Below are 111,025 nucleotides of genomic sequence, written 5' to 3'. Positions count from 1 at the left end.
ACGATGCGACGCGCGATATTTTCGAAAAGCTCTGGGGCGTGAAGCTCAACAACGAGCCGGGCCTGCGTATTCCGAACATGCTGGATGCTGCCGTCGATGGCTCTTTCAAGGGTATCTATATCCAGGGCGAAGACATTCTGCAGTCCGATCCGGACACCAAACATGTCGCCGCCGGCCTTGCCGCCATGGAATGCGTCGTCGTACAGGATCTCTTCCTTAACGAAACGGCGAACTATGCTCACGTCTTCCTACCGGGCTCTACCTTCCTGGAAAAGGACGGCACCTTTACCAATGCCGAGCGCCGTATCAACCGCGTGCGCAAGGTCATGACGCCACGCAACGGCTATGGCGACTGGGAAGTGACGCAGAAGCTCGCCCAGGCCATGGGCCTCGACTGGCACTATACGCATCCGTCCGAGATCATGGATGAGATTGCCGCGACGACGCCGAGCTTCGCTTCGGTCTCTTACGACTATCTCGACAAGATGGGCTCCGTTCAGTGGCCCTGCAACGAGCAGCATCCGCTCGGCTCGCCGATCATGCATGTGGATGGGTTCGTGCGCGGCAAGGGCAAGTTCATCCGCACGGAATATGTGGCAACCGACGAGCGCACAGGTCCGCGCTTCCCGCTGCTTCTCACCACCGGCCGCATTCTTAGCCAGTATAATGTCGGGGCGCAGACACGCCGCACCGATAATGTCATCTGGCACTCCGAAGACCGGCTGGAAATTCATCCGCATGATGCCGAACAGCGCGGCATCCGCGATGGCGATTGGGTGAAGCTCGGGAGCCGCTCCGGCGATACGACGCTCCGCGCATTGATCACCGATCGCGTGGCGCCCGGCGTCGTCTATACGACCTTCCACCATCCGGATACGCAGGCGAATGTCATCACGACGGACTTTTCCGACTGGGCGACCAACTGCCCGGAATACAAGGTGACGGCGGTGCAGGTTTCGCCTTCCAACGGCCCGTCCGAGTGGCAGGTCGAGTATGACGAGCAGGCCCGTCAGTCCCGCCGCATCGCCAGCAAGATGGAGGCGGCGGAATAATGACGGAAAGGCCGACCCGCATAAGCGTGACGGAGGTCGCCCGGAGGGGCGGCGTCATGACACGGGGCGAGCGTATCGTGCCCGAGGAAGTGCCGATCGCCTTTTCCTATGGCGGCAGTTCGCATGCGGTCATGATGGCCACGCCCGGCGATCTCGAGGATTTCGCGGTCGGCTTCAGCCTTACGGAGGGCATTATCACCGACCGCAGCCAGGTCGCTGGTGTCGAGTTCATCGAGGACGAGAAGGGTATCGACGTCCAGGTGACGCTTATTGATGATGTCGAGGACGCGCTCAGAAAGCGGCGGCGCAGCATGGCGGGGCCTGTCGGCTGCGGTCTCTGCGGTATCGAGTCGATCGAGCAGGCGGTCAGGAAGGTGCCTGATGTTTCCAAGACCGAGCTGTCGCTGTCGCATGCCGATATCGTGCAGGCGATCGCGCTGCTCAACGATTCCCAGCCGCTGCATCGCGAGACGCGAGCCGTTCATGGCGCCGGCTTCTACATCCCCGGCAAGGGATTGATCGCCGTGCGTGAGGATGTCGGCCGGCACAATGCGCTCGATAAGCTCTGTGGCGCCGTCATCAGGGCGGGGCAGGCCGGCGCTTCCGGCGCTGTCGCTGTTACCAGCCGCCTATCCGTCGAAATGGTTCAGAAGACGGCGATCCTCGGCGCGCCCGTGCTGATCGCCATTTCCGCGCCGACCGCACTTGCCATCCGCACGGCCGAGGAAGCCGGCATGACGCTTGTCGCCCTCGTTCGCGGTGAGGATTTCGAGATTTTCACCCACCCGCATCGCCTGTCGCCAGGAAGCATCGCCGATGTCGCATGATACCAAGACCAAACTCGTCTATATGGCAAACCAGATCGCAACCTTCTTCAAGACACAGCCCGAAAGCGAGGCTGCGCAAGGGGTTGCAACGCATATGAACAAATTCTGGGAGCCGCGCATGCGGCGGCAACTCTTCGAAATCCTGGAAAAGGAAGATAGTGGCCTCGACGCGCTCGTGCTGCAGGCCGTTCCTCTGATCCGCAAACCGGAGCCGGCAGAACAGCCGCTTCGATAAATCAACATCGGCGCATGAAAGAGGGGAGGCGGGATCGACCCGCTTGCGCATGCGCTTGTGACAGCAAGGTCTGAATCAAGGAGGAGTTGTTCATGACTGCAGCGGATACAAGTTCGGGCGGCGTATTGACAGGTGTGGGTTTGCTGGATCGCGAAAGGATCATCGCAAGGCCCGGCTTCAATCGGTGGCTCGTGCCGCCGGCCGCGCTCGCCATCCATCTTTGCATCGGCATGGCCTATGGCTTCAGCGTGTTCTGGCTGCCGCTGTCGAAATCCCTCGGCATTACCGCTTCGACGGCCTGCCCGGATTTGACGCTCGTATCGGCGCTCTTCACCACGACCTGCGACTGGCGCGTCGCCGATCTTGGCTGGATCTATACGCTCTTCTTCGTGCTGCTCGGTTCGTCCGCTGCCATCTGGGGTGGCTGGCTGGAGCGGGTCGGTCCGCGCAAGGCGGGCGCCGTCTCGGCCTGCTGCTGGTGCGGCGGCATCATCATCGCGGCTTTCGGGGTCATTTCTCACCAGCTCTGGATCATGTGGATCGGCGCTGGCGTGATCGGCGGCATCGGCCTCGGTCTCGGCTACATTTCACCGGTTTCCACACTTATCAAATGGTTTCCGGACCGACGCGGCATGGCGACCGGCATGGCGATCATGGGCTTCGGTGGCGGTGCAATGATCGGCGCTCCGCTGGCCAACCTCCTGATGAACACCTTCAAGACGGATACGTCCGTCGGCGTCTGGCAGACCTTCATCGTCATGGCGGCCATCTATTTCGTCTTCATGATCGGCGGTGCCTTCGGGTACCGTATTCCGCCGACCGGCTGGCGTCCGGAAGGTTGGACCCCGCCCGCCACCAAGAGCACGATGATCACCACCAAACACGTGCATCTGCGCGATGCCCACAGGACGAAGCAGTTCTGGCTGATCTGGGCGGTGCTCTGCCTCAACGTGTCGGCTGGTATCGGCGTTATCGGCATGGCTTCGCCGATGCTGCAGGAAATCTTCGCCGGTTCGCTGATTGGGCTGCCGGATGTCGGCTTTGCGCAGCTTGATGCCGGTCAGAAGGCGTCGATTGCGACGATTGCTGCCGGCTTTGCCGGTCTGCTGTCGCTCTTCAACATCGGCGGGCGGTTCTTCTGGGCTTCGCTGTCCGACAAGATCGGCCGCAAGAATACCTATTATACTTTCTTCATCCTCGGCATCGTGCTCTATGCCGCAGCTCCGACGCTGGCGGATATGGGCAACAAGGCCCTCTTCGTGCTTGCCTTCGGCATCATCCTGTCGATGTATGGCGGTGGCTTCGCGACTATCCCGGCCTATCTCGCTGATATTTTCGGTACGCAGTTCGTCGGCGCCATTCATGGCCGTCTGCTGACGGCCTGGGCAACCGCCGGCATCGTCGGCCCTGTCGTCGTCAACTATATCCGCGAAGCACAGATCGCCGCCGGCGTAGCGCCCGGGCCGGCGCTCTATACGGGCACGATGTATATCCTTGCCTGCATGCTGGCGCTCGGCCTGGTCGCCAATGCTTTCGTGCGGCCGCTCTCCGACAAATGGTTCATGTCGGATGATGAAGTCGCTGCGCTTCAGGCGAGGAGCGCTGCGGTCAACGCTGGCCCCACGGGCTCTTTCGGCATTGGCACGGGCGGTCTCGATGCCAAGGCGGCGCTTGCCTGGGCCGTGGTCGGCATTCCGCTGCTCTGGGGCGTTTGGGTAACGCTGAAGGCGACGTTGGCATTGTTCGGCTAAAAACTCCCCTGCGGGAGCTGTAGAGAAACCGGAGTTGGAGGAGACCGGGCGGGAAGCGTGCTTACCGCCCGGTTTTCAAGAGGATCAGTTCATTGCAAGAACAATCTTGCAAAGCTTGACGAGGCTGGCGTCGGAACCACTTGTCTCCAACGACGTCGCGGCAGCGAACCTCCGGCACACAACGAAAGCTTGAACAACAAAAACCGCCCTTGTGGAGCGGTTCCTCGTTCATGTCATATCGCGAAGCGATCAGGCGGCCAGTTCGTCCGTCTCGTTTTCCTTGAACATTTTTGCGAGGTTCAGGAAGCAGATCATGCCGTTTTCGGAAGCGATGATACCTTCGCAGAACGCGCGGTCGAAGGAAGCAGTCACTTCAGGAACGGGTTGAACATGGCTAGAAGAAATCGTCAGGATGTCGGAAACACGATCAACCAGCATGCCGATGACCATATTGTGCACTTCTGCGACGACAATGGCGCTGCGCTCATTGGCGACAGTGCTCTTCATGCCGAGCTTGTAGGCGAGGTCGATGATCGGGATGACCGAACCGCGCAGGTTCATGACACCGATGACATCTTCCGGAGAGTGCGGGATCGGCGTCGACGGCGCCCAGCCGCGGATTTCGCGGATGGTCGTGGTCTTCACGCAAAACTCCTGATCGTGCAGGCGGAAGGCAATGATTTCGAGCGTGTCGCCGCTGAAGCTAGTGGAGTTGATCGTGGCCATTAGAATTCTTCCCAACTATCGTAAGCCAGGGCAGAAGCGACAGCGCCACCATTGGCGCGGACGAGCTTTGCCTTCATACCACGCGATGGCTTTGCACCCGGCGAAGCATCGTTACGGTTATCGATGACATTAACGGAAGAGTGTTGCCCAAATCTAAACTGTGAGACGAGATTGCGAAGGTTTTCAGTCTCGGACGAAAGTCGGGCGCTTGCCGCCGTCGTCTCTTCCACCATGGCAGCATTCTGCTGTGTGCCCTGATCCATGATGTTGACGGCCTTGTTGATTTCCACAAGCCCGGTCGATTGTTCGCGCGAGGACTCGACGATCGCCGTGACGTTGACGTCGATATTGCCGACCTGGGCGACGATCCGTTCCAGTGCCTGGCCGGTCTGGCCGACAAGGTCGACACCGCTTTTCACGTGCTCTGAGGAGGTGGTAATGAGCGCCTTGATCTCCTTGGCGGCGCTGGCCGAGCGCTGTGCGAGTTCACGCACCTCCTGGGCGACGACGGCAAAACCCTTGCCGGCTTCGCCGGCACGCGCCGCCTCGACGCCGGCGTTCAGCGCCAGCAGGTTGGTCTGGAAAGCGATCTCGTCGATCACGCCGATGATATTGCTGATCTCGCGCGAGGATTTCTCGATCTGACCCATGGCGTCGACGGCCTTGCGGACGATACTGCCGGAATGTTCTGCGCCGCGCTTCGTTTCCGCGACAAGCCCGCCTGCTTCGGCGGCGCGGCCGGCGCTGTCGGCAACGGTCTGGGTGATTTCATCGAGTGCGGCGGCGGTTTCCTCGACGGTCGCGGCCTGCTGTTCGGTGCGTTTGGACAGCACGTCTGCGGCTTCCTTCGTTTCACGCGCACCGCTGGCGATCGCCTCGGCATTGTTGAGAACCGTGCGCATGGCGCTGCCGAGCCTGTCAATCGCGGCATTGAAATCGGTCCGAACCTTTTCCAGCGCGGGCGGGAAAGGATTTTCGACACGCTTCGTCAGATCGCCCTCGGCAAGCGCAGTCAGGCCGGTTGCCAGATCATCGACAGCACGGACGCGTTCGGTGACGTCGGTTGCGAATTTGACGACCTTGAAGATGCGTCCGCTCATGTCAAAGATAGGATTATAGGATGCCTGGATCCAGACGACTTTGCCGCCCTTGCCGATGCGCAGAAATTCCTCTGCGACGAACTGGCCGGCGGCAAGTTTCCTCCAGAATTCCTTATAGGCTTCGGAGCGCACATAGTCCGGCTCGCAGAACATGCTGTGGTGCTTGCCGCGGATCTCCTCCAGCCGGTAACCCATGACCGAGAGGAAATTGTCGTTCGCCAGCAGGATTTCGCCGTCCGGGGTGAACTCGATGACGGCTTGAGCCCGCGAGAGGGCAGCGATCTTGCCTTCGGCATCGGCAGCTCTCAGCTTGATGGCGGTCACGTCGCTTGCCAGCTTGACGATCTTGTAGGGTTTGCCGCCCGACATCAGCGGGTTGTAGCTAGCCTGGATCCAGACCTCGCGGCCATCCTTGCCGATACGCTTGTATTCACCGGCATCGAATTCGCCCCGACCGAGCTTCCGCCAGAATTCCCGGTAGGCTGCGGAGGCGACATAATCCGGCTCGCAGAAAATACTGTGATGCTTGCCGACAATGTCGCTGAGCTTGTAGCCCAGCACTCGGCAGAAATTCTCGTTTGCGTTCAGGATCTTTCCCTGCAGGTCGAATTCGATCGTCGCCTGCGATTTCATGAGAGCTGTGACGATCGCACGCGAATCCGGCGTCGCACCCAACGAAAACAATGCCATTTCAATCCCCCGACGTGTGATGGCAACCAGCCGATGTCTCGGAGAATGGTTCGGATTTCGCGCATGACGGGACGCAGTAAAGCTGCAGTTATCCGGCAATACTTGAAAGTCCGTCCCGCCTCGCAAACGCGGCGGATCGGCCCAATTCATTCGTGAAACCTACGGCCCAAGATGCGGAGCTGATTCTAGTCGCATCAATTAAATATCGTTTCTTGATTAAGAATTAGTAACCGAATCTACTTTCGATCGGATTTTGACAATTTCTCATGAATTCTAACAGATGAAAGCTAGTTTCATCCGAGAATATCCGGTGGTGGTTGTAAAGACGATCCGCAACTTTACTTTAGGTTATTGTCTTTTCAATTTGCGAGATCGCCCAATCGACCTGTTCCTTGGTGATGATCAACGGCGGCGCGAAGCGAATCGTGTGGTCGTGCGTGTCCTTGGCGAGGAGACCGCGATCCTTCAGGGCGTAGCAATATTGCCGGGCACCACCGGCCTCCGGCTCCAATTCGACCGCGAGCATCAGGCCACGGCCGCGCACATCCTTGACGATGTTGGAGCGAATGGAGCGCAGACCTTCGAGGAAATAGTCGCCCATCGTCTCGGCGTTCTCGATCATTCCTTCTTCGGTCAGCACCTTCAGGGCCGCGCGGGCGACCGCACAGGCCAACGGGTTGCCGCCGAAGGTCGAGCCATGCTGGCCGGGCTTGAGCACGCCGAGGACTTCAGAATTCGAAAGCACGGCTGAAACAGGATAAAAGCCGCCGGAAAGCGCCTTGCCGATGAGCGTCACGTCGGCTTCGATACCTTCATGTTCTTCGGCGAGCAGCTTGCCGGTGCGCCCAAGGCCGGTCTGGATTTCGTCGAGGATGAGCGTGACGTTGTTTGCCGTGCAGAGTTCGCGCACGCGGGTGAAATAACCGGCCGGCGGAATGATGACGCCGGCCTCGCCCTGGATCGGCTCGATCAGTGCTGCGACGGTATTGGCATTGATGGCCGCCGCGAAAGCCTCTGCATCACCGAAGGGAACGATGCGGAAGCCCGGCGTATAAGGCCCGAAGCCGGTACGGGCCTCGGGGTCAGTCGAGAAGCTGATGATGCTCAGTGTGCGGCCGTGGAAATTGTTGGCGCAGACGATGATCTCCGCCTTGCCCTCCGGGACGCCCTTCACCTCGTAGCCCCATTTGCGAACCGCCTTGATGGCGGTCTCGACGGCTTCCGCGCCTGAGTTCATCGGCAGGATCTTGTGGGAGCCAGTCAGTGCGGCCAGCTCTTCATAGAGATAGGCGAGCTGGTCGTTGCGGAAGGCGCGCGAGGTGAGTGTCAGGCGACCGGCCTGCTCGACCATGGCGGCAAGGATCTTCGGATGGCAATGGCCCTGGTTGACGGCAGAATAGGCCGAGAGGCAGTCGAGGTAGCGCTTGCCATCCGTATCCCAGACATGAACACCTTCCCCCCGCGTCAGCACGACATCAAGCGGCTTGTAGTTATTGGCTCCAAGACGCTGTTCGGTGGCGATGAGGTTCGACGAGATGTTCATGGCCGGTGCTCCCTTATGCGGCGCGTGTAGGACGATCGAAGATACGGCGGCCGAAGAGGCTTGCCGTCATCTCCACCATGATGCGGGCGCTCTTGCCGCGGTCATCAAGGAAAGGATTGAGTTCGACGAGGTCGAGCGAGGAGACGAGGCCGCTGTCGGACAGCATCTCCATAATGAGGTGCGCTTCGCGGAAGGTGGCGCCGCCGGGAACGGTGGTGCCGACGCCGGGCGCAAAATCCGGATCGAGGAAATCGACGTCGAAGCTGACATGCAACAGGCCGTTCGCCTTCTCGATCGTTTCCAGGATCTGGCGTAGGATCACAGCTACGCCCTGTTCATCGAGCGAGCGCATGTCGAAGACATTTACGCCGTGCTTGCGGATTTCGACGCGCTCGGAGGCATCGACCGAGCGGATGCCCACCTGGAAGATCTTCTTCGGATCGACGAGTGCACGGTCCTTCGGCAGGATCTCAGCAAAATCCGCCAGACCGCAGAAGAAGGCGACCGGCATGCCGTGAATATTGCCTGACGGCGAGGTCTCAGGCGTATTGAAATCCGAATGGGCGTCGAGCCACAACACGAAGAGCGGGCGGTCATTTTCGGCGGCATAACGCGCCATGCCTGAGACGCTGCCCATGGAAAGGCTGTGGTCGCCACCGAGGATCAGCGGGAAGTGGCCGGCTTTCGCCGCATCATAGGTGGCTGCTTCGAGCGCACGCGTGTAGGCGCCGACGATGCGAAGATTATGTGCCTTCGAATGATTGGGAAGGTCCCTGGCCGGGACGATGCTGAGATCGCCCGTGTCGACAACAGTGTGGCCGAGATCGCTCAGCGCCTTGTCGACGCCCGCAATACGCAATGCTGTCGGTCCCATGCCCGCGCCTCTGCGGCCGGAACCTTCTTCAAGGGGAACACCGATAAGAGCGACAGATCGAGATTGTACTTCCATTCCGAGGGCTCCGTTCTGAGGCCTGTTTTGGCCGATAGTGGGATAAAGTGGCGGCGGCAAATAGATGGAAAAGTGTCAGAAATGGATTATGATTACGCAGATTGATAAAGCTAATTTGACAAAGTGAAACCGTGGACGATCTCGACAACGAGCTTCTGAGTGCGCTTCGGCACAATGCGCGAATCTCCGTCTCCTCGCTTGCGGCGCTGACGGGGGCTTCGCGGGCGACGGTTGCCACGCGCATCGACCGGCTGGTCGAAAATGGCACGATTGCCGGCTTCACCATCCGCACCGGTCACGAGACGCGTTCCGCCGGCGTTCGGGCCATCGTCATGATCGAAGTGCATGGTAAACTTGCCGACAAGGTGGCAACCCAGCTTCGCGGCTTGCCGCAGGTGCGCGCGCTGCACAGCACCAACGGCAAATGGGATTTCGTCGCCGAGCTCGAGGATCGTGACCTCGTCTCCTTCGACGAGACGCTGCGCCGGATACGCCTCTTCGACGGTATCAATACCACCGAAACCAACATTCTGCTGAAGACCAGCAAGGCGAGCTTTTAGGCTTCAATTTTCCAGGCTGGCCTCAATATTCATGCTCGTAGACGATGCCCGCTTCGCCTGCACCATTTCCGCCGGCGGCACCCCGCAGCTTCACGCCGCGGCCGACATCCAGATTGATGATTGCCTTGGCGCCGGCTTCTCCGCCCTGCTGCAGCTCGAAATAGGTCCGTTCGTTGAGGTAGCGGCCGACACTGACGCTGGTCCGGCCCTTCGCGTCCGTGCTGATGTCGAGGTCGTCGACGCCAAGCTGGTTGCGGAGCCCTTCGAAGAGCGATGTCGAACGATTGCCGGCGAGCTGGCTGACGGCATCGGCAAGCTGGGCGATCTGTACTGGCGACAGGCGGGACATGGATTGGCCGAAGATGAGCTGGGCCAGCACTTCGTCCTGCGGCAGGGCAGGTGACGAGGAGAAAGTGATGGCGGGGTCGGTTGCGAGGCCCGCGACATCCACCGTGAGTGTCGTCGTGCCTGACGTGGAAGTGGCCTCCATGTCGAGGGCGGGCGTCAGGTCGCCGGCAAATGTGATGCGGCTGCGGTCGGAGAAATCGAGACGGCGGTTGAGGATCGTCAGACGGCCGCGGCGCATGGTGAAGGCACCGGCAACTTCGGGCGCGGCAGCCGAGCCGCGGATCGTGATGTTCCCGCCGACTTCCGCATCGATACCGCGGCCGCGCACGAAGATCTGCGAGGGTGCATCGAGCTGGATATCCAGCATGATGGTCGAAGATTTTTCCCGGGGCTGCTGCTGAGCATTGTCCCGGAGTTGGGCAAGCACTGCGGGCGGCGCGTGGATATGGCGGATATCGATTTCACGCAGCGATGTCGGCAGCCTCTCCGGTACGGTGATCGAAGCCTTGTCGATGTGAAGCTTACCATCAAGCGTGGGATTGGAAAGCAGCGGTCCCCTAAGGCCGAGCGTGCCGTCGACTGTTGCGACAACCAGCGTGCCGTCGACATAGACCGCGTGGTCCAGGCGGATGGAAAGATCGGCGGGGAAACTGCCGCTGATGCCAACCGAACCGCTCGCCGAGATCGAGCCGCCGCTTGCGAGCCTGCCGTTCAGCCGCGAAATGATGGCCTGCTGACCGTTGAACGTGATGGTCGCGCCAAGGCCTTCGAGGGCGAGGTTGCGGCGCACGTCGATCAGCTTTGCGCCATCCGTGGTGACCGTTCCGTTGATGACAGGGGCCGCCGTCGTGCCGCTGACTTCCAGGTTCACGTTGGCGACGCCCTCGGCAACAAGACCTTGCTGGGCGAGCTGTGCGCCGAGAACGCCGAAGGGAAGGCTGCCGTTGAAACGCATCGACATCGCGCGGTTGCCTGTCATTGCGAGAGTGCCGCCGCCTTTCAGAGAAAGTCCACCGTCGCCGGCGAGACTGGTGTCGACCGTTAGGCGGTTGTCGGCCAGCTTGCCGCTTGCGCCAAGGGTGAGTGGCGCAAGGCCGGCGCTCTTGGTCTGGCTCGTTTCGGCATTCTTCCAGTCGACCTTGAAATCGACCGAGGGAAGAGGAAGCGATCCCGAGGCAGTCGCCGTCGCCGTGATGGCGCCTTCGGCACCAAGGTTCGGAACGAACCCATTGGCGACGGCCGCCGGCAGATTGACGATATCGGCCTTGGCATTGACGCCCTTGACGGTCGTTCCGGCTATATCGAGATTGCCCGCTGCCTTCAGCGAGACACCACCATTGCCGTTGAGATTGGCGTCGAAATCCAGCCGGTCTTTGCTGAGCTTGCCCGAAGCGGCGAGCGTCAGGCCGGAGAGCCCGGCAGTTCTGGTCTGTTTCGTTCCGGCGTTTTTCCAGTCGATCTTGAAATCGGCGGAGGGGGCGGTGAGCGATCCGGAGGCCGTCGCCGTCGCTGTGACGATGCCTTCTGCTCCAATATCAGGGACGAACCCGTTGGCGACGGCCGCCGGCAGATTGGTGATATCGGCCTTTGCATCGATGCCCTGGATCGTGGTGCCTGCCAATGCGAGATTGCCGGCGGCTTTCAGCGAGACGCCACCTTTGCCATTCAAACTGGCGTCGAAATCCAGACGGTTGCTGACGTATTTTCCCGACGCGGCAAGCGCCAGGCCAGAAAGACCGGCGGTCTTGGTTTGGCGCGTTGCCGCGTTCGTCCAGTCGAGCTTGAAATCAACCACCGGCTCTGTCGGCGTGCCTGAGGTGACGGCAGCGCCGGAGATTATGCCCTCAGCACCAAGACCTGGCACGAAGCCATTGGCGAGGTTTGCGGGCAGGCCGGCAATGTCAGCGTTGACGGCGAGGTCGCGAATGGCGGTGCCGTCGATCGTCACACCGCCGTTCGCTTTCAGCAGCGCGCCGTTGCCGCTGCCGAGATTGGCGTCGAAATCGACCCTGTTGTTTTCATATTTGCCAGTGGCCTTGGCGGAAAGATCGGTGAGGCCGTTGCTCTTCGTCTGGCGCGTTGCCGCATTTGCCCAGGCCAGATCGAAAGTGACTGCCGGTGTCGGCAGCGAGCCGGAGGCCGACGCCTTGCCGGAAATCGTGCCTTCGGCGCCCAGATCGGGAACGAAGCCGTTGGCAAGGCCGGCTGGAAGGTTTGCGAGATCTGCATCGACCTTCAGATTGCGCACTGCCGTCCCAGCAAGCTCGACATTGCCCGTCGCCTTCAGCGACAGGGCCTTCGGTCCGGCGAGGTTGGCATCGAAATCGAGTTTTTGGTCAGCAAAATGGCCGGTCGCCGTAAGGTCCAGTCCGGTCAGGCCGGCGGTCTTGGTGTGCCGTGTCGTGGCGTCCTGCCAGCTGAGCTTGAAATCCGCAGCCGGTGCTGCAGGCGTCCCTGACGCCGAGGCTGTGCCCGAAATCGTTCCGCCGGCGTCGAGATCCTTCACGAAACCGTTGGCGATATTGGCAGGAACATTCGCAAGCTCGGCATCGACCTTGATGTTGCCGATCGTGGTTCCGGTAATAGCGACATTACCGAGCGCTTTCAGCGATAGTCCGCCCTTGCCGGTGAGCGCCGTATCGAAATCGAGCTTGTTATCCGCAAACCTGCCGGATGCGTTGAGCGACAGACCGGCAAGCTTGGCGCTCTTTGTCTGGCTCGTCGCGGCGTTTTTCCAGTTCAGCTTGAAATCGGCCGCTGGTGCCGCGGGCGTGCCTGTTGCCGTGACCGTTCCCGAAACCGTACCTTCTGCAGCAAGATCGGGAACAAAGCCGTTGGCGAGCTTTGCCGGCAGGCTGACGATGTCGGCGTTGATATTGAGGGTCGGGCCATTCGGATCCGCAAGGCCGACGTCGCCCGCCGCCTTCAAGGAAAGGCCGTCAGCGCCGCTAATGCCGCCATCGAAGTTCAGCTTGTTGTCGGCGAAGGTGCCCGATGTCGAGATGCCGAGAGGGGCGATGCTGGCGCCTTTTGTATGGCTGGTGGCCGCATCCTTCCAATCGAGCTTGAAATTGACTGTGGGAGCGGCCGGTGTCCCGGTTACGTTCACCGTCCCGGAAATCGTGCCGTCGGCGGCAAGATTGGGAACGAAGCTGTTGGCAAGGCTTGCCGGCAGGTCGGAGATGACGGCATCGAGCTTCAGGGTCTCACCAGCCGAACCGGTGACCGATACCGAGCCGCTGCCGGTCTTGACGGTCAGACCGTTCAGGCTGGCAACTCCCTTCGTGACGTTGACCTGTGCAGGTGACGCCAGTTCGACCGGAATGTTGTGCGGCTTGGCGGCGAAGCGATCGAGACTGAGATCGATCATGCCGCCTGCAGACTGCACGCTGCCGGCGGCCTGCAGCGGATTGCCGTCATAGCCTGCATCCAGATTGAAGTCGGTGCGGGTCTGCTGCTGGACGAAATCAAGCGCAATGCCGGTAAGCTTGTTGGTACCGACGCCGAACTCGTCGGCCCGTATCGTGCCGCTGGCCGCAAAAGCCTTGATATCGCTGACGGTCACGTCGATCGTCGGCTTGGCGATCGTCAGTGTGTCGCGGTGAATGCCGCCGCCGTTGGCGGCAACCTTGAGCGCGATCTTGCCGTCATTGCCGGTGATATCTACGGAGCCCTTGAGGTCGCCTTCCGCCTTCTGGCCACCGAGAGCGGCAAGCAGGCTGATATCAGGGAAGTCGAAGGTCAGCACACCCGCCGGCGTCATGTCTGACGAAAGCGTGAGGTTGCCCTCCAGGCGATTGCTGCCGACAGCGGCCGTCAGCGCGGGGATAGAAATGATCCCCTTCTCGGACTTGACGTCTCCATTGATGCCGATCGGCTGGCCGTCGATCGTGCCGGTCGCGGCGATCCGGCCCTGCGGAGCAGCAGGATCGGCAGAGCCCGTGAGGTCGATGTTGAGATCGCCGACCTTGCGATCGGCCATCTGCAGGCTGGCGGCTTTCACATTGGCGGTGAGCGCAAGTGCTGGAAGCGTGCCGCTTGCCTTGATGCTGTAATCCGCTTCCCCACTCGTGCCCGACAGCAGCTTGCCGATATCGGGAAGCTTGCCGGCGAGATCGGCCGTCAGCACGTCATCTTCGAGCGCGACATTGCCGCCTGCCTCGATGGTCGGGGATTTGATCGTGATGTTCGACAACGTCACCTTGGAGGGGATCGTGCCGGCAATCTGGGTTTCGAGGTTGATCGGTGCATCGAACTTTTCGGCGACGGCCGGCGGCAAGGCGGCGGGCTGGACGGTAAATTTCGCATTGCCGGTCAGCGTATTGTCGGCCAGGCGATAGGAGCCGTTGAGATCGGCGCCGATATTGGCGCTTTCGACGGTCGTGCCGTTGAAGCCGATGCCGTTGCGCGAAATCTGAAGCGGCGCGACGAGTGTGATCGGACCCCGAACCGCGCGGTTGAGGTTGGGCTCGGTGAAGGTGGCGTCACCCGCGACGAGGCGCAACTGGATATCGCCGGCACCATTGGCGAGATTGAAGGCATCGCTCTTGGCCGTCAGCTTGACGTTGCCGATATCGGCCTGTGGCATCGTGGCGGAATCCAGCGATCCGCTGGCGTTGATGCGCACGGCCTGTGCCTGTCCGGTCATCGCCAGATTGAGGCCCGAAATCATGAAGCGCGCTTCGCCATCGGCAAGCGGCCAGCGGAAATCGACCGGACCCGAGGTGCCGAGCACATTAGCATTCAGGCTGTTATTGCCGGCAGGATCGAGCGTGCCGGAAGCGGCGATGACGACGCTGCCGGTCGCGAGATTGCCGGTCTGAATATCGATCTTGCCATGATTGTCGAAGGTCGCGGATACATCGATATTCGTCTGGCCTGCAAAAAGCGGCCGGAATGCCATGGGGAGCAGCGAGCTTACATCGCCGCCGCCCTTGAGGTCGAGATGATGCAAGCCGTCGGGCGTGATTGCGTGCTTGCCTTCCAGCGAGGCACGTTGCTGGCCATCGAGAGCAGCCTGCAGCTTGCCGTTCCAGTCCGAGATCGGACCTTCGCCGTTGAGCGCAATATTGACCGCCGGGCTGCCGGGCAGACCGAGAAAGCCGGCGAGCAGGCCGCCCTGCGGTTCGGCAAGCTGGGCGTTCAGCCGCAGATGGCCGTTTGCCGGGGTGAAGGCGACATCGGCGGAGAGCTTTGCGTCGGGAACCTGGTGGCGGTTGACGTTAACAAGCGCTTCGCCGCCATCGCCATCGGCTCTGAGGTTGCCGGTGGCGGCAAGCGAGAAGGCGCGGCCGGTCAGCGGTGCGCCAAGGGAAATATCGGGCAAGGCGATATGTTCGATATCGATCTTCAACGGCAGCCGGAAGCCTCCGCTGCTTCCCTCCTCCGGAGTCGCCGGCCTAGACGGGAGGGTGCGTACCGGCTGGCGGCGGAGGTCGATGGAGGCGACGGATACCTGTCTGGCGTGGAAGGTGCCGGTCAGCAGCGCCAGGGGATCCCAGTCGACGGCGATGCCGTGGATTTCTGCAAATGTGCCACGCGTGTCCGACAGGGTGATCTCGGCTGCTCGCAGCCCGCCGGTCAGCAGGCCCTCGGGTTCGCGCACGGATATCGTCATATCGCGGTTGGAGAGCGCGGAAGCGACATTTTCGGTGATGATGCGGGCACCGAAGGAGGTGAAGCCGAAGATCGCCAAAGCAATGACGGCAAGGATAATCGCCGCGCCGAGGCCGTAGCCGACGAGCCGCATTATCCAGTTCATGATTTTCGCCAACATTTGCATAAGAGCGGACACTATCCCGTTTTCATGACAGCTCACAGGTCGGAAAACACTGCGAAATCGGCATTCCTGATAACTGGCCTAGAACGACTGGCCTATGCCGGCATAAATTCCATAATCCGTCCCACCGTCGTACTTGTTCAGCGGTACGGCAAAATCAAGCCGAAGGGGGCCGAAAGGCGTTGCATAGCGGATACCGGCGCCTGCGCCGGCCCTGATATCGGAAAAATCAGGCGCAATGCTGCCCGAAACCGTGCCGACATCGAGGAAGGGCACAATGCCGATCGTATCGGTGATCCTGATACGCGCCTCAAAGGAGCCGGTCACATAGGAACGACCGCCGGTGGCCTCGTCGTTTTCGTTATAGGGCGAGATTTCCTGATAGCCGTAACCACGCACGGAACCGCCGCCGCCGGCGAAGAAACGCTGGGTGGCGGGAATATCCTGAACGCCGTCGCCGCCGATCAGCGTGCCGGCCGCGAGCTTGGCGGCCAGCACGATGCCGTCTTCGGCGCCGAGACCGAGATAGCCTGATATCGAGCCCTCGAAGGCCGAATAGACCGTTCCGTTCATGAACTCATAGCCCGGCTTTGCCGACAGCGTGGCGTGGTAGCCCCCGGTCGGATTGTATTTGTCGTCGCGGGCGTCGCGATCATAAGTGATCGGCAGCGTGAAGGTCAGATAGTTGTTGTTGCCGAAAGCGTCGTCGTCATTCTCGAAGCTCACCTCGCCGGCTGCAGAGATGGTGTCCTGATCCGTCAATTCATAGGAGAGGCCGAGCGAGGCGGTGATGAGCTTGGCATTATAGGCATCCGGATTTTGCGTCTTGGCGACGATTCCGGCCTTAAGGGTGGCGGACGGATTGATGAAGCCCGGTTTCGTGAAGAGAATGCCGGCGGAGTAATCGAGATCGCCGAGGTCGGACGCTTCGCCGAGGCGTGAGACGGCGCCTTCGATGCGCAGCGATTCGGCCCCGCCGAACAGGTTGCGATGGCCCCAGTAACCGTTGACGCCGAAACCGTCGATCGTCGAATATTGCGCGCCGATGCCGAGGTAGCGCCGCTTGCCTTCGGAAACCTCGATCGTCATGGGCAAGGTACCATCGGAGGCCAGTGCGTCGCCTTCGTGGATCGTCACACTGGAGAACACGCCAAGCGCGCGCAGGCGCTCGCCTGCCTTCCTCAATGCCTCGGGCGAATAGGCTTCGCCCTTCTGCAGGCGGGAATAACGTTGGATGAATTCCGGCTTGACCCTTTCCTCGCCAGTGACGCCGACGTCGCCGATCGGAGCAACCGGACCACCTTCGGCAGCGAGAACGATATCGACGGTGTTCTTGCTATGGTCGGCGACCACGCGCCGCTCCGTCAGCTTGGCAAAGGGCCTGCCTTCGCTCTTCAACTGGTCGACGATCGTATCACCGGCTTTGATGACGGCGAGCGAGCCGGCTTGCTCGCCGGGCGCCAGATCATAATCGGCGGGATTGCGGTGCGCAGCATCGCCGCCGAACTGCACTTCATTGACAGTGAAGACCGGGCCAGGCGCTATATCCACCTTGACTGGGATGGGCTTTGAGCGATCGAAAGTCGGGTTGGGTGGCAGATCGTCTATGTTGCGGCCGTCGATGGTAATCGTCACCACGCCGCCGTAGCGCGCCTTTTCGTAGAGTGTGGCGATCAGCCTGTCGCGGTCGTCGCGGGCTTTCACGACGACGCCCAGATCGCCTGAAACCGGACGCTTCTTGTCGCCGACGAGACGAGAGCTGTTCTCCAGCGCCTCCTTGAGGTCGCTATCGGCTGTCCCGGTTTCCAGGTCGACATCATAGCGCACAGGATCGGGCACCTGCAGGTTTTCGTCCTCGTCCTTGCCGAATATGGTGATGCCAAAAAGCTTGAATGCGTAAGCATTGCCCACGAGGACTGGTGAAAATGCAGCCGCCGCTGCGACCAGCACCATGGCGCCTGCTCGATACGCAATACCCGTTCTCAGGCCCGTCCCTCTAATCCGCATCCGCCGCTTTTGGGTTACATTAAAATGAAGCTCTGCGTTCCCCAGCCGACAGCAAGCTTAGCGGCAAAATCGCGCCACGTGTACCAATTTAAACTGCTGGCGCACTAATTTAGTACAAAAAAATCCCGGACGAGGGTCCGGGATTTCCATTTTTCCCATTCTGATTGCAGATCTCAGCGGCAATCATCGATGTAGCGGCGGCCATACCGGTCCCGGTAGTAGCATTGGCCGGGCTGCTCTGCGACCCTGCCGATAAGCGCGCCCGAAACGCCGCCGATCGCTGCGCCGACTGCCGCGCCGCGCACGTCGCCGGTGACCACGCCGCCGATAACCGCACCAGACGCCGCGCCGATACCGGCCCCCTGTTGCGTGGGTGTGCAGCTTGCGATCGAAAGGCCGATCAATGCGAGTACGAGGACTTTTTTCATCTCTTCTCTCCGAGGTTTTTGGCGCCCCATCGGGCGGATGTCGTCCCTAACCTGTTTTTTTCCCAGGCTAGCCCGAAAACTATGTCGCAAGAAGGGCTTGTCCACCATCACCAAGCTTTTTTCGTAAGGCGCGGATTTCTTTCCACGATAAAAAGCGAATTTGTCGCCGGAATTGACGTCGATCAATTTCCCCGATCACGGCTCGCTTATTTTTTATCTGGAATCATTCAAAAGTCTGCGCCTTTTGCCGCAGTTGATGTTAAATCAGGGACGAAAGGGTTGACGTCCGGTTGCCGTCTCAGCAAGAAACAGCCGTACGAACTGGAGCATATGATGGATTTCGAAGCGTTTTTCAAAAGCGAGTTGGACGGGCTTCACACTGAGGGCCGTTACCGCGTTTTTGCCGATCTGGAGCGCCATCGCGGTAACTTTCCGCGTGCGACCCGCCACACGGCGAATGGCGAACAGGAAGTGACCGTCTGGTGCTCTAATGACTATCTCGGCATGGGCCAGCACCCCAAGGTGATCGAGGCGATGAAGGAAGCCATCGATCACTGTGGCGCGGGTGCGGGAGGCACCCGGAATATCTCTGGCACCAACCACTACCATGTTCTGCTTGAGCAGGAGCTCGCTGATCTGCATGGCAAGGAAGCCGCGCTGACCTTCACATCCGGCTATGTTTCCAACTGGGCGGCGCTCGGGACGCTCGGCGCCAAGATCCCCGGCCTCATCATCTTCTCCGATGCTTTCAACCATGCCTCGATGATCGAGGGCATCCGCTACGCCAAGTGCGAGAAGGTCATCTGGAAGCACAATGACGTGGCCGACCTCGAAGCCAGGCTCGCTGCTGCCGATCCCAAGGCGCCGAAGCTCATCGCCTTCGAATCCGTCTATTCGATGGATGGCGATATCGCGCCAATCAAGGAAATCTGCGATCTCGCCGACAAATACGGCGCCATGACCTATCTCGATGAAGTCCATGCCGTCGGCATGTACGGTCCGCGCGGCGGCGGTATTGCCGAGCGCGAAGGCCTGATGGACCGCATCACCGTTATCGAAGGCACGCTTGCCAAGGCATTCGGCGTCATGGGTGGTTATATCGCGGCTTCCGCCGCGCTCTGCGATTTCATCCGCTCATTTGCGTCGGGCTTCATCTTCACGACGTCGCTACCGCCGGCCCTCGCTGCCGGCTCGGTCGCCTCGATCCGGCATCTGAAGGCAAGCCCCTTCGAACGCGCGCGCCATCAGGACCGCGTGCGAAAACTGCGCACGCTGCTTGACCAGCAGGGCATTCCGCACATGCCGAACCCGAGCCATATTGTGCCGGTCATGGTCGGCGATGCCGCCAAGTGCAAGTGGATCTCGGATCTGCTGCTCGACAATTTCGGCGTCTATGTGCAGCCGATCAATTATCCGACGGTGCCGAAGAAGACCGAGCGCCTGCGCATCACGCCGACGCCGCTGCATTCGGATGCCGATATCGAGCATCTCGTCGGCGCGCTGCATTCGCTCTGGTCGCGCTGCGCGCTTGCCCGTCACGTCGCTTGACGTCACGGCGCCTGATTTTTCAGGAAAATTTCTTTATCGGATGAGCCCGGCAGCCCGCTGCCGGGCTTCCTTGTCTGCGGCGAACACGTCGTCCATCGTCGCGGCCGCTGGCAGATCGATGAGATCGTCCATCACTTTTTCGGTGATCTCAGCCATGGCGAGGAAGGGCAGGCGGCCCTCGATGAAGGCTTCGAGCGCCACTTCCTTGGCGCCGTTCAGCACTGCGCCCTGGACGCCGCCGCGCGTCATCGCCAACCGAGCAAGCCGGAGCGCAGGGAAACGTTTTTCATCCGGAGCCTCGAAGTCCAGCCGTGCCAGTTTGGCGAAATCCAGCCGCTCGATCGGCAGGTTCGCCCGGCGCGGATGGGAGAGGGCGTAGCCAATTGCGGTACGCATATCCGGTGCGCCGAGCTGTGCCAGCACCGAGCCATCCGTATAGCCGACCATCGAATGGATGACCGACTGCGGATGAACGATCACCTCCACCTGCTCGGGGCGCAGGCCGAAAAGGTGCTTCGCCTCGATCATCTCCAGCGCCTTGTTGAACAGCGACGCACTGTCGATGGAAATCTTCAGGCCCATCGACCATCTCGGATGGGCGCGTGCGGTCTCGACCGTGACGTTGGCCATCTCCTCCAGTGAGGACGTGCGGAAGGGACCGCCTGATGCCGTCAGGATGATACGTTCCACGGCATGGCGCTGGTTTTCCTCCAGCACCTGGAAGATCGCATTGTGTTCGCTATCGACAGGCAACAGCTTGCCGCCACCGTTTCTCACCGACTCGATGAAAAGATCGCCTGCCGAAACAAGGCATTCCTTGTTGGCGAGCGCGATATCGGCGCCGCGGCGCGCCGCGGCAAGAGTAGGAGCAAGGCCGGCCGTGCCGACGATGGCTGCCATCACCCAGTCCGCCTCGCGGTCTGCCGCCTCCATCAGGCCGGATTTGCCGGCAGCGACTGCGATGCCGCTGCCCGAAAGCTCGCTTTTCAGTGATTCGTAATGCCGGTCATTGGCGATGACGGCCAGCTGCGCGCCCGACGATTTCGCTTGCTGGGCCAGCAATTCTACATTGCCGTTGCCGGTCAGGACGGAAATTTCGAAATTGTCCCGGCCGCCCAGATGATCGATGACATTGAGCGTATTTTGGCCGATCGAGCCGGTCGAACCGAAGATACTGAGGCGCCGAGGCGCGGTTTCGCTCGTCATCATGGTCGATTTCGCAAGAAATTGCATATTCGGCATCGGCTCTACAGGGGATCGTGGGAGGCAGCAAGTGTGCGGTGCAGCAAATTTCAACTCCAGAGGGGGTTTACATAGGTTCGCCATGATGTGATCCTGACAACAGTCCTCACGGGGATGATCATTTGCTGCGGCCGGTTGCGGCCGAAAAGGCAAATCCGCTGGGCACTGATGTGTCCGACGAGCAACCGGCAATTTATGCCATTGGCCGCGGGCCAAAGAAAAATCGAAGACTGAACCGGGATTGCGTGTTTGCGCCATCCTTCATTGCGTTCGACGCGAGCGCTCCACGTCCGCTCTGCGCCTATTGGTGCGCGATCGGCGTGCTAGTTCAAAACGATGCGATATTATGACGAAAATAAAGATTGCATGCTTTGTTTTTGCCCTTCTGCCGCTGGCCAATCCGGTATTTGCGGATGATCTGGTGATCTGGTCGCCGGTGAAGGTATCCACCAGTTCCTACAAAACGACGGTCGGGTTCCGCCTGCCGATGGAATGGGAGACGAGCGCCGGCGCAGATCTCGCGCTAGCCTCCAACAAGAGCGGGGCACCGTTGCCGAATTCTGGCCAGGCGATGCTCTGGGGCAAGCTGCAGAAGGTGAGCGTTACGCCGGCCAGCCGTGCGCAGCAGGATGTGACGCTGCAGGTCGATACGTTACGCGGCAGCGGCGCGCTTATGCTCAGCCGTTCGCGAAGCTGGATACTCTCAGATTCGCTCGACATGCAGACGACACGCGCGGTGAGCCTCGGTTACAGCGCCGTCGATGCGCGGCAGGCGACGGTGTCGGCTTCCCAGGCGGTCAAGCTGATCTATCCGTGGACCGGCACATCGATTTCGGCCGGGAGCAGCGTCAGCGATTTCAATGGCGACTTTTCCAGTACCGTTGCCGTCAGCCAGAACATCCTACCCAATCTCGGCCTGAGCGCGTCTGTGTCCGATCCGCTTTCGACGGGGCGGACGGGAAATGTCAATTTGAACTATCAGCTTCGCTGGTAGGCGAAACCAAAGTCCTGTCAGCCGCGTTTCTCCCTCACCACCAAGGAGGACAGAACGATGGTCTTCAAGGAACAGACCTTTCATGGTCATCTGCCCGAAGCTGAGGCTGAATATGCCAATCGTGCGACGCTGGAATCTGCGGTTGCCAATGCACTGGCCGTTGCTGGCGGTATCGATGCATCCGATGTCGAGGTTACGGCCGAAGGCGACGAGATCGTTTTGAGCGGCCACGTCGGTACGGTTGATGAAATCGAGCGGGCAACAGTCATCGCAAGAACAGTTGAAGGCGTGCATACGGTTCGCAACCGTATTTTGCTTGCGGACTCGATGGTTAATGTTCGACATTAACTATTAACCAAACATTAACTTTATGTAAGTTTATCCGCGCCGACCCCTGACCTAGGTTTGGACCTATTCCAGCCCCGAAAGTCAGGTGTTTTGATGCATCAGATGGAAATGATCAATCGTCGGACATGGAGCAGCCCGCTCTCCCGACGCGACTATCGCAATGGCAGCGGTTTCATCAATGAAGGCGAACGTATGGCGCTTGGCATTGGCCTCGCCAATGCTAAGGGCGGCAGCGTCCTCGATATCGGTGTCGGCGGAGGCCGCACCGCAGCGCTTCTTGCCAGCGAGGCGGACAACTATGTTGGCATCGACTATACGCCCGAGATGGTGACGCTTGCGCGCTCCAACCATCCGGGCCTTCGTTTTGAAAATATGGATGCACGTGATCTTTCGGCCTTTGCCAATGGCTCCTTCGATCTCGTCGTTTTCAGCTATAACGGTATCGACTCCGTCGATGCGGATGGACGCAGATCGGTCCTGCGTGAAGTATTGCGCGTGCTGAAGGCCGGCGGCACGTTTGCCTTTTCGACCTTCAATCGCAATTGGCATGGTTTTGGTGAAAACCGCGCCCGTTCTTCCATCGTCTGGTCCAACCATCCGGTGAAGCTGAGCTTCCGGCTCCTCAAGCACGCAATGGGACTGGTGCGGGAACGTCGTTTCGCGCCACTGGAGCAGCGGCATGGCGAACATGCGATCTTGCTGCATCGCGCCCATGATTTCGGCATCATGGTCTATGCCACGACACCCGGTCAGCTGCGCTCACAACTCACCGAAAGCGGTTTTACCGGCGAACCGTTGCTCTTTTCGGTCGATGGTCGCCCGCTTGGTGGCGAAACCCTGGCAGACGAGGAATATTTCCACGTCGTGGCACGCAAGCCGTCGCTCAGCTGATCAGCCGAAGCGCTCGGTCAGGAAACCGGCGGGGGCCTTTTCACCGACGAGCCGATCGGTCTTATGTGTGGCGACGGGGCCTTGCGGCTGGTAGCTGATGGCGATGAGCAGACCGCAGGCGATTGCGCCGCCAATTGCAAGAAGAGTCATTCGAATACGCATGATGGATACTCCTGTTTTGCCGGTAAAACGCGGGAAAAATTCCGAAGTTCCTCATGCTTGAGAACAGCAGACCCCGGCCGGGTCTCCAGCCGGGGTCTTCGTATCTTAGCGGCAGACACGGGTCTTCTTGATCACGGTTTCGCCGTGGCTATGGATGCGTTCCGTGCGGGTCACGCAATCATGCGAAACGCGGCGAGGCGGCAGGTGATGGCGGTAGTAAGGACGATCCGCCATGCGGTGGTGATATCCGTCTCCGCCATTGTCAGTTGTGATGGTTACGCTGGCCGCCTGCGAAGGCAGAGCAGCGGCGAAAATCGTAACCGCAGCAAATGCAGAAGCGATGATAGTATTCTTCATGACAAGCCTCTCTTTCTAAGTTGGTCGGGTGATCAACTCGAACGAAGCGCAATCAGTTCAATCACATAGCGTTACCAAATGTGTCAGTGGCAACCTTTGCCCGCTCGAAATCGTTCTGGTGTCGGAACAGCCGGAGACATCGTCATGGGACAGATTGGAAGGGCCGTCACACTGGTCGTTGGACTTGCCGGCGGCACGCTTTTCTCGCAGGCGCCGGAATTCGCACAGCAATATCGCCAGCGTATCGGCGGGGCGATCGACGAGCTCAGGATCATCGTCGACGACTTCACGAAACAGGCCGCCGACCATCATCTCGATCGTCAGCAGGCGCTCGATGTCTATGCCCGTTCTCCCGACGATTTCCTGCGCGATCGCGGCCTTTCGATGCGCAGTACGCTGGAGCGCTATGAGCGCCTCGTCACCCAGCAATCGGATCTCGGTAGTGCGCCGCCGGTCGCCAAGCCCTTCGTGTTGATGCGCGATGCCGATGAGGGGATAATTGCCAATACATGGCGCGACTTCGTGCCCGGCGTCCCCGTCAGCTTCGCCGGCCTCGTCTGGGCGGCAATCGGCTTCCTCGGCAGTTGGATCGTCGCGGCACTGTTCGGGGTTGGCGCAAAACGCGCCGTGCGGTGGCGACCTGGCTATCGGTGAGAGAGTGGTGATCCCGACGCGATTCGAACGCGTGACCCCCAGATTAGGAATCTGGTGCTCTATCCTGCTGAGCTACGGGACCACTTGGATGCCATGCATACAAAAGGCTTGGCAGGAAGCCAAGCCTTTTCAGTATTTCTAATGTCGTTTCATCTCAGGCGCCGAGGCGCTGTTCGGCAAGGCGCACCCAGTAGGAAATGCCGTGGGCGATGGCTTCGTCGTTGAAGTCGTAGGCCGGGTTATGCAGGCCGGCGGTGTCGCCGTTGCCGATGAAGATGAAGGCGCCGGGGCGGGCGTTCAGCATGTAGGAGAAATCCTCGCCGCCCATCATCGGATCGACCTCGGGATTGACGTTGGCTTCGCCGGCAATGTCGCTGGCGATGGCGACGGCATGTTCCGTTTCATCCGCATGGTTGAAGGTGACGGGGTAGTTGCGGTGGAAGTTGATGTCGGCTGCCGCACCATGGGCAGCGCAGATGCCTTCCACGACTTCGCGAAGGCGTGCTTCGGCCTGGGCGCGCACCTCGTCATCAAGCGTGCGGATCGTGCCGGCGAAGGTTGCGTCATTGGGGATGACGTTATGGGCGAAGCCGGCATTGAACTTGGTGACGGAGACGACGACCGAGCGCAGCGGATTGACGCTGCGCGAGGCGATCAGTTGCAGGTTCGAGACGATCTGCGCGCCGATGGCGATCGGGTCGATCGTACGGTGCGGCTGCGCTGCATGGCCGCCGCGGCCCTTGATGGTGACGGTGAATTCGTCGGTCGCCGCCATGATGGGACCTTTGCGGGTGGCGAACTGGCCGACGGGCAGGCCCGGCAGATTGTGCATGCCGTAGACCTCTTCGATGCCGAAGCGCTCCATCATGCCGTCCTTCACCATCAGGTTGCCGCCGCCGCCGCCTTCTTCGGCGGGCTGAAAGATCACAGCGACATTGCCATTGAAGTTGCGGGTCTCTGCGAGATATTTCGCTGCACCCAGCAGCATGGCGGTATGGCCGTCATGACCGCAGGCGTGCATCTTGCCAGGTGTTTTCGATGCCCAAGGTTTGCCAGTGATTTCGGTGAGCGGCAGGGCATCCATATCGGCGCGCAGGCCGACCGTGCGGCTGCCTTCGCCCTTGCCCTTGATGAGGCCGACGACGCCTGTGCGACCGATGCCGGTGACGATTTCATCGACGCCGAATTCCTTAAGCTTTTCAGCAACGAAGGCAGCGGTATTTTCGACTGCGAAGAGAAGTTCCGGCCGCGCATGGATGTGGCGGCGCCACTCTGCGACTTCGTCCTGAAGTTCGGCGGCTCTATTCAGAATCGGCATTCTTGGCTTCCTGTGAATGAAATGCGTGGGGCCTGTCTGAAAGCATCACAAGGGCGTGATGCCTTGGAAATAACTTAGTCAATGACCTTTGCCATGTCATAGCCATATAGGGTAAATAGGGGAAGGTTTCGAGATAATTCCCTGAAGGACGAGCACTTGTCGACGCGCCCCGATCGTTTGTTCGCCGCTTTGCGGCCCTTTTCTTTTATAGCGACAGCAACAGCGGTTCTTGTCTCGTCCGTTACACTTGCTGAGGCCAATCCGCATATTCTCGTCGACGTGCAGACCGGCCGGGTGCTGGAGCATGAAGAAGCCTTCCGCAAGTGGTATCCGGCTTCACTGACCAAACTCATGACCGTTTATACGGTATTCGATGCAATCCGCTCCGGCCAGATCAGCCTCGACACGCCCGTTGTCATGAGCAAGCGGGCAGCCGCCGAACCGCCGGCCAAGATGGGCTTCAAGCCGGGCCAGAAATTCACGCTCGACAGCGCGCTCAAGATCCTGATGGTGAAGTCGGCGAACGATATCGCGGTCGCCGTCGCCGAGGCGGTCAGCGGCACCGAGGAAGCTTTCGTTGTCCGCATGAATGCCGAAGCGGCGAAGCTCGGCATGTCGGATTCGCATTTCATCAATCCGAACGGCCTGCCGGGCAAGGGGCAGTTTACGACGGCTCGCGACCTCGCGATCCTGTCGGTGGCGCTGCGCCGGGACTTCCCGCAATATGCCGGCTATTTTTCGCTGGAAGGCTTTACGACCGGCAAGCAGAACGTTCCGAACATCAATATGCTGATCGGCCGTTTTGCCGGTGCCGACGGTATGAAGACCGGCTTTATCTGCGCTTCGGGCTTCAACCAGATCGGTTCGGCGACACGCAGCGGCCGCACGCTGGTTTCCGTCGTGCTCGGCACCGACAGCCTGGCGGCCCGCGCTGACGCCACTGCCAATCTGCTGCAGAAGGGCTTCACCACACAGTTTGCAGCAAATGATACACTGGGTTCGCTGAGGCCCTATGGTCCGGGGCAGGACCAGGTGAATGACATCACGGCCGATATTTGCAGCGCCAAGGGCGCGAAGGTGCGCAGCGAAACGCGCGACGAGGTCGGCCGCATGAAGGTGCAGTCGCCCTATATTCACGAGATGGATCACGAGCCGCAATTCGTGTTCGCCGGCCTCATTCCGGGGCAGGATACGCAGCCGGTTGCGCAGAACGACAAGACCGCCAAGGGTGACGCGGTCGAGGCGCTCGCCAATGTGCCGGTTCCGCTCCCGCGGCCGAAATCCTTCTAAGGAAAAACCATGAGCACGTTTAGCGACAAGATCCCGGTCACAATCCTGACCGGCTTCCTCGGCGCCGGAAAATCGACGCTTCTGAATCGTATCCTCAAAGATCCTGCCATGAAGGATGCGGCCGTCATCATCAATGAATTCGGCGATGTCGGCATCGACCATCTGCTGGTCGAAAGCTCCGGCGATTCCATTATCGAGCTCTCCGACGGCTGCCTCTGCTGCACCGTGCGCGGGGAACTGGTCGATACGCTGGCGAACCTTATGGATGCCGTGCAGACAGGCCGTGTGAAGCCGGTCAAGCGCGTGGTCATCGAAACCACCGGTCTTGCCGATCCGGCTCCCGTCATGCAGGCGATCATGGGCAATCCGATTGTTGCGCAGAATTTCGAGCTCGATGGTGTGGTCACCGTCGTCGATGCCGTGAACGGCCTACAGACGCTCGACAATCATGAGGAGGCGCGCAAGCAGACGGCTGTCGCCGATCGGCTCATCGTTTCGAAACAGAGCATAGCGGGTGACACGGATGCGCTGATGGCACGTCTGCATGGCCTCAATCCGCGTGCCGCCATCATGGATGCCGACAGCGATGAGGCAGGCTCAGCGCGTATTTTCGTCAACGGGCTTTATGATCCCGGCACAAAAATCGCCGATGTCCGCCGCTGGCTGCATGATGAGGACGAGCATGAGGGCCATCATGATCATGGCCACGATCACGGTCATCACCACCATCATCATGGCCACGAGCATCAGGACCCGCACGACGTCAATCGTCACGATGCGTCGATCCGTTCCTTCTCGATCATCGAGGAGAAGGCAATCGATCCGATGGCGCTCGAAATGTTCATCGATCTCCTGCGTTCGGCGCATGGAGAGAAGCTTCTGCGCATGAAGGCGATCATCGCCACATCAGACCGGCCGGAACGCCCGCTGGTGCTGCACGGCGTCCAGAGCATCTTCCACCCGCCGGTGCGGCTTGCTGCCTGGCCGGATCCTGAGGACCGGCGCACGCGCATGGTGCTGATCACCAAGGATCTGCCGGAGGCTTTCGTGAAAGATCTTTTCGATGCCTTCCTCGGCAAGCCGCGGATCGATACGCCTGACCGGGCTGCGCTCAGCGACAATCCGCTCGCCATTCCGGGCATGCGGATTTAATCAGAAAACGCTCTATCCCTTGCGGATCAGGAAACGGTGGCCGCGCTCGGTCTTTTCCGTGCTGACCAGATCGTGGCCATCTTCATTGCAGAAATGCGGGATGTCGATGGCGGCAAGCGGATCGCTGGTGTCGACGAGGATCATCGCACCGCTTGGCATGGCCGTCAGCTTCTTGCGCGTCTTGATGACGGGGAGCGGGCATTTCAGCCCGCGCAGATCGTAGAGAATGGCGTCCAAGCCGATCAGTTCCTGGCCCAGAACTTCCAGAACGGCTTCTTGGTGGCGTCGGCGGTTTCCTGCGGCGCGGGCTCGGGCGCGGCATAGGCCAGCGGGTTCTGCATCGGCACCGGAATATTGGCCGGCAGCGCTGCAGCGACGGTCGTGGCTTGAGCCTGCGTCGTCGGCGTCGCAGTCGCTGCGGTCTTGGCAGCAACGCTCTTCGCGGCCTGATTGGCCATCATGTCTTCGAGTTCGGCAACCTTGACCATGCGGCCGGCTTCCAGCGAGGTGCCCGTTGGCGCAAAAGCCAGTTCGCGGCCTTTGCGGAGCTTGGCGACAACAGCCTTGCGCTCGGCCTCTGTCGGGTCGTACCAGGCAAGGCCGTCATATTTTTTCAGGGCCGTCTGATAGTCGGCGTCATAAGTCTTGTCGTAGGAAGCGAGAGCCGCTGTCAGTGCGGGCGGCGTTGACATGGCCGGGCACTTGCCGGCCGGATTGAAGCTGCCGCCATCGGTTGCCTGCTGGTTGAAGACGTATTTCTTCTCGCAGACATTCACTTCCGGCGGGCGCTTGGTGACTTCGAAATTGTCGTAGCCGACCTTCAGCATCTTCCAGAAATCGTAGTTCTGATCGAGACGATGCTTGACCATGTTCTCGGCCGTCATGCGGAAGGGGAAGGCCTGAAGCTGTACCGTTTCCTGACCACCCTTGAGGGCGTCGCGGGCAAAGGCGTAGATTTCCAGAACCTGCTGGTCGGTCATGGAGTAGCAGCCTGACGACGAGCAGGCGCCATGGATCATCAGATCACTGCCGGAGCGGCCGTTGACGGCATCATAGCGGTTCGGGAAACCGGTGTTGATGGCGAGATAATATTTGGAATTGGGGTTCAGGTTAGAGCGAGTGAGGTTGTAGAAACCTTCTGGCGCCTGACGGTCGCCGGTCTTCACCTTCGGGCCGAGTTTGCCGGACCAGGCGCAGATCTTGTAGTCGGCGATCTTGTCGAAACGGTTGTTCGTCTTCGCCTTCCAGATTTCCAGCGCGCCTTCTTCCTTGAAGATGCGGATCATGATCGGCGAGTTGCGGTCCATGCCCTTGGCCGACATGTCGGCAAGGATGCGGCTCGGAAGCGGCTGCTCCACCTTGTTCCTGACGGTCGAGAGGTCGATACCCTGCGCGGATTCCAATGCGTCATTGCAGCCGGTCAGAGCCAGCGCCATGAGCGAAACATAGGCAAGATGACGTATGCGCATTCAATCAGCCCATCAATAATGCGACCCAACCCGCTTACGGAAACCGGGCGTAGCGCGGAATCATAGGCGGCTTATACTTGATAAATCCTTACCAGCCTATGACTTACCCCGAAGCGCCCTGCAAGCACTGATGTTACAGATAACATTATTGTGGCCAAGATTTGGCCTCAATCAACTACGCAGACCTGCGGATTTTACAGATTGCGGCCCATGGCGAGGAACTTCTGGCGGCGGTCATTACGCAGTTGTTCGCCGGAACGGGAGGCCATTTCGGCAAGCGCGTTGGAGATTATATCGCCGGTGGCGGCGATGACGCTGTCGGGATCACGGTGGGCGCCGCCGAGCGGCTCGGGGATAATGCCGTCGATGACGCCGAGTGCCTTCAAGTCCTCCGCCGTGATCTTCATATTGGTCGCCGCTTCCTTGGCGCGGGTGGAATCACGCCAGAGGATCGAGGCGGCGCCTTCCGGCGAGATGACGCTGTAGATCGAATGTTCGAGCATGTAGACGCGGTTGCCGGTAGCAATCGCGATCGCGCCGCCTGAGCCGCCTTCGCCGATGACGATCGAGATCAGTGGCACCTTCACGCCGAGGCACATCTCCGTCGAACGGGCGATGGCTTCGGCCTGACCGCGCTCTTCGGCGCCGACACCCGGATAGGCGCCTGCGGTATCGACGAGGGTGATGACCGGAAGCTGAAAACGATCCGCCATTTCGAGGATACGGATCGCCTTGCGGTAACCTTCAGGACGGGCGCTGCCGAAATTGTGCTTCAGGCGGCTCTTGGTGTCGTTGCCCTTTTCCTGACCAATGACGGCGACCGGCTGGCCGCGAAAGCGGGCAAGGCCAGCCTGGATGGCGGCATCCTCGGAAAACTTGCGGTCGCCGGCAAGCGGCGTGAATTCCTGGAAGAGCGTCTTGGCATAATCGACGAAATGGGGACGCTGCGGATGGCGCGCGACCTGCGTCTTCTGCCAGGCGTTGAGCTTCGAATAGATCTCGACGATCGCCTCGCGGACGCGGACTTCGAGCCTGCCGACCTCGTCGGAGGTGTCGATGCTTTCGTCTTCCGTCGCCAGCTTCTTAAGCTCGATGATCTTACCTTCGAGGTCGGAGATCGGCTTTTCGAAGTCGAGATAGTTGTGCATGAGGTGCGTTTCCGTTCCTTGTGCGCGGGGCAGTTTCCTGGTTCCGTCCCTTGTCGCCGGTCCTATTCGTGCTTTTTCGCCTGTTTTGCAAGGGGGTGGTGCGTATGGACGAGTTGCTGGAGCCGTTCTTCCAGAACATGCGTATAGATTTGTGTCGTCGAAATGTCTGAATGGCCGAGGAGTTCCTGCACCACGCGCAGGTCCGCGCCGTTGGCCAGAAGGTGGCTCGCGAAGGCGTGTCGCATGACGTGCGGCGAAATCATCGAAGGTGTGAGGCCGGCGCGGATTGCCAGATTCTTGAGATCGCGGGCGAAGACCTGGCGCGGCAAGTATCCCTCTTTCGAGGCGGCCGGGAAGAGCCAGGGGCTCTCCTGGGGCTGTTTTGATGCGGCGTTTTCCGACGCCAGCATGCCGCCGTAGGATTTCAGAGCGGCAATGGCCGATTGGGAAAGCGGTACCAGCCGCTCCTTGTTGCCCTTGCCGCGGATCATCAGGAAACGGCCTTCCTGATCGAGAACGCGGGCTGGAAGCGAGACGAGCTCGCTGACACGCATGCCGGTGGCATAGAGCAGTTCCAGCAGCGCCAGCATGCGCATGCGGTGAAGCTGGCCGGGGGCAGGGTCAGCGGCCTCGGTTTCTGCCTGAGTAAGCAGCTTGGTCACTTCCTCGACGCCCATCGTCTTCGGCAGGGAGCGGCCCTTTTTCGGCGCGTCGAGAATGCCGGTCGGATCGTCGGTGCGCAGGCCCTCGGCATAGAGGAATTTGTAGAACTGCCGCATGGAGGCAAGGCGGCGGGCTTGCGAGGAAGGCTTGAAACCCTGCGTGGATAGCGAACTGAGATAGGCGCCGAGATCGCCCGAAGCCGCTTCGGTCAGGCGAATGCTGCGGCCGTGCAGGAAGGAGCGCAAGTCGTCCAGATCGCGTTCGTAGGATTGCAGCGTATTGACCGCAGCACCCCGCTCGGCACTCATCATTTCCAGAAATGATTCCACATGGACGCGGCCGAGATCCTTCATCGCGTCACTTCTTCGTGGTGTTGATCGTGCCCGTCGACGGCGGGTTTACCCGCTCGGAGGGGATGCGGATCGTCACGTCCCGCTCCTGCGGCTCGACGAAGGTGACGAGCGCCCACATCGCTCCATAGATCAGTCCGGCGATGACCGCCAGGACGGACAGGAAACGGATCAGGCTCGGCATCCGGCTACTCCTTAGAACTCTGCTTCTGTTATAAGAAGCATGTTTGCAAGTGCAAGAAGCGGCAGTGAGACCATGATTCCCTTGCCCGCGACTTGACGCTACACCCGCATTTGTCGATACCGTTTGCAAACAAAGTGTGAATGGACCGATGAGTGAACCCCCAGTTTCCGTTGCAGACAGCCTGAGAGACAGAGCTCGCGCCGCGCTCGGTTCACGCAATCTGATCCTCGTCGGCCTCATGGGCGCCGGAAAATCCTCGGTCGGCCGCCTCCTTGCGCAGCAGCTCGGCGTTCCCTTCATCGACAGCGATATAGAGATCGAGCGCGTCTCGCGCATGACGATCACGGAGCTTTTCGCGGCCTATGGAGAAGAAGAGTTCCGGGCGCTCGAAGCACGGGTGATGAAGCGTCTGCTGAAGGGCGGGCCGCGCGTCGTCTCTACCGGCGGCGGCGCCTTCATCAACGCCCGTACGCGCAGGCATATCAAGAAGGGCGGCCTTTCGGTCTGGCTGAAGGCCGATCTCGACGTGCTCTGGGACCGGGTCAACAAGCGCGATACACGTCCGCTGCTCAAGACCGAAAACCCGAAGCAGACGCTCGAAAATCTGATGAACGCCCGCTACCCCGTTTATGCCGAAGCCGATCTCACGGTGCTTTCGCGCGACGTGCGCAAGGAAGTCATGGCCGATGAAGTGCTGAGAGCCGTGGTCGAGGCCCAGAAGGAAAGTGCAGTATCATGAACGCGATCACCTCCGCTTCCGCCGTCCGCAAGGTGCATGTACCGCTTGGCGAACGTGCCTATGACATTCTGATCGGGCCAGGGCTGATCGCCAGAGCCGGGGGCGAGATCGGCTCGCGGCTCAAGGGCCGCAAGGCGGCTATCATAACCGACGAGCATGTGGCACCGCTTTATCTCGATGCCTTGAAGGCGAGCCTCGATACCGCCGGCATCGCATCGGCGGCGGTCGTGCTGCCAGCCGGAGAGAAGACCAAGAGTTTCGAGCATCTGGTCAATGTCTGCGACAAGGTTCTCGAAGCGCGCGTCGAACGCAATGACTATGTCATCGCGCTTGGCGGCGGCGTCATCGGCGACCTCTCGGGTTTTGCGGCCGGCATCGTCAGGCGCGGCGTGCGCTTCGTACAGGTGCCGACTTCGCTGCTCGCTCAGGTGGATTCCTCCGTCGGCGGCAAGACCGGCATCAATAGCCGCCACGGCAAGAACCTCATCGGCGTTTTCCATCAGCCGGATCTGGTTCTCGCCGATACCGATGTCCTGAATTCCCTGAGCGAACGCGAATTCCGCGCCGGTTATGCCGAAGTCGCCAAGTATGGCCTGATCGACAAGCCGGACTTCTTCGCCTGGCTGGAGAACAACTGGCAGGCGGTCTTTGCAGGCGGTTCGGCCCGTATCGAAGCAATTGCGGTCAGCTGCCAGGCGAAGGCGGATGTCGTGGTTGCTGACGAGCGGGAAAACGGCCAGCGGGCGCTGCTCAATCTCGGCCACACCTTCGGTCACGCGCTGGAGGCCGCGACCGCCTATGACAGCAGCCGGCTGGTTCATGGTGAAGGCGTTTCTATCGGCATGGTGCTGGCGCATGAATTTTCGGCGCGCATGAACCTTGCGAGCCCCGATGATGCCCACCGCGTCGAGGCGCATCTTAAGGCGGTCGGCCTGCCGACCCGCATGTCGGAAATTCCAGGCAACCTGCCGCCGGCCGAAGTGCTGATGGATGCGATCGCGCAGGACAAGAAGGTCAAGGGCGGTAAGCTTACCTTCATCCTCACACGCGGCATCGGCCAGTCCTTCGTCGCCGATGACGTGCCGGCTTCCGAAGTGATCAGTTTTCTCAAGGAAAAACATCCCTGATGTCAGTCGAGGGCACCCTGGCGTTTTTATCGGTCTACTGGCCGGAGATCGTTTCGATCGTGGCCCTGGTACTGATGTCTGCCTTCTTTTCGGGATCCGAAACCGCGCTGACCGCCGTTTCGAGAAGCCGGATCCATACACTGGAAGCCAATGGCGACGAGCGCGCCGGTCTCGTCAGGACCCTCATCGAGCGTCGTGACCGGCTGATCGGTGCGCTGCTGATCGGTAACAACCTCGCCAATATTCTCTCATCGTCGCTGGCGACAAGCGTATTTCTGGGGATCTTCGGCAATTCCGGTGTGGCGCTGGCGACGCTTGCCATGACCATTATCCTCGTCATCTTCGCGGAGGTTCTGCCGAAGAGCTGGGCGATCTCCACGCCGGAGCGTTTTGCGCTCAATGTTGCAATACCGACACGGCTCTTCGTCGCCGTGGTCGGTCCACTCTCTTCCTTCGTCAATGCGATCGTGCGCCAGATCCTCGGTCTTTTCGGTATCAACCTGTCGCGCGAAGTCTCGATGCTGTCAGCGCATGAGGAGCTGCGCGGCGCCGTCGACCTGCTGCATCGCGAGGGTTCTGTCGTAAAGGCCGACCGTGACCGTCTCGGCGGCGTGCTCGATCTCGGCGAACTCGAGCTTTCCGATATCATGGTCCACCGCATGGCGATGCGGGCGATCAATGCCGACGATCCGCCCGAATCCGTGGTCCGGGCGATCCTCGAAAGCCCTTATACACGCATGCCGCTGTGGCGCGGTACGATCGACAACATCATCGGCGTCGTACACGCCAAGGATCTGTTGCGGGCGCTCGCCGAGCCGAACATGGAGCCGCAGCAGCTCGATATCGTGAAAATCGCCCAGAAACCCTGGTTCGTGCCCGACAGCACCAATCTCGAAGACCAGCTCAATGCCTTCCTCCGCCGCAAGCAGCATTTCGCCGTCGTCGTCGACGAATATGGCGAGGTGCAGGGCGTCGTGACGCTCGAGGATATTCTGGAGGAGATCGTCGGCGATATCTCCGACGAGCACGATATTGATATACAGGGCGTACGACAGGAGGCCGACGGTTCCATCGTCGTCGATGGTGGCGTATCAATCCGCGATCTCAACCGCGCGCTGGACTGGAACCTGCCGGATGAGGAGGCGACGACGATTGCCGGTCTCGTCATCCATGAATCGATGACCATTCCCGAGGAGCGACAGGCCTTCACTTTCTACGGCAAGCGCTTCGTCGTCATGAAGCGGGAAAAGAACCGCATCACCAAGCTGCGCATCCGCCCCGCCGAGGAAGACGAGACGAAACCCGCTTGACCAAGATTTCCGTTACCGGCGGCATTTCCGTGCGCCGGCTCATCCTACAGGATCTGACATGTTCGACATTCTCTGGCGATCCGTCGCCATCGGCATCGGGGCAACCGTCCTCATGGATATCTGGGCGATCATGCTCGCAAAGCTCGGCGTGACGCCGTCGCCGAACTGGGCGCCAGCCGGCCGCTGGTTCTGGCATCTCGGCAAGGGCAAGGTCTGTCACGATAATATCGCTGATGCCGCGCCCTATGCCAACGAGCTGGCGCTCGGCTGGATCGGCCACTACGCGGTCGGAATCCTCTACGGCATTCTGCTGGCGATCTTCGTCGGCCCGGCCTGGTTTGCCGCGCCGACTTTCCTGCCGGCCTGGGTTCTCGGCATCGTCACCGTCGGTGCGGGCTGGTTTCTGATGCAGCCGGGTCTTGGGCTTGGGTGGGCGGCTTCGAAGACGCCGAACCCCACGAAGGTCCGTGTGCTCAATCTGCTCGCCCATACCGTCTTCGGTTTCGGGCTTTACGCGACGGCGCTCATTATCCGCTAGAGCAATTCACGCAAAAGTGCGCAGCGGTTTGTGTCCGGAATTGCGTGAAAGCAAGCGCTACCAGCGCGTCGGTTCGCCTGGCGCTGCCGGCTCGACGGCCAATGCGTGAAGCCCGGCATCCAGCTCGGGCTTCAAGAGGTCGGTGATCGCCCTATGCCGTTGCAGCCGAGACATGCCGACGAATTTTGCAGAGACGATGCGAACGCGCATATGCGTCTCGCCGGTGCCCGTGATGTCCGGTTGGTGGCCGGCATGCAGATGGCTCTCGTTGATGACGGAGAGGCGTTCGGGTGCGAAGGTCGCCTTGAGCTTCTCTTCGATGCTGGTCTGGAGTGTCATCACGGGGTCTTCTGAGTTCATGAAAAAGGTTCCCACCAAGCCAGCAACATTCCCGTTTGTCAATTCTTGTTGTCAGCAGTCAGCAGCCCCATAATTAGCGCCGTCATGAGACTTGATTCCAAATACTTCGATCGCATCCGAACGCGCCGCAGGCGAGAGCAGGAGCCCGAACAGGCGCCTCCAAGCTGTCAGTGGGACGGCTGCGACAAAAAAGGCACGCATCGCGCTCCTGTGGGACGCAATGCGGAAGGCCAATTCTTTTTGTTCTGTTTCGAGCACGTCAAGGACTACAACAAGGGATACAATTATTTCTCCGGCCTCTCGGACGGCGAAATTGCGCGCTACCAGAAGGAGGCGATCACCGGTCATCGCCCCACCTGGACGGTCGGCGTCAACAAGGATGCCAAGAACAGCCCGCTGCACGCCGAAGTTCGCTCCGGCGCCTATTCGCGCGTGCGTGATCCGTTCGGTTTCGTGAAGGAAGGTAGCGGCAAGGGCAGCGGCCCGCGTTTCCCGCAGGCCCGCAAGCTGAAATCGCTGGAAGCCAAGGCTTTCGATACGATGGGACTTGCGGCGAACGCCACTTCCGCGGAGATCAAGAGCAAGTATAAGGAACTGGTCAAGAAGCATCACCCCGATGCGAATGGCGGCGATCGCGGCTCGGAAGAGCGTTTCCGCGCCGTCATCCAGGCCTATCAATTATTGAAGCAGAACGGTTTTTGTTAATTCCCGTCCTTGCTCTTAAGCTTCAATCGGGTATGGTCCACATCGGCTGAGGCCGCAGGCAATCGCGGCATACATATTTGCGCGTTTTCCCGACATCGCCTCTGCCGACCTTCCGGACGCGGCGTTTCTTGTCCGGGACTCTTTCAAGAATGCTCGCAAGCGGTCATTATCCCGCCGAGGTTTCGTTTCAGTCCCGGAGAAGTGTCGCCGACGTTCCGACTCTTGGAGAACGCGGAAAAGATACTGCGGCGCCATGGTTGCGCAATGGCTGAGATAGTGTGGTCGGGTGGCCGTCACCCGCCTTGGAGACATGATGAGCAAGATTGACCTTGATATTTCCGAACTGCCCGACACCACCGTTTCGGTCCGGGAGGTCTTCGGCATCGATTCCGACATTCGTGTGCCCGCCTACAGCAAGGGCGACGCCTATGTTCCGGATCTCGACTCCGACTATCTCTTCGACCGCGAGACGACGCTCGCGATCCTCGCCGGCTTTGCCCATAACCGACGCGTGATGATCTCCGGCTACCACGGCACGGGCAAGTCTTCGCATATCGAGCAGGTTGCCGCGCGCCTCAACTGGCCTTGCGTGCGTATCAACCTCGATAGCCATGTCAGCCGTATCGATCTCGTCGGCAAGGACGCGATCGTCGTCAAGGACGGGCTGCAGGTCACCGAATTCAAGGACGGCATCCTGCCCTGGGCCTATCAGCACAATGTCGCGCTCGTCTTCGACGAATATGATGCCGGTCGCCCGGACGTGATGTTCGTCATCCAGCGCGTACTGGAATCCTCCGGCCGCCTGACGCTGCTCGACCAGAGCCGTGTCATCCGTCCTCACCCGGCCTTCCGCCTGTTTGCGACCGCCAACACGATCGGTCTCGGCGATACGACGGGTCTCTATCACGGCACGCAACAGATCAACCAGGCACAGATGGACCGCTGGTCGATCGTCTCGACGCTGAACTATCTGCCGCACGACCATGAAGTAAATATCGTCGCCGCCAAGGTGAAGAGCTTCGGCAAGGACAAGGAAGGCCGCGATACGGTTTCCAAGATGGTCCGTGTTGCGGATCTCACGCGCGCTTCGTTCATGAACGGTGATCTCTCCACGGTCATGAGCCCGCGTACCGTCATCACCTGGGCCGAGAATGCCGAGATCTTCGGCGATATCGCCTTCGCCTTCCGCGTCACCTTCCTCAACAAGTGTGACGAGCTTGAGCGTCCTCTGGTGGCCGAGCACTATCAGCGCGCCTTCGGCGTGGAACTGAAGGAAAGCGCGGCCAACATCGTGCTGGGGGCTTGAGGCCAGTCGATCATGGCATCTCGTGGTGACAATTCGAAAGCAAAGCCTGGTGCGCCCGTCGATGTCGAGCCGTTGCGGCGGGCGATAACGGGCTGCGTGCGCGCAATCGCGGGCGATGACCAGGTCGAGGTAGCCTTCGCCAATGAGCGTCCCGGCATGACGGGCGAGCGCATTCGTCTGCCGGAGCTTTCCAAGCGTCCGACGGCGCATGAGCTGGCGGTGACGCGTGGCCTTGGCGATTCCATGGCACTGCGTATCGCCTGCCACGACGAGAGGGTCCATTCCAGCATGGCGCCGCAGGGCTCGGATGCCCGGGCGATCTTCGACGCTGTCGAGCAGGCGCGCGTGGAATCGATCGGTTCGCTGCGGATGGAAGGCATGGCTACCAATCTGCGTTCCATGACCGAGGAGAAGTACGCGAAGGCGAATTTCACCGGCATCGAACGGCAGGAAGATGCGCCGATCGGCGAAGCCGTTGCGATGATGGTGCGCGAAAAGCTCACCGGCCAGAAGCCCCCGGCTTCGGCCGGAAAAGTTCTCGACCTGTGGCGTTCCTTCATCGAAGACAAGGCTGGCAGCGAGCTCAACAATCTCACCGGTGTCATCAACGACCAGCAGGCCTTCTCGAAGGTCATCCGCAATATGCTTTCGGCCATGGAAATGGCCGAGGAATATGGCGATGACGACAGCGATCCTGACGCCGATGATCAGTCCAACGAGGATGATCAGCCGACGGGCGACGAGCAGAACGAAGATGAGGTCGACGAGGATGCCGGCAGCGATGCGGCGCCTGTCGAGGACAGCGAAGTCTCCGACGAGCAGATGGAGGACGGCGAAACCGAAGGCGCCGAAATCTCCGACGATGACATGATGGAAGAAGGCGACGACGATTCCGAGACGCCGGGCGAAACCCGCCGTCCGAATACGCCATTCGCCGATTTCAATGAGAAGGTCGATTACCACGTCTATACGGAGGAATTCGACGAGATCATCACGGCCGAAGAGCTGTGCGATGCCGCCGAACTGGAGCGCCTGCGCGCCTTTCTCGACAAGCAGCTGGCGCATCTTCAAGGCGCTGTCGGCCGTCTTGCAAACCGCCTGCAGCGCAAGCTGATGGCGCAGCAGAACCGTTCCTGGGATTTCGATCTCGAGGAAGGCTATCTCGATACGGCGCGACTGCAGCGCATCATCATCGACCCGACGCAACCGCTCTCCTTCAAGATGGAGCGCGACACGCAGTTCCGCGATACGGTCGTAACATTGCTGATCGACAATTCCGGCTCCATGCGCGGCCGGCCGATCACGGTTGCCGCGACTTGCGCCGATATCCTGGCGCGCACGCTGGAGCGTTGCGGCGTCAAGGTGGAGATCCTCGGCTTCACGACGAAGGCCTGGAAAGGCGGTCAGGCACGCGAGAGCTGGCTTGCCAATGGCAAGCCGCAGACGCCCGGCCGTCTCAACGACCTGCGCCACATCATCTACAAGTCGGCCGATGCCCCGTGGCGGCGCGCGCGCACCAATCTCGGCCTGATGATGCGCGAAGGCCTGCTCAAGGAAAACATCGATGGCGAGGCGCTGATCTGGGCGCATAATCGCCTACTGGCGCGGCGCGAGCAGCGCCGCATCCTGATGATGATTTCGGATGGTGCGCCGGTCGATGATTCCACGCTTTCGGTCAATCCGGGCAATTATCTGGAGCGGCATCTGCGCGCCGTGATCGAACAGATCGAGACGCGTTCTCCGGTCGAGCTTCTGGCAATCGGCATCGGCCATGACGTGACGCGTTACTATCGCCGCGCCGTGACGATCGTCGATGCGGACGAGCTTGCCGGCGCCATGACCGAGCAGCTTGCCGAATTGTTCGAGGACCATGCCGCACAGCCGCGCGGTGGCCGCCTGCGCCGCGCTGGCTGATACAGTCTTGGGGAAACATCCGCATGGCGTTTGAAAACCTGTCTCGCGCGGCTCTGGTCGTTCTTGGCCTCGCGACAGGCTTGTCAGGCGCTCATGCGGGCGAGCCTGCGAAGATCATCAGCCGCAAGATTTCGGATTTTCATATAGGTCGCAACGAAAGCCGCTTCGGCCCCTTGGAATTTATCGGCGGGCTGGAGATGGTGTCGAGCAACTCCCTCTTCGGCTCGCTTTCCTCCATCCGAATGCGCCCTGACGGCAACAGTTTCGTCGGCGTGCTCGATACCGGGCACTGGCTGACGGGCAGCATCGAGCGCGATGCCAAGGGCAGGCTGTCCGGTCTTTCCGGTGTCGAGATCACGCCGATGCGGGACCGTGTTGGCCGGACCTATGAAGGCAAGGGGCGCATGGATGCCGAAGGCCTCGCACTGGATGGCGACCGGATTCTTGTTTCCTTCGAGCAGGACCATCGCGTCGATGTCTATCCGAACCCCGGTTTTCTCGACTCGCGATCCTTGTCGACGGTCGGGATCCTCATTCCCCGCGACGAGATGCGGGCAAACCGCGGCATCGAAACCGTTGTCGTAGCCCCCGCCTCGAGCCCGCTGAAAGGCGCGCCCGTAATCGTGGCGGAGCGTAGCCTCGACGAAGACGGTAACCGGCTTGCGGCTATTCTGGCCGGGCCGCTGAAGGGGCAGTTCACCGTCGAGAAGGATGGCAGCTTCGATGTGACTGACGGTGCCTTCCTGCCGGGTGGCGACCTGTTGCTGCTGGAGCGGCGCTTCAACATGGCCGAAGGTATCGGCATGCGCATTCGCCGCATCAAGGGAGCAGACATCAAGCCCGGCGCCATCGTGAACGGCGAGCTGCTCGTCGAGGGCAACTTCAATTACAATATCGATAATATGGAAGGGCTCGATGCCTTCCAGGCAGCCGATGGCACGACGCATATCATCCTGGTGTCGGACGACAATCACTCCATCCTGCAGCGCAATCTGATGCTGGAATTCCGGCTGGCCGATTGAGCGGCCTTCGGACGGCTGTCATAACTCTGCGCTATGCGGACCATCCCTTTCGATACCAGCCTTTGAGAGTTGTATGATGCGCATCCATATCACGGGAGCCTCGGGCTCCGGCACGACCACGCTTGGCCTGGCGCTGGCCGAGCTGCTCGACATCCGTCATCTCGATACAGATCATTTCTTCTGGATGCCGACCGATCCGCCCTTCACGACGCAGCGCGAGGTTGGAGCGCGTATCGCGATGCTCAGGCAAGAAGCGCTGCCCGAGGCCGGCTGGGTGCTTTCCGGCTCGGCGATAAAATGGGGTGCGGAATTCGAGCCACTATACGATCTGGTGGTCTTTCTGAGGATCGATCCCGTTGCGCGTATGGAGCGCATCCGCAAGCGCGAGGAGGAGCACTACGGCGAGAGGATCAGGCCCGGTGGCGACATGGCGGTGAAAAGCCGCGAATTCATGGAATGGGCAGAGAGCTACGATACCGCGGGACCGGAACGCCGAAGTCTCGTTGGGCATGAGGAGTGGCTGAAGACGCTGACGAGGCCGATTTTGCGGCTCGATTCATCACGGCCTATCGATGAACTCATCGCGGAGGTGCTGAGCCACCCGGCGGTCATTGCAGGGCGCCTTCAGTCGTCGTGAGATCTGCAGTTGGCGTTGCCATCGGTCGGTGCGGGCTGGCTGCAGTAAGGTCTGCAGCCAGCCCGTCCAGCATTCATGATCAGAGCGTTTTCCTGGGTCGCTCGACCAGAAATGATCGCCATCCAGGCGAAAGGTGGGGAATGCGAGGATTCCGATCCGAGGGCGGATTGTGGGACGGTATTTACCGTGCCGCAGCGGACGGCACCGGGCGCAGCACGTTCATGAGTGCGCCATAGGGCAGCAGCATCACCAGGCCGACAAGCATCTTCACCGAGAAATCACCGAGCGCCCAAGAGATCCAGCGCGGAGCTTCCGTGGAGAGGATGCCGAAGATCGGCGCATTTTCCAGCGCGAAGGGTTCGTTCGGGCCGAGGAAGATGAAGAAGGCGGCGAAGGACAGCGAGAAGAACATCACCGTGTCCAGCGCCGAACCGATCAGCGAGCCGACGAGCGGTGCGCGCCACCAGGCCTGACGACGCAGGCGGTTGAAGACGGCGATATCGAGAAGCTGACCGGCGAGATAGGCCGCGCCGGAGGCGATCGCGATACGCGGAACCGAGGTGAAGAAGGAAAGGGCGACACCAACGACAAAGCCGGCGAAAACCACCTTACGCGCAGCCTGCGGGCCGAACTGGCGGTTCGTCAGATCGGTGATCAGGAAGGCGATCGGATAGGAGAAGGCGCCCCAAGTGAGAATGTCGGCGAGATTGATGCCGGCAACCGTCGCGTTCAGCGGAAACTGGACGAGGAAGTTGGAGGCGACGACGACGAGCGTCATCAGCGCGACATAGATAAGGGTATAACGGGTCGTCAGCATTTTTTTATCCTGGGTGATGCCACCAGTTCGAGTAAAAGTTTCAGGCTGGAACTAAGGCCAGCCTTGCAAAGCAAAAGGCTTGTCCGGGTATTATCCGTGCAAGCCTTTTGAAACTTTTGAAGACCGAGGCCGAGCTTAGGCAGCAGCAGCAACTGCTGCTTCGGCGGTCTTCTTGACGATCTGACGACGCAGCAGGCGAGCGCGCATCGAAAGTTCGCCTTCATTTGCCTTCAGCAGGAAGGCATCGAGACCGCCACGATGCTCGACGGAACGAAGAGCAGCAGCCGAAACGCGAAGACGGTAACGCTGGCCGAGCGCGTCGGAGATCAGCGTAACCTGGCACAGGTTCGGGAGGAACCGGCGCTTGGTCTTGTTGTTGGCATGGCTGACATTGTTACCAGTCAGGACTGCCTTGCCGGTCAATTCGCACATGCGGGACATGGAACACCTATTTCTTGTTTTTCTCGGGCCATTGAATGACAATCCGGCAACAACCGGCTGCGCAATCCATCAGACCATGATTGGAAAGTTGCGGTTCTATAGTCAGGCAGCCCGCGCGCGTCAAGCCAAACCTTGGCCTTTCCCGCAATTCTGTCAAAAAGCTGCTGTTTTCTTCGCAATGCGGCAGGAGTATAGACCGCAGTGCAAGGGCGCAAGCGGTCCGGCAAGACAAGGCTCTCACCATGGCTCATCTGGGCAGACGGATTTTAGTTTCGGCATTCGCGGCGCTTCTGGCCTTGCCGGCTGGTGCGAGCGAAGTACAGCACCGCACGGAGTACAAGGTAGCCCTTGCCGGCCTGACGATCGCGCGGGCTGCCTTTCTCACCAAGATCGAAGACGATCACAGCTACAAAATCGACGGTGACATCAAATCGGCCGGGCTTGCCGATCTCGTCACCGATATCCTGGCAAAGACCAGCGTCACCGGGGTGGTACGCGACGACCGGCTGCAGGCGGCAAAATATGTCCTCTATTACAAGACCGGCAAAAAAGTTCGCACCTATGAGGTCAGCTACCGTAACGGCAATATCGTTTCGGCCACCACGACACCGGAGCCGCGCCGGCCGAAGGAATGGATTCCGGTAACACAGGGTGATATGCGCTCTGTGCTCGATCCGATTTCGGGGCTGATCTTCACCGGCGATACCGATGTCTGCTCGCAGAAGCTGCCGATCTTCGATGGCGAGACGCGCATGGACCTCGTGCTTTCACCGAAAGGCGACGAGGATTTCTCGACCGATGGGTTCAAAGGCAAGGCGACTGTCTGCGGCGTGCGCTTCATTCCGCGCTCCGGCTACAAGAAGGGCCGCAAGGATCTCGTCTACCTCAGCAAGAGTAACCGCATGGAAATCTGGTTTGCCAAGGCGGCGGCGGCAAATGTATATGCTCCGGTCTATGTCCGCATTCCCACGGAATACGGGACGGTGACGATCACGGCTGTGAAGTACAGCAGCGTGAATAGCTGACGGAGCCTTCGTAAGTCTCCGCGAGGGGGATGGGTGAAGCTTCGGGCAACGTTGATCGGTTTTACGGCCATTCTGATGTGGTCGTTCCTGGCGCTCTTTACGGCTGCCTCCGGCAAGATGCCCCCGTTCCAGCTTTCGGCCATCTGCTTTGCCATCGGTAGCATTCCCGGCATTCTCGTACTCATTCTCAACCCGTCGCGGATCGCGCTCCTGAAGCAGCCGGCAAAGGTCTGGATCACGGGCATTGCCGGCCTGTTCGGCTACCATTTCCTCTATTTCACAGCGCTCAGGAATGCGCCCGCCGTCGAGGCGGGATTGATTGCCTATCTCTGGCCGTTGCTGATCGTCGTCGGTTCGGCACTGCTGCCGGGCGAGAGGCTGCGCTGGTACCACATCGTCGGCGCTCTGGCCGGTCTGTGTGGCACCTTCATGATCGTCGGGCGCAACGGAATCGATTTCGACGGCGCCTATGCCGTCGGTTACGGGGCGGCCTTCCTCTGCGCCTTCACATGGTCGGGCTATTCGCTGCTGACGCGGCGTTTCGATGCCGTCTCCACCGATGTCGTTACTGGCTTCTGCCTTGCGACATCAGTGCTTTCGCTGCTCTGCCATCTGGGGCTTGAGACCACGGTCTGGCCGGAGACGAGCTTCGAATGGCTTGCGGTGGTTGGCCTCGGTCTCTTTCCGGTGGGAGCTGCCTTCTATGCCTGGGATCATGGGGTCAAGAACGGCGACATCCAGATCCTTGGTGCCGCAAGTTACGCCGCGCCGCTGCTTTCGACACTGATCCTGACTGTTTTCGGTATTGCCGAGCCGAGCTGGCGCATCGCGCTTGCCTGTCTGCTGATCACGGGCGGTGCAGTGCTTGCGGCACAAGAGATGTTCCGCCGCAAGCCACAGATGCAGCCGGTCGCGGCGGAGCAGGCCTAGATAATACCGGGCTTCCAGTCCGGCGGCGCCATCTCGAATTTGGAAAATTCAAAGCCGGGCGCCACCGTGCAGCCGACCAGCGTATAGTCGCCCAGGGTTTCGGCCGATTGCCACCAATTGGCAGGGATGATGGCCTGCGGCCGCTCACCGCCGGCAATATCCGTGCCGAGCTTCAGCGTCTCGCTGTGGCGGCCATCTCCCGAGCGATGCAGTGCGAGCGGCGCGCCGGCATAGTAATGCCAGACCTCTGCCGCATCATGGACACGGTGCCAGTGCGAGCGCTCTCCTCTTGCGAGCAGATAATAGATCGCCGTCGAATGGCCGCGTTCGCCGCCATTGATGTCGCGGAAGGTCTGTGCATACCAGCCGCCTTCGGGGTGCGGCTGCATGCTAAGCTCGCGGATGATCTCCTCGGTGGTGAGTTCTCTCCCGGCCATGTCCTAGAAATTATCCTTGCGCTTGCGGATTTCGGCGAAGACCTCTTCATTGGTCTTGCCTTCCATCAGCAGATTGCGGCGGACGGCGGGATCGGCCGCGCGCAGGAAGGGGTTGGTTTCCTTTTCGAGCGCCAGCGTCGTCGGAATGGTGAACTTACCATCGGCCCGCAGTGCCTCGATCTCCGCCGCGCGGCTCTTCAGGCGCTCATTGCCGGGATCGATCGTAACCGCAAAACGGGCGTTGGAGAGCGTATATTCGTGGCCGAAATAGACGGCGGTCTCATCCGGAAGAACGGCAAGCTTCTGCAGCGAATGCCACATGTCGGCGGCGGGGCGTTCAAACAGGCGGCCGCAGCCGAGCGCAAAGAGCGTATCAGCAGCAAAGAGGAGCTTGTCGTCGGCGAAGTGATAGCAGATGTGGCCGGCAGTATGGCCGGGCGTTTCGATGACGTTGACCGTATGATCGCCGAAGAGGAAGCTGTCGCCGTCGCCCACCGTCTTGTCGAGGCCGGGAATCGCCACCGCTTCGTTGACCGGGCCGATAATCTCCAGGCCGTACTGTTCCTTCAGCGCCAAGTTGCCTTCCACGTGGTCGATATGGTGATGGGTCGTGAAGATATGGGTAACGTTCCAGCCACGGCGGACAGCAGCAGCTTCCACGGCTGCTGCATCAGGCGCATCGATTGAGGCGGTCTGCCCGGTTTCCGGGTCATGGACGAGAACACCGAAATTGTCGCTGCGGCAGAGAAAAACTTCTAATTCCAAAGGTTTCATCGCTCAAATAGTCCCTTATCCCTCGTACTGACCGGGAATGTAGAGGTTCCGGCCTTGAAGTCCAACCGGTCACTGATAACATTTGTCTTAATGCACGCCGATATCGTCGACCTTCGCCAATTCTATCATTCCGAGCTTGGGCACATGGCCGAGCAGTCGATTGCCATGGCGCTGTCGTCGCTCTGGGTGCGCCTGCCGCAGGAGCGACTTGTGGGCATTGGTTATTCCGTGCCCTTCCTTGACCGGTTCCAGGCTGATACGGAACGCACCTTCGCATTCATGCCCGCTGGACAGGGGGCTGTGAACTGGCCTGTCGGTTCGCTTTCTTCCACCGCATTGATCTTTGACGAGGAATTGCCGCTGCCGGATTCTTCGATCGACCGGGTGCTGATGGTGCATTCTCTGGAATTTGCCGAGAGCCCACGCGAGACGTTGAAGGAGCTCTGGCGGGTGCTGGCGCCGGGCGGACGCCTCGTTATCGTCGTACCGAACCGCCGTGGTGTCTGGGCGCGCATGGAGCATACGCCTTTTGGTTCGGGCCGGCCCTATTCGCGCGGCCAGCTGACCCATCTGCTGCGCGAGACCAACTTCACGCCAGGCGCCACAGCCGAGGCGCTGTTCTTCCCGCCGTCGAAACTGCGTGCGGTGCTGCGCTTGCGTCGCGGCTTCGAGCGGATCGGCCGCACGCTCTGGCCGGCTTTTTCCGGCGTCATTATCGTCGAGGCGCAGAAGCGGCTTTACCAGGGCCTTCCTGTTGCCGCGCGTGCTTCACGCCGCGTTTTTGTACCGGTCCTTGCGCCGCATGGTGTGCCGACCACACGCAGCCGCTAAGCGCTGCAGCACTCGACAAAATCGCCATTCCGCTTTAATTGCACTCAAGTCTTTCGCTGGCTTTCCGGCAATTTCCAAGGTCGATCCATGAGTGTTGAGATGAGCAAGCCCGTTCCGCGTCCCGGTATTCTGGATATTGCAGCCTATGTGCCGGGCAAGGAACATGCACCGGGTGTGGCCCGCGTCTACAAGCTCTCCTCCAACGAGACGCCGCTCGGCGCGAGCCCCAAGGCGATCGAAGCATTCAAGGCGGCCGCAGGCAATCTCGAGCGATACCCGGACGGTCAAGCGCACGAGCTGCGCGAGGCGATCGCTTCAGTGCACGGCCTGAACCCGGCAAACATCCTGTGCGGCAACGGCTCCGACGAGCTGCTCGGCTTGCTCTGCCACGTCTATCTCGGCGCCGGCGACGAGGGCATCATCACCGAGCACGGATTCCTCGTTTATAAGATCCAGATCATGGGCGCGGGTGCGACGCCCGTCGTGGTCAAGGAAAAGAACCACACTGTCGATGTCGATGCGATCCTTGCTGCGGTGACAGACAAGACGAAGATCGTCTTCATCGCCAATCCCGGCAATCCGACCGGCACCTATATTCCCGTGAGCGAGATTCGCCGCCTGCAGGCTGGCCTGCCGAAGCACGTCATCCTCGTGCTCGATGCTGCCTATGCGGAATATGTTCGCCGCAACGACTATGAAGCCGGTATCGAGGTGGTCTCGTCTAACGCCAATGTCGTCATGACCCGTACCTTCTCGAAGGTCTATGGCCTTGCAGCGTTGCGTGTCGGCTGGATGTATGCGCCGGTCGACATCATCGACGCCCTGAACCGGGTACGCGGGCCGTTCAACATGAATGCTCCGGCAATTGCCGCGGGCGCTGCCGCCATCCGCGACCAGTCCTTCATTCAGGATGTTGTGTCTTTCAACCAGATGTGGATCGAGAAGCTGACGAGCGCATTCGAGGCCATCGGCCTGGAGGTTACGCCATCGGTTACCAACTTCGTTCTCATCCATTTCCCCGATGTCGGCGGCAAGCGGGCGGCGGATGCCGATGAGTTCCTGACGAGCCGCGGCTATATCCTGCGCGCGGTGCGCGGCTACGGTTTTCCCAACTCGCTGCGGATGAGCGTCGGTCCAGAAGAGGCCAACCACGGCGTCATCGAGGCGCTTGGCGAATTCATGGGACGCAAGGCATGACAGCGCAGTTCAATCGCATCACCCTGATCGGTATCGGCCTGATTGGCTCTTCGCTTGCCCATGACATCAAGCGTCTGGGCCTTGCCAATGAAGTCGTCGTGGCTACACGCAGTGCCGAGACGCTGAAGCGTGCCGAGGAGCTGGAGCTCGGCGATCGCTATACGACCTCGTCGGCAGAGGCGGTAAAGGATGCCGATCTCGTTGTCGTGTCGGTGCCGGTCGGCGCCTCCGAAAGTGTCGCGAAAGAGATCGCCAGCAGCCTGAAACCCGGCGCGATCGTTACCGATGTAGGTTCCACCAAAGCGTCCGTGATCGCGCAGATGCAGCCGCACATGCCTGATCATGTGCATTTCATTGCCGGCCATCCGATCGCGGGCACGGAAAAGTCGGGCCCGGATGCAGGCTTCCCCGGCCTGTTTCAGGGACGCTGGTGCATCTTGACGCCGCTCGAAGGAACTGACGCGACAGCGCTGAAGACGTTGCGGAGCTTCTGGGAGGCACTCGGCTCCCGAGTCGACGAGATGGATGCCCAGCATCACGACAAGGTGCTTGCGATCGTCTCCCATCTGCCGCATCTCATAGCCTACAATATTGTGGGAACGGCTGACGATCTCGAGACGGTAACGGAATCGGAAGTTATCAAATATTCCGCCTCCGGCTTCCGCGATTTCACCCGTCTTGCCGCATCAGATCCGACGATGTGGCGCGACGTCTGCCTGCACAATCGTGACGCGATCCTTGAAATGTTGGCGCGTTTCTCGGAAGATCTCGCCTATCTGCAGCGAGCGATCCGCTGGGGCGAGGGTGACAAGATTTTCGAACTCTTCACCCGCACCCGTGCCATCCGACGCTCGATCGTCCAGGCAGGCCAGGATGTGGATGCGCCGGACTTCGGCCGCCCACATCCGCTGGAAAAGAAATAGTCTCATGGTGGAGATCGCGAAGCCGGGCCAGTCGGACAAGGAATGGCTGCTTCGCGAAGATCATCATGTCGGCGAGGCCTGGATTTCGCGCTGCATCGATCTCGGCGAATATCTGATCGCCCGTGAGCACGGCAAGATTGTCGGCTTCCTGCGCTTCTCACGCTTCTGGGGCAGGATTCCCTATATGGAAATGATCCGGGTGCTGGATGGCCATCGCCGGTCCGGCGTCGGCACGGCGCTGTTTCTCGCCTGGGAAACGGAGATGCGCGAGAGCGGCGCGCGTCTTTTGATGACATCAAGCGAGTGCGATGAAAGCCGTCCGCAGGACTGGCATCGCCGCAACGGCTTTTCTGAAACCGGGTCGATCGAACTGCCCGGCATCCAGACGGTGCCGGAAGTCTTCTTCCTTAAAAAACTCGATTAAACCGGCGGGATCTTGCCGAGCGGGATGAAGCCGCTCACTGTCGCATTGCCGTGATCGACGACCAGATCGACGGAAACCTTATCGCCGCCGCCGGCAAGCGCCTTCAACAGCTTGGTTGCGGTATCGACCGTCGAGGCGATATCGGGGAAGGCCTCCTTGATGCTCTTGCCCCAGGGGCCGAGTTGCTCGATCTCCAGCTTGAACTTGCCCGAGAGGAAGCCCTGTTCGTCGAAGGCGAAGGGGCCGGAAATGGTCATTACCTTGCCATCGCCGATATCGGCGACGATGCGGCGAAGCTCGCCCTGAGAGCCGTGGATGCCTTGTTCGTCGGTGCCGTCGATCATTCCGGCCTTGCCAACCAACGTCAGGTCGGCGCTGGCGGAGAATTTCGGGAAGACCTGCGGCCAGTCCTTGACGATCGCATTGGCGTTTTCGACCGAGATTGCGCCGTCAAGATCCGCTCCGTTCTGCCGCAGATGGATCTCGGCGCGGGCGGCATCGAAATTGACAGTCTGTCCGGTAAAGGAGGAGATGGCCACGGCCTTCAACCCGTCGATGACGGTCGAGGTGCGGTCGATGCCCTGCGCCTTGGTGACGAGGCTCGATTGCAGATTGTCCCATTGGGCATTGACGGTCAGGCCCTGCGCGGTGCGGATCTCGGCCGGGGAGTCGAGTTCCCAGACGATATGGCCGGGGGCATAGACCTGGGCGGCGGAGCGAAGCGCGCCGAAGGTGGCGGAGATGCCGTTCACATTATCGTCCACATCCACCTTGGAGCAGAAAAGTCCGATGCGGAAAGGAAAGCCGCGGAATTCTATATCGGAGCACTCGCCGCTTACGCCCACTTCGGCACGGGGAGCGATTGCGGTCAGAACGGTCTGTTTCAGCGCAGAGGCCGCATAGAGCCAGCCGCCTGTATAGAGTGCGATCACCAGAAGGATAGCGCCGCCCAGCAACCAGAATTTCCTGCCGCTGCTGTATTGGCCGCTGCCGGATTGGCTTGACGCTGCCATGATGTTCTCCAATGGTGAAAACGAAATCTGATTTTGATCTGGCGTGCGATATGGACGAATTTTGGGTATTTGGCTACGGCTCGTTGATGTGGAATCCGGGCTTCGAATTCGTCGAGCGGTCGCAGGCATTGGTTTATGGCTACCGACGCTCGCTCTGCGTCCGTTCTTTCGTGCATCGCGGCAGTCGCGAAAATCCCGGCCTTGTTCTCGGCCTCGACAGAGGCGGCGCCTGTCGAGGCATGGCTTTTCGCGTAGCGCCAGAGAAATGGGACGAGGTGGTCGATTATCTACGCGCCCGCGAACTCGTCACAAACGTCTATCTGGAACGGCATCTGCCGCTGCAGCTTCCGGATGGTCGCAATGCGCGGGCGGTCGCCTATGTGGTCGATCGCGCCCATGAGCAATATGCCGGCGCGCTGGATGCGTTTGCCGCCGCGCGGATCGTCAATGTCTCTGTCGGCCAGTCGGGGCCTAACGATGCCTACGTCTTCAATACGCTTGCGCATTTGAAGGAGATGGGCATTCGCGACCAGTGGCTGGAACAGGTGGTCGAGGAAGTCACGCGGCTGCGTGCGGCGGCTTAGATCCTTTCCCGGAAAGGATTTATCTCTTTGTTTTCATGCAATTCCGACGCAACCCGCTGCACGCTTTTGCTGGAATTGCTTCAAGCCATCGCGGCCTTTGCCTTGCGCAACTCGGCTAGCCGCTCTACCGCCGTCGGCGGCAGCGGCACATGCGGGTTGTGTTCGACCGTGTCGATCAGAAGCTGATCGCTGGCGCTTTCCGTCACGTCGATCAGATGGGCGAAGAAGGCGTCGGGATCCATGCCAGGCATGATGGGCGGCAGGATCTGTACCTTGAAATGACCGGGATAACGCATGGTGCTTCGGCGCGGCCAGAACAGGCCAGGGTGCATGACGATGGGTACGACCGGGAGCTTCAGATCGCGATACATGCGGGCGATGCCATATTTGTACATTGGCTCGGCACCCGGTGGGCGTCGCGTGCCCTCGGGGTAGATGATGAGCTGGCGGCCGGTGGCGAGCTCTTCCTTGGTGCGCTTCAGCACCTCCACCATCACCTTGCCGCGTGCGCCACGGTCGACCGGGATCATGCGCTGCCTCTTGGCATACCAGCCAAACAGCGGGATCCACATCAGCTCGCGCTTGAGGATATAGACCGGGTCCTTGAGGTTGGGCAGCAGCGCATAAGTGTCCCAGAAGGACTGATGCTTCGGCGCAATGATGTAGCTGCCGTCAGGCAGGTTCTCCAAGCCCTCGATCTCGAAGGTGGTGCCGACGATCACCCGCATCAGCCAGTGGTTCGAGCGCGCCCAGTTCTTGGGGACGTTGTAGGCGAGTTTGCGCGGCGCGATGAAGTAGAAGGGGGAGAGCACGATCATCCTGATGATGAGGTTGGCATAGAAGATCGTGTTGAACAGAACGGAACGCAGGGCGATCATGAAACTTTCCCGAGGCACGGTCACGTCGACCGGCCTACACGATATTGCCTGTCAGAAAAAGCGTCTGATTGCCGAAGTGCGTAAAAGCCTCAGTTCTGATCGGCCAGGCTGGCGGAGCGCAGGCCGGTATGGCGCAGGCCGAGAATGTTGCGCCCGCCTGCCAGCAGCACCTTGGCATACTCGGCCAGCATGACGCGCAAAGCATTCGGATCGGTGAACCAATCGCGTGTCTTCAGATCGGAATTGACGACGGGATAGGGAATGAACTCGATGTCGGGATCGACATAGGAGAGTTCGGCGAGGCTGCGCGGCATGTGGTAGTTGTTGGTGACGACGAGGATGCTCTTATAGCCTTTTGCATGAATCCAGTTCGAGGCTTCCTCAGCGTTGCCGATCGTATCGAGCGCATCATAGCCGATGTCGACACAGCAGGAAAAGAGATCGGCGGACCCTTGAGTCATCCTGCGGATCTGCGTCGGCGTGGTGGAGGGATGCGCACCAGAGATCAGCAGCCGCTTGCCGGCGCCTTTTTGCAGGAGTTCGACGGCTTGATCGATACGCTGGTAGCCGCCGGTCAGTACGATGATTGCATCGGCCCGCGGCTCGGCAGGAGGCTTCAGGGTCGTCACCGAATCTGCAAAGCGTAAAAAACCGCCGAAGATCAGCGCGGCGATTAACACGCAGGAAAAACCCAACCAGCGTAAGACGCGACGGATTGGGCCGCGCCGCGGCGAGACGTTCTCGGGGCTTTCAAGCTCCGGATCAGGGCGAATCGGATTGCGTGTCGTATGGCCCATCGTCATGAGTCGTGATTATACGCTGATTGCGGCGCGGAACAGACGCTTTCATGGCAAAACGGCATGGCTGCGATCAATTCACGATGCCGTCCGCACGCGTCGGATCGGAACGCAATATATCGATTTCATAGATCGTGCGCATGACGGTTAGCCGCGCCGTCAGCGTCGTCAGCAATGCGATCACGATCATCGTCGCGAAGATGCCGAGATAGCCGAGGGCGCCAACCGAAAAAGTGCCGAAAAGGGCCGTTGCCTGATCGGTCTCGGGCGTGGCGATCGTCTTGCTCTGCAAGAAGCCGGCGGCGGCGAAAAAGAGGGCGGCCAGTGCGCTGCCGATCGCCGAACCCTTGAGGCTGATTTTCAGGAAATGCTTCTGGAATTCCGTTGCGACGAACGAGCTCTCGGCGCCGACAAAATGCAACACTTCGACGATGTGGCGGTTGCCCGAGAGCACGCCACGCGTCGCAAAGACCACTGTCAGCACCATGGCGGCGAAAACGAGCAGCAGGATGCCGGTGCCGATCATGACCGTCGTACGGGCCATCGCAACCAGCCGGTCGACCCAGGTACGGTGGTCATCGAGGAAGGCCTGCGGAATGCTCTCCTTCAGAAGGTCCCGCATTGCCGCAAAGTCGGGTGGATGGCTCTCGTCAATGGTGACGATGACGAGGCGCGGCACGGGAAGTTCCTTGATGTCCAGGCCGCTGCCGAGCCATGGCTCCAGAAGGCGTGCGGTGGCGGCTTCGTCGACGATCTGACCACTCTTCGTGCCGACGAAGGTCAGCGCGATATCGCGGGCCTGGACGAGGGCCTTTTCCATGTCCAGATTGTCGTCCGGCTTGATCTGAATGGTGACTTCGCGGGAGATCTGGCTTTCCCAGCTCGCTGCCGTCGAGCGAACCATGCTGACGCCGCCGAGCGTCAGGCAGGCGAGGAAGGCCATGATGGCAATGACAACCATCAGCGCATTGCCCTGAATGTTTGATGGCGGCAGGATCGGCGCCGTGGGGCGCACGCGCATCTCTGGCCGCTTGGGCTGCTGGGCGGCGGCAGCGGCGGGCGCCTTTGCGCGGGTCCTGGTGGGCGTTTTAGTCATAAATATCGAGATGCCCTTCCGAGAGGATCATGCGGCGGGCTTCCACCTGGTCCATCAGCGAGAGATCGTGGGTGGCGATCACCACTGCGGTGCCCAGACGGTTGAGTTCCATGAAGAGGTTCAGAAGGCGTTTGGCCATCGGCGGATCGACATTGCCGGTAGGCTCGTCGGCGAGCAGCACTTCTGGCCGGTCCATCAGCGCGCGGGCGATTGCAGCACGCTGTTTCTCGCCGCCTGAGAGCACCGGCGGCAGTACGTTGATGCGTTCGCCGAGCCCGACCCATTTCAAAAGTTCCAGCACATCGGTCTTGTAGGTGCTTTCATCCTTGCCGCGCACGCGAAGCGGCAGAGCCACATTCTCATAGGTCGTCAGATGGTCGAGGAGACGAAAATCCTGAAAGACGATGCCGACGCGGCGACGCAGCAGCGGCAGCTCCGGACGAGGGATTTCGGATATGTCGCGCCCGAACATGCGGATCAGGCCGCGGGTCGGCTGCAGCGACATGAAGAGCAGGCGCAGCAGCGTGGTCTTGCCGGCGCCGGACGGGCCAGTCAGAAACTGGAAGGACTTTTTCGGGATGTCGAAAGTCAGGTCCCGGAGAATTTCCGGGCCCATGCCATATCGCAAACCGACATTCTCGAAGTGGATCAACGGGGTAGCTCAGTCTTTCGTGGTTTCACCGCATGACTTGTTAACCAACACCGTTAACAGCGGGTAAATTTTGCCGGAAAGACGCCCGTTTGATGGCGATCTTTGCGAAGCATTAACCATTGAAATTTACGACTGGGCTGGATTCGTTTCAATGCCAAGATTGTCTTGGGCAGCGAAACCATGTGGACATCCGAGAGGTCGCCACCATGGAAGCATCCTCCTTCAGACGACCGGCCGCCGGCCGGGCCTATGATTTTCTGCCGCCGGAGCGGGTTATCCGCCAACCCCGGCGCATGCCGCGCAGGGATGACGTAGCCGATGCCGAATTCGTGGTCGTCGGCAAGGCGCGGCCGCAAGGTGCATCTGCCAGTGCCCGCGACGCGACCCAAAACGACAGTCGTCGTCGTAGCGTTCCGCCCAAGACGCAGCCTCCGGTCTGGCTTGCCACCGCTGCCGCGGTCTTGCGTGGCATGGAGGTCTGGCTGCAACAGGCGTCGCTTCGGGGCTTTGCGGCACTGGTGATCTCGCTCTTCGTGCTGATCTTCGGGCTTGCCGGCGGATTTTCCGGACTTTCGAAGAGTGGGGCGTCGCCGGCTACCACGCTCCATTTCTCGCATGTGACGATTACCCCGCGTGACGCTAATGGCATGCGCATCCTGCTGATCAACGGCATCATCGAGAACGAAAGCGGCGTGACACAACAGGTCAAGCCGATCCGCGCCGATCTTGTCGCCGACGAGCGATTAACCGCCAGCATCGTCATCGCGCCGCCGACGGATGCCATTTATGCCGGCCAGAGCCGCGGCTTTTCAGCCCGCGTGCAGCATGCCGGCGGTAAGGTGCCGGAGGTCCGGCTTTCGTTCATGCCTTGAGCGCCGAGACGCGTTTTTGGATTGATCGATGGGAAAAACCTGTCTCCTCGGGGTGTTTCGCCGGAATTAATGTGCTAACGGCTTACCCTTCATTTTACGGAGCAAGCCCTTATGCCTGTCGTGCGCGGAAAAAACATCGAGCCGCTCTTCACTGCCGAGCAGATCGCCGAGCGCAATCATTCCATGGCGCAGGATATCGCCGCCGGCCCGACGAAGGACCTGCTGGTCATCGCCGTGCTCAAGGGCTCCTTCATTTTTGCGGCCGACCTGCTGCGCGCTTTGCATGATACCGGCCTTGCTCCCGAGGTCGAATTCATCACGCTCTCGAGCTATGGCGCGGGCACGGTTTCGCAGGGCGTGCGGATCGTCAAGGATATCGATAGTGACGTTAAGGACCGTGACGTTCTGCTGATCGACGACATCCTCGAATCCGGCCGTACGCTGCGGTTTGCCAAGGAACTGCTCTATGAGCGCGGCGCACGCAACGTCACCATCGCCGTGCTGCTCGACAAGCGGGTCAAGCGCAAGGAAGAGCTGGAAGCAGACTATGTGGGCTTCGAGTGCCCCGACTATTTCGTCGTCGGCTACGGCATGGATGTCGCCTATGCTTTCCGCGAGCTGCCCTTCGTCGGCGTGGTTACCGGTGACGCGTAAGGCGGCCTGCTTCAAGACGGCTTGTTAACCATTCCGTCGATCCGCCTGGCGTGTTTACCGATCGCAAAGGAACGGCGTGCGATCTCCGTCGCGGGGCATGACGACGGAGCAATGCACAGATGGCAAAAATTCTGATCACGGAAGACGAGGATTCCCTTCGTACTTTCGTAGCCCGGGCACTACGCCTTGACGGTCATGAGACCGATGAAGCCTCCGATGGGGCGGAAGGGCTGGAAAAGCTGAAGGGCGGCAGCTACGACCTGCTGCTTTCAGATATCCGTATGCCGGTCATGGACGGCATCGAACTGGCGCATCAGGCCAAGGACGCCTTTCCGGCGCTGAAAATCCTGCTGATGACGGGCTATGCCGAACAGCGCGAACGGGCCGACGACCTCGCCGAAAAGATCATCGATGTCGTGCCGAAGCCGTTCGCCTTGCCAGACATCCGCAAGGCCGTGGCACGGGCGCTAGTGGCTTGACGTTTATGGCCCGGGCGTGCCTCCAAGGCACGCCAAAAGCCTCATCCTCCCAGCATCACTGAATATCCAGCAGCCGTTCGAGATATTGTCGCTCGATCGCCTGGGTCGGATTGTTGCCGAGCTTTTCGCGGATAGCGTCCAGAATCTCTCGGGCGCGCTGAACGTCGATCTCGTCGGGTATCTTCACATCGTTGTTCATGTCCGGCCCGAGGTCGGTCTGGCGCGGGCGGCCGAGCGGATCGCGGCCGTTCTGGTTGCCCTGGCCGAGCTGGCCGTTCGGGCCCTGCTGTCCTTGTTGACCCTGCTGGGCCTGCATCATCTGGCTCATCATGTCACGTGCGCCCTGTCGCAAGGCTTCGAGAGCCCGGCCCTGGCCTTCCACTGCGCTGCTGCCGTTGCCCTGGCCGAGATCACGGCCGGCACCTTCCATCTCGCGCTGTGCCTGACCGAAGCCTTCGCCCGGCTTCATACCCATATCGCCAAGGCTCTTCTGCAGTTCCTGCAACTGCTTGCCGAGTGCATCCTGCTGGCCACGGAGCTGCTTTAACGCTTCGCGCAGTTGCTCGGCCGTCATCTGGTCGCCGGGCTGTTGGCCTTGCTGCTCCTGCTGGCCCTGCTGTTGTTGTTGCTGGCCTTCTTCGCCCGGCATCATGTCGTCCATGTTGGGATCGCCGCGCTGCATGCGGTCGCGAAGCTGCTGGTCGAGGCGGAAAGTCTCGTCCATCAGCTTCTGCTGGTCGCGCAGGATCTGGCCAAGCTTGTTCATCTGCTGCGTCAGCTGGCTGTTTTCCTGCTGCTGGCCGCGCTGCGGACGGGCCGTCTGCAGGTTGTTCATCAGCCGCTGCAGGTCGGAGAGCATCTGCTGGGCGGCATCGCGATTGCCGGAGCGTGCCAGGTTTTCGATCTGGTCCATCATGCGCTGCAGATCCTGCTGGCGCAGGAAATTCTGGGCATTCTGGTTCGGCTGCATCGGCATGTTCTGCAGGCGCTGGGCGAGCTCGTTCATATAATCCTGCATCGCCTTGCGCAGCTCATCCATCAGTTTCTTGATTTCGGCATCAGGAGCATTGCGGTTCAGCGCATCGGCAAGGTTCTGCTGGGCGTCGCGCAGTCGCCGTTCGGCCAGCGAAAGATCACCTTCCTCGATGCCGAGGGCGATGTCCCAGAGATATTGGGCTGTATCCTTGAGCTGCTCATCACCCTTGGCGAGCTTCATGCGGGTCAGCGCGGACTCGATCAGCAGGTAATGGGTGGTGTTCGGGATCGTCTCCTCGGGCCGGATCGTCAGGGCTTCGTTGAGCGCGATCGCCTCGGGCATCTTGCGGGTATCGAGAGCGAAGGTCTGGCGCTCTTCGGCGACAGCCGCAGCCAGCGGCTCGCTGAACGGACGCGACGGCATGATCATCTCATAGGGCGGGCTGCGGCCCGTTTGCCCGGCAGCATCCTTGGCGACGAGGGTGATGCGCACGCGTTTGCCGGCCAGCGGATGTTCGGTCAGGTTCTTGCTCGTCAGGCCCTTGCCGTCACGCGCGTTGCGGCGGGGAATGTCCAGCCGGAATTCCGGCAGCGGGTAGAGCGGTGTTGCGGCCGGATCGGATTCGACCGGCACGATCTCGGCATGAGCCTCCTGCACGCCGTAATCGTCTTTCACCGTGAAGCCGATTTCCAGCGCGCCGTTGACGGCGCGGCGCGGCATGCCGTCGAAGGCGATTTCCGGCGCCTTGTCGGGCAGCACGTCGAAATTCCAGGTGCGGCCGTTTGCCTGCAGTGCGCCATTCTCCTCGAGCTTCATGATGTGCGTCTGCGCCATCAACTGAGGTGCGACTGGAGCGCCCGAAACCTGTTGGGCATCGGCATTTGTGGCTGGCTGCTGCGGCCGGGTGTCTTCCTGAACAGCGATTTCCTGGCTTTCGCCATTGGCCTTCCTGAAGAGCACCTTCTCGGCCGATTGGCCGCCGCTGACGCGCACCGTCAGGCTGGAAAACTGCGGAACACCGATCGGCGCCTGTTCACTGCCATCGGCCGTCAGATAGATCGGCGCGCGGCCGGTATAGGAGGGCGGGGTCACCCATGCGTCGACACGCACGGCCGGATTGCTCGTAACCTGTGCAGGTGCAGGCTGAAATGCATCGGCGACAGAGCCGCCGTTGATGGACAGCGAATAACCGAAGGCGGTGACAACAAGCAGCGCTGGAATTGCACGCAACGCGAAGCGGTCGTGCCGGGCGATATCGGGTCGCGGCAGGCCGGCGTCCAATGTCGCGATCTTCCGCGCCATGCGGGTCTGGTGTTCACGCCACAAGGCGCGGGAGAAAGGCGTATCGAAGGCGGGCTCATCCTCCTGCACCATAACCGGCTGATGCGGCAGGCCGTTACGCTCTTCCAGCATGCGGTCGGCATCGACAACCTGTGGCCAGCGAAGATTACGGAACGGCAGCAGGGAAACAAGGAAGCCAGCGGCAAAGGCGATCAGCAGGAGGATGCGCAGCCAGTCCGGTACAAAGCGGAAGAAGCCGAACCAGGAGACCGAGAGATAAATCGCGATGACAGAAAGGGCGGGCACCAGCAACGGAAGGACCTGCTCGGCAAAAAGCACGATCCGGGCCAGGAAACGCTTTGCCGCCACCAGCCGCGCAAGAGAGGGTTGAAGCGCGAATGCGCCTTTCTTCTGCCTTGCGGGGCTTGTCATCAATCCGGTCTCCGCGATCTGGTGTTCAGGGAACAGAGGGCGCTTCCGGCGATTGCTGGGCAATACGCTCACGAAAGAAAAGGATAACACTCTTTGTGGCGAAGGCGAGGGCGAGCACCCGTCAATACCGGTTTTTCGCGTGTGGTCGCCAAAAAGTGATTGCGACTTTTAGTCCAGCCAAGGCGGAACGGAATCGAGACCGATCAACTCCGAATAAGTGCGGCGAGGACGAACCACATGGAATTCGTCACCCTTGACCAGTACTTCAGGCACCAGAAGGCGGCTATTATAGGTGCCAGCCTGGACCGCGCCATAGGCGCCGGCCGTGCTGACGGCCAGGAGGTCGCCCGGCTTCGGGGTCGCCATTTCCCGGTCCAGAGCGAGGTAATCGCCCGTCTCACAGACGGGGCCGACGACATCGGCGCGGATGCGCGGCGCGTTGGCGGCCGAAATCACCACGGGGCGGATCTCATGATAGGCCTCATAGAGTGTCGGGCGGATGAGGTCGTTCATCGCGCCGTCGACGATGACAAAGGTCTTCTCGCCGCCATCCTTCACGTAGATGACTTCGGTCACGAGGATACCGGCATTGCCGACGATCAGGCGGCCAGGCTCGGTAATGATCTTGCAGTTCAGCGCGCGAAGCTGGTTCTTGACGATCGCGGCATAGGCGTCCGGCAGTGGCGGCGGGTTGTTGTCGTCCTTGTAGGGAATGCCGAGGCCGCCGCCGATATCGACGTGGTGGATGTTATGGCCGTCGGCGCGCAACGTGTTGACCAGATCGTGCAGCAGCTTGAAGGCATCGTCGAAGGGCTGCAGCTCGGTGATCTGGCTGCCGATATGCATGTCGATGCCGGTTACTTCGATGCCGGGCAGGCTGGCGGCGCGGGCATAGATGGCGCGGGCGCGCTCCCAGGAGATGCCGAACTTGTTTTCCTTCTTGCCGGTCGAAATCTTCGCATGGGTGCGGGCATCGACATCGGGATTGATGCGGAAGGAAACGGGCGCCTTCTTGCCGGCGCGCACGGCACGCTGATTGAGGACTTCGAGTTCCGGTTCGGATTCGACGTTGAAGCAGTAGATGCCGGCTTCGAGTGCGTAATCCATCTCATTCGGTGTCTTGCCGACGCCGGAGAACATGATGCGATTGGCGGGAATTCCGGCCGCAAGCGCGCGGCGCAACTCGCCCTCGGAAACCACGTCGATGCCGGCGCCGAGCCGGCCGAGCGTCTTCAGCACGGCCTGGTTCGAATTGGCCTTCATCGCGTAGCAGACCATGGAATCGACATCTCCGAAAGCCTCGGAGAAGACCCGGTAGTGGCGCTCGAGCGTTGCTGTCGAATAGACGTAGAAGGGAGTGCCGACCGCCTTGGCGATCTCGGGAACGGGAACGTTCTCGGCGTAGAGAATGCCGTCGCGGTACTCGAAATGGTTCACGGTAGCCGGGCCTTAGAGAAGGGGATCGAGAATGAAGGGCTTGTCGACGGTGCCAGGCTGTTTCGTCGGCTTGGAAACATCGCCACCCTTCGTCGCGTTGGCGCTCGGCGGATCGAGGTCGCCCTTGCGGCCGCATCCGGCAACGGCAAGGCCGATGACGGCAAAAACCACCGTAAGGCGGATGAAATGCGGCAAGCTCATCTGCATGAATATCCTCATATCGGGCACGGGGCACTGGCTGGCATCTTCATAGCGAAGTTTATCAGCCTTGTGCACCCCGATTGTTGAAGCTTCGGCCTGTGTGCATTTCCGGGCGGCGGACGGTCTCCATTTCGCCCGGAAATGACTTAATTGCGAGCGCGCCAATAGGCGATCTGCTTCCTGACTTCCGAAGGTGCCGTACCGCCGAAGCTTTTGCGGCTGGCGACCGAAGCTTCGACCGTCAGCACGTCATAGACCTTGTCGGTGATGGCGGGATTGATCGCCTGCAGATCGGCAAGCGGAAGCTCCGAGAGATCGCAGCCCTTGCTTTCGGCAAGTGCGACAGCACGGCCGGTGACATGGTGGGCGTCGCGGAAGGGAAGGCCCGCCTCGCGCACCAGCCAGTCGGCGAGATCCGTCGCGGTCGAATAACCGGATCCGGCAGCCGCTTTCATTCTGACAGTGTTGATCGTCATGTCGCGCACCATGCCAGTCATGGCGGCAATCGCCAGTTCCAGGCTTTCGGCGGCGTCGAAGACCTGTTCCTTGTCTTCCTGCATATCCTTGGAATAGGCGAGCGGCAGGCCCTTCATGATCGTCAGCAGAGCGATCAGCGAGCCGTTGATGCGGCCGGTCTTGGCGCGCACCAGCTCGGCCGCATCAGGGTTCTTCTTCTGCGGCATGATGGAGGAGCCGGTCGAGAAGGCGTCGGAGAGGCGAACGAAGCCGAATTGCGGCGTCGACCAGATGACGATTTCCTCGGCGAGGCGCGAAAGATGCACGGCGCAGATCGCGGCAATCGCCAGGAATTCGATGGCGAAATCGCGGTCGGAAACGGTGTCTATCGAGTTGCGGGTCGGCTCGCGGAAGCCGAGAGCCTTGGCCGTCATGTGACGGTCAATCGGATAGCCGGTGCCGGCGAGCGCTGCCGCACCGATCGGGCTTTCGTCCAGATGTTCGATCGCATGGCGAACGCGCGAGCGATCGCGGCCGAACATTTCCACATAAGCCATGCAGTGGTGGCCGAAGGTGACCGGCTGGGCGGTCTGAAGATGCGTGAAGCCGGGCATGACGCTGTCGGCATGTTCTTCGGCGCGGTCGAGGAAGGCTGCGATCAGGTTCGTCAGCATGGCCTCGGTTTTCTGCAACTCTTCCTTCACCCAGAGGCGGAAGTCGAGCGCCACCTGGTCGTTGCGCGAGCGGGCCGTGTGAAGGCGACCGGCGGCGGGGCCGATCAGGGTCGCAAGCCGGGCCTCGACATTCATATGGATGTCTTCAAGCTGGCGGGAGAACTCGAAATTGCCGCTTTCGATTTCTGACAGGATCGTGTTTAGCCCGTGAACGATCTTGTCCTTATCGTCGGCAGAAATGATGCCCTGATGGGCGAGCATCGTGGCGTGGGCGATCGATCCGCGGATATCCTGGGCAAACAGCTTCTTGTCGAAACCGATCGAGGCATTTATCTCCTCCATGATCGCATCGGGGCCGGAGGCGAAACGTCCGCCCCACATCTGGTTGGAGGATTTGGTGTCCGTGTTGTCCTCGGCCATGGAAGATGCCCGTCCTGGAGAATGAAATGACGACGAAAAAACCCTTCGGCCTGCCGTCCGTTAAACTGATCGCAATCGCCGCCGTCGCAGGCGTTGTTGCCGGTGCGGCAGCGGTATACGTGAAGGAGACCGGCATTGGCAATGGCGTCAGTGATACGGCATCGGCCGAATGCCCGCTGACCAGGGAGCGCGCCGCCAACCTGACGCCGCTCATGAAGGGCCAGGTCGCCGCGATGGTTGCTGCCAACCAACCGAAGAAGCTTGAAACCGTCGCCTTCAACGGCCCTGACGGCAAGCCGATGACGCTCGATCATTTCGCGGGTAAAACCGTGCTTCTCAATCTCTGGGCAACATGGTGCGTGCCATGTCGTGAGGAGATGCCGGCGCTGAATGCGCTGGAGAAAGAGATGGGCAGCGACAAGTTCCAGGTCGTGCCGGTCAATATCGATACCGGCGACGACGAAAAGCCGAGGGCGTTCCTCAGTGAAATCGGCGTCGATGCGCTACAGCTCTATCGCGACAACACGATCGGCGTCTTCAACAGCCTGAAGAAAGAAGGCCTTGCCTTCGGACTTCCTGTTACGCTGCTGCTTGACGACAAAGGGTGTCTGATGTCGGCCATGAACGGCCCGGCCGCATGGGACAGTGAGGACGCCAAGGCGCTGATCAAGGGCGCGGTCGGATCATAAAGCGTTCGTCAGGAGTCGCCAGCGCCGCGGATGAAGAAGACGCCGGCAAGACCGATCAGGACGCAGCACTGTAACAGGAACATCGGCAATTCGCTCGACATGGCGTTTCCTTCCGTTCAGGGCAAGGAAAGCACTTCTCGGACGTTTGTTCCACTCGCCTTTTCAGGCGATGATTTGCTTAGCGGGTCGGAACCGGCGTTTCGCCACGATAATCGTAGAAGCCGCGGCCGGATTTGCGGCCGAGCCAGCCGGCCTCGACATATTTCACAAGCAGCGGGCAAGGGCGGTATTTGCTGTCGGCGAGGCCGTCATGCAGCACCTGCATTATCGACAGGCAGGTATCGAGGCCGATGAAATCGGCAAGCTGCAGCGGCCCCATCGGATGGTTGGCACCGAGCTTCATGGCGGTGTCGATCGCATCGACCGTGCCGACGCCCTCGTACAGCGTATAGATCGCTTCGTTGATCATCGGGAGCAGGATGCGATTGACGATGAAGGCCGGGAAATCCTCGGCGACTGTGACCGTCTTTTCCAGCGACGCGACGAATTCCCGGGCGGCAGAGAAGGTTGCTTCCTCCGTCGCGATGCCGCGCACCAGCTCCACGAGCTTCATGACCGGAACCGGGTTCATGAAGTGGATGCCCATGAAGCGCTCGGGGCGGTCTGTCGCGGACGCAAGACGTGTGATCGACAGCGAGGAGGTGTTGGTGGCAAGGATAGCTTCCGGCTTCAGTACCGGACAGACCTGCGCGTAAATCTTGCGCTTGACACTTTCATCCTCGGTCGCCGCCTCGATCACAAGATCGGAGGGAGCAAGATCGTTGACATCGGCTGAGCCGGTGATGTGCGCAAGCGCTGCGCTGCGCTCTTCATCCGTCATCTTGCCGTTCGTCACCTGACGCGCAAAATTGCCGTTGATGGTGGCAAGGCCGGACTCGATACGATCCTGCGACAGATCGTAGATGTGAACCTTGTATCCTGCGGCGGCCGAAACATGCGCGATGCCGCAGCCCATCTGGCCCGCACCAATGATACCAATATTCTTCAACACCGCGCTCATCTCCAACCCCCGCCCGGCATACACCCCCGCGCTGCCGGTATTTTTATATGAAATTGCCGGACGAAAGATCGCCCGGCAAAAGTAGTAGACCGATAGAAGACAATTTTCCAGTCATTCGCAAGTGCGAAAAGAAGGCAATCTGCCCGATCAGAGGGCTTTTTCGAGCTCCGGCAGGACGTCGAAGAGATCGGCGACAAGTCCATAGTCGGCAATCTGGAAGATCGGAGCCTCCTCGTCCTTGTTGATCGCGACAATGACCTTTGAGTCTTTCATGCCGGCGAGATGCTGGATGGCGCCTGAGATGCCGCAGGCGATGTAGAGCTGCGGGGCGACGACCTTGCCGGTCTGGCCGACCTGCCAGTCGTTCGGGGCGTAGCCGGCATCGACGGCGGCGCGCGATGCACCCACGGCAGCGCCGAGCTTATCGGCGACCGGCAGGATGACTTCCTTGAACTTTTCGGCTGAGCCGAGCGCACGACCGCCGGAAATGATGATCTTGGCAGAGGTCAGTTCCGGTCGTTCGGAGGCCGACAGCGCGTCGGACACGAAATTCGAAAGACCCGGATCAGAAACGGCCGGAATCACGTCGACGGCAGCCGAGCCGCCCTCGGAAGCCGAGGCGAAGGAGGCGGTGCGCACGGTGATGACCTTCTTGGCGTCGGTCGCCTGCACCGTCTGGATCGCATTGCCGGCATAGATCGGACGCTTGAAGGTGTCGGGCGAAACCACTTCGATGATTTCGGAGACCTGGGCGGCATCGAGGAGCGCTGCGACACGCGGCATGACGTTCTTGCCGGTGGAGGTGGCGGCGGCGATGATGGTGTCATAGCTGCCAGCCAGCGAAATGATCAGGTCGGCGAGCGGTTCGGCAAGGTTGTTGGCGAGCTCGTCGCTTTCGGCGAGCAGCACCTTGGAGACGCCGGAAAGCTTGGCAGCCGCGTCTGCGGCTGCCTTTGCGCCCTTACCGGCGACGAGGATGTGAACATCTCCGCCGATCTGAGACGCAGCCGTCAGGGCCTTGGCAGTCTGGTCGGAAAGGCTCGCGTTGTCGTGGTCAGCCAGAAGAAGAATGGCCATTATCGTGTTCTCCCTTTCCAGATCTCAGAGTACGCCGGCTTCGTTCTTGAGCTTGTCGATAAGCTCGGCGACCGATTTCACCTTCACGCCTGCCTTGCGGCCGGATGGTTCTTCCGTCTTCAGCACCTTGAGGCGCGGCGCGGTGGAAACGCCGAAATCAGCCGGGCTCTTCTTGTCGAGCGGCTTCTTCTTCGCCTTCATGATGTTCGGTAGCGTAGCATAGCGCGGCTCGTTCAAGCGCAGGTCGGTCGTCACGACGGCCGGAAGCTTGACCTTGATGGTCTGCAGGCCGCCATCGATCTCACGGGTGACAGTGGCGCTGTCGCCGGCGATCTCGACCTTGGAGGCGAAGGTCGCCTGGGCGGAGCCGAGAAGGGCTGCAAGCATCTGGCCGGTCTGGTTGGAATCATCGTCGATTGCCTGCTTGCCGACAATGATGAGGCCTGGCTTTTCAGCGTCGGCAACACCCTTGAGGATCTTTGCGACTGCGAGCGGCTCGACAGCGTCATCGGTCTCGACGAGGATGGCGCGGTCGGCGCCCATGGCGAGCGCGGTGCGCAAAGTTTCCTCGGCCTTGGCCGGGCCGATCGAGACGACGACCACTTCCTCGGCCTTGCCGGCTTCCTTCAGGCGAAGGGCCTCCTCAACCGAAATCTCGTCGAACGGGTTCATCGACATCTTGACGTTGGCAAGGTCGACGCCCGATCCATCCGGCTTGACACGGATCTTCACGTTGTAATCGACAACGCGCTTGACTGGGACGAGAATTTTCATGGGGTCCTTCCTTCGAACAGAGATGGGCCTTCAACAGAGACTTCTGGGAAAATGCGCGCTTGGACGCTGCTCCGATTGTCGAATGGCGACATGGATACGCGTTTTTCCTCCAAATACAACGCTTCCGTGACGCGGCCAGCCGATTTGGATGGCAATATATTAACGTTTACGTTCACGTCAATATTAAAGCTTGTCCCGCCCCCAGGGCAGGCGCGGCGGCACGGGCATGCCGGAGGCAGTGACACGGATGGGGACCGGCCGATCGCGAACGGCACGTGGTGTGACGATCTGCCGGTCGAAGAGCGGCACGCCTGGCCGGCGCAGGATGAAAATGAGCAGGGCGCCAGCGATAATGCCGCCGACATGCGCGCCCCACGAGACGTTACCGTCAGGATCGACCAACAGCATGAAAAACTGCTGACCAACCCAGAGCAGGAGTGGGATGAAGGCCGGTAGCGGTAGTGGCACGCGGAAGAAGACCAGCACCCAGACCCGCACGCGCGGATGCAGCATCAGATAGGCCGCCACCACGCCGGAAATTGCGCCCGATGCACCGACGAGGGGCGCTTCCGATGTCGTCGACAGCAGGCCATGGCAAAGGGCACCGGCGGCGGCGCAGGCGAGGTAGAAGACGAGGAAGCGCAAATGTCCCATTGCATCCTCGACATTGTCGCCGAAGACCCAGAGGAAGATCATGTTGCCGGCAAGATGCCAGAAGCTCGTATGGATGAAGGAATAGGTGATGTACGTAGCGGCTTCCGGCACGATCTCCAGTCCCGGCGCCAGCATCGCATGGCCGAAGATGATAGCCGGGATATAGCCGAGGCCGATGGTTGCCGCCTGCGCGACCTGATCGCTTTCGACTGCCGTGAAGATCCAGGCGGCTATGTTTGCCGCCATCAGGCCGAGTGTGACCCACTGAACCTTAATGTGTTTCAGCGTATTGGCATCGTGCAGCGGTATGAACATGAAGGCCTGCCCCCGGGCGATCGTGACGGCTGCGAACCTACCTGTTTTTTCCGGGAACCCAAAGCACATCTGCCTTGCCACCATTATTTGCATGACGAGCGGCTACGAACAGGAAATCGGAGAGGCGGTTGACGTATTGAAGTGCTGCGGCGCTGACGATTTCTCCGTCGCTTCGGGCAAGCGCCACCATCAGCCGTTCGGCGCGGCGTGCGATCGTACGGGCGAGGTGCAGATGGGCGGCCGCAGCGCTGCCGCCGGGCAAAACGAAGGATTTCAGCGGCTGCAGGTCGGCATTCAGCCTGTCAATATCCTGCTCCAGCCGTGTGACCTGGCTTTCGACGATGCGCAGCGGCTCGTAAGCCGGCGGCTCAGCGGTTTCAGGCGTGGCGAGATCGGCGCCGAGATCGAAGAGGTCGTTCTGGATCAGCGCCAGCATGGCGTCGAGTTCGGCCAGGTCTGCCGTATGCAGCCTTGCGACGCCGATGGCCGAATTGGTTTCGTCGATGGTTCCGTAGGCCTCGACGCGCAGGTCGTGCTTGGCGCGGCGTGGACCGGAGACCAACGCGGTCGTGCCGTCATCGCCGGTTCTGGTGTAGATCTTGTTGAGCTTTACCATCGGCGGCTCGCAGATCAGCTCGGGCGTCCGCCGCCGGTCAGCCAGAGCGTCAGCATGATCAGGACGACGGCGATCGCCTGCAGCAGCACGCGCAGCTGCATCAGCTTGTTGGAAAGGTTCGCATCGCCACCTTTCATCATGTTGAACAGGCCGCGGATCAACACAAGAGCGACGAGGCCCATGACGATGATCGCGATGACATAGGTGACCGTGGACATGGCAGTCTCTTCTCTTCTTCAGTCCGTCCAGCGCATCAGGCGGTAGAAGAGATTGGCCGGAAGCAGCCTCTTCAACAATATGCCCTGTTTAGCCGGAATCGTTACGGGATAATGTGGCTTCGGATTTTTCGAGTTCAATGCACGCGTCAATACTGCATAGACCGCCTCGGGGCCAAGTTTGTGGCGGTTGACCGGACCTGAGCCTTCAAGGCGGGCAAGCTGTCTGCGGTATTCGACCGCATGGGGCGAGTTTTCCAGGTCGACATGTTCTTTGATCTTTGCCAGCGCGTTTGCCGTAAAGCGGCTGGTGATCGGTCCCGGCTCAATCAGGCTCACATGAATGCCGCTTCCCTGCAGTTCCATGCGCAGGGTGATGCTCAAGCCTTCGAGCGCGAATTTCGACGCCGTGTAGGCGCCGCGATAGCGGTAGGGCAGGAGGCCGAGAATCGAGGAACATTGCACGATGCGGCCCTGGCCGCGCCGGCGCATGAAGGGAATGACCAGCCTGGTCAGCTCGTGCCAGCCAAAAACATTGGTCTCGAACTGGTCTCGCAGCGCCTGCGTCGACAGATCTTCCACCGCTCCCGGCTGCCCATAGGCGCCATTGTTGAACAGTGCATCGATCCTGCCTCCGCTGCGCTCGGCCACCGCATCCACCAGTGCCGAAATCGTCTCGGGCTGTGTGTAGTCCATCAGGAAGGCTTCGATGCCGTCCGCTTCAAGCGACGACAGATCCGCCACCTTGCGTACCGTGGCGAAGACACGCCAGCCGTCCGCTTTCAGGGCGCGCGCGCAATAGGCGCCGATGCCGGAAGAGCATCCGGTCACGACGATGGTGCGCTGATCGGCCATTCAATGATTCCTGTACAAAGTGGGACTCGTTTCCCATATTCGCGGGAAGGATACAATTGGGAAGCCGAATGCCGAAATTCCTGCGCACGCTCTATGATGTGGTCTACGATGCCATCTGCCATCTCATCGAGGACGACGGCTTTGCCATGGCAAGCCATGTGGCGCTTTCCACTCTGCTTGCGGTCTTTCCCTTCCTGATCTTCGGCACTGCGCTTGCCAATTTTCTTGGTGCCGACCAGTTTTCCACCACGGCCATCCATCTGATCTTTGATACATGGCCGGAAGCCATCGCCAAGCCGCTGGCCGACCAGGTCGTGCAGGTGTTGACGATCCCTCGCGGCGGGCTGCTGACCATCTCTGTGCTTGCAGCTGCCTATTTCGCCTCGAACGGTGTCGAGGCGCTCAGAATCTCGTTGAATCGTGCCTATCGCGTGCAAGAGACGCGGCCCTGGTACCTTACGCGCCTTGCGAGCCTTGGCTATGTGCTCATCGCCGTGATCATCTTTGCGGCCATCAGCATTCTGCTTGTGGCAGTTCCTGTTGGTCTTGATTATGCGCGCGACTGGCTGCTGCATAACGACACGCTCGAATGGCTTCCCGTCACGATCCGTCAATGGTTGCCCATTATCGTCGACACACTCGAAATTGTTTTCAGCTGGCGCATTTATGGCACGCTCGTCATGCTGACGATTGCCTTGCTTGTCGTCCATCTCTGGTTGCCCGCCGGCAAGCGTCGCGTTTTCGACGTCGTTCCGGGCGTGTTTCTGACCTTGGTGCTCTGGCTCGTCGGCGCGCTGATCTTTGCCTATTATCTTGCGACCTTCGCCAATTACACGGCTACCTATGCGGGCCTGGCATCGGTCATGATCGTGCTGATCTTTCTCTACATGGTGGGTGTCATCTTCATCGTCGGCGCGGAGATCAATGCGGCACTCATGAAGTTCCGAGTGCTGCGCAATTTCTCGCGAACCTTCTCGGTGGTCGGACGTGACCACGCCGCTGATTCAAAGTCCGACAAGACGGCGAATATCGGCAGCTGACAGCCCTGTGGCACGCAGTTCCGCAAGGCCGGTATCGCCCTCGCTCTTGGATAGCTTTCGGCCATCTGTATCCACGACGAGGCGATGATGGTGGTAGACGGGCTGCGGCAGGTTGAGCAGGTTCTGCAGCAGCCTGTGCACCGAGGTGGCGTGGAAGAGGTCAAGGCCGCGCACAACATGGGTCACGCCCTGCAGCGCATCATCGATGACGACGGAGAGATGATAGCTGGAGGGGGCATCCGAGCGTGAGAGAACGACGTCGCCCCAAGCGCCGGGCTCGGCCAGGATTTCGCCCTTTCGTTCATCGCCGGTCTCCGTCCAGAACAGCGGTTCGCCGATCAGATCCAGTGCCCTGTTCATGTTGAGCCGCCATGCATGTTTGAGACCGGAGACCAGCATCGCATTGCGTTCTTCGTCGCTGCGGTCACGGTCGTCGGCTGGATAGTGCGGCGTGCCATCCGGGTCGCGCGGCCAGGACTCACCCATTCTCTCATAGGCAGCGACGCGTGTTTTGACCTCGCCGCGCGTCAGGAAGGAGGGATAGACCAGTCCGCGTTCGATCAGAGAATGAAGGGCTGCCTGGTATTCGGAAAAATGTTTCTGCTGGCGACGGACCGGCTGTTCCCATTCAATGCCCAGCCACTCGAGATCGGCGTAGATGCCGGCCTCGAATTCGGGTGTGCAGCGCGTCAGATCGATGTCTTCGATACGCAGTAGCAGCCGGCCGTCTGCGGCCCTGGCCATGTCGTCGTTCAGGAAAGCCGACAGCGCGTGACCGAGATGCAAAGGCCCATTTGGGCTCGGGGCGAAACGGAAGACGGGTTTTTGACGCGGAGTCGTGATCATGCTTTCTTCTGACATGGATTTGAAGCGATCGCGAGGCAAGGTGCGGGTCATCAGCAATGAAAAGGATATTGAAGTGGGGCTTGCCGCTCTTCTTGTTCTCGATCCACGGCTCGTGGCGATTGCCAGGGAGGCCGGCCCTGTCCCGCTGAGGCTGCGCGAGCCGGGCTTTGCCGGCCTTGCTCATATCATCGTTTCGCAGATGGTATCGCGCGCCAGCGCCGAGGCGATCTGGCGGCGCATGCAGCCGGCGAGCGGACTGCTAAGTGCGGAATCCTACATATTGCTTCATCCCGATGCCTGGCGCGAGTTTGGGCTATCGCGCGCCAAGGCCGATACGCTGACGCGGATTGCGCAAGCGGTCGCATCCGGACGAATCAATCTGCAGACCCTGGTCCAAAAACCGCCTGGCGAAGCGCTCGCAGAACTGACGGCTCAGAAGGGAATCGGGCCATGGACGGCAGAGGTCTATCTGATGTTCTGCGGCGGCCATGTGGACGTATTTCCGGCGGGTGATGTGGCGCTTCAGGCGGCGGTCGCTGCGGCATTCGGTCTCGCTGAACGCCCGCAAGCCAAAGTACTTACAGGGCTTGCGGAAATCTGGTCACCCTGGCGCTCGGTCGCAGCCCGGCTTTTCTGGGCTTACTACGCCGCAAAAATGCGTCGCGACGTGCTGCCGATCGGCTAACGGACACTCTCCCTCAATTTGCCTTTATCCCCTGAATTTATTGGACTTCACAATCCTGTAACAACCGGCCTAATATACAGGTGCAGATGCCGAATCGATCCAGGAGGGCTCCTTGACGATTGCAGTCTCACCACAGGCCCTGCCAGCGCTCGTCCTGAACGCTGACTACCGGCCACTGAGTTATTACCCCTTGTCGCTCTGGTCCTGGCAGGACGCGATCAAGGCGGTATTTCTCGACCGTGTGAACATTATCGCGGAATATGAGCATGAGGTTTCCTCACCGAGCTTCTCGATGCGGCTGCCGAGTGTCGTGTGCCTCAAAACTTACGTTCAGCCGTCCCGTAATCCCGCCTTCACCCGCTTCAACGTCTTCCTGCGCGACAGGTTCGAGTGCCAGTATTGCGGCGCCCATGACGATCTGACCTTCGACCACGTCATCCCGCGCGCTCATGGCGGCGAGACGACCTGGGAGAATGTCGTGGCGGCCTGTTCGCCCTGCAATCTGCGCAAGGGCAGCAAGCTTCCGAAGCAGGCAAGCATGTTCCCGGCGCAGAAGCCGTACCAGCCGACCGTGCAGGATCTGCACAATAACGGCCGGCTCTTCCCGCCGAACTATCTGCATGACAGCTGGCTCGACTACCTCTACTGGGATACCGAGCTGCAGCCGTGATGCATTGGTTCGAAGTCCTGGGTTTACGCAGTCGTTAGCTGCGCAGTTCTGGCCACATGCTTTATGCGGTTAAGCAGTCTTCTTCACGCTCCAGAAGGCGAAGGCCGCGAGGATCAGGCTTGCGACCACATTCCAGCCCGCAAAGGACAGGCCGAGAACGCGCAGTGCTGCATCCGTGCAGGACGGGCCCTTGATCGTGTTCAGCTCGCCCAGTAGATCGCCGGCATTGGTGGTCATGCTGCTTGCGGTGGTCGAGCAGGTGGCGGGGCCTGGCCAGAAGTGCCATTCCACGCCTGCGTGATAGACGCCCATGCCGGCGCCGACGAGCATCAGGATGCCGACGGCAAGAATGATGGCGCGCGTCATCCAGTTCGGCAAGCCGATGAGGGCGGCCACGGCGCCGACGATCGCGATCGGAATTCCATAATAATAGGGCTGGCGCTGCAGCAGGCAGAGCGCGCAGGGAATATAGCCGCCGATATACTGGAAGCCGAGAGCCGTGCCCACAACCGCTGCCATGGCGATGGCAAGGAGCAACAGGAGGACGACGCCCCGACGGGCAAGTGGCGAAGCAGTGGCATTCATGGCGGCACTCCGCAAAGTTGGCTCAGTGGGCAAAATATCGGTAGGCGATATATAACACGATCACGGCCGCGGCGCCGATGCCGACGATCTGGCCGAGACGCTTTTCGATGAAGTGGCGGATCGGCTCGCCGTAACGGCGCAGCAGCCATGCCAGGAACAGGAAGCGGGCGCCGCGGGCGATGATCGCCGAAACGATGAAGAGCGGCAGGCTGACATGGATGACGCCCGACAGGATCGTGACGATCTTGATCGGCGGCAGATGCGCGAGACCCGAGGTAACGAGCAGCAGCAGGATCGTCTCGTAAGTGACGTAGGATTTCATCTGCTCGAATTGATCGAGCTTTCCATAGAATTCCAGAACCGGGCGTGCCACGGTTTCGTAGGCAAAATAGCCAAGCGCCCAGCCGGCGATGCCGCCCAGCACCGATGCGATGGTGGCGACGAGCGCGTAGCGATAGGAGCGTTCGGGCTTGGCAAGAGCCATCGGCAGGAAGAGCACGTCAGCGGGAACCAGAAAGATGGAGCTTTCGACGAAGGCGATGACGGCGAGCCAGCCTTCGGCCGACTTCTTCGAGGCCAGAGACATGGTCCAGTCGTAAAGTCTGCGGAGCATCCGTTTCCTTTCTCTGTTGCAACGCACAAAGCATTAGGGGGCGATCATGACGCTGTAAATGCTCGGGCTGTGGCTTCCCGGCATTCGCGCTGAAAATTTTCGTGATCTGATGCGGCATTCCCTCCCAAGATCTTGCGGGATGGCAAAAGCGCCAAACTACGTCAGGCTGGGTTGTCGTTCGACGAATCCGGGCATGTCATGAAATTCAGGGTCATAGAGGGCGGGCTGAGTTCCGCAGGGGAGCGGGATAGGCAAGCGAGCGGTCGTGGGCCGGAGCGCGAGGATATCAGGCGCGAGGCAGCTCGTCGTTTGAGCGCCAGCGGCTATCACCGCTCCCGCATTATGGAAGCAGCCGGCGTGCCGATGCCGCCGGCGTTCCAATATTTCGCCATGCAGATCGATTTCGCTGCAGATGCCATCTGCCGGCTCGATCCCATCCCGGCCGATTTTCGTTCTGATCTTTACTGGCCGAAGCTGGATGAAACTGCGACGGCGTGATCGAGTTTGCGCTCCGACCGCTTACGACAGGTCCATGGATTTTTCCCACTGCTGGCGCATGACGTTCATTTCGGTGCGCTTCTGCGCCATTTCGCTGACGATGGCGCGAAGGTTGGGGTGGCGAGACATGAACATGTTGAAGTCACGCCGCTCCAGCACTTCGAACTGGCAGAAATCGACGGCGATGACATCGGCCGTGCGGCGTCCGCCGCTCAGCAGCGCCATTTCGCCGAAGAAGGCACCGGGTTCAAGCCGCACCGCGCCGCTTGCCAAGCGCACCTCCACCGCGCCGGAGGAGATGAAATACATGCTGTCGCCGCGGTCGCCGCGGCGGATGACGCGTTCACCGGGCGAGGCGAGTTTGGGGTTGAACAGCAAGAGCAGTTCCTCAAGCGCATCCTCGCCAACTTCGGAGAAAAGCGGGAAGGTCTCGACCAGCTGCTGGATCCGCAGATGATGCTGGCGTGCGCGCTCCTCGCCGAGCGCCCTGATCTTTTCCAATTCCCGTGCCAGGGCGTCCTGGTTTTTCCGGCCGTAGCTTTCATGTAGGCGCGGCCATTTCACCCTGATCTTGCGGTTCAGCTTCTCGGCCACGAAGATGACGAGCGGGTTCAGCGTGATGGAAAGGATTGCGGCGGCAAGGATAAGATCCTGTCCTTCATGCGGCAGGAGCCCGAGCGAAACGCCGAGGCCGGCAAGGATGAAGGAGAATTCGCCGATCTGGGCAAGGCCGCCGGCGGCCGTCAGGCCCATACCGATCGGATAGCGCAAGAGGACGACAATACCGAAAGAGATGATTGCCTTGCCGACGATGATCAGTGCCAAAGCACTGATCACGGCCAGAGGATGCTGCACAATGATCGACGGATCGAAGAGCATGCCGACGGAAACGAAAAACAGCACGGAGAAGGCATTCTGCAGCGGCAGGGAATCGGCGGCGGCGCGATGGCTGAGATGGGATTCACTCATCACCACGCCGGCGAAGAAGGCGCCGAGTGCGAAGGAAACGCCAAAGATTGCCGCCGAACCGAAGGCAATGCCGAGCGCGATGGCGAGCACGGTGAGCGTGAAGAGTTCACGCGAGCCGGTGCGGGCAATCAGCGTCAAAAGCCAGGGCACGATGCGCGGCCCGAGGAAGATCGCCATTGCCGCAAAGGCTGCGACCTTCAGCAAGGTGAGGGCGATCGTGATCCAAAGCGGCAGGTCGAGGCCATGCGCGGCATCGCTCGCATGCCCGCCCAGAAGTTCGGCGAGGGCCGGCAACAGCACAAGCGCCAGTACCATGGCGAGATCCTCGACGATCAACCAGCCGACGGCTACGCGCCCGCCGGCGGTATTGACGAGGTTGCGCTCTTCCAGCGCTTTCAGGAGCACGACCGTGCTGGCAACCGAAAGGCTGAGGCCGAAGACGATGCCGGCGCCGAGGCTCCAGCCCCAGAGTTCGCCGAGGCCGACGCCGAGCAGGGTGGCAAACAGGATCTGGCCAATCGCGCCCGGCACGGCGATGCCGCGCACGGCCAAAAGATCGGATGCGGAGAAGTGCAGACCGACGCCGAACATCAGCAGGATCACGCCCATTTCTGCGAGTTGGCTCGCAAGCTCCGTGTCGGCCACAAAGCCCGGTGTGAACGGTCCCATGAGAATGCCGGCGAAGAGATAGCCGACCAGTGGCGGCAGTCGCAGCCTGTCGGCGCAATAGCCAAGAACTGCCGCAAAGACGAAGCTTATGGCTACCGTCGCAATGAGTCCCGCTTCCTGATGCATCAGCCCTCTCAAAATGCCTGCGGACGGCACTTTAGGATGAAGCGCCGGCAAAGTTAAAGAGTTGATTTGGATGGATTAGGCTTAAATGGCCGGCTTTTTGAGCGGAACTACTAAGCTCCCGTGTCGTTGCCTATACATGACGACAAGGAGAAGAGATATGCGAATGATCATCATCAACTGTGCGATCGCTGCCCTTGCCCTTGCCCTTGGCTCGGCTGCAGCGCCTGCAATGGCAGACAGCGTGACGGTCACACGCGAGCGCGCCTATGACGGTTATGACCGCTACGACCGTTATGACCATGACCGGGTTCGGCCCGGCGTTACCATCAGTGATCGCGGCATCACGTTTGGCGCGGTGCGCGAACGGGATCGCTGGCGCGATCGGGACCGTGACCGCTGCGTCACCCGCAGCGTGACCCGTCAGACCGATGAAGGCACTGTCACAAAAACGGTCAGACGGTGTGATTGAACAGCCGGCTGAGGGGCCGGCACTCCACTCCGCCGGGACTTCAGCCGCCGAGGCTCATGCCCTCGCCCTTCGGGGCGTGGGCGAAGTCTAAAATCCATTTATTCAGAGATATTTGGTGCCCCATGCCGGGGTCGAACCAGCACTTCTTTCGAAACTCGATTTTGAGTCGAGCGCGTCTACCAATTCCGCCAATGGGGCAGCGAAATACGAGGCGGCTGTCTAACATGCGTTCGCCCGCGCGTGCAAGACGGCGGGCGAAGTTTTGGCGTTTGGAAATCGAGGTTTAGTGGGCGACTGCCTCACTCGGCGCGCTGAGCCCGGATTTCTTCAGCGTAATCGCCAGAACCGAGGCCAGCAGGCAGAAGGCGCCGGCAATGAAGAAGGCCGGCAGGTAGCTTTCCAGCGCCGTGCGCGACAGGCCGGCACCGTAGGCCGCGGTGGCAGCACCAAGCTGGTGCCCGGCGAAGACCCAGCCGAAGACGAGGCCGGCTTTTTCACGGCCGAAGCGGTCGGCGGCGATCTTGACGGTCGGTGGCACGGTGGCGATCCAGTCCAGGCCATAGAAGACGGCGAAGATCGACAGGCCGTAGAAGCTGAAATCGCTGAAAGGCAGGAAGAGCAGCGAGAGGCCGCGCAGGCCGTAATACCAGAAGAGCAGCCAGCGATTGTCGAAGCGGTCAGAGAGCCAGCCGGAGCCGATCGTGCCGAAGAAATCGAAGATGCCCATGACGGCGAGAACGCTGGCGGCTGCGACCGGCATGATTCCAAAATCGCCACAGAGTGTGACGAAATGTGTCTGGATGAGGCCGTTGGTGCTGAGCCCGCAGATGAAGAAGGTGGCAAACAGGATCCAGAAGGTCGAGGTCGTCGAAATGTCCCTGAGAACTGTGATCGGCGTTGCAAGCGCTGCGCCGAGCGTGCCGCGGGCGGGGGCCGGGGCAACCTGTGTTTCGCCGACCGAGGGCAGGTTTACGTCCGAGGGGCGGTCACGCATGAAGAGCAGCACGAGAAGAGCGGCGACCATAATCATGGCGCAGACGAAGAAGACGGTGGCGCGCCAGCCGTAGCGTTCGGTCAGCTCCGCCATCAGCGGCAGGAAAACGAGCTGGCCGGTTGCCGAACTTGCCGAGAGCATGCCGACGACAAGGCCGCGGTGCTTGACGAACCAGCGTGTGGAAACCGTGGCTGCCAGCACCATGGCCGTCAGCCCCGTGCCGAAGCCGACGACGATGCCCCAGAGCGCCAGCAGATGCCAAAGCTTGGTCATGAACAGCGAGCCGACGAAGCCCGCGCCGATGAGGGCCAGCGCAAAGACGATGACCTTGCGGATGCCGAAATAGTTCATGAAGGCGGCCGCAAACGGTCCCATCAGGCCGAAGAGGATGAGGCGGATGGCAAGGGCGGAGGAAATCTGCGAGGTTTCCCAGCCGAATTCGTCCTGCAGCGGCTTGATGAGGACACCCGGCGCGCCCATTGCGCCGGCGGTTACCAGCATGGTCAGGAAGGTGGCGGCGACGACAACCCATCCATAGTGAATGTTTCGCCGGGCAAGGGATGATGCAAGGACTGCAGAGACCATGGGCAAATTCCGTTTATGACGTGAGGACCATATACAAGACCGCTTTACATGACGGCCATCATATTTGTTGCGTATTGATGATGGACATCATATAAATTGTCAAGCGACCATTTCCGGAGATGAAAAATGCGGGTCAGCCGCGAGAAATTTGCAGAAAACCGCGAGAAGATCCTGACGGCGGCCAGCGTGCTCTTCCGCGAGAATGGGTTCGATGGCGTCGGCGTCGCCGACATCATGAAGGCTGCAGGCCTTACGCATGGCGGTTTTTACGGCCATTTCGAATCGAAGGACGACCTTGCTCTGGAGGTCAGCCGCAAGCTGATCGAGCGTGTGGAAGAACGTTGGCGTGAGCTGATCGCCGCTGAACCAGACAAGCCGCTTCAGGCGCTGCTCGATCATTACATCCATTGGCGCACGGTTGATGATCCCGGCGGAAGCTGCGTATTCGCCTCCTTGATCCAGGAGGTCAGCCGCAGCGAAGGTGCGGTTCGTGCGACCTTCAGCGAGGGGTTGTCCACGCTGGTCGATGTGCTGAAGGAGGTGGTGCCGGGTACGACCGAGGAAGAGCGCCGCGCCAATGCGACGTCGACGCTTTCATCGATGATGGGGGCCGTCATTCTTGCCCGCGCGGTCGAGGATCGGGCGCTTGCCGAGCAGTTTCTGGTCACGATGCGCCGCAAGCTCGACCCGCTGCAGTAATCCCAAAGCATTCACGCAACTCCGGGCGCAAAACCGCTACGCGCTTTACTGGAATTGCTCAGTCGCGGAAGGCGATCATCGCATGGCCTTCGACGATTTCGGTGAAGGTGCCGTCCGGTGACAGGGCGGCGAGCTCGCTGCGGAAGGCTGCCTCGAATTCCTCTGTCCTTTCACCCAGCACCTGTGGAGAGGTGACGGACATGGAGAAGGCGCGGCCGATGATATCCTCCGTCCCGATTACCCGTTCGTTGACGATGCCGATGCGTTCGAGATTGCGGAAGGGGGAGCGCAGCAGGACCGCCTCATGCGGTCCGAATTCCGGCGCGCGGCGTAGTTTACGCTCGGCGCTTTTTTCCGGCGAATAGGTCTCCGACAGCTGATGCAGTACGTCACGCCAATCCGGTGTCGCTGCGATATGCCTGTCGGAGAAGAGAACGACAGCTCCGCCCGGCGCGATGAGCTCGTCGAGCGCTGCCAGCGTCGCCGGGCGGTCCATCCAATGGAAGGAGCGGCCCAGGACAGCAAGTTTCAGCGGGGCCAGATCCGGGTTGAGATCGTAAGAGGAGCCCTGGATGAGCCTCATGTTCACGGCGGTTTCGGCCGCATTTTCGCGCGCGGCATCCAGCATTTCCGGCTCGGGATCGACCCCGATCACATCAGCGCCAGCGAGGCGTGCGAAGGCGACGCCGAGCGGTCCTGGTCCGCAGCCGAGATCGAGCACACGATCGCCGGATTTCAGGCTGGTGCGTTCGGCGACGCGTTCGATCAGCCTGTCCGGATAAGGGACACGGAAGCGGTTGTAGTAGAGGGCAGTGGTACGAAAGCGCCGGGCTTCGAAAGGAACGATAGTCATGCGGACGGTCCTCTGTTTGCCGCAACCGCTAAGGCTCGACTGTGACCGGCTTGTGATGGTTTCTTGGATCGCGCACGCGTGGCCTCGAAAGAGGCGACGTTTTCGGCCACCCAACGCCAGAGCGGCATGATCTGTTTCAATAGATCGCGGCCGAGCTCACACAACGGGCACCCGCCCGGAAATCCCGATATTTGGAAAGGAATGAGCCTCCCTCCACATTGGCGGGGGGAGGCTGTCACGCGACGGCTTATTTGAAGCCCGCGACGTTGTGCGGGATGTAGGGTGCTTCGAGTGCGGCGATATCATCGGCGCTGAGTTTCACTGTCAGCGCGCCGACGGCGTCCGTCAGGTGTTGCGCCTTGGAAGCGCCGATGATCGGGGCAGTAATGGCGCTCTTCTGCAGGATCCAGGCGGTGGCGACCTGCGCGCGGGAAGCGCCATGGGCCTTGGCGATTTCGGCAACCTTCTCGACGATCTTGCGATCGGCGTCTTCGGCCTGCTTATAGAGCGTCTTGCCGAATTCATCGGTCTCGCTGCGGTTGGTCTTCTCATCCCAGTCACGGGTCAGGCGGCCGCGGGCAAGCGGGCTCCAGGGAATGACGGCAATCTTCTGGTCCTCGCAGAAAGGCAACATTTCGCGTTCTTCCTCCCGGTACAGCAGGTTTACGTGGTCCTGCATGCTGACGAATTCCGTCCAGCCATTGAGGCGCGAGGTGTAGAGCGCCTTGGCGAACTGCCAGGAATACATGGAGGAAGCGCCGATATAACGCGCCTTGCCTGATTTCACGATGTCATGAAGGGCTTCCAGCGTTTCTTCGATCGGTGTCGTATAGTCCCAGCGGTGGATCTGATAGAGGTCGACGTAGTCAGTGCCGAGGCGGCGCAGGCTGTTGTCTATTTCGTCGAAGATCGCCTTGCGCGACAGGCCGGCGCCATTCGGCCCGGGCCGCATGCGGTTGAAGACCTTGGTCGCGAGTACGATATCCTCGCGCTTGGCGAAATCCTTGATGGCGCGGCCGACGATCTCCTCGGAGGAACCATTGGAATAGGTGTTGGCCGTGTCGAGGAAATTGATACCGAGATCGATCGCCTGTTTGAGGAGCGCGCGGCTTTCCTCTTCCGGCAGGCTCCAGGCGTGGTTTCCGCGGTTGGGATCGCCATAGGTCATGCAGCCGAGGCAGATCTTCGAGACTTCGAGACCGGTCTTCCCGAGTTTTACATATTCCATGAAAGTGCTCCGCGATGAATTTCAGCGACTCCCCAGGCGCATGCACATGATGTAGCGCAGAAATCGCCGAAGTCTCAGCGAGCCTGACGGAGAATGTGTTTTGCAGTTAGCGCAATAATACCTGATGAGCGGGCGGAATGTCGTCTTATCCTTGCGGATTACACCGCTTGCGCATTCGGTCGGTGAGGTGTTAGCTGGTGCAGCATTTTACCGGATCATGCCCATGCAACTGCCGCCCGGCGATCGATACGACACGCTCTACCGCGATTTCTCCTGGCAGATATCAGAGGATTTCAATATCGGCCGCGCCGTCTGCGACGATTGGGCCGCGCTTGATCCTGATCGCGTCTGCCTCGAACATTTCAGTCCCGACAGTCACCATCTGTCATTGACCTATGGCGAGCTTGCCGCCCGCTCCTCATCCTTCGCCAATGCGCTTTCAGCACTTGGTATCGGCCGGGGAGAGCGTGTAGCGCTGCTCCTGCCGCAATCCTTCGAGACGGTCATTTCGCATGTGGCTATCTACAAGATGGGCGCAATCGCGCTGCCGCTCGCGTTGCTTTTCGGTGTCGAGGCGCTGGAGTACCGGCTGAAGGCCGCAGGTGCGACAGCCGTCGTCACCAATGGTTTCGGGCTTGGACGCATCAACCAGATCCGCGACCGACTGCCTGACGTCAAACATGTCATCAGCGTCGATGGGGCCTCTGCAAGCACGCTCGGCTTTGCCGATCTGGTTTCCGCCCATTCTCCCACTTTCGAGATTGCGCAGTCAGGCCCCGACGAGCCAGCGCTGATGATCTTCACGTCGGGCACGACGGGGCCGCCGAAGGGCGCGCTGCATGGCCACCGTGTTCTCGCCGGTCATATTCCCGGCATGCAGTTTGCCCATGAGGGTTTCCCGCAGGCCGGAGACAAGGTCTGGACGCCGTCTGACTGGGCATGGGCCGGCGGGCTGCTCAATGCGCTGCTGCCGAGCCTGCTGCTCGGCGTGCCTGTCGTTTCCTCGCCGGCGCAGAAATTCGATGCGGACATGGCCTATCGCATCATGGCCGAAATGAAGGTGCGTAATGCCTTCATTCCGCCGACGGCACTCCGGCTCCTGAAATCCGTCGAGGAGCCGCGTTCGAAATACGATCTCGTGCTGCGCACCATCGGTTCGGCAGGTGAATCCCTGGGGCGCGAAACCTATGAGTGGGTGCGCCGTACGCTCGGCATTACCGTCAATGAATTTTACGGGCAGACGGAGTGCAATTTCGTGCTGTCTTCGAGCGCTGCCTTCGGGGTGACGAAGGCCGGCGCAATCGGGCGCGCTTCGCCCGGCCACAGGGTGGCTGTTGTCAGCGACGAGGGCGACGAACTGCCGGTCGGCGAGCAGGGGCAGATCGCTATCTCCAGTCCCGATCCGGTGATGTTCCTCGGCTACTGGAACGACCCCGATGCGACCAGCAGGAAGTACGCCAAGGGATGGATGCTGACTGGTGATATCGGCCGGCAGGATGCGGAGGGCTACGTCACCTTTGCCGGCCGTGACGACGACGTCATCACCTCGTCCGGGTACCGCATAGGGCCGGCGGAGATCGAGGACTGTCTCGTCGGCCATACGGCCGTGCAGCTTGCCGCTGCCGTCGGCAAGCCAGATGCGCTGCGTACGGAGATCGTCAAGGCCTATATCGTTCTTGCGCCAGGCTACAGCCCGAGTGCGGAGCTGGCAGCGGAAATCCGGGACTGGGTGAAAACCCGGCTTTCGATGCACGAATATCCGCGCGAGGTCGAATTCGTCGATGCGCTGCCGCTGACAACCACAGGCAAGGTCATCCGCCGGCTGTTACGGGAAAAGGCTGCGGCGGAAGCTGAAAACTAACCCCGGCCGGCAAGCGACATGATCTTCTCGCGGAGCATCTTCGCCATGTTGCGGGTACTGCGGTACATGTGAAGCTGGGCCGCGACCTGTCGCATGTCGCGGTCGCCGTTCTGGGTGAGGCCGATCACCAACGTGCCCATCTCCTCGCGTTCCTGCCAGAAGCGGCTCATGATCGGATGATCGGAGACGGCGCAGGAATCCGAGCGCACGACATTGGCATCGTCGAGATGCCATTCGGTCAATTCGCTCATCAACAGCTTGCCCGGCGAATAGCGGGAGTAGTTTTCGTCATAGGCGGTCTTCCAGGTATAGGCCTCGCCGCCCATCATAAGCACGACCACGGCGGCGATCGCCTTGCCGTTAATGTCGATCGTGTGGATGCGCACGGCATCGACTTCCGCCAGATTGGAGACGGCCTCGCGGGCGAAGGCGGTGTGATAGCGGTCGGTCACCAGCGCGCTGCGGCGCTTGCCCTTCCAGCCGCCGGCTTCCAGCGCCAGGAATTCCTCGAAACGCATGTGGATTTCGCGCGGCTGGCGGGCGACGGTGTGGACGACATTGCCGAGCTCTTCGAGCAGCCGCCACTGGCGGCGCATCTCGCGCTGGTGAGAGGAAGATACGGTGCGGCCGAGATAAACCATGGCATCGTCATCACTCTGCAGCATCGGCCGCTCATAGGGATTGGCGACGGTCAGCGGTAGGTTGCGGCTGAGCGCCACGGCCTTTGCCATGCGCACGAAGATGCCGTTCAGCCGGACGTCAGGCAGCACCAGTGTGCCCGGCAGGCCGAGGTCCGGCGTGATCAGGCCTTCGAAGAGGTTGTCCAGCGTCTCCGCCGCATCCTCGGCGTCGACCAAGGGGGTACCGAGCGGACCGAAGCTGTTTGCCCAGCCGCGGATGATCGACGGGCCGACGGCGAAACCGGGTTTGTCGACAGAGAAGGGCATGAGCAGGCGCATGCGGCTGCGATGTTCGTTCTCGTCGCGGATGATCGCGAAATTGACCTGCCGGTCTTCCAGCCGCGGCATGGCAGGCGCCAGGAAACGGCCGCTGAAGAAGACGTTCGGCTCCATCGCACGGTTGGAGAGGAAGTCCAATTCTTCCTGCAGATCGTAACCCAGCTTACCGGGGTAAAGGCAGAGCTCGCGCCCCAGCCGGCCGATTTCGATCCGTGCTTCGGCCTGCGGGGCTTCGAACTTGAGAGCGGCAAGATCGTGAACCATGCGGTTCGCGTCACTGTCGGTGCTCTCGGTGATGGGTGGTACACGCACCATCTATCGGGCTCTCATTTCTGGCGTTGCGGCGGAAGGGGTTGCGAAGGCGAAAAGCGTAAAGCCGAGTGCGCGGCGCACGAAGACATGCAGCAGGATCGCTTCCACGGCCATTGCGGAGGCCGTGGCGATCGCCGTGCCGACGATGCCGTAGTGCGGGATCAGCAGGATATTGAGGCCGACATTGGCGGCGAGCGCTCCAGCGTAAAGGGCGACGCAGAGGTTCTGCTTGCCTGCCATCATCAGCAGCGTCTCGGCGGGACCGACCAGAGCCTTGGTGAGGATCCCGGCCAGCAGGATCGCCATCAGCATATAACCGGCCGTGAATGCGCCGCCGAAAAGCGACAGCAGCAGATGCCCGGCCGCCAGGACCGCGAGACCGACGGCGAGGGCGGGCCAGAAGGTCCAGCGGGCAGCATCGATAGCCGCAACCGCGAGATCGGCCCGGTTGCCTTCGGCGATAATCGAGGAGAAGCGCGGGCCGGAGGCAGCTTTCACCGAGAAATTGATGAAATGCACCAGAGCCATGGTCTTGGCCGCTGCAAAATAGATCGCGACGTCATGCGGCTCCAGGAAGATGCCAACGATCACGACATCGGAATTGGTCAGCAGGAAGCTCACGCCCTCGATCAGGAAGATCGGGAAGGCAACGCCCAGCCATTCCACGAAATCCACCTTGCGGGGGCCGGCATCGTAGTGCTTGCGCATCCGGTAGACCGTGGCGGCATATTGGCCGAGGGCGGTGACGAAGGTTGCCGCGAGGGCTGCCTGCATGGCGGTGACTGCCGTGTGCGGTGCGCCGAAGAAGATCGCAGTCAGCATGAAAAAGATGATGAGGATCGGCCTGACAATATAGACCGGGCTGAGTGCCATGACGGGCCAATGATTGGCCCGTGACGTGCCTTCAAGGATATCGCCGAGCGCGATCATCGGCATGGCCATGAGGCCGAGGAAGATCGGCACCAGATAATAGCTCTCGATTCTGTCGCCGAAGAAATGCAGACCGAACATGCCGGCGATGAGAACGGTCGTACCCGAGAGCAGCGCGAAAACGCGCGCGGTGCCGGTGAGGCCACGGATTTCGGCGAAGGCGCCGGCGGCGCGATATTGCGGCAGGAAGCGGACGATCGCGGTGTGGAAACCGAGGCAGGAAAGATCACCGCAGAGGACGACCAGCACCCACACGAAGACGAAGATGCCGTATTCATATTCGCCCATCAGCCGGGCGAGCACGATTTGCGACAGGAAGGCGAGGGCTGCGCTCAGGATGCGGATCGAGAAAGCGATCAACGCCATGCGCTGTGCGGCTGCCTTGTCGCCCCGTTCGGTCAGCACGGCGGCGAGCATACGCAGCACGCGGCCGGCGATCGGCCGCAGCCCCGCGGGCAGCATTTTTTCCGCTGTTTCTATGACCGCCATTTTAACACGCAAAACTCTAAGGGCAGGGCATTCGCACCGGCAAGTCTTGCCAGATCAGAGTTAAGAAACGGTATGCCCAACGAGGCGGCATTGCCTGCCACTGTGATCCATAATTGGGCGGAAATACCAAGAAAAATGGCGCCCGAAGGCGCCATTCTCAGACCTGTTCGAAAGCACCATGGCAGTGCTTGTATTTTTTGCCCGAGCCGCAGGGGCAGGCCTCGTTACGGCCGACCTTACCCCAGGTCGATGGATCGTTGGGGTTGCGGTTTTCCGGCGGGACGGTGACTTCAAGCGCCTGATAGGTCGTATTTGTAAACTCATCCTCGCCGGTCGTCGGATCGAGGTGATGGGCCTGCATGACAGGCGGTTCCGGCTGCGGCGGAGCCTGCTGCACCAGCTCGACGCGCATAAGCTGTGCCGTGACGGCCTGACGCAGGTTGTTGAGCAGCGCCTGGAAGAGCTCGAAGGCTTCCGACTTGTATTCCTGCAGCGGATCGCGCTGGGCGTAACCGCGGAAGCCGATGACGGAACGCAGATGGTCGAGGTTGACGATGTGCTCGCGCCACAGATGATCGAGCGTCTGCATGACAACCTGGCGCTCGACATAGTGCATGATATCGGGACCGAAGCGCTCGACCTTCTCGTTGAAGGCGGCGTTGGTGGCTTCCGTCAGGCGTTCGCGGATATCGTCTTCGCCAATGCCTTCTTCCTTCACCCAGTCCTCGATCGGAAGGTCGAGGTTGAGGATGTTGGCGGCCTGCGTCTTCAGGCCGACGGCATCCCACTGCTCGGCGTAAGCGCGTTCCGGAATGTGAGTCGTGACCAGATCGTCGACCACTTCGCGACGCATGTCGGATACAGTCTCGGAAATATTCGGCGCTTCCATCATCTCGACACGCTGTTCGAAGATGACTTTGCGCTGGTCGTTCAGAACGTCGTCGTACTTCAGAAGGTTCTTGCGGATGTCGAAGTTGCGAGCTTCGACCTTCTTTTGCGCGCGTTCCAGAGCCTTGTTGATCCAGGGATGGACGATCGCCTCACCCTCCTTGAGACCCAGCTTCTGCAGCATGCTGTCCATGCGGTCGGAGCCGAAGATGCGCATCAGGTCATCCTGAAGCGACAGGTAGAACTTGGAGCGGCCGGGGTCACCCTGACGGCCGGAACGGCCGCGCAGCTGGTTGTCGATGCGGCGGCTTTCATGGCGCTCAGTGGCGATGACGTAGAGACCGCCTGCCGCAAGCGCCTTTTCCTTGAGTGCCCTGATTTCTTCGCGGATCGCCGCGACCTTTGCGTCGCGCTCCGGGCCTGGCTCGACTTCGGCAAGCTCATGGTCGATGCGCATGTCGAGGTTGCCGCCGAGCTGGATGTCGGTACCGCGGCCGGCCATGTTGGTGGCGATTGTCACGGCGCCCGGCACACCAGCCTGGGAAACGATATAGGCTTCCTGCTCGTGATAGCGGGCGTTCAGAACCTGGAAGTTGGAGAAGCCCTGCTTGCGCATCAGCTCCGCCAGAGACTCCGACTTCTCGATCGAGGTCGTGCCGACGAGCACCGGCTGGCCGCGCTTGTGGGCGTCCAGGATCTCGGTGATGATCGCCTTGTACTTCTCCTCGACGGTCCGGTAGACTTCGTCGTCTTCGTCGATACGCAGGATTGGCAGGTTGGTCGGCACCTCGAGAACGTCGAGATTGTAGATGTTGCCGAATTCTTCCGCTTCCGTCTGGGCCGTGCCGGTCATGCCGGCAAGCTTGTTGTACATGCGGAAGTAGTTCTGGAAGGTGATCGAGGCCAGCGTCTGGTTTTCCGGCTGGATCTGCACCTTTTCCTTGGCTTCCAGCGCCTGGTGCTGACCTTCCGAGTAGCGGCGGCCTGGCATCATGCGGCCGGTGAATTCGTCGATGATGACGATTTCGCCGTTGCGGACGATGTAGTCCTTGTCGCGCTGGAACAGCTTGTGGGCCTTCAGCGCATTGTTGATGTGATGAACGATCGCGACATTCTCGATGTCGTAGAGCGAGGCGCCCTTCAGGAGGCCGGCCTGCTTCAGCAGGTTTTCCAGCTTCTCCGTGCCGACTTCGGAGAAGTTTGCCGAACGTTGCTTTTCATCGATCTCATAGTCTTCCGGCGTCAGCAGCGGAATGTAGGTGTCGATGGTGTTGTAGAGGTCGGAGCGGTCGTCGAGCGGGCCGGAGATGATGAGCGGCGTGCGCGCTTCATCGACCAGGATCGAGTCCACTTCGTCGACGATCGCGAAGTTATGGCCGCGCTGCACCATCTGGTTCGTCTCGTATTTCATATTATCGCGCAGATAATCGAAGCCGAGTTCGTTGTTAGTCGCGTACGTGATGTCGCAGGCATAGGCGTCGCGTCGCTCCTCGTCGGAAAGGCCGTGGACGATGACGCCAGTGGTCAGGCCGAGGAAGCCGTAGAGGCGGCCCATGTTCGCAGCGTCACGCTGTGCGAGGTAGTCGTTGACAGTGACGACATGCACGCCCTTGCCGGCAAGCGCGTTCAGATAGACCGGCAGGGTAGCGACGAGCGTCTTGCCTTCGCCGGTCTTCATTTCGGCGATGGCGTTGGAATGCAGGATCATGCCGCCGACGAGCTGTACGTCAAAAGGTCGCATGCCGAGGACGCGGCGGGAGGCTTCGCGCACGACCGCGAAGGCCGGGATCAGGATATCGTCCAGCGTTTTGCCTTCTGCGAGGAGCGCGCGGAACTCCACCGTCTTTGCGGCAAGCTGCTCGTCCGTCAGCGCCTTGGTCTTCTCCTCAATAGAGTTGATTGCGGCGACGTTCGGCTGGAAGGACCGCACGCGGCGATCGTTGGCTGAGCCAAATAACTTGCGGGCAATACCGCCAAAGCTGACCATATGACTGGTCCTTTCTGAATATTCTTCCCCGACGTTTCTTATTCGCTACCCAGCCGAAAAACAGGCGCACGCTTGAAAACGCCCGGAAACTGTTCTGGACGCGAGGTTGCGTGACAGATAAGAGGGGGGGCAAATGATGTCAACGGATTTGGCTGATATAGAAAGGCCACATTCCGGTGTTGAAGCCTGTTTTCGGGCTGGATTCACGAAAGCTGAAGCCGGCGGGTATAATTGTGAAGGGTTATTTAATGTTGAGCACCAACAAACTTGCTGCGCTGGCGTTTACGGCCTTCGTCGCCTTCCAGGCCCAGGCCCCGGCCTATGCCGATGATGCGGTCGTCGCCAAGGTCGGCAATCTGGAAATCCACCAGTCGGAACTCGATCTGGCTGTGGCCAATCTCGACCCGCAGCTTGCGCAGCTCCCTGACGACCAGAAGAAGGTTGCCGCCCTCTCTGCCGCTATCGACGTGAAGCTGCTTGCTGCCGATGCCACCGCCGAGAAGCTCGACCAGACGGACGACTTCAAGAAGCGCATGCAGTATCTGACCGACCGCGAGCTTCACAACGCCTACTTCAAGAAGCATGTCGTCGACACTGTCACCGATGCCGATGTGAAGGCACGTTACGACAAGGAAGTCGCCGCCCTGCCGAAGCAGGAAGAAGTTCACGCCCGCCATATCCTCGTCAAGACCGAAGACGAAGCCAAGGACGTTATCAAGCAGCTCGACGCCGGCAAGGACTTTGCCGAGCTCGCCAAGGAAAAGTCCACCGATCCGAACAAGGATGACGGCGGAGACCTCGGCTATTTCAGCCGTGGCCGCATGGTCAAGGAATTCGAGGATGCCGCTTTCGCGCTTGAGAAGGGCACCTATTCCAAGACCCCTGTGAAGACCGACTTCGGCTATCACGTCATCAAGGTCGAGGATAAGCGCGACGCTCCGCCGCCGGCATTCGAGCAGGTGCAGGACCAGGTTCGTCAGCTCGTCATGCGCGACAAGTATCTTGCGCTCCTGAACCAGGCGAAGGCTTCCTCCAAGGTCGAGATCATGGACGAAACGCTCCGCAAGGGTTACGAAGACGCGAACAAGCAGCCTGAGCCGGGCGCCGCTCCGGCACCGGCCCCCGCGCCGCAGCAGTAATCATCAGCATCTGGGCCCGGTTTTTCCGGGCCCTTCATTAGATCCGGATGTTTTTGGGCCTGATCGGCCTAAAATCTGAATCCGGATCTAAATCAAAAATAGAGCATGATGTCGTCCGAAAACCGTTCACACTTTTCGGCATCATGCTCGAACATCGTTTGTTGTCGCATTTCCGCACGGCGAGCCGGTTTCCATTTCGCCTGGAAATGCTCATTGGCAGGTCACATCCATGTCCGCTACCGTTTCTCCGCTTGCCCCGAAAACCTTTGCCTCGCTGCCCGCGCTTCGCGGCGTGCGCATGGCGACCGCTTCTGCCGGCATCAAGTACAAGAACCGGACGGACGTGCTGATGATGGTCTTTGATGCGCCGGCTGCCGTTGCAGGCGTCTTCACCAAATCGAAGTGCCCCTCCGCGCCCGTCGATTTCTGCCGGGCCAACTTGCCGCATGGCACGGCACGCGCCGTTGTCGTCAATTCCGGCAATGCCAATGCCTTCACCGGCCTGAAGGGCCGCGCTGCGACTGAGCTCACCGCAAAGTCGGCCGCCGCTGCCGTCGGCTGCGGCGAAAATGAAATCTTTCTTGCGTCGACCGGCGTCATCGGTGAACCGCTCGACGCCACCAAATTTGCCGGTGTGCTCGACAAGATGCACGCCGATGCGACAGGCGATTTCTGGTTCGAGGCCGCCAAGGCCATCATGACCACTGACACCTATCCGAAGGTTGCGACCCGCACTGCCGAAATCGGCGGTGTGAAGGTGACGATCAACGGCATCGCCAAGGGAGCCGGCATGATCGCGCCCGATATGGCGACCATGCTTTCCTTCGTCGTCACGGATGCCGATATCGCGTCTTCCGCCCTGCAGTCTTTGCTGTCTGCCGGTGTCGAGCCGAGCTTCAACTCCATGACCGTCGACAGTGACACCTCGACCTCGGACACGCTGATGCTGTTTGCGACAGGTGCCGCAGCAGCCGACGGACAGGCTCGCATCACGAGCGCGGGCGATCCGCAGCTCGGTGCATTCCGCGCAGCCCTCAACGAGCTCCTCAAGGATCTGGCGATCCAGGTCGCCCGCGACGGCGAGGGCGCCACGAAGATGCTTGAAATCACCGTGACCGGCGCCGAGAGCGATGCCGCTGCCAAGACGATCGCCCTTTCCATCGCCAATTCGCCGCTGGTCAAGACGGCGGCTGCGGGCGAGGACGCCAACTGGGGCCGTATTGTCATGGCCGTCGGCAAGGCCGGTGAAATGGCCGATCGCGACCGGCTCGCCATCTGGTTCGGCGATGTGCGCGTTGCCGTCAACGGTGAGCGCGACCCCTCCTATTCCGAGGATGCGGCCTCCGCCGTGATGAAGAAGCAGGATATTCCTGTCAAAGTTGATATTGGCCTCGGCTCCGGCAAGGCTACGGTCTGGACCTGCGACCTCACCAAGGAATATGTTGCGATCAATGGCGACTACCGGAGCTGATCGTTCGTTGATGCAGGCATCCCTTCCGAAGCAGAACCTGCCGCTGGTCCGGCGGCTGGAAGCCGTGGGCTTTCGCGCCTGGCCGGCCGCTTCCGTACAATATGACGGAAGCTGGCAGGTTCGCCTGACGGCGGGCCATCCCTCGAATCGCCTGAATTCCATCGTGCCGCTCGATCCCTCCGACCATCGCGATGTCGAGATCAGGCTGGAGAAGGCAAGCCGCAAATTCGAGGCCTATGGCCGTCCTGCCGTCGTGCGTGAGACTCCGCTTGCCTCGCCTGTTCTGATCGACCTGATTAGGGAACAGGGATGGAAGCGTTTCGATGAAACGGCCGTCATGGTCTGCGATCTCTCGCAGGCCGATCTGCCCGATACGCTCGATCATCTTCCGACCCACGATGTTGGCCGGTTCGTTGATGCCAATCTCGCCGTCGATCAGGCGCAGCTTTCTCTGAAACCGGCGCTTGCCGAGATCATCTCGGCAATCAAGCCGCCATCCGGCCTTTTCATGATCGAGGATACGATCCATGGCTCGCTGGCGACGGTCCTCTGCGTGCAGGACAACGATCTTGCGGGCATCATGTCGCTTTCGGTCGCGGACAGCCATCGCCGCAAGGGGCTCGGCATCGAGATCCTGACTTCGGCACTGCGCTGGGCGCGGATGCGCAGCGCCCGTACCGCCTGGCTGCAGGTGAAACTCTCCAACGCACCGGCGATTGCTCTTTACGAGCGTCTCGGCTTCCGTGATGCCTATCACTATTGCTATTGGCAGGAGCGCTGCGAATGACCGACGCCGGAAGGAAGCTGATCCTGGTCGCAGCCTGTGCGCTGATCGATGCGGACGGGCGTATCCTTCTGGCACAGCGGCCGGAAGGCAAGTCCCTTGCCGGCCTGTGGGAATTCCCCGGCGGTAAGGTCGAACCCGGCGAGACGCCGGAGGAAACGCTGGTGCGTGAACTGAACGAAGAGCTCGGCATTTCGACGAAGGTGGCGTGTCTTGCGCCGCTGACCTTCGCCAGCCACAGCTATGATACGTTCCACCTGCTGATGCCGCTTTATGTCTGCCGCCGTTATGAAGGCATTCCGCAGGGGCGTGAGGGCCAGGCAATCAAATGGGTGCGCCCGCAGGCGCTGCGCGATTATCCGATGCCGCCGGCCGATGAGCCGCTCATCCCGGTACTACAGGATCTACTTTAGCTTTTGCTGATTATTGGGACGAAACGTCGATTTCGCCTGTGGATATTAATCGATCATTTAGCACCTTCTGGCAATGATCGGCCTCACTCAAGCAACTCGCGTGTGTGTATTTAAGGGCTTGACGTCATGGACGACGATTTCTGGAAAGCTGTGCGCGAAAAGGAACGTGCTTCTTCGTCTGCTTCGCGCAGGACGGGGGCGCTCAATATTGCCCTTCTCTTCGGTACAGCCGTAGTGGCGTTGACCCTTATCCTGACGCCGATGCTGGCGGATTCTTCCAAGAAGAGCGTGCTCGCCAGCGCGCCGGCGGATTTCGACACGATCACCACCGGCTCCATCCCGAAGACCGAGAATGGCCCGAAGAGCGAGAACGGCAAGCGCTATACAATCCGCCGCAGCGTGCTCCAGGATACGCCTGGTTCGGTCTGTGTCGTCCAGGGCTACGGCGTCGGCGCCGGCTGCTGAGGAAATGAAGCTCCCGTCCCTGGGGGCCATGAGTTTCATTGCAGTCTTGCGCGCAGAAGGGTTGGGTTGATGAATTTGCTGAAGAAATTTCTGGCAGACAGAAGCGGTGCGACGGCGATCGAATATGGATTGATTGCAGCGCTGATGGCGGTTGCGCTCATTGGGGGCCTGGGTGTATTCACCAATGGCCTGCGCGGCGTGTTCAACACCGTCGAGAATAACCTGACGATCAACTGAGTTGTTCGTTAGCTCACTGCCTGAGCTTCTGCTCTTCCACCTTCAGTGCGTCAGCAAGCCGCGCCTTGGCCGTTCCTGGCTTCAGCGGCTGCTGCTGGCTTTCATGCGGTGCCCATCCCGACACATAGATCACTGAAAATGTCGCGCGGATGCGGCCGTCGGGGTCCGAATAGCGCTCGGCATAGATTTCAGCGGCGCGCAGGAAGAAGGCGCGTGTCAGTGGCTTGCGGCTGCGCGCAACGAGCGGATTGGCCATGCCCATCGCTCTCAGGTCGCGCATCAGCGGAAAAATTGAATCATAGCGTACCGTATAATTCTCCGCGTCGATGACGGGCAGCGCAAAGCCTGCGCGCTGCAGCAGACCGCCCACATCGCGGACATCGGCGAAGGGGATGACGCGCGGGCTTGCGCCGCCGGTCATCTCGATCTCGGTCGCGAGCAGCACCTCGCGCAGTTCCTGCAGCGTACCGGCGCCCGGAATGGCGGCCAGGAACAGGCCGTCCGGCTTCAGCGCGCGGCGGATCTGGATGAAGACGCCGGGTGTGTCGTTGGTCAGGTGCAGGTTGAGCGGTGCAATTACCAGATTAGCCGATTGGGGTGCGAGCGGCACGTCTTCGAGTGGCGCTTCGAGAAAAGGTTCGCCCGGCGCTACATAGTGCATGTCGCTTTCCACGCGGATGAGGCTGCCGACCTTGCCGGTCGCGATCGCCGCACGGGCGGCCGCGCCAGTGGTGCCGTGCAGTTCCACCGCATGTTCGAAGCTGCGCTCCACGACGGCCAAGCGGTCTGCCAGTTCCTCGGCGGCGATATCGAGCAGGAAGCCCGCTTTCGGGTCATTATTTGCGAGCGCGCGCCGACGGTTCGCGGCGATCTGCGCCTTGTCGAAGATGATATCCATGGCGATGTCCATATTCCCCTGTCCGGCAGGCGGCAAGGCGATTTTCCTTTGGCTCGCGACGCGCTAGTCTGCCTCATATGGGGACGAGCGAGATGAAAAGTGAGACGGGGCGGATATGGGCGCAGCTTCTGCGGCCCGTTTCCATGCTTGCCGATCTTGTCTATCCGCCGTCCTGTGCGGCTTGCGGTGTTTCGACAGGCGGCCATCGAGGGCTCTGTGCCAAATGCTGGTCCGAGGTCCGCTTCATCGAGCGGCCCTATTGCGAGGTGCTCGGCCTTCCCTTTTCCCATGATCTCGGGGCCGGCATTCTGAGCGCAGAGGCGATCGCCAATCCGCCGCCCTTCGATCGGCTGCGTTCAGCAGCCACCCTCGACCATGCCGTTCGCACTCTTGTACACGGCCTCAAATACCGCGATCGAACCGATCTCGCGCCGATGATGGCTGGCTGGATGCTGCGCGCGTCGGACGGCATGGTCGAAGGCTGCGATGCCGTCATTCCGGTTCCGCTTCATCGCACCCGCATGGTCTCGCGCAAATTCAACCAAGCCGCGGAGCTTGCCCGACATTTGGCGGGGCTTGCAGGAAAACCGCTATTGCCGGGGACGCTTCTGCGTGTGAAGCGTACCAGCCAGCAGGTTGGTCTTGGTATACGGGCGCGCGAGGACAATGTCCGTGGCGCTTTTGCGGTCGCCGCGGGCAGGGAAAGCGATGTCTTTGGCAAACGCATCGTGCTTGTCGACGACGTCTTTACGACAGGGGCGACGGTTGGTGCGGCAACGCGCGCGCTGCGAAAGGCGGGGGCTGCCGATATAACGGTTTTGACCTTTGCAAGGGCTATTGCAGAAACTATATGACAGAAAGAAAACAGCACTGTCTGGAGACCTTCATGGTACCCGTTGCCATCTATACGCGTCAATTCTGCGGCTATTGTGCACGCGCCAAATCTCTTCTTGAAGAGAAGGGCGTCGACTATGTCGAACATGACGCGACCTTCTCGCCCGAGCTTCGTCAGGAAATGCTTGGCAAGTCGAACGGCCGCACCACCTTTCCGCAGATTTTCATCGGCAGCACGCATGTCGGCGGTTGCGACGATCTCTACGCGCTCGATCGGGCAGGCAAGCTCGATCCGCTGCTGGCGGCCTGAGGAAGAGCGATGAGCTTCACAGCCGCCGCCATCCAGATGTGTTCCGGTGTCGATCCGGAGCGGAATGCCGCTTCGATGGCGCGCCTCGTCCGAGAGGCTGCTGCAAGGGGCGCCACTTACGTGCAGACGCCTGAAATGACCGGCATGTTGCAGCGTAACCGCGCTGCGGCAAAGGAAGTGCTGCGTGACGAGAGCAATGACATCATTGTCAAAACCGGCTCGGCGCTTGCGGCCGAACTCGGTATCTTCATGCATGTTGGCTCGACGGCGATTGCGCTCGACGACGGCAAGATGGCCAATCGCGGTTTCCTCTTCGGACCTGACGGCAAGATCCTGAACCGTTACGACAAGATCCACATGTTCGATGTCGATCTCGACAATGGCGAGAGCTGGCGCGAAAGTGCGGCTTACAGGCCGGGTTCGGAAGCGCGCGTTCTGTCGTTGCCGTTTGCCGAGATGGGTTTCACCATCTGTTACGACGTGCGTTTCCCGCAGCTCTTCCGAGCGCAGGCGGTTGCTGGTGCTGAAGTGATGACCGTTCCGGCCGCTTTCACGAAGCAGACCGGCGAGGCACATTGGGAAATCCTGCTGCGGGCGCGCGCCATTGAAAATGGTGTCTTCGTCATCGCCGCAGCGCAGGCCGGCCTGCATGAAGACGGACGCGAGACATTCGGTCATTCGATGATCATCGATCCCTGGGGCAAGGTGCTGGCGTCAGCCGGTCCGACCGGCGAGGCGGTCATTCTGGCGGAGATCGATCCGGCGGCTGTGAAAGCCGCCCATGACAAGATTCCGAACCTTAAGAACGGCCGGGAGTTTTCCATCGAGAGGATTGCGGGGGAAATTACAGGAGGCGTAGCAGCTTGATCCGCTATTCCCTTATTTGTGAGAATGCCCACGAATTCGAAGGCTGGTTTTCTGAAGGCGCCGATTTTGACCGGCAGGTCGCAAGCGGCTTTCTGACCTGCCCCGTCTGCAATTCCGTTTCCATCTCCAAGTCACTCATGGCTCCCTCCGTCTCGACCGCGCGCAAGAAGGAAGAGATGCAGACGGTCGCGATGGACACGGCCCGCCGCGAAGCCTTCCTGAAGCTCAAGGAAGCTGTCGCTGCGATCAAGGCGAATTCCGAGGATGTCGGAACCCGATTCCCCGAGGAAGCTCGCAAGATCCACTACGGTGAGGCGGATGCCCGCGGTATCATCGGCCAGGCAACGCCCGACGAAGCTGAAGCGCTGGTGGAAGAAGGCATCGAGATCGCTGCCCTGCCGGTCTTGCCCGAAGACGTGAACTGATATGCGGGCGGCCGGTCTTTTATAATTTTGGCCTGCGGTGCGATCAGGCCGGCCGTTTTGCCAGCAGCATGTAATTCACATCCATGTCCTTCGACAGGTTCCACTGGTTTGCCAGCGGATTGAAGAAGACGCCCGTGCGGTCGACAATCTCGAGACCGCTTGCGGCAAGCGGCTTTTCCAGTTCTTCCGGGCGTACAAGCTTCTCATACTGATGCGTGCCGCGCGGCAGCCAACGCAGGACATTTTCGGCAGCGAAAATGGCAAGTGCTGCCGCCTTCATGGTGCGGTTGATCGTGGCGACGAACATCAGGCCGCCCGGCCTGACCATGCTGGCGCAGGTATTCATGAAAAGCTCGACATCGGCCACATGCTCCACCACTTCCATGTTGAGCACGATATCGAAGGTCTCACCTGCCTCGGCAAGCTGCTCGGCGGTGACGGCGCGATAGTCGACCGCAACACCCGATGCCTTGGCATGGGTGGAGGCGATGCCGATATTCTTTTCCGAGGGATCGGCGCCGACGACTTCAGCGCCCATACGGGCGACCGGCTCCGACAAGAGGCCGCCGCCGCAGCCGATATCGAGCACGCGCAGGCCTTCAAGCGGCTTGGCACTCTTCGGACTGCGCGAAAAATTCTCTGCTGCCCTGTCGCGGATATAGGCCAGGCGAACAGGATTGAACTTGTGCAGCGGCTTGAACTTGCCCGTCGGGCTCCACCACTCGGCTGCCATGGCGGAAAAGCGATCGACTTCGTTCTGGTCGATGGTGGTCTTTGCCGCTTCGTTCATCTGCCGCTCCTTCATGTCCTTTCAGTGAAGTCGGACGATCGAGGCGATAAGTCAAGGGCGCTCAGGTCGCACCGGAGGCTTGGCAGGGACCATAAAAAATAGAGCAAGTCTGAAGGCAGTAAAAACCCCGCTTCTTCGCGGGGTTTCGGATACTAGGTGATGCCGATTTAGCGGCACTGACGGCGCGGGCCGTACGTGGGCTGGTATGTGTTATCGTATGCGCGGTACGAGCGATAACGGCTGTAGCAGTATTCGGCATGCGAACTGCCCGCACTCACGCGCGGCTGCGAGGCTATGATACCACCGATGATCGCGCCGGCGGCCAGGCCACCGATAATGGCGCCAGTATTGTCATGGCGGCGATAATAGCGGTCGCGGTAGTAGCGGTCCCCATTATAGCGGTCGCCGTAATAGCGGCGGTCCCTGTCCCACCCGCGGTCGTAGCGATAACGGTCCGAATAGCGGTAATTGCGGCCCCAACCTTGGTTATAACGAGGGCATTTCGTGAAGTTGTTGCAGCCCACCTGAAGAAGCTCGGCCTGGTCGCCGGCGGTTTGGGGTTGCGCTGCCGACTGAATCGGGTTTGCCGTGTAGGCCGGCCCTGCCCAGGCAGGAATTCCGGAGAATGCGGTCGCTATCGACAGTGCAATTATCGCTAATCTTCTCATTCTACTCACCAGCTTTCTTGACACATCTATTCCGGTTTAAACGCATTTGGCGCCTTTAAGTTCAACGCCTCCATGCCCTCGCGTTACCGACATGGTAGATAGGCGCTTTGCAGCAGTCGCAGGGACCATTTCTGACGAAATCCTGCCACTTACACTTCACCCTTTGCCCGCCCTTGCCACCCCCTGTCAAACTCGCTAAGAGACGCGCCAACTTTCGTCCTTGGTTGGCGGGGCTTTAGAAGCGTTCCAGAAACCAGTATTTCCGGGCTCTTCGGCCATTTGACAGCTGGGGTTTTCTGATGTCCGGGAGGGCAACGCGTCTCCCGGCGGTTTGTGAATGGCGCGTGGCGTGCCGGGGAAGCAAATCCCGTTTTCCGGCAATCGCGCGCGGGTCGTGGTAGAGGCTTATGGCACGCATCGTTATGAAATTCGGCGGAACCTCCGTCGCTGATCTGGATCGCATCAAGAACGTTGCCCGCCATGTGAAACGTGAAGTCGATGCCGGCCATGAGGTGGCGGTCGTCGTTTCCGCCATGTCCGGCAAGACCAACGAACTGGTCGGTTGGGTCCAGAATACGCCGAAGGTGATCGGCGCCAACTCGCCCTTCTACGATGCGCGCGAATACGACACCATTGTCGCTTCCGGCGAGCAGGTCACGTCAGGTCTTCTGGCGATTGCGCTGCAGAGCATGGGCATCAATGCCCGTTCCTGGCAGGGCTGGCAGATCCCGATCCGCACCGACAACGCACATGGCGCGGCGCGCATCATGGAAATCGACGGCGCCGATATCATCAAGCGCATGGGCGAGGGGCAGGTTGCTGTCGTCGCCGGCTTCCAGGGGCTCGGTCCTGATAACCGTATCTCGACGCTCGGACGCGGCGGATCAGACACGTCGGCAGTGGCAATTGCAGCTGCCGTGAAGGCCGATCGTTGCGACATCTATACCGATGTCGACGGTGTCTACACGACCGACCCGCGCATCGAGCCCAAGGCACGGCGCCTGAAGAAGATCGCTTTCGAAGAAATGCTGGAAATGGCGTCGCTCGGCGCCAAGGTTCTTCAGGTGCGCTCGGTCGAGCTTGCCATGGTGCACAAGGTACGCACCTTCGTGCGTTCGTCTTTCGAGGATCCCGATGCTCCGGGCATGGGTGACCTCTTGAACCCGCCCGGAACGCTGATTTGTGACGAGGATGAAATCGTGGAACAGGAAGTAGTCACCGGCATCGCCTATGCCAAGGATGAGGCTCAGATCTCGCTTCGCCGTCTTGCCGACCGGCCGGGTGTTTCCGCCGCGATCTTCGGGCCGCTTGCCGAAAGCCACATCAACGTCGACATGATTGTCCAGAACATTTCCGAAGACGGTTCGAAGACCGATATGACCTTCACCGTGCCCTCGGGTGATGTCGAGAAGGCCATCAAGGTTCTCTCCGACAATAAGGACAAGATCGGCTACGACGTTGCGCAGAGCGAATCGGGTCTGGTAAAGGTCTCGGTCATCGGCATCGGCATGCGCAGTCATGCGGGCGTTGCAGCGACTGCCTTCCGGGCACTTGCCGAAAAAGGCATCAACATCAAGGCAATTACAACCTCAGAGATCAAGATTTCGATCCTGATCGATGGTCCTTATGCAGAACTCGCTGTCAGAACTTTGCATTCCTGCTACGGTCTGGATAAGAATTGATTCCCAGCGGGCGGTCTGCCCCTTCAGGTTGAAGATGCGGCCGGTTTTTCTGGCCGCATTAAGCGTTTGTTTCGGGGAGCTTGAGACGCAATGAGAGACCTTTCCGGCGGTCCGCGCGTGCTGCTCAAGCGGCTGCGCGAATTGATGGCGGAACCGCTGGAGCCGCAGGAGCGACTCGACCGGATCGTGCGCCAGATCGCCAGCAACATGGTGGCGGAGGTTTGCTCCGTTTACGTGCTGCGCGCCGATGGCGTTCTCGAGCTTTATGCTACCGAAGGTCTCAATAAGGAGGCCGTCCACCTCTCGCAACTGAAGATGGGACAGGGCCTCGTCGGCACGATCGCCGCATCGGCCCAGCCGCTCAATCTTTCCGACGCGCAGTCGCATCCGGCGTTCCGCTACCTGCCGGAAACGGGCGAAGAGATCTATCATTCCTTCCTCGGCGTGCCGATCCTGCGTACGGGACGCTCGCTCGGCGTTCTCGTTGTGCAGAACAAGGCGAGCCGCAATTATCGCGACGAGGAGCTGGAAGCGCTCGAGACGACGGCGATGGTTCTCGCCGAGATGATCGCGACCGGTGAACTGAAGAAGATCACGAAGCCGGGCCTGGAGCTCGATCTTACCCGCTCGGTCACGGTCGATGGCGATACGTATAATGACGGGATCGGCCTTGGTTACGTCGTGCTCCACGAGCCGCGCATCGTCGTCACCAACCTGCTCAACGAAGATGCTGAGAAGGAAATCCGGCGGCTGGCGGAAGCCATGGGCTCGCTTCGGATTTCCATCGACGACATGCTGTCGCGTCGCGATGTGTCGATGGAAGGGGAGCATCGCGAGGTACTCGAAACTTACCGCATGTTCGCTCACGACCAGGGCTGGGTGCGCAAGCTGGAAGAGGCGATCCGCAACGGCCTGACGGCGGAAGCCGCCGTCGAGAAGGTCCAGAGCGACACCAAGGCGCGGATGATGCGCCTGACCGATCCCTATCTGCGCGAGCGCATGCACGATTTCGAGGATCTGGCGAACCGGCTGCTGCGTGTGCTGACGGGCTATACCGGCCGCACGACGGCCGAGGGTTTCCCGACCGACGCCATCATTCTAGCGCGTGCCATGGGTGCCGCCGAACTGCTCGATTATCCGCGCGCCAATGTGCGTGGGCTGGTGCTCGAAGAAGGCGCGGTGACGAGCCATGTGGTGATTGTCGCGCGTGCCATGGGCATTCCCGTAATCGGCCAGGCGGCGGGTGTCGTGGCACTTGCCGAAAACGGCGATGCCGTCATCATCGACGGCGACGAAGGGCATGTGCATATCCGGCCGATGCCGGAGCATCAGCGCTCCTACGAAGAAAAGGTCCGTTTCCGCGCCAGGCGGCAGGAGCAGTTCCGGGCGCTGCGCTCCGTCGAGCCGGTCACCCGGGACGGTCAGCGCATCCAGCTTCTGATGAATGCCGGCCTGCTGGTCGATCTGCCGCAGCTGGCGGAATCTGGAGCAGAGGGTATCGGCCTATTTCGCACCGAGCTGCAATTCATGATCGCCTCGACTATGCCGAAGGCGGAAGAGCAGGAAATGTTCTACCGCAATGTACTGAAGCAGGCGGGCGGCCGTGTCGTGACCTTCCGCACGCTCGATATCGGCGGCGACAAGGTTGTTCCCTATTTCCGCGGCCACGAGGAAGAGAACCCGGCGCTCGGCTGGCGGGCAATCCGTCTGTCGCTCGATCGGCCGGGATTGTTGCGCACGCAGCTGCGCGCCATGCTGAAGGCTGCGGCGGGCGCCGAGCTGAAGCTGATGGTGCCGATGGTGACTGAGGTTTCTGAAATCAGGCAGGTGCGCGAACTCCTGCAAAAGGAAGTGCAGCATCTTTCGCGTTTCGGCCACGGTCTGCCGCGCAAGTTGCAATTTGGCGCGATGCTGGAAGTACCGGCGCTGCTCTGGCAGCTCGATGAGCTGATGGATGCGGTCGATTTCGTCTCCGTCGGTTCCAACGATCTTTTCCAGTTCGCCATGGCTGTTGATCGCGGCAATGCGCGGGTTTCCGAGCGCTTCGATCCGCTGGAACGGCCGTTCCTGCGTCTCCTGCGCGATATCGTGCGCGGTGCGGATCGCAACAAGACGCCGTTAACGCTCTGCGGCGAACTGGCAGGCAAGCCGCTTTCGGCCATGGCGTTGCTCGGTGTCGGGTTCCGCTCCATCTCCATGTCGCCGGCTTCGATCGGACCTGTCAAAGCGATGTTGCTCGGCCTTGATGCTGAGGCGCTGACGAAGGCTGTCAATGAGGCGCTGGACGACCGGAATGCGACCGTGCCGATGCGCGAGGTGCTTGCCCGCTTCGCCGAGAGCCACAATATTCCCCTTTAGACATATACAAGAAGAATTGGAGTAAGGGGTGGCGAAGCTTCCCATTGAAAAGATGCGCGAGCTTGAGCGCCGCTTCGGCGAGATCGAAGCGCGCATGTCGGCCGGCCCTTCGGCCGACGTCTATGTAAAGCTCGCGTCTGAATATTCAGAACTGCAGCCCGTCGTCACCAAGATCCGCGCCTATCAGAAGGCCGTCGGCGAGCTTGCCGATCTGGAGGGGCTGCTCGAGGACAAGTCCGTCGATCGCGACATGCGTGAGCTTGCCGAACTCGAGCTGCCTGACGTGAAAGAGCGGATCGAGGTGCTGGAGAACGAAATCCAGATCCTGTTGCTGCCAAAGGATGCGGCCGACGAAAAGAGCGCGATCCTGGAAATCCGCGCCGGCACCGGCGGCAATGAGGCGGCCCTTTTTGCCGGCGACCTTTTCCGTATGTATGAGCGCTATGCGTCAACGCACGGATGGAAGGTGGAAGTGCTGTCGTCAAGCGAAGGTGAAGCCGGTGGCTACAAGGAAATCATCGCGACGATCACCGGCAAGGGCGTCTTTGCCAAGCTGAAATTCGAATCCGGCGTGCACCGTGTGCAGCGCGTACCGGAGACGGAAGCAGGAGGGCGCATTCACACCTCGGCCGCGACGGTTGCCGTTCTTCCCGAAGCGGAGGAGATCGATATCGAAATCCGGCCGGAAGATATTCGCATCGATACGATGCGCTCCTCGGGGGCGGGCGGCCAGCACGTCAATACAACGGACTCGGCGGTGCGTATCACCCACCTGCCTACGGGTATCGTTGTCACCAGCTCGGAAAAATCGCAGCATCAAAACCGCGCCAAGGCCATGCAGGTGCTTCGCTCGCGTCTCTACGATGCCGAGCGGCAGAGGGCCGATAGCGAACGTTCGGCCGACCGCAAAAGCCAGGTCGGTTCCGGCGACCGCTCGGAGCGCATCCGCACCTACAATTTTCCACAGGGGCGCGTGACCGATCATCGCATCAATCTGACGCTCTACAAACTCGACCGGATGATGATCGGTGAGATCGACGAAGTGGTGGATGCGCTGCTTGCCGACTACCAGGCGAGTCAGCTCGCACAGCTTGGCGAACAGCAATGACCGCATCCGGGTCGACGGTTTCCGAGATGCTTGCCGAGGCTCGGCGCCGCTTCATGGAAGCCGGCATTGCCGATCCACAGACCGATGCACGGTTGCTGATTTCGGGACTGCTGAAGCTCTCGCCGACCGAGATGCTGACGGCGGGTCGCGAGCCGGTTTCGGAGGAGCAGGCAGGCAGTGTCGGCCGCGCTATCGAACGGCGGCTGAAGCGCGAGCCGGTTCATCGCATTCTCGGAGAGCGGGAATTCTACGGCCTGCCGCTTTCGCTGTCCGCCGGCACATTGGAGCCGCGGCCCGATACGGAAATCCTCGTCGATACGATCATTCCTTATCTGCGCGATCTTGCAAAGACGGAAAGCAGTATCCATATCCTCGACATAGGAACCGGGACGGGAGCGATTTGCCTTGCGCTCCTCCATGAATGTCCGGAAGCATCAGGCATCGGCAGCGACATCTCGACCGATGCACTTGAGACGGCAAGATCAAACGCAGAAAGAAACGGATTGCAGGACCGATTCACGACCATTCGATCGAACTGGTTCGAGAACATCCACGGGACGTTTCATGCGATCGTCTCAAATCCGCCCTATATTGCTTCCAATGTCATTCACGATCTCGCTCCCGAAGTGACGAAATTTGATCCGGCTGCAGCTCTGGATGGCGGCTGGGATGGGCTTGACGCCTATAAAGCCATAGCGAAGGATGCGGGAAGGTTCGTACGGCCAGATGGAATCGTCGGACTGGAAATTGGCTATGATCAACGAAGCGATGTGACGGCGATCTTTGAAGCGGAAGGCTTCAGGTGCCTCAAATCCGTGAAAGATTATGGCCAGAATGACAGAGTGCTCGTGTTCTCGCCGGCATGACCGGCGACAAATTGCAGCATCCAACTGGACATTATTGCTATTGCGAAGAAAAGGCTTGGATTTCCCGAGGAAGCAATATAGGTTGCCCTCACGCGTTGGGCGCATAGGAATGGACGAGATTCGTTCGGTACTTGCTCAGCCTCGGGGTCTGCTCTTTTAAACGAGAGTTTCAAAGGTTGAACACGACCCAATGCGTGAATCAGTCAAACTGACTTGAAGACAAGCGGCAGGTCGGCGCGAAGGCGCACTATGCTTGCGGCACGAAGGCCCTGATCCGGATGGACCGGTCTTGGCGGTTGGTGCCATGTATCCAATCACAAACAGAGAATTCAGGTGAACGATCGATGAGGCCAGGACAGCAGAACAAGCGCGGTCGAGGGCGTGGCAATAACAACAACAATAACAATGGCGGCGGTGGAAATAACAACAATAATAATTTCAACCGTAAGGGTGGGAACCCGCTGACCCGGACCTACGATAGCTCCGGCCCAGATGTGAAAATCCGCGGCACTGCCCAGCACATAGCTGAAAAATATGCGCAACTCGCCCGTGACGCCCAGAGCTCCGGCGACCGCGTCATAGCTGAGAATTACCTGCAGCACGCCGAACACTATAACCGCATCATTGCCGCCGCTCAGGCGCAGATGCAGGAACGCTTCCAGCGTGACGACCGCCAGGATTACAATGATCGTGACAACGCGGACCGTGACGGCGACGAAATGGATGCGGGTGACAATGACGACGTCGTCATCGTTCAGCCGCCTCATCAGCAGCATCAGCGCGAACAGCAGCCGGCCGCTCCGGTAGCGGCGCCGGTGCAGCAGGCGGAAGCGATTGACGGAAGTGGCCCGCAGCCGGAAATCGACGGTATTCCCGCCGAAGTCGCGATGGAAGACGAAGGCTCTGCTGCACCGCAGCGCGAGCGCCAGCCCCGCCGTCGCAATGCCGGCAGCCGCCCGCGCCGTCCGCGTCGCGGTGCTGAAGGTGAGGCCGCCGGTGAAGAAGGCGCTTCCGCGGAAGCCCCTGTTCTCGCTGAAGCTGCTTCCGAATAAGCTTGCTTCAATCGTAGAATTTGAAAGGTCGCCCTTCCGGGCGGCCTTTTCTTTTGCGGGGCGCCTGCTGCTTTTGGTTGCTGCGACTATTGCGAGGGCGTGTTTACACGCGAATTTACAGTAACGTACTTCCACATTCAGCCTTCGAGGCATTCACTCCAGGACACCTGTCGGGACCGGAGGAACGCCATCATGAAGTATCTTGTGTTCCTGTGCATGCTGCTGGTCGCAGCCTCCGCCCATGGCGCGGAGAAGGCAGCACAGCAAGTTTTCGACAATGAGATCGAGCGGAAGGCCGTCCAGGCTGTCGTATGGGGAATTCCTGTCGTCAATTATGACCTGATGCGCCAGGAGATGCTGTCCAAGACGCGGGGCAAGGTTGGGCAGGTCATCTATTGGGGCCGGCCACTGGATTGGAAGAACCAGACGCTGACACCCAATCCCGATGCTCTCTATTTCATGGCTTTCTTCACCACGAGGGATGGTCCCGTTGTTCTCGATCTGCCGGCCGCAGAGAGCGGCGCCTCTTTCAACGGCAACATCGTCAATGCCTGGCAACTGCCGCTCGAGGACGCCGGCTTGCTCGGAATCGATAAAGGCAAGGGTGGAAAATTCGTAACCCTGCCGCCAGACTATAAAGACAAGCTGCCGGATGGTTTCATTCCGCTGCAGTCGGAGGTCTACGGCGGCTACATGCTCTTCCGTTCAAACCTGAAGAGCCACAGCGACGCAGACGTGCAGGCTTCGATCGACTATGGCAAGAAGCTGAAGATCTACCCTCTCTCCGCTGCCAGCAATCCGCCGGAGACCATTTTCGCTGACGTCAAAAACATCCTCTTTGATTCCACCATCAAATGGGATGAGAGCTTCTTCGACAATCTGAACCGCGTCATTCAGGAGGAGCCGTGGATTGTTCGTGATCGGGTGATGATCGATCAGTTGAAATCGATCGGCATCGAAAAGGATAGGCCCTTCAAGCCGAACCAGCATGTGCAGTCCCTTCTGAGCAACGGCATCAAGGAAGCACGGGCGCTTCTGGAGGCAAAATACGATGCCGGGCTTCCCCCATTTTTCACCGAGAGAAGCCGCTGGACCTTCCCAGCCTACCCCGATCTCATCAAGGCTTCGCAGTTTAATTTCGATGAACCGGATGCCTATCCCGTCGATCATCGCGGTGTTGTTTACAGCTATGCCTATATCGGCATCAAGCGGCTGGGCGCAGGCCAATTCTATTCGATCTCGATCCGCGACAAGGACGGGAATGATTTTGACGGTGGCAAGACCTATAGCCTCAACGTTCCGCCAAATGTGCCCGTCGAGCAGTACTGGTCGGTGACGGCTTATGACCGGCAGACGCATGCGTTGATCAAGAATGTTTCGCGCGCGAGTCGCTCATCGCAGATTTCTGAGCTCGTCAAGAACGAGGACGGTTCCATCGACCTCTATTTCGGACCAAGTGCGCCGAGAGGCAAGGAGGCCAATTGGGTGCCGACCGACCCGAAGCGGAAGTTCGAGCTGATGTTCCGTGCTTATGGTCCAACCAAGGACTTCTTTGACAAGAAATGGGTGCTGCCGGATGTCGCGCCGATGAGCAAGTAAGGCTGAGAGGCAATCTGCTCTCACAAGCCTGGCAATCAAAGCTACCCTGGAGATAGGTCGATGATTAGCGGACTACATTTGGCGAGATGCGGGATTGGGCTTTTCCTGTTCGGGTCTTTCCGAGCTTCGGCGTCATCGCTCATTACTGCGTGGGTGCGCGATGGCCGACCGGCGAATTGTTCATGCAGAATATTACGCTCTGGTGGGCATGCCCATGGACATTGTCGATCGCGGCGGTCCAGGCCGGTGGCCTTGGCATGGTCGCGATCGGGCTGACCATGACGGTGATGGAGCGTGCATCCCTACCGCTTCGAGCATCCGGCTTGCCGCCTCTTCTATGTGTGGTGGGTCTGCTCAGCTTTTTGATGGGACGTCAAATTGGATGACGGCGCGGAACACTTCAAGGCGTCATCGGCTGCTCTTTCTGGAGAAACCGACGGGGAGTAACGAAGATATGGCTGCAGGGGAGGCCGCTTTGAATTGCTGGTTTTTCCCTTGCCCTACCCCTTTAAACTATTGGGATTCTCCACCATATCCTGCCCAGATTGTTTGCCGCAAATCCCAATGGCGGCAAACTGGGCTTGCCTTTTGAGGGAGCTCAATCTCAATCATCGGTCTGTGCCTTATGAAGGGCAGGGCGATTCATGGAGGTAACATATGAATATCGAAAAATACTCCGAGCGGGTGCGCGGTTTCGTTCAGTCCGCCCAGACCTATGCGCTTGCGCAGGGGCACCAGCAATTCACCGCAGAACACGTGCTCAAAGTCCTGCTCGATGACGATCAGGGCATGGCCGCTTCGCTGATCGAGCGCGCCGGCGGCGATGCGAAGGCCGCGCGGCTCGCCAATGATGCCGCACTTGCCAAACTGCCGAAAGTTTCCGGCGGTAACGGCAACATCTATCTCGCCCAGCCGCTCGCCAAGGTCTTCTCCACTGCCGAAGAGGCCGCGAAGAAAGCCGGCGACAGCTTCGTGACGGTTGAGCGTCTGCTGCAGGCACTGGCGATCGAAACCTCTGCTTCGACCTATCAGTCGCTGAAGAATGCCGGTGTGACCGCACAGGCACTCAACCAGGTCATCAACGAAATCCGCAAGGGCCGCACCGCCGATACGGCGAGTGCTGAGCAAGGTTTCGACAGCCTGAAGAAATATGCCCGCGACCTGACGAGCGATGCCCGCGAGGGTAAACTTGACCCGGTTATCGGCCGCGACGACGAAATTCGCCGCACGATCCAGGTTCTCTCGCGTCGCACTAAGAACAATCCCGTCCTGATCGGTGAGCCGGGCGTCGGTAAGACGGCGATCGTCGAAGGCCTTGCGCTGCGCATCGTCAATGGCGACGTGCCGGAAAGCCTGAAGGACAAGAAGCTGATGGCGCTCGACATGGGTGCCCTAATTGCCGGTGCGAAGTTCCGCGGCGAATTCGAAGAGCGCCTGAAGGCTGTGCTGAACGAGGTTCAGTCGGAGAACGGCGAGATCATCCTCTTCATCGACGAAATGCACACGCTTGTCGGTGCCGGCAAGGCGGACGGGGCGATGGACGCCTCCAACCTGCTGAAGCCTGCTCTTGCCCGTGGCGAGCTGCATTGCGTTGGCGCAACGACGCTCGATGAATACCGCAAACATGTCGAGAAGGATCCGGCCCTTGCCCGCCGCTTCCAGCCGGTCATGGTCGAAGAGCCGACGGTCGAGGATACGATTTCGATCCTGCGCGGCCTGAAGGAAAAATATGAGCAGCATCACAAGGTGCGCATCGCCGATGCCGCGCTGGTTGCTGCTGCAACGCTTTCGAACCGCTACATCACCGACCGATTCCTGCCGGACAAGGCGATCGATTTGATGGACGAGGCGGCTGCCCGCCTGCGCATGCAGGTGGATTCCAAGCCTGAAGAACTCGACGAGCTCGACCGTCGCATCATCCAGCTGAAGATCGAGCGCGAGGCGCTGAAGAAGGAAACCGATGTTGCCTCCGCTGACCGGCTGAAGCGGTTGGAAGGGGAGCTCGCTTCTCTTGAGGAAGAAGCCGACGCGCTGACGGCCCGCTGGCAGGCGGAAAAGCAGAAGCTCGGCCTTGCCGCTGACCTTAAGAAGCAGCTCGACGATGCCCGCAACGAACTGGCAATCGCCCAGCGCAAGGGTGAATTCCAGCGCGCCGGCGAGCTCGCCTATGGCGTGATCCCCGATCTCGAAAAGCAGCTGATCGAGGCTGAAAGCAAGGAAGACAACAGCCGCAACGCGATGGTGCAGGAGGTCGTGATCCCTGACAATATCGCCCATGTCGTTTCCCGCTGGACTGGCATTCCCGTTGACAAGATGCTGGAGGGCGAACGCGACAAGCTGCTCCGGATGGAAGACGAGCTGGCGAAGTCGGTGATCGGCCAGGGCGACGCGGTTCAGGCCGTATCCCGCGCCGTGCGCCGTGCCCGCGCAGGCCTTCAGGATCCGAACCGGCCGATCGGCTCGTTCATCTTCCTCGGTCCGACCGGCGTCGGCAAGACGGAGCTCACCAAGGCGCTCGCGCGTTTCCTCTTCGACGACGAGACGGCGATGGTGCGCATGGATATGTCCGAGTACATGGAGAAGCACTCCGTGGCCCGGCTGATCGGTGCCCCTCCCGGCTATGTCGGCTATGATGAAGGTGGTGCGTTGACGGAAGCTGTCCGTCGCCGGCCCTATCAGGTCGTTTTGTTCGACGAGATCGAGAAGGCGCATCCTGATGTCTTCAACATCCTGCTGCAGGTGCTGGACGATGGTCGCCTGACCGATGGTCAGGGCCGGACGGTCGACTTCCGCAACACGATGATCATCATGACTTCGAACCTCGGTGCCGAATACCTGACGCAGTTGCGTGAAGGTGAGGACAGCGAGACCGTTCGGGAGCAGGTGATGAATGTCGTTCGCGGTCATTTCCGGCCGGAGTTCCTGAACCGTATCGATGAGATCATCCTCTTCCACCGCTTGAAGCGTGAGGAGATGGGCGCGATCGTCGATATCCAGCTGAAGCGGCTGATCTCGCTGCTGTCCGAGCGCAAGATCACACTCGATCTCGACGAGGATGCCCGCAATTGGCTGGCGAATAAGGGATACGATCCAGTCTACGGCGCTCGTCCGCTGAAGAGGGTGATCCAGAAGTTCGTCCAGGATCCGCTCGCCGAGCAGATCCTCTCAGGTCAGGTACCGGACGGATCGACGGTGACGATCACCAGCGGCTCGGACCGGTTGCTGTTCCGGTCGAAGCAGTCGGTCAACGAAGCGGCGTAAGGCTGCGCAGACGAGAATTGAAAATGGCGGCCCTCGGGCCGCCATTTTTGTTTCTGCAGAAGGGGAGAATTATTTGCTCGCGACCTGATCCGTGGCGGGCTGGTTGTTCAGCAGCGTGTCGATGCGCTTACGCTCGTCCTCGAATTTGGCGAGCGCATCACCCTGAAGCGACTTGCCGCCCGGCAGGCGGATGCGCAACGGGTCGACTTTGGTGCCGTTGACGATCAATTCGTAGTGCAGGTGCGGGCCGGTGGATTCACCCGTGGTGCCCACCCAGCCGATGACCTGGCCCTGTCGCACCTTGGCGCCCGGCACGATGCCTTTGGCGATGGCGCTCTGGTGGTTATAGGAGGATTCATAGCCATTGGCGTGGCGGACGATGGTCTGGTTGCCGTAGCCGCCGGAATCCCAGCCTGCCTTTTCAACCGTACCGTTGCCAGCAGCAATGATCGCCGTGCCGCGGGGGGCCGCCCAGTCGACGCCAGTATGCATGCGCGCGAAGCCGAGGATCGGGTGGCGGCGCATGCCGAAGCCGGACTTGAAGATGCCGTTCGGGACAGGATTGCGCAGCAGGAACTGGCGGATGCTCTTGCCGTCCTGATCAAAGTAATCGATCGTGCCATCTTCCGGGTCCTGGAAGCGATAGAAGCGCGTCAACGTATCGCCGAAGCGGGCGTTAACATAGAGAAGATCGGAATTCTCGGTCGCCTGGCCGTTACTGTCGGTGACGGAGAAGAAGGCTTCAAGATAGTCCGTCGGCTTCAACTGCGCCTGGAAGTCGACATTGGCCGCGAGCAGCTTGATGATCAGCGCCGTCATGTCCTTGGTCATGCCATAGGAAAGAGCTGCGCGGTAAATGCCGTCATAGACGCGCGGCAAATTCTGGCCGGCGGGCGGAGCGAAGGAATTGTCCTCAAAGGCGGTGGCGACAGCATCCAGCATCGGCGGTTCGCTGCCGGCCACGAAACGGCCCTTGTCGTCGAGGGCGACGGTAATCAGATGGCGTGTACCGCGATAGATGCTGGCGCGGATGATCTTCGCCTGCTCGCCCTTCTGAATGATACCGATGCGCAGGACGTCGCCCTTCGAAAGCGTATCGGTGCCGAACAGGGGAGCGATATAACCGGACATGCCGTCTGCCTGCGGCTGCGGATAGCCGGAATCGGCAAGCGCCTTGGCGATTGTCGTATCCTGGCGCACCGGCAGGATGTCGTCGGCGAATTCTTCGGTCTGCGGTGTGATGGATTCCGGTGCCGAGACCGTCATGTTCTGCTCGAGCACGCGCGCGGCAAGGCCGGCGGTCAGATCGACGTCGTTATCCTCGGCGGAGAAACGGCGCGGATCCACATAGTAGAGGGCGGCAAGCTGGGCATTTCCGTCCGTCAGAACGGAGCCGTTGGAACGGACGTTCTCTTCGACCTCGTCGAGCGACAGGCCAGGGGCCATGTTGAGGTCGGATTTGCCGGTTGGGAAGGGAATGGTCTTCAGCGCCACTTCGGATTCGACATCGGATCCGTAAATTGCGCCGGTGCGGCTTTGCGGTGCCGGCTGGGGCTCGTCGGCCGAGAAGATCGCCAGTGGATCGAAATCCGGATAATCCTCAGTCGCGACGTGATTGGCAGCCAACATCATCTTCACATGGGAGAAGGGCTGGCGGCGCACGACTTCCTTCTCGCCGTCATGGACGACGGTCGAGACTTCCATGATGGCACGGTCGGATGGCTTGGCGGCGATGACGGGGGCGATCAGACGACCGCCGCGGGTAACGGACGTATCCTGATGCGCGTCTGCCGACGCGCTTGCATAGGCCTCAGCCGGGATTGCCAGCTGCTGCCGGCCGTCCAGGGCAGCAAAAAGCGCAACACCCATGAGGATCGAGGAGGTTATGCCTGTGAGGAACGTGCCCGAAAGCCAGCGAAGCGAAACCTCGCGCCGGTCGGGCGCACGTCTCCCGTCTGCCAGAAGCGGAGGCTCGCTGCCGAGCGAGCGGATCATCATTTTCTCCGTCATCATGGCAGTAGAGTTCGCATCCTTACATTCGATGTCTTTATAGGCATCCGCGAGCCGTCCTGGCTGGGGCGAAAGATGTGCATATTTTGGGCACTCAAGTCAAATCACACCAGAATAGGCACTCTACGTGCGCATGCCTGCGTGAATCATGCGTGTTTCCTCTGACCAGCAGAATGTGATGATGTCGGGGCGAAGAGGGTCCAAATCGTATCTTCCACAGCAAAACCGACAAACAGTCATGTTTTTCGGCCCGTTTAGGTGAGATCGGAATCCGGGAAACGAGCGGCTTTCAGAAGCCGATATAAAATCTCTTGTAGAAACAACAGGATGGAAGAAAAGCGATTTTTTTGAAAAAGGCCTGTTGACTGTTTCGATGTGTGAGGATTATAAGCCCACTCACTGAACGAGGGCGGCGGCGCTGCTGGCGACGAAGTCTTTCGTTCTAAAGAAACTC

At 60.4% G+C, this 111,025-nt stretch carries 109 protein-coding genes and 2 tRNA genes (1 of these 111 cut by a window edge); 57 read left to right on the top strand and 54 right to left on the bottom strand.

The genetic code is table 11. The annotated features are described in order from the left end of the window. From fdhF to J2X71_RS22035, 4 genes are all read left to right on the top strand, one after another. A protein-coding gene (gene fdhF, locus J2X71_RS22050; RefSeq protein ID WP_310384926.1) for a formate dehydrogenase subunit alpha crosses the window boundary here: on the top strand, positions 1-1,052 show its end. Its footprint begins 1,828 nt before the window's first position; only the last 1,052 of its 2,880 coding nucleotides appear in the window; its start codon lies off the left edge, out of view; its stop codon occupies positions 1,050-1,052. Then, positions 1,052-1,879 carry a formate dehydrogenase accessory sulfurtransferase FdhD gene (fdhD, locus tag J2X71_RS22045; RefSeq protein ID WP_310384924.1) on the top strand — a complete coding sequence of 276 codons (828 nt, stop codon included), beginning with the start codon at positions 1,052-1,054 and terminating at the stop codon, positions 1,877-1,879. Before fdhF ends, fdhD begins: the two co-directional genes overlap by 1 nt. Then, entirely contained in the window at positions 1,869-2,114 is a 246-nt protein-coding gene (locus J2X71_RS22040) for a formate dehydrogenase subunit delta (RefSeq protein WP_310384922.1), read from the top strand. Before fdhD ends, J2X71_RS22040 begins: the two co-directional genes overlap by 11 nt. Before the next feature lie 92 nt (positions 2,115-2,206). Then, entirely contained in the window at positions 2,207-3,865 is a 1,659-nt protein-coding gene (locus tag J2X71_RS22035) for an OFA family MFS transporter (RefSeq protein ID WP_113324234.1), read from the top strand. Positions 3,866-4,114: 249 nt separating this feature from the next. On the opposite strand, the gene J2X71_RS22030 is transcribed toward J2X71_RS22035, so the two are convergent. From J2X71_RS22030 to rocF, 4 genes are all read right to left on the bottom strand, one after another. Next, entirely contained in the window at positions 4,115-4,591 is a 477-nt protein-coding gene (locus J2X71_RS22030) for a chemotaxis protein CheW (RefSeq protein WP_113324233.1), read from the bottom strand. After that, positions 4,591-6,381 carry a methyl-accepting chemotaxis protein gene (locus tag J2X71_RS22025; RefSeq protein WP_113324232.1) on the bottom strand — a complete coding sequence of 597 codons (1,791 nt, stop codon included), beginning with the start codon at positions 6,379-6,381 and terminating at the stop codon, positions 4,591-4,593. The genes J2X71_RS22030 and J2X71_RS22025 overlap by 1 nt, the downstream gene beginning before the upstream one ends. A 343-nt stretch (positions 6,382-6,724) precedes the next feature. Then, entirely contained in the window at positions 6,725-7,924 is a 1,200-nt protein-coding gene (rocD, locus tag J2X71_RS22020; RefSeq protein ID WP_310384918.1) for an ornithine--oxo-acid transaminase, read from the bottom strand. A gap of 13 nt (positions 7,925-7,937) precedes the next feature. Continuing rightward, positions 7,938-8,873 (bottom strand): arginase, encoded by a 936-nt coding sequence (gene rocF, locus J2X71_RS22015; protein ID WP_113324230.1) that lies wholly within the window; start codon positions 8,871-8,873, stop codon positions 7,938-7,940. 131 nt (positions 8,874-9,004) lie between these two features. On the opposite strand from rocF, the gene J2X71_RS22010 reads away from it, so the two are divergent. Continuing rightward, complete coding sequence (locus J2X71_RS22010) at positions 9,005-9,433, top strand: Lrp/AsnC family transcriptional regulator (RefSeq protein ID WP_113324229.1); 429 nt, start codon at positions 9,005-9,007, stop codon at positions 9,431-9,433. 22 nt (positions 9,434-9,455) lie between these two features. Here J2X71_RS22010 and J2X71_RS22005 read toward each other — a convergent pair whose 3' ends face one another. From J2X71_RS22005 to J2X71_RS21995, 3 genes are all read right to left on the bottom strand, one after another. Then, the gene (locus tag J2X71_RS22005) at positions 9,456-15,563 is read right to left on the bottom strand and encodes a translocation/assembly module TamB domain-containing protein (protein ID WP_310385469.1); all 6,108 of its coding nucleotides are present in this window, start codon (positions 15,561-15,563) and stop codon (positions 9,456-9,458) included. 78 nt (positions 15,564-15,641) lie between these two features. Continuing rightward, positions 15,642-17,567 carry an autotransporter assembly complex family protein gene (locus tag J2X71_RS22000; RefSeq protein ID WP_310384914.1) on the bottom strand — a complete coding sequence of 642 codons (1,926 nt, stop codon included), beginning with the start codon at positions 17,565-17,567 and terminating at the stop codon, positions 15,642-15,644. 173 nt (positions 17,568-17,740) lie between these two features. Beyond that, complete coding sequence (locus J2X71_RS21995) at positions 17,741-17,995, bottom strand: YMGG-like glycine zipper-containing protein (RefSeq protein ID WP_007822262.1); 255 nt, start codon at positions 17,993-17,995, stop codon at positions 17,741-17,743. A gap of 333 nt (positions 17,996-18,328) precedes the next feature. On the opposite strand from J2X71_RS21995, the gene hemA reads away from it, so the two are divergent. After that, entirely contained in the window at positions 18,329-19,543 is a 1,215-nt protein-coding gene (gene hemA, locus J2X71_RS21990) for a 5-aminolevulinate synthase (protein WP_310385467.1), read from the top strand. Between the two features lie 33 nt (positions 19,544-19,576). Here hemA and dxr read toward each other — a convergent pair whose 3' ends face one another. Then, positions 19,577-20,752 (bottom strand): 1-deoxy-D-xylulose-5-phosphate reductoisomerase, encoded by a 1,176-nt coding sequence (gene dxr / locus J2X71_RS21985; RefSeq protein ID WP_310385465.1) that lies wholly within the window; start codon positions 20,750-20,752, stop codon positions 19,577-19,579. 379 nt (positions 20,753-21,131) lie between these two features. Here dxr and J2X71_RS21980 point away from each other — a divergent pair, with 379 nt between their 5' ends. The 3 genes from J2X71_RS21980 (at position 21,132) to J2X71_RS21970 (ending at position 23,018) form a co-directional block, all read left to right on the top strand. Continuing rightward, positions 21,132-21,779 carry a hypothetical protein gene (locus J2X71_RS21980; RefSeq protein WP_310384911.1) on the top strand — a complete coding sequence of 216 codons (648 nt, stop codon included), beginning with the start codon at positions 21,132-21,134 and terminating at the stop codon, positions 21,777-21,779. 57 nt (positions 21,780-21,836) lie between these two features. Further along, positions 21,837-22,127, top strand: a complete 291-nt coding sequence (locus tag J2X71_RS21975) for a BON domain-containing protein (RefSeq protein ID WP_113319726.1) — start codon at positions 21,837-21,839, stop codon at positions 22,125-22,127. Between the two features lie 93 nt (positions 22,128-22,220). Further along, positions 22,221-23,018 carry a class I SAM-dependent methyltransferase gene (locus J2X71_RS21970; protein ID WP_310384907.1) on the top strand — a complete coding sequence of 266 codons (798 nt, stop codon included), beginning with the start codon at positions 22,221-22,223 and terminating at the stop codon, positions 23,016-23,018. On the opposite strand, the gene J2X71_RS21965 is transcribed toward J2X71_RS21970, so the two are convergent. Both J2X71_RS21965 and J2X71_RS21960 read right to left on the bottom strand, forming a co-directional pair. Further along, positions 23,019-23,180: a hypothetical protein gene (locus J2X71_RS21965; protein ID WP_310384905.1), complete on the bottom strand. Its 162-nt coding sequence runs from the start codon at positions 23,178-23,180 to the stop codon at positions 23,019-23,021. A 105-nt stretch (positions 23,181-23,285) separates the two neighbouring features. Further along, on the bottom strand, positions 23,286-23,537 hold the full coding sequence (locus tag J2X71_RS21960) for a hypothetical protein (RefSeq protein ID WP_310384903.1): 252 nt from the start codon (positions 23,535-23,537) through the stop codon (positions 23,286-23,288). A gap of 144 nt (positions 23,538-23,681) precedes the next feature. Here J2X71_RS21960 and J2X71_RS21955 point away from each other — a divergent pair, with 144 nt between their 5' ends. After that, on the top strand, positions 23,682-24,191 hold the full coding sequence (locus tag J2X71_RS21955; RefSeq protein WP_113319723.1) for a DUF2937 family protein: 510 nt from the start codon (positions 23,682-23,684) through the stop codon (positions 24,189-24,191). Positions 24,192-24,196: 5 nt separating this feature from the next. Here the strand turns inward: J2X71_RS21955 and J2X71_RS21950 are convergent. Both J2X71_RS21950 and J2X71_RS21945 read right to left on the bottom strand, forming a co-directional pair. Then, positions 24,197-24,273, bottom strand: a tRNA-Arg gene (locus J2X71_RS21950). 72 nt (positions 24,274-24,345) lie between these two features. Then, positions 24,346-25,509: a M20 aminoacylase family protein gene (locus J2X71_RS21945; RefSeq protein ID WP_310384901.1), complete on the bottom strand. Its 1,164-nt coding sequence runs from the start codon at positions 25,507-25,509 to the stop codon at positions 24,346-24,348. Between the two features lie 156 nt (positions 25,510-25,665). On the opposite strand from J2X71_RS21945, the gene J2X71_RS21940 reads away from it, so the two are divergent. Together J2X71_RS21940 and J2X71_RS21935 are read left to right on the top strand one after the other, a co-directional pair. After that, positions 25,666-26,799, top strand: a complete 1,134-nt coding sequence (locus J2X71_RS21940; RefSeq protein WP_310384899.1) for a D-alanyl-D-alanine carboxypeptidase family protein — start codon at positions 25,666-25,668, stop codon at positions 26,797-26,799. A gap of 9 nt (positions 26,800-26,808) precedes the next feature. Next, positions 26,809-27,951 carry a GTP-binding protein gene (locus J2X71_RS21935; RefSeq protein WP_310384897.1) on the top strand — a complete coding sequence of 381 codons (1,143 nt, stop codon included), beginning with the start codon at positions 26,809-26,811 and terminating at the stop codon, positions 27,949-27,951. A 12-nt stretch (positions 27,952-27,963) separates the two neighbouring features. Here the strand turns inward: J2X71_RS21935 and J2X71_RS21930 are convergent, their stop codons facing one another. The 5 genes from J2X71_RS21930 to J2X71_RS21910 all read right to left on the bottom strand — a co-directional run bounded on the left by J2X71_RS21930 (position 27,964) and on the right by J2X71_RS21910 (position 31,765). Beyond that, positions 27,964-28,188 (bottom strand): sulfurtransferase TusA family protein, encoded by a 225-nt coding sequence (locus J2X71_RS21930; protein ID WP_310384895.1) that lies wholly within the window; start codon positions 28,186-28,188, stop codon positions 27,964-27,966. Between the two features lie 5 nt (positions 28,189-28,193). Beyond that, complete coding sequence (locus J2X71_RS21925; protein ID WP_310384892.1) at positions 28,194-29,420, bottom strand: murein L,D-transpeptidase family protein; 1,227 nt, start codon at positions 29,418-29,420, stop codon at positions 28,194-28,196. 194 nt (positions 29,421-29,614) lie between these two features. Further along, positions 29,615-30,568, bottom strand: a complete 954-nt coding sequence (locus J2X71_RS21920) for an acetyl-CoA carboxylase carboxyltransferase subunit alpha (RefSeq protein WP_113319717.1) — start codon at positions 30,566-30,568, stop codon at positions 29,615-29,617. A 62-nt stretch (positions 30,569-30,630) separates the two neighbouring features. Next, complete coding sequence (xerD, locus tag J2X71_RS21915) at positions 30,631-31,584, bottom strand: site-specific tyrosine recombinase XerD (RefSeq protein WP_310384890.1); 954 nt, start codon at positions 31,582-31,584, stop codon at positions 30,631-30,633. A gap of 4 nt (positions 31,585-31,588) precedes the next feature. Further along, positions 31,589-31,765, bottom strand: coding sequence for a hypothetical protein (locus J2X71_RS21910; protein ID WP_007822234.1), 177 nt, complete (start codon positions 31,763-31,765; stop codon positions 31,589-31,591). A 148-nt stretch (positions 31,766-31,913) separates the two neighbouring features. Here J2X71_RS21910 and J2X71_RS21905 point away from each other — a divergent pair, with 148 nt between their 5' ends. The 4 genes from J2X71_RS21905 to J2X71_RS21890 are packed head-to-tail and all read left to right on the top strand — an operon-like array spanning position 31,914 to position 35,479. Next, complete coding sequence (locus J2X71_RS21905) at positions 31,914-32,504, top strand: shikimate kinase (protein WP_007822233.1); 591 nt, start codon at positions 31,914-31,916, stop codon at positions 32,502-32,504. Beyond that, a complete protein-coding gene (aroB, locus tag J2X71_RS21900; RefSeq protein ID WP_310384886.1) occupies positions 32,501-33,631 on the top strand; it encodes a 3-dehydroquinate synthase in 1,131 nt (376 codons plus the stop codon). The genes J2X71_RS21905 and aroB overlap by 4 nt, the downstream gene beginning before the upstream one ends. Then, positions 33,631-34,941, top strand: coding sequence for an HlyC/CorC family transporter (locus tag J2X71_RS21895; RefSeq protein WP_113319714.1), 1,311 nt, complete (start codon positions 33,631-33,633; stop codon positions 34,939-34,941). Before aroB ends, J2X71_RS21895 begins: the two co-directional genes overlap by 1 nt. Before the next feature lie 58 nt (positions 34,942-34,999). Next, a complete protein-coding gene (locus J2X71_RS21890; protein WP_310384884.1) occupies positions 35,000-35,479 on the top strand; it encodes a DUF2938 domain-containing protein in 480 nt (159 codons plus the stop codon). 57 nt (positions 35,480-35,536) lie between these two features. On the opposite strand, the gene J2X71_RS21885 is transcribed toward J2X71_RS21890, so the two are convergent. Further along, positions 35,537-35,818: a BolA family transcriptional regulator gene (locus J2X71_RS21885; RefSeq protein WP_037071995.1), complete on the bottom strand. Its 282-nt coding sequence runs from the start codon at positions 35,816-35,818 to the stop codon at positions 35,537-35,539. Positions 35,819-35,923: 105 nt separating this feature from the next. Between J2X71_RS21885 and J2X71_RS21880 the strand changes: the two genes are divergently transcribed. The 5 genes from J2X71_RS21880 (at position 35,924) to J2X71_RS21860 (ending at position 41,423) form a co-directional block, all read left to right on the top strand. Then, positions 35,924-36,544 (top strand): J domain-containing protein, encoded by a 621-nt coding sequence (locus J2X71_RS21880; protein ID WP_113319712.1) that lies wholly within the window; start codon positions 35,924-35,926, stop codon positions 36,542-36,544. 313 nt (positions 36,545-36,857) lie between these two features. Continuing rightward, positions 36,858-37,850: a cobaltochelatase subunit CobS gene (gene cobS, locus J2X71_RS21875; protein WP_007822226.1), complete on the top strand. Its 993-nt coding sequence runs from the start codon at positions 36,858-36,860 to the stop codon at positions 37,848-37,850. 12 nt (positions 37,851-37,862) lie between these two features. Continuing rightward, complete coding sequence (gene cobT, locus J2X71_RS21870; RefSeq protein WP_310384881.1) at positions 37,863-39,764, top strand: cobaltochelatase subunit CobT; 1,902 nt, start codon at positions 37,863-37,865, stop codon at positions 39,762-39,764. 23 nt (positions 39,765-39,787) lie between these two features. Then, positions 39,788-40,786 carry an esterase-like activity of phytase family protein gene (locus tag J2X71_RS21865; protein WP_310384879.1) on the top strand — a complete coding sequence of 333 codons (999 nt, stop codon included), beginning with the start codon at positions 39,788-39,790 and terminating at the stop codon, positions 40,784-40,786. 73 nt (positions 40,787-40,859) lie between these two features. Further along, positions 40,860-41,423, top strand: a complete 564-nt coding sequence (locus J2X71_RS21860; protein WP_310384877.1) for an AAA family ATPase — start codon at positions 40,860-40,862, stop codon at positions 41,421-41,423. Positions 41,424-41,604: 181 nt separating this feature from the next. Here J2X71_RS21860 and J2X71_RS21855 read toward each other — a convergent pair whose 3' ends face one another. Both J2X71_RS21855 and rpmB read right to left on the bottom strand, forming a co-directional pair. Then, a complete protein-coding gene (locus J2X71_RS21855; protein WP_310384875.1) occupies positions 41,605-42,240 on the bottom strand; it encodes a VUT family protein in 636 nt (211 codons plus the stop codon). 135 nt (positions 42,241-42,375) lie between these two features. Continuing rightward, positions 42,376-42,681, bottom strand: a complete 306-nt coding sequence (gene rpmB, locus J2X71_RS21850; RefSeq protein ID WP_113319707.1) for a 50S ribosomal protein L28 — start codon at positions 42,679-42,681, stop codon at positions 42,376-42,378. A 242-nt stretch (positions 42,682-42,923) separates the two neighbouring features. Here rpmB and J2X71_RS21845 point away from each other — a divergent pair, with 242 nt between their 5' ends. Both J2X71_RS21845 and J2X71_RS21840 read left to right on the top strand, forming a co-directional pair. Continuing rightward, a complete protein-coding gene (locus J2X71_RS21845) occupies positions 42,924-43,706 on the top strand; it encodes a DUF3108 domain-containing protein (protein ID WP_113319706.1) in 783 nt (260 codons plus the stop codon). 33 nt (positions 43,707-43,739) lie between these two features. Further along, positions 43,740-44,636, top strand: coding sequence for an EamA family transporter (locus tag J2X71_RS21840; protein ID WP_310384871.1), 897 nt, complete (start codon positions 43,740-43,742; stop codon positions 44,634-44,636). Here the strand turns inward: J2X71_RS21840 and J2X71_RS21835 are convergent. Together J2X71_RS21835 and gloB are read right to left on the bottom strand one after the other, a co-directional pair. Beyond that, entirely contained in the window at positions 44,633-45,073 is a 441-nt protein-coding gene (locus J2X71_RS21835) for a cupin domain-containing protein (RefSeq protein ID WP_007822202.1), read from the bottom strand. The genes J2X71_RS21840 and J2X71_RS21835 overlap by 4 nt on opposite strands. 3 nt (positions 45,074-45,076) lie before the next feature. After that, positions 45,077-45,847, bottom strand: coding sequence for a hydroxyacylglutathione hydrolase (gene gloB, locus J2X71_RS21830; RefSeq protein WP_310384868.1), 771 nt, complete (start codon positions 45,845-45,847; stop codon positions 45,077-45,079). Between the two features lie 54 nt (positions 45,848-45,901). Here gloB and J2X71_RS21825 point away from each other — a divergent pair, with 54 nt between their 5' ends. The 4 genes from J2X71_RS21825 to J2X71_RS21810 all read left to right on the top strand — a co-directional run bounded on the left by J2X71_RS21825 (position 45,902) and on the right by J2X71_RS21810 (position 49,222). Then, positions 45,902-46,678, top strand: coding sequence for a class I SAM-dependent methyltransferase (locus tag J2X71_RS21825; RefSeq protein WP_113319703.1), 777 nt, complete (start codon positions 45,902-45,904; stop codon positions 46,676-46,678). A 99-nt stretch (positions 46,679-46,777) separates the two neighbouring features. Then, positions 46,778-47,875 carry a histidinol-phosphate transaminase gene (gene hisC, locus J2X71_RS21820; protein WP_310384865.1) on the top strand — a complete coding sequence of 366 codons (1,098 nt, stop codon included), beginning with the start codon at positions 46,778-46,780 and terminating at the stop codon, positions 47,873-47,875. Further along, complete coding sequence (locus J2X71_RS21815; RefSeq protein WP_310385462.1) at positions 47,854-48,798, top strand: prephenate/arogenate dehydrogenase family protein; 945 nt, start codon at positions 47,854-47,856, stop codon at positions 48,796-48,798. Before hisC ends, J2X71_RS21815 begins: the two co-directional genes overlap by 22 nt. Positions 48,799-48,802: 4 nt before the next feature. Next, positions 48,803-49,222, top strand: coding sequence for a GNAT family N-acetyltransferase (locus J2X71_RS21810; protein WP_310384863.1), 420 nt, complete (start codon positions 48,803-48,805; stop codon positions 49,220-49,222). Here the strand turns inward: J2X71_RS21810 and J2X71_RS21805 are convergent. Then, entirely contained in the window at positions 49,219-50,235 is a 1,017-nt protein-coding gene (locus J2X71_RS21805) for a DUF2125 domain-containing protein (RefSeq protein ID WP_310384862.1), read from the bottom strand. The two genes, J2X71_RS21810 and J2X71_RS21805, sit on opposite strands and share 4 nt — an antisense overlap. 50 nt (positions 50,236-50,285) lie before the next feature. On the opposite strand from J2X71_RS21805, the gene J2X71_RS21800 reads away from it, so the two are divergent. Then, positions 50,286-50,819, top strand: coding sequence for a gamma-glutamylcyclotransferase (locus J2X71_RS21800; protein WP_310384860.1), 534 nt, complete (start codon positions 50,286-50,288; stop codon positions 50,817-50,819). A gap of 80 nt (positions 50,820-50,899) precedes the next feature. Here the strand turns inward: J2X71_RS21800 and J2X71_RS21795 are convergent, their stop codons facing one another. The 4 genes from J2X71_RS21795 to ftsE form a co-directional block, all read right to left on the bottom strand. Further along, positions 50,900-51,697 (bottom strand): 1-acyl-sn-glycerol-3-phosphate acyltransferase, encoded by a 798-nt coding sequence (locus J2X71_RS21795; protein WP_310384858.1) that lies wholly within the window; start codon positions 51,695-51,697, stop codon positions 50,900-50,902. Between the two features lie 89 nt (positions 51,698-51,786). Then, a complete protein-coding gene (locus J2X71_RS21790) occupies positions 51,787-52,500 on the bottom strand; it encodes a YdcF family protein (RefSeq protein ID WP_310384855.1) in 714 nt (237 codons plus the stop codon). Positions 52,501-52,567: 67 nt separating this feature from the next. Continuing rightward, a complete protein-coding gene (locus J2X71_RS21785; protein ID WP_405049741.1) occupies positions 52,568-53,515 on the bottom strand; it encodes a cell division protein FtsX in 948 nt (315 codons plus the stop codon). Positions 53,516-53,582: 67 nt separating this feature from the next. After that, positions 53,583-54,242 carry a cell division ATP-binding protein FtsE gene (gene ftsE, locus J2X71_RS21780; RefSeq protein ID WP_007825071.1) on the bottom strand — a complete coding sequence of 220 codons (660 nt, stop codon included), beginning with the start codon at positions 54,240-54,242 and terminating at the stop codon, positions 53,583-53,585. A 206-nt stretch (positions 54,243-54,448) separates the two neighbouring features. On the opposite strand from ftsE, the gene J2X71_RS21775 reads away from it, so the two are divergent. From J2X71_RS21775 to J2X71_RS21765, 3 genes are all read left to right on the top strand, one after another. Then, positions 54,449-55,114, top strand: a complete 666-nt coding sequence (locus J2X71_RS21775; protein ID WP_310384851.1) for a hypothetical protein — start codon at positions 54,449-54,451, stop codon at positions 55,112-55,114. A gap of 111 nt (positions 55,115-55,225) precedes the next feature. After that, positions 55,226-55,768, top strand: coding sequence for a hypoxanthine phosphoribosyltransferase (gene hpt / locus J2X71_RS21770; RefSeq protein WP_007825075.1), 543 nt, complete (start codon positions 55,226-55,228; stop codon positions 55,766-55,768). A 119-nt stretch (positions 55,769-55,887) separates the two neighbouring features. After that, the gene (locus J2X71_RS21765; protein WP_310384849.1) at positions 55,888-56,247 is read left to right on the top strand and encodes a response regulator; all 360 of its coding nucleotides are present in this window, start codon (positions 55,888-55,890) and stop codon (positions 56,245-56,247) included. A 55-nt stretch (positions 56,248-56,302) separates the two neighbouring features. Here J2X71_RS21765 and J2X71_RS21760 read toward each other — a convergent pair whose 3' ends face one another. From J2X71_RS21760 to argH, 4 genes are all read right to left on the bottom strand, one after another. Beyond that, positions 56,303-58,936: a TIGR02302 family protein gene (locus J2X71_RS21760; protein WP_310384847.1), complete on the bottom strand. Its 2,634-nt coding sequence runs from the start codon at positions 58,934-58,936 to the stop codon at positions 56,303-56,305. A gap of 168 nt (positions 58,937-59,104) precedes the next feature. After that, a complete protein-coding gene (gene lysA, locus J2X71_RS21755; protein ID WP_310384846.1) occupies positions 59,105-60,373 on the bottom strand; it encodes a diaminopimelate decarboxylase in 1,269 nt (422 codons plus the stop codon). Positions 60,374-60,385: 12 nt separating this feature from the next. After that, entirely contained in the window at positions 60,386-60,580 is a 195-nt protein-coding gene (locus J2X71_RS21750) for an LPS translocon maturation chaperone LptM (RefSeq protein WP_113319692.1), read from the bottom strand. 140 nt (positions 60,581-60,720) lie between these two features. Continuing rightward, positions 60,721-62,124: an argininosuccinate lyase gene (argH, locus tag J2X71_RS21745; protein WP_310384843.1), complete on the bottom strand. Its 1,404-nt coding sequence runs from the start codon at positions 62,122-62,124 to the stop codon at positions 60,721-60,723. 26 nt (positions 62,125-62,150) lie between these two features. Here argH and tlpA point away from each other — a divergent pair, with 26 nt between their 5' ends. After that, positions 62,151-62,813, top strand: a complete 663-nt coding sequence (gene tlpA / locus J2X71_RS21740; protein ID WP_310384842.1) for a thiol:disulfide interchange protein TlpA — start codon at positions 62,151-62,153, stop codon at positions 62,811-62,813. Between the two features lie 178 nt (positions 62,814-62,991). On the opposite strand, the gene J2X71_RS21735 is transcribed toward tlpA, so the two are convergent. From J2X71_RS21735 to J2X71_RS21705, 7 genes are all read right to left on the bottom strand, one after another. Continuing rightward, a complete protein-coding gene (locus tag J2X71_RS21735; protein WP_310384840.1) occupies positions 62,992-63,873 on the bottom strand; it encodes a 3-hydroxybutyryl-CoA dehydrogenase in 882 nt (293 codons plus the stop codon). A 147-nt stretch (positions 63,874-64,020) separates the two neighbouring features. Next, positions 64,021-64,950, bottom strand: coding sequence for an electron transfer flavoprotein subunit alpha/FixB family protein (locus J2X71_RS21730; RefSeq protein ID WP_310384837.1), 930 nt, complete (start codon positions 64,948-64,950; stop codon positions 64,021-64,023). Positions 64,951-64,974: 24 nt separating this feature from the next. Beyond that, positions 64,975-65,724 carry an electron transfer flavoprotein subunit beta/FixA family protein gene (locus J2X71_RS21725; RefSeq protein WP_310384835.1) on the bottom strand — a complete coding sequence of 250 codons (750 nt, stop codon included), beginning with the start codon at positions 65,722-65,724 and terminating at the stop codon, positions 64,975-64,977. Positions 65,725-65,907: 183 nt separating this feature from the next. Further along, positions 65,908-66,693 carry a rhomboid family intramembrane serine protease gene (locus J2X71_RS21720; protein ID WP_310384833.1) on the bottom strand — a complete coding sequence of 262 codons (786 nt, stop codon included), beginning with the start codon at positions 66,691-66,693 and terminating at the stop codon, positions 65,908-65,910. A gap of 37 nt (positions 66,694-66,730) precedes the next feature. After that, positions 66,731-67,309, bottom strand: coding sequence for a cob(I)yrinic acid a,c-diamide adenosyltransferase (locus tag J2X71_RS21715; RefSeq protein WP_310384831.1), 579 nt, complete (start codon positions 67,307-67,309; stop codon positions 66,731-66,733). Between the two features lie 14 nt (positions 67,310-67,323). After that, a complete protein-coding gene (locus tag J2X71_RS21710; RefSeq protein WP_112571731.1) occupies positions 67,324-67,527 on the bottom strand; it encodes a twin transmembrane helix small protein in 204 nt (67 codons plus the stop codon). 18 nt (positions 67,528-67,545) lie between these two features. Next, positions 67,546-68,379, bottom strand: coding sequence for an SDR family oxidoreductase (locus J2X71_RS21705; RefSeq protein ID WP_310384829.1), 834 nt, complete (start codon positions 68,377-68,379; stop codon positions 67,546-67,548). Between the two features lie 68 nt (positions 68,380-68,447). On the opposite strand from J2X71_RS21705, the gene J2X71_RS21700 reads away from it, so the two are divergent. Then, positions 68,448-69,419: a YihY/virulence factor BrkB family protein gene (locus J2X71_RS21700; protein ID WP_113319684.1), complete on the top strand. Its 972-nt coding sequence runs from the start codon at positions 68,448-68,450 to the stop codon at positions 69,417-69,419. On the opposite strand, the gene gluQRS is transcribed toward J2X71_RS21700, so the two are convergent. Then, positions 69,384-70,265, bottom strand: a complete 882-nt coding sequence (gene gluQRS, locus J2X71_RS21695; RefSeq protein WP_310384826.1) for a tRNA glutamyl-Q(34) synthetase GluQRS — start codon at positions 70,263-70,265, stop codon at positions 69,384-69,386. The two genes, J2X71_RS21700 and gluQRS, sit on opposite strands and share 36 nt — an antisense overlap. On the opposite strand from gluQRS, the gene J2X71_RS21690 reads away from it, so the two are divergent. Both J2X71_RS21690 and J2X71_RS21685 read left to right on the top strand, forming a co-directional pair. Continuing rightward, complete coding sequence (locus J2X71_RS21690; RefSeq protein ID WP_310384824.1) at positions 70,264-70,950, top strand: DNA-3-methyladenine glycosylase 2 family protein; 687 nt, start codon at positions 70,264-70,266, stop codon at positions 70,948-70,950. The two genes, gluQRS and J2X71_RS21690, sit on opposite strands and share 2 nt — an antisense overlap. A 112-nt stretch (positions 70,951-71,062) precedes the next feature. After that, entirely contained in the window at positions 71,063-71,620 is a 558-nt protein-coding gene (locus J2X71_RS21685) for an HNH endonuclease (RefSeq protein WP_007825539.1), read from the top strand. 69 nt (positions 71,621-71,689) lie between these two features. Here J2X71_RS21685 and J2X71_RS21680 read toward each other — a convergent pair whose 3' ends face one another. Continuing rightward, positions 71,690-72,205, bottom strand: coding sequence for a disulfide bond formation protein B (locus tag J2X71_RS21680; protein ID WP_310384821.1), 516 nt, complete (start codon positions 72,203-72,205; stop codon positions 71,690-71,692). Between the two features lie 22 nt (positions 72,206-72,227). Continuing rightward, positions 72,228-72,818 carry a YqaA family protein gene (locus tag J2X71_RS21675; RefSeq protein WP_310384819.1) on the bottom strand — a complete coding sequence of 197 codons (591 nt, stop codon included), beginning with the start codon at positions 72,816-72,818 and terminating at the stop codon, positions 72,228-72,230. Between the two features lie 198 nt (positions 72,819-73,016). On the opposite strand from J2X71_RS21675, the gene J2X71_RS21670 reads away from it, so the two are divergent. After that, complete coding sequence (locus tag J2X71_RS21670; protein WP_310384817.1) at positions 73,017-73,316, top strand: hypothetical protein; 300 nt, start codon at positions 73,017-73,019, stop codon at positions 73,314-73,316. A gap of 21 nt (positions 73,317-73,337) precedes the next feature. Here the strand turns inward: J2X71_RS21670 and J2X71_RS21665 are convergent, their stop codons facing one another. Then, complete coding sequence (locus J2X71_RS21665; RefSeq protein WP_310384815.1) at positions 73,338-75,080, bottom strand: cation:proton antiporter; 1,743 nt, start codon at positions 75,078-75,080, stop codon at positions 73,338-73,340. A 157-nt stretch (positions 75,081-75,237) separates the two neighbouring features. Here J2X71_RS21665 and J2X71_RS21660 point away from each other — a divergent pair, with 157 nt between their 5' ends. Then, positions 75,238-75,549 (top strand): hypothetical protein, encoded by a 312-nt coding sequence (locus tag J2X71_RS21660; RefSeq protein ID WP_310384813.1) that lies wholly within the window; start codon positions 75,238-75,240, stop codon positions 75,547-75,549. 113 nt (positions 75,550-75,662) lie between these two features. Here the strand turns inward: J2X71_RS21660 and J2X71_RS21655 are convergent. Both J2X71_RS21655 and J2X71_RS21650 read right to left on the bottom strand, forming a co-directional pair. Next, positions 75,663-75,747, bottom strand: a tRNA-Leu gene (locus J2X71_RS21655). Between the two features lie 85 nt (positions 75,748-75,832). After that, positions 75,833-77,128 (bottom strand): MFS transporter, encoded by a 1,296-nt coding sequence (locus tag J2X71_RS21650; RefSeq protein WP_310384811.1) that lies wholly within the window; start codon positions 77,126-77,128, stop codon positions 75,833-75,835. 126 nt (positions 77,129-77,254) lie between these two features. Between J2X71_RS21650 and J2X71_RS21645 the strand changes: the two genes are divergently transcribed. Beyond that, positions 77,255-77,827, top strand: coding sequence for a TetR/AcrR family transcriptional regulator (locus J2X71_RS21645; protein WP_310384809.1), 573 nt, complete (start codon positions 77,255-77,257; stop codon positions 77,825-77,827). Between the two features lie 58 nt (positions 77,828-77,885). Here the strand turns inward: J2X71_RS21645 and J2X71_RS21640 are convergent, their stop codons facing one another. Beyond that, positions 77,886-78,680 carry a class I SAM-dependent methyltransferase gene (locus J2X71_RS21640; RefSeq protein WP_310384807.1) on the bottom strand — a complete coding sequence of 265 codons (795 nt, stop codon included), beginning with the start codon at positions 78,678-78,680 and terminating at the stop codon, positions 77,886-77,888. A 247-nt stretch (positions 78,681-78,927) separates the two neighbouring features. After that, complete coding sequence (locus tag J2X71_RS21635; protein ID WP_310384805.1) at positions 78,928-79,908, bottom strand: aldo/keto reductase; 981 nt, start codon at positions 79,906-79,908, stop codon at positions 78,928-78,930. 223 nt (positions 79,909-80,131) lie between these two features. On the opposite strand from J2X71_RS21635, the gene J2X71_RS21630 reads away from it, so the two are divergent. Further along, a complete protein-coding gene (locus J2X71_RS21630; protein WP_310384803.1) occupies positions 80,132-81,769 on the top strand; it encodes an AMP-binding protein in 1,638 nt (545 codons plus the stop codon). Here the strand turns inward: J2X71_RS21630 and J2X71_RS21625 are convergent. The 3 genes from J2X71_RS21625 to secA form a co-directional block, all read right to left on the bottom strand. Beyond that, complete coding sequence (locus tag J2X71_RS21625; protein WP_310384801.1) at positions 81,766-83,043, bottom strand: GNAT family N-acetyltransferase; 1,278 nt, start codon at positions 83,041-83,043, stop codon at positions 81,766-81,768. The two genes, J2X71_RS21630 and J2X71_RS21625, sit on opposite strands and share 4 nt — an antisense overlap. Then, positions 83,044-84,459: an oligosaccharide flippase family protein gene (locus J2X71_RS21620; RefSeq protein ID WP_310384799.1), complete on the bottom strand. Its 1,416-nt coding sequence runs from the start codon at positions 84,457-84,459 to the stop codon at positions 83,044-83,046. It abuts the gene before it with no gap. Between the two features lie 157 nt (positions 84,460-84,616). Then, a complete protein-coding gene (secA, locus tag J2X71_RS21615) occupies positions 84,617-87,334 on the bottom strand; it encodes a preprotein translocase subunit SecA (protein WP_310384797.1) in 2,718 nt (905 codons plus the stop codon). A 248-nt stretch (positions 87,335-87,582) separates the two neighbouring features. On the opposite strand from secA, the gene J2X71_RS21610 reads away from it, so the two are divergent. The 6 genes from J2X71_RS21610 (at position 87,583) to J2X71_RS21585 (ending at position 91,843) form a co-directional block, all read left to right on the top strand. After that, positions 87,583-88,473: a peptidylprolyl isomerase gene (locus J2X71_RS21610; RefSeq protein ID WP_310384795.1), complete on the top strand. Its 891-nt coding sequence runs from the start codon at positions 87,583-87,585 to the stop codon at positions 88,471-88,473. 229 nt (positions 88,474-88,702) lie between these two features. Further along, complete coding sequence (argJ, locus tag J2X71_RS21605) at positions 88,703-89,944, top strand: bifunctional glutamate N-acetyltransferase/amino-acid acetyltransferase ArgJ (protein WP_310384793.1); 1,242 nt, start codon at positions 88,703-88,705, stop codon at positions 89,942-89,944. Continuing rightward, on the top strand, positions 89,925-90,731 hold the full coding sequence (locus tag J2X71_RS21600; protein ID WP_310384792.1) for a GNAT family N-acetyltransferase: 807 nt from the start codon (positions 89,925-89,927) through the stop codon (positions 90,729-90,731). Before argJ ends, J2X71_RS21600 begins: the two co-directional genes overlap by 20 nt. Then, positions 90,728-91,141, top strand: a complete 414-nt coding sequence (gene mutT, locus J2X71_RS21595; RefSeq protein WP_310384790.1) for an 8-oxo-dGTP diphosphatase MutT — start codon at positions 90,728-90,730, stop codon at positions 91,139-91,141. Before J2X71_RS21600 ends, mutT begins: the two co-directional genes overlap by 4 nt. A 126-nt stretch (positions 91,142-91,267) precedes the next feature. Next, positions 91,268-91,606 carry a hypothetical protein gene (locus J2X71_RS21590; protein WP_007825505.1) on the top strand — a complete coding sequence of 113 codons (339 nt, stop codon included), beginning with the start codon at positions 91,268-91,270 and terminating at the stop codon, positions 91,604-91,606. Between the two features lie 69 nt (positions 91,607-91,675). Beyond that, positions 91,676-91,843, top strand: a complete 168-nt coding sequence (locus tag J2X71_RS21585) for a Flp family type IVb pilin (protein ID WP_007825504.1) — start codon at positions 91,676-91,678, stop codon at positions 91,841-91,843. Between the two features lie 13 nt (positions 91,844-91,856). Here the strand turns inward: J2X71_RS21585 and J2X71_RS21580 are convergent, their stop codons facing one another. Beyond that, positions 91,857-92,741, bottom strand: coding sequence for a methyltransferase domain-containing protein (locus J2X71_RS21580; RefSeq protein WP_310385460.1), 885 nt, complete (start codon positions 92,739-92,741; stop codon positions 91,857-91,859). A 92-nt stretch (positions 92,742-92,833) separates the two neighbouring features. On the opposite strand from J2X71_RS21580, the gene J2X71_RS21575 reads away from it, so the two are divergent. From J2X71_RS21575 to J2X71_RS21560, 4 genes are read left to right on the top strand one after another with little or no spacing between them, the layout of a single operon-like run. Next, entirely contained in the window at positions 92,834-93,595 is a 762-nt protein-coding gene (locus J2X71_RS21575) for a ComF family protein (RefSeq protein WP_310384787.1), read from the top strand. Positions 93,596-93,627: 32 nt separating this feature from the next. After that, positions 93,628-93,885, top strand: a complete 258-nt coding sequence (grxC, locus tag J2X71_RS21570; RefSeq protein ID WP_007825499.1) for a glutaredoxin 3 — start codon at positions 93,628-93,630, stop codon at positions 93,883-93,885. A 9-nt stretch (positions 93,886-93,894) separates the two neighbouring features. Beyond that, entirely contained in the window at positions 93,895-94,752 is an 858-nt protein-coding gene (locus tag J2X71_RS21565) for a carbon-nitrogen hydrolase family protein (protein WP_310384784.1), read from the top strand. Continuing rightward, on the top strand, positions 94,749-95,177 hold the full coding sequence (locus J2X71_RS21560) for a DUF1178 family protein (protein WP_310384782.1): 429 nt from the start codon (positions 94,749-94,751) through the stop codon (positions 95,175-95,177). The genes J2X71_RS21565 and J2X71_RS21560 overlap by 4 nt, the downstream gene beginning before the upstream one ends. Positions 95,178-95,220: 43 nt before the next feature. On the opposite strand, the gene ubiG is transcribed toward J2X71_RS21560, so the two are convergent. Then, positions 95,221-95,967 (bottom strand): bifunctional 2-polyprenyl-6-hydroxyphenol methylase/3-demethylubiquinol 3-O-methyltransferase UbiG, encoded by a 747-nt coding sequence (ubiG, locus tag J2X71_RS21555; RefSeq protein ID WP_310384778.1) that lies wholly within the window; start codon positions 95,965-95,967, stop codon positions 95,221-95,223. 167 nt (positions 95,968-96,134) lie between these two features. Continuing rightward, positions 96,135-96,635 carry a BA14K family protein gene (locus tag J2X71_RS21550; protein ID WP_310384776.1) on the bottom strand — a complete coding sequence of 167 codons (501 nt, stop codon included), beginning with the start codon at positions 96,633-96,635 and terminating at the stop codon, positions 96,135-96,137. Positions 96,636-97,042: 407 nt separating this feature from the next. Here J2X71_RS21550 and J2X71_RS21545 point away from each other — a divergent pair, with 407 nt between their 5' ends. The 8 genes from J2X71_RS21545 to clpB all read left to right on the top strand — a co-directional run bounded on the left by J2X71_RS21545 (position 97,043) and on the right by clpB (position 108,561). Further along, entirely contained in the window at positions 97,043-98,317 is a 1,275-nt protein-coding gene (locus J2X71_RS21545; RefSeq protein WP_007825494.1) for an aspartate kinase, read from the top strand. Positions 98,318-98,407: 90 nt separating this feature from the next. Continuing rightward, a complete protein-coding gene (gene ptsP, locus J2X71_RS21540) occupies positions 98,408-100,675 on the top strand; it encodes a phosphoenolpyruvate--protein phosphotransferase (protein WP_113319661.1) in 2,268 nt (755 codons plus the stop codon). 28 nt (positions 100,676-100,703) lie between these two features. Further along, positions 100,704-101,783: a peptide chain release factor 1 gene (prfA, locus tag J2X71_RS21535; RefSeq protein ID WP_310384771.1), complete on the top strand. Its 1,080-nt coding sequence runs from the start codon at positions 100,704-100,706 to the stop codon at positions 101,781-101,783. Next, a complete protein-coding gene (gene prmC, locus J2X71_RS21530) occupies positions 101,780-102,649 on the top strand; it encodes a peptide chain release factor N(5)-glutamine methyltransferase (RefSeq protein ID WP_310384770.1) in 870 nt (289 codons plus the stop codon). Before prfA ends, prmC begins: the two co-directional genes overlap by 4 nt. Positions 102,650-102,993: 344 nt before the next feature. Further along, positions 102,994-103,701 carry a DUF4167 domain-containing protein gene (locus tag J2X71_RS21525; RefSeq protein WP_310384768.1) on the top strand — a complete coding sequence of 236 codons (708 nt, stop codon included), beginning with the start codon at positions 102,994-102,996 and terminating at the stop codon, positions 103,699-103,701. Between the two features lie 192 nt (positions 103,702-103,893). Beyond that, entirely contained in the window at positions 103,894-105,300 is a 1,407-nt protein-coding gene (locus J2X71_RS21520) for a DUF1254 domain-containing protein (RefSeq protein ID WP_310384766.1), read from the top strand. A 182-nt stretch (positions 105,301-105,482) separates the two neighbouring features. Further along, a complete protein-coding gene (locus J2X71_RS21515) occupies positions 105,483-105,686 on the top strand; it encodes a hypothetical protein (RefSeq protein ID WP_310384764.1) in 204 nt (67 codons plus the stop codon). A 271-nt stretch (positions 105,687-105,957) separates the two neighbouring features. Beyond that, positions 105,958-108,561 carry an ATP-dependent chaperone ClpB gene (gene clpB / locus J2X71_RS21510; protein WP_310384762.1) on the top strand — a complete coding sequence of 868 codons (2,604 nt, stop codon included), beginning with the start codon at positions 105,958-105,960 and terminating at the stop codon, positions 108,559-108,561. 69 nt (positions 108,562-108,630) lie between these two features. On the opposite strand, the gene J2X71_RS21505 is transcribed toward clpB, so the two are convergent. Further along, a complete protein-coding gene (locus J2X71_RS21505; RefSeq protein WP_310384759.1) occupies positions 108,631-110,574 on the bottom strand; it encodes a M23 family metallopeptidase in 1,944 nt (647 codons plus the stop codon). Between the two features lie 251 nt (positions 110,575-110,825). After that, a partial coding sequence (locus J2X71_RS21500) for a hypothetical protein (protein ID WP_310384757.1) occupies positions 110,826-111,025 on the bottom strand: 200 nt, incomplete at its 5' end.

Origin of the sequence: Rhizobium sp. 1399, from assembly GCF_031455475.1 — a bacterium.
GTDB lineage: Bacteria > Pseudomonadota > Alphaproteobacteria > Rhizobiales > Rhizobiaceae > Rhizobium.
Note: the sequence above shows the minus strand (reverse complement) of the source record. Positions and strands in the feature narration are given on the sequence as shown.

What these genes read in the sequence shown, in the direction of transcription:
- J2X71_RS21880 (WP_113319712.1), top strand. Translation starts at nt 35,924, where the DNA reads ATGAGACTTGATTCCAAATACTTCGATCGCATCCGAACGCGCCGCAGG.
- J2X71_RS21660 (WP_310384813.1), top strand. Translation starts at nt 75,238, where the DNA reads ATGCGAATGATCATCATCAACTGTGCGATCGCTGCCCTTGCCCTTGCC.
- ptsP (WP_113319661.1), top strand. Translation starts at nt 98,408, where the DNA reads ATGAGAGACCTTTCCGGCGGTCCGCGCGTGCTGCTCAAGCGGCTGCGC.
- J2X71_RS21715 (WP_310384831.1), bottom strand. Translation starts at nt 67,309, where the DNA reads ATGGTAAAGCTCAACAAGATCTACACCAGAACCGGCGATGACGGCACG.
- J2X71_RS21675 (WP_310384819.1), bottom strand. Translation starts at nt 72,818, where the DNA reads ATGCTCCGCAGACTTTACGACTGGACCATGTCTCTGGCCTCGAAGAAG.
- J2X71_RS22000 (WP_310384914.1), bottom strand. Translation starts at nt 17,567, where the DNA reads ATGCGGATTAGAGGGACGGGCCTGAGAACGGGTATTGCGTATCGAGCA.
- J2X71_RS21550 (WP_310384776.1), bottom strand. Translation starts at nt 96,635, where the DNA reads ATGAGAAGATTAGCGATAATTGCACTGTCGATAGCGACCGCATTCTCC.
- J2X71_RS21525 (WP_310384768.1), top strand. Translation starts at nt 102,994, where the DNA reads ATGAGGCCAGGACAGCAGAACAAGCGCGGTCGAGGGCGTGGCAATAAC.
- J2X71_RS21565 (WP_310384784.1), top strand. Translation starts at nt 93,895, where the DNA reads ATGAGCTTCACAGCCGCCGCCATCCAGATGTGTTCCGGTGTCGATCCG.
- J2X71_RS21730 (WP_310384837.1), bottom strand. Translation starts at nt 64,950, where the DNA reads ATGGCCATTCTTCTTCTGGCTGACCACGACAACGCGAGCCTTTCCGAC.
- J2X71_RS21520 (WP_310384766.1), top strand. Translation starts at nt 103,894, where the DNA reads ATGAAGTATCTTGTGTTCCTGTGCATGCTGCTGGTCGCAGCCTCCGCC.
- hpt (WP_007825075.1), top strand. Translation starts at nt 55,226, where the DNA reads ATGCCTGTCGTGCGCGGAAAAAACATCGAGCCGCTCTTCACTGCCGAG.
- hemA (WP_310385467.1), top strand. Translation starts at nt 18,329, where the DNA reads ATGGATTTCGAAGCGTTTTTCAAAAGCGAGTTGGACGGGCTTCACACT.
- hisC (WP_310384865.1), top strand. Translation starts at nt 46,778, where the DNA reads ATGAGCAAGCCCGTTCCGCGTCCCGGTATTCTGGATATTGCAGCCTAT.
- J2X71_RS22040 (WP_310384922.1), top strand. Translation starts at nt 1,869, where the DNA reads ATGTCGCATGATACCAAGACCAAACTCGTCTATATGGCAAACCAGATC.
- cobS (WP_007822226.1), top strand. Translation starts at nt 36,858, where the DNA reads ATGAGCAAGATTGACCTTGATATTTCCGAACTGCCCGACACCACCGTT.
- J2X71_RS21700 (WP_113319684.1), top strand. Translation starts at nt 68,448, where the DNA reads ATGCCGAAATTCCTGCGCACGCTCTATGATGTGGTCTACGATGCCATC.
- J2X71_RS21910 (WP_007822234.1), bottom strand. Translation starts at nt 31,765, where the DNA reads ATGCCGAGCCTGATCCGTTTCCTGTCCGTCCTGGCGGTCATCGCCGGA.
- J2X71_RS21765 (WP_310384849.1), top strand. Translation starts at nt 55,888, where the DNA reads ATGGCAAAAATTCTGATCACGGAAGACGAGGATTCCCTTCGTACTTTC.
- J2X71_RS21925 (WP_310384892.1), bottom strand. Translation starts at nt 29,420, where the DNA reads ATGCGCATACGTCATCTTGCCTATGTTTCGCTCATGGCGCTGGCTCTG.
- J2X71_RS21645 (WP_310384809.1), top strand. Translation starts at nt 77,255, where the DNA reads ATGCGGGTCAGCCGCGAGAAATTTGCAGAAAACCGCGAGAAGATCCTG.
- J2X71_RS22030 (WP_113324233.1), bottom strand. Translation starts at nt 4,591, where the DNA reads ATGGCCACGATCAACTCCACTAGCTTCAGCGGCGACACGCTCGAAATC.
- rocD (WP_310384918.1), bottom strand. Translation starts at nt 7,924, where the DNA reads ATGAACATCTCGTCGAACCTCATCGCCACCGAACAGCGTCTTGGAGCC.
- J2X71_RS21970 (WP_310384907.1), top strand. Translation starts at nt 22,221, where the DNA reads ATGCATCAGATGGAAATGATCAATCGTCGGACATGGAGCAGCCCGCTC.
- J2X71_RS21670 (WP_310384817.1), top strand. Translation starts at nt 73,017, where the DNA reads ATGAAATTCAGGGTCATAGAGGGCGGGCTGAGTTCCGCAGGGGAGCGG.
- J2X71_RS21805 (WP_310384862.1), bottom strand. Translation starts at nt 50,235, where the DNA reads ATGGCAGCGTCAAGCCAATCCGGCAGCGGCCAATACAGCAGCGGCAGG.
- J2X71_RS21710 (WP_112571731.1), bottom strand. Translation starts at nt 67,527, where the DNA reads ATGTCCACGGTCACCTATGTCATCGCGATCATCGTCATGGGCCTCGTC.
- argH (WP_310384843.1), bottom strand. Translation starts at nt 62,124, where the DNA reads ATGGCCGAGGACAACACGGACACCAAATCCTCCAACCAGATGTGGGGC.
- J2X71_RS21505 (WP_310384759.1), bottom strand. Translation starts at nt 110,574, where the DNA reads ATGATGACGGAGAAAATGATGATCCGCTCGCTCGGCAGCGAGCCTCCG.
- J2X71_RS21635 (WP_310384805.1), bottom strand. Translation starts at nt 79,908, where the DNA reads ATGGAATATGTAAAACTCGGGAAGACCGGTCTCGAAGTCTCGAAGATC.
- ubiG (WP_310384778.1), bottom strand. Translation starts at nt 95,967, where the DNA reads ATGAACGAAGCGGCAAAGACCACCATCGACCAGAACGAAGTCGATCGC.
- J2X71_RS21790 (WP_310384855.1), bottom strand. Translation starts at nt 52,500, where the DNA reads ATGACGATGGGCCATACGACACGCAATCCGATTCGCCCTGATCCGGAG.
- J2X71_RS21760 (WP_310384847.1), bottom strand. Translation starts at nt 58,936, where the DNA reads ATGACAAGCCCCGCAAGGCAGAAGAAAGGCGCATTCGCGCTTCAACCC.
- J2X71_RS21895 (WP_113319714.1), top strand. Translation starts at nt 33,631, where the DNA reads ATGTCAGTCGAGGGCACCCTGGCGTTTTTATCGGTCTACTGGCCGGAG.
- J2X71_RS21845 (WP_113319706.1), top strand. Translation starts at nt 42,924, where the DNA reads ATGGCTCATCTGGGCAGACGGATTTTAGTTTCGGCATTCGCGGCGCTT.
- J2X71_RS21995 (WP_007822262.1), bottom strand. Translation starts at nt 17,995, where the DNA reads ATGAAAAAAGTCCTCGTACTCGCATTGATCGGCCTTTCGATCGCAAGC.
- rocF (WP_113324230.1), bottom strand. Translation starts at nt 8,873, where the DNA reads ATGGAAGTACAATCTCGATCTGTCGCTCTTATCGGTGTTCCCCTTGAA.
- J2X71_RS21860 (WP_310384877.1), top strand. Translation starts at nt 40,860, where the DNA reads ATGATGCGCATCCATATCACGGGAGCCTCGGGCTCCGGCACGACCACG.
- J2X71_RS21545 (WP_007825494.1), top strand. Translation starts at nt 97,043, where the DNA reads ATGGCACGCATCGTTATGAAATTCGGCGGAACCTCCGTCGCTGATCTG.
- J2X71_RS21955 (WP_113319723.1), top strand. Translation starts at nt 23,682, where the DNA reads ATGGGACAGATTGGAAGGGCCGTCACACTGGTCGTTGGACTTGCCGGC.
- J2X71_RS21865 (WP_310384879.1), top strand. Translation starts at nt 39,788, where the DNA reads ATGGCGTTTGAAAACCTGTCTCGCGCGGCTCTGGTCGTTCTTGGCCTC.
- J2X71_RS21630 (WP_310384803.1), top strand. Translation starts at nt 80,132, where the DNA reads ATGCAACTGCCGCCCGGCGATCGATACGACACGCTCTACCGCGATTTC.
- J2X71_RS21575 (WP_310384787.1), top strand. Translation starts at nt 92,834, where the DNA reads ATGAAAAGTGAGACGGGGCGGATATGGGCGCAGCTTCTGCGGCCCGTT.
- gloB (WP_310384868.1), bottom strand. Translation starts at nt 45,847, where the DNA reads ATGAAACCTTTGGAATTAGAAGTTTTTCTCTGCCGCAGCGACAATTTC.
- prmC (WP_310384770.1), top strand. Translation starts at nt 101,780, where the DNA reads ATGACCGCATCCGGGTCGACGGTTTCCGAGATGCTTGCCGAGGCTCGG.
- J2X71_RS21735 (WP_310384840.1), bottom strand. Translation starts at nt 63,873, where the DNA reads ATGAGCGCGGTGTTGAAGAATATTGGTATCATTGGTGCGGGCCAGATG.
- J2X71_RS21590 (WP_007825505.1), top strand. Translation starts at nt 91,268, where the DNA reads ATGGACGACGATTTCTGGAAAGCTGTGCGCGAAAAGGAACGTGCTTCT.
- J2X71_RS21835 (WP_007822202.1), bottom strand. Translation starts at nt 45,073, where the DNA reads ATGGCCGGGAGAGAACTCACCACCGAGGAGATCATCCGCGAGCTTAGC.
- J2X71_RS21640 (WP_310384807.1), bottom strand. Translation starts at nt 78,680, where the DNA reads ATGACTATCGTTCCTTTCGAAGCCCGGCGCTTTCGTACCACTGCCCTC.
- J2X71_RS21785 (WP_405049741.1), bottom strand. Translation starts at nt 53,515, where the DNA reads ATGCGCGTGCGCCCCACGGCGCCGATCCTGCCGCCATCAAACATTCAG.
- J2X71_RS21610 (WP_310384795.1), top strand. Translation starts at nt 87,583, where the DNA reads ATGTTGAGCACCAACAAACTTGCTGCGCTGGCGTTTACGGCCTTCGTC.
- tlpA (WP_310384842.1), top strand. Translation starts at nt 62,151, where the DNA reads ATGACGACGAAAAAACCCTTCGGCCTGCCGTCCGTTAAACTGATCGCA.
- J2X71_RS21600 (WP_310384792.1), top strand. Translation starts at nt 89,925, where the DNA reads ATGGCGACTACCGGAGCTGATCGTTCGTTGATGCAGGCATCCCTTCCG.
- J2X71_RS21775 (WP_310384851.1), top strand. Translation starts at nt 54,449, where the DNA reads ATGGAAGCATCCTCCTTCAGACGACCGGCCGCCGGCCGGGCCTATGAT.
- J2X71_RS21625 (WP_310384801.1), bottom strand. Translation starts at nt 83,043, where the DNA reads ATGGTGCGTGTACCACCCATCACCGAGAGCACCGACAGTGACGCGAAC.
- clpB (WP_310384762.1), top strand. Translation starts at nt 105,958, where the DNA reads ATGAATATCGAAAAATACTCCGAGCGGGTGCGCGGTTTCGTTCAGTCC.
- J2X71_RS21905 (WP_007822233.1), top strand. Translation starts at nt 31,914, where the DNA reads ATGAGTGAACCCCCAGTTTCCGTTGCAGACAGCCTGAGAGACAGAGCT.
- J2X71_RS21705 (WP_310384829.1), bottom strand. Translation starts at nt 68,379, where the DNA reads ATGGCCGATCAGCGCACCATCGTCGTGACCGGATGCTCTTCCGGCATC.
- J2X71_RS21800 (WP_310384860.1), top strand. Translation starts at nt 50,286, where the DNA reads ATGGACGAATTTTGGGTATTTGGCTACGGCTCGTTGATGTGGAATCCG.
- J2X71_RS21725 (WP_310384835.1), bottom strand. Translation starts at nt 65,724, where the DNA reads ATGAAAATTCTCGTCCCAGTCAAGCGCGTTGTCGATTACAACGTGAAG.
- gluQRS (WP_310384826.1), bottom strand. Translation starts at nt 70,265, where the DNA reads ATGATCACGACTCCGCGTCAAAAACCCGTCTTCCGTTTCGCCCCGAGC.
- aroB (WP_310384886.1), top strand. Translation starts at nt 32,501, where the DNA reads ATGAACGCGATCACCTCCGCTTCCGCCGTCCGCAAGGTGCATGTACCG.
- rpmB (WP_113319707.1), bottom strand. Translation starts at nt 42,681, where the DNA reads ATGTCCCGCATGTGCGAATTGACCGGCAAGGCAGTCCTGACTGGTAAC.
- J2X71_RS21585 (WP_007825504.1), top strand. Translation starts at nt 91,676, where the DNA reads ATGAATTTGCTGAAGAAATTTCTGGCAGACAGAAGCGGTGCGACGGCG.
- J2X71_RS21935 (WP_310384897.1), top strand. Translation starts at nt 26,809, where the DNA reads ATGAGCACGTTTAGCGACAAGATCCCGGTCACAATCCTGACCGGCTTC.
- J2X71_RS21920 (WP_113319717.1), bottom strand. Translation starts at nt 30,568, where the DNA reads ATGCACAACTATCTCGACTTCGAAAAGCCGATCTCCGACCTCGAAGGT.
- J2X71_RS21680 (WP_310384821.1), bottom strand. Translation starts at nt 72,205, where the DNA reads ATGAATGCCACTGCTTCGCCACTTGCCCGTCGGGGCGTCGTCCTCCTG.
- grxC (WP_007825499.1), top strand. Translation starts at nt 93,628, where the DNA reads ATGGTACCCGTTGCCATCTATACGCGTCAATTCTGCGGCTATTGTGCA.
- J2X71_RS21620 (WP_310384799.1), bottom strand. Translation starts at nt 84,459, where the DNA reads ATGGCGGTCATAGAAACAGCGGAAAAAATGCTGCCCGCGGGGCTGCGG.
- mutT (WP_310384790.1), top strand. Translation starts at nt 90,728, where the DNA reads ATGACCGACGCCGGAAGGAAGCTGATCCTGGTCGCAGCCTGTGCGCTG.
- J2X71_RS22025 (WP_113324232.1), bottom strand. Translation starts at nt 6,381, where the DNA reads ATGGCATTGTTTTCGTTGGGTGCGACGCCGGATTCGCGTGCGATCGTC.
- J2X71_RS21975 (WP_113319726.1), top strand. Translation starts at nt 21,837, where the DNA reads ATGGTCTTCAAGGAACAGACCTTTCATGGTCATCTGCCCGAAGCTGAG.
- J2X71_RS22005 (WP_310385469.1), bottom strand. Translation starts at nt 15,563, where the DNA reads ATGCAAATGTTGGCGAAAATCATGAACTGGATAATGCGGCTCGTCGGC.
- J2X71_RS21515 (WP_310384764.1), top strand. Translation starts at nt 105,483, where the DNA reads ATGCAGAATATTACGCTCTGGTGGGCATGCCCATGGACATTGTCGATC.
- J2X71_RS21855 (WP_310384875.1), bottom strand. Translation starts at nt 42,240, where the DNA reads ATGCTGACGACCCGTTATACCCTTATCTATGTCGCGCTGATGACGCTC.
- J2X71_RS21890 (WP_310384884.1), top strand. Translation starts at nt 35,000, where the DNA reads ATGTTCGACATTCTCTGGCGATCCGTCGCCATCGGCATCGGGGCAACC.
- J2X71_RS21795 (WP_310384858.1), bottom strand. Translation starts at nt 51,697, where the DNA reads ATGATCGCCCTGCGTTCCGTTCTGTTCAACACGATCTTCTATGCCAAC.
- argJ (WP_310384793.1), top strand. Translation starts at nt 88,703, where the DNA reads ATGTCCGCTACCGTTTCTCCGCTTGCCCCGAAAACCTTTGCCTCGCTG.
- J2X71_RS21965 (WP_310384905.1), bottom strand. Translation starts at nt 23,180, where the DNA reads ATGCGTATTCGAATGACTCTTCTTGCAATTGGCGGCGCAATCGCCTGC.
- J2X71_RS21960 (WP_310384903.1), bottom strand. Translation starts at nt 23,537, where the DNA reads ATGAAGAATACTATCATCGCTTCTGCATTTGCTGCGGTTACGATTTTC.
- J2X71_RS21885 (WP_037071995.1), bottom strand. Translation starts at nt 35,818, where the DNA reads ATGACACTCCAGACCAGCATCGAAGAGAAGCTCAAGGCGACCTTCGCA.
- fdhD (WP_310384924.1), top strand. Translation starts at nt 1,052, where the DNA reads ATGACGGAAAGGCCGACCCGCATAAGCGTGACGGAGGTCGCCCGGAGG.
- J2X71_RS21580 (WP_310385460.1), bottom strand. Translation starts at nt 92,741, where the DNA reads ATGGATATCATCTTCGACAAGGCGCAGATCGCCGCGAACCGTCGGCGC.
- cobT (WP_310384881.1), top strand. Translation starts at nt 37,863, where the DNA reads ATGGCATCTCGTGGTGACAATTCGAAAGCAAAGCCTGGTGCGCCCGTC.
- J2X71_RS21650 (WP_310384811.1), bottom strand. Translation starts at nt 77,128, where the DNA reads ATGGTCTCTGCAGTCCTTGCATCATCCCTTGCCCGGCGAAACATTCAC.
- J2X71_RS21810 (WP_310384863.1), top strand. Translation starts at nt 48,803, where the DNA reads ATGGTGGAGATCGCGAAGCCGGGCCAGTCGGACAAGGAATGGCTGCTT.
- J2X71_RS22035 (WP_113324234.1), top strand. Translation starts at nt 2,207, where the DNA reads ATGACTGCAGCGGATACAAGTTCGGGCGGCGTATTGACAGGTGTGGGT.
- J2X71_RS21665 (WP_310384815.1), bottom strand. Translation starts at nt 75,080, where the DNA reads ATGCATCAGGAAGCGGGACTCATTGCGACGGTAGCCATAAGCTTCGTC.
- J2X71_RS21720 (WP_310384833.1), bottom strand. Translation starts at nt 66,693, where the DNA reads ATGTTCATACCGCTGCACGATGCCAATACGCTGAAACACATTAAGGTT.
- J2X71_RS21945 (WP_310384901.1), bottom strand. Translation starts at nt 25,509, where the DNA reads ATGCCGATTCTGAATAGAGCCGCCGAACTTCAGGACGAAGTCGCAGAG.
- secA (WP_310384797.1), bottom strand. Translation starts at nt 87,334, where the DNA reads ATGGTCAGCTTTGGCGGTATTGCCCGCAAGTTATTTGGCTCAGCCAAC.
- J2X71_RS21690 (WP_310384824.1), top strand. Translation starts at nt 70,264, where the DNA reads ATGCTTTCTTCTGACATGGATTTGAAGCGATCGCGAGGCAAGGTGCGG.
- xerD (WP_310384890.1), bottom strand. Translation starts at nt 31,584, where the DNA reads ATGAAGGATCTCGGCCGCGTCCATGTGGAATCATTTCTGGAAATGATG.
- J2X71_RS21980 (WP_310384911.1), top strand. Translation starts at nt 21,132, where the DNA reads ATGACGAAAATAAAGATTGCATGCTTTGTTTTTGCCCTTCTGCCGCTG.
- J2X71_RS21750 (WP_113319692.1), bottom strand. Translation starts at nt 60,580, where the DNA reads ATGCAGATGAGCTTGCCGCATTTCATCCGCCTTACGGTGGTTTTTGCC.
- dxr (WP_310385465.1), bottom strand. Translation starts at nt 20,752, where the DNA reads ATGATGACGAGCGAAACCGCGCCTCGGCGCCTCAGTATCTTCGGTTCG.